The 80993-nt window shown below is 71.5% G+C and carries 88 protein-coding genes and 2 tRNA genes (1 of these 90 cut by a window edge); 37 read left to right on the top strand and 53 right to left on the bottom strand.

Going from position 1 to position 80993, the window contains the following annotated elements:
* The 7 genes from FHS29_RS22110 to FHS29_RS22080 form a co-directional block, all read left to right on the top strand.
* On the top strand, positions 1-369 hold a 369-nt coding region (locus FHS29_RS22110), incomplete at its 5' end, for an IS30 family transposase (RefSeq protein WP_184693284.1).
* A 275-nt stretch (positions 370-644) separates the two neighbouring features.
* Positions 645-1844, top strand: a complete 1200-nt coding sequence (locus FHS29_RS22105; protein WP_184693282.1) for a PucR family transcriptional regulator — start codon at positions 645-647, stop codon at positions 1842-1844.
* Positions 1845-2012: 168 nt separating this feature from the next.
* Positions 2013-2951, top strand: a complete 939-nt coding sequence (locus FHS29_RS22100; protein WP_312865038.1) for an ACP S-malonyltransferase — start codon at positions 2013-2015, stop codon at positions 2949-2951.
* Positions 2948-3925, top strand: a complete 978-nt coding sequence (locus FHS29_RS22095; protein WP_184693278.1) for a beta-ketoacyl-ACP synthase III — start codon at positions 2948-2950, stop codon at positions 3923-3925. The genes FHS29_RS22100 and FHS29_RS22095 overlap by 4 nt, the downstream gene beginning before the upstream one ends.
* A gap of 61 nt (positions 3926-3986) precedes the next feature.
* Complete coding sequence (locus FHS29_RS22090; protein WP_184693276.1) at positions 3987-4226, top strand: acyl carrier protein; 240 nt, start codon at positions 3987-3989, stop codon at positions 4224-4226.
* A complete protein-coding gene (locus tag FHS29_RS22085) occupies positions 4223-5455 on the top strand; it encodes a beta-ketoacyl-[acyl-carrier-protein] synthase family protein (protein WP_184693275.1) in 1233 nt (410 codons plus the stop codon). Before FHS29_RS22090 ends, FHS29_RS22085 begins: the two co-directional genes overlap by 4 nt.
* Before the next feature lie 36 nt (positions 5456-5491).
* Entirely contained in the window at positions 5492-6919 is a 1428-nt protein-coding gene (locus FHS29_RS22080) for an acyl-CoA carboxylase subunit beta (RefSeq protein ID WP_184693274.1), read from the top strand.
* Between the two features lie 70 nt (positions 6920-6989).
* Here the strand turns inward: FHS29_RS22080 and FHS29_RS22075 are convergent, their stop codons facing one another.
* A complete protein-coding gene (locus tag FHS29_RS22075) occupies positions 6990-7562 on the bottom strand; it encodes a hypothetical protein (protein WP_184693272.1) in 573 nt (190 codons plus the stop codon).
* 494 nt (positions 7563-8056) lie between these two features.
* Between FHS29_RS22075 and lanKC the strand changes: the two genes are divergently transcribed.
* The 4 genes from lanKC to FHS29_RS22055 all read left to right on the top strand — a co-directional run bounded on the left by lanKC (position 8057) and on the right by FHS29_RS22055 (position 14233).
* A complete protein-coding gene (gene lanKC, locus FHS29_RS22070; RefSeq protein WP_184693270.1) occupies positions 8057-10588 on the top strand; it encodes a class III lanthionine synthetase LanKC in 2532 nt (843 codons plus the stop codon).
* Positions 10589-10616: 28 nt separating this feature from the next.
* Positions 10617-10781, top strand: a complete 165-nt coding sequence (locus FHS29_RS22065) for a SapB/AmfS family lanthipeptide (protein WP_184693269.1) — start codon at positions 10617-10619, stop codon at positions 10779-10781.
* A 153-nt stretch (positions 10782-10934) separates the two neighbouring features.
* Complete coding sequence (locus tag FHS29_RS22060; protein WP_184693267.1) at positions 10935-12527, top strand: ABC transporter ATP-binding protein; 1593 nt, start codon at positions 10935-10937, stop codon at positions 12525-12527.
* Positions 12527-14233 carry an ABC transporter ATP-binding protein gene (locus tag FHS29_RS22055; RefSeq protein ID WP_184693265.1) on the top strand — a complete coding sequence of 569 codons (1707 nt, stop codon included), beginning with the start codon at positions 12527-12529 and terminating at the stop codon, positions 14231-14233. The genes FHS29_RS22060 and FHS29_RS22055 overlap by 1 nt, the downstream gene beginning before the upstream one ends.
* Before the next feature lie 374 nt (positions 14234-14607).
* Here the strand turns inward: FHS29_RS22055 and FHS29_RS22050 are convergent, their stop codons facing one another.
* Complete coding sequence (locus FHS29_RS22050; protein WP_184693263.1) at positions 14608-15111, bottom strand: DUF3145 domain-containing protein; 504 nt, start codon at positions 15109-15111, stop codon at positions 14608-14610.
* Positions 15112-15671: 560 nt separating this feature from the next.
* Here FHS29_RS22050 and FHS29_RS22045 point away from each other — a divergent pair.
* Positions 15672-16916, top strand: coding sequence for a hypothetical protein (locus FHS29_RS22045; RefSeq protein WP_184693261.1), 1245 nt, complete (start codon positions 15672-15674; stop codon positions 16914-16916).
* 56 nt (positions 16917-16972) lie between these two features.
* Here FHS29_RS22045 and FHS29_RS22040 read toward each other — a convergent pair whose 3' ends face one another.
* From FHS29_RS22040 to FHS29_RS22025, 4 genes are all read right to left on the bottom strand, one after another.
* Entirely contained in the window at positions 16973-17344 is a 372-nt protein-coding gene (locus FHS29_RS22040; protein ID WP_184693259.1) for a hypothetical protein, read from the bottom strand.
* Between the two features lie 252 nt (positions 17345-17596).
* Entirely contained in the window at positions 17597-18991 is a 1395-nt protein-coding gene (locus FHS29_RS22035) for a dihydrolipoyl dehydrogenase family protein (RefSeq protein ID WP_312865037.1), read from the bottom strand.
* A gap of 36 nt (positions 18992-19027) precedes the next feature.
* A complete protein-coding gene (locus FHS29_RS22030) occupies positions 19028-19732 on the bottom strand; it encodes a TetR/AcrR family transcriptional regulator (protein ID WP_246440626.1) in 705 nt (234 codons plus the stop codon).
* A 169-nt stretch (positions 19733-19901) separates the two neighbouring features.
* A complete protein-coding gene (locus FHS29_RS22025) occupies positions 19902-20588 on the bottom strand; it encodes a hypothetical protein (RefSeq protein WP_312865036.1) in 687 nt (228 codons plus the stop codon).
* A 346-nt stretch (positions 20589-20934) separates the two neighbouring features.
* Between FHS29_RS22025 and FHS29_RS22020 the strand changes: the two genes are divergently transcribed.
* The gene (locus FHS29_RS22020) at positions 20935-21825 is read left to right on the top strand and encodes an SGNH/GDSL hydrolase family protein (protein ID WP_184693257.1); all 891 of its coding nucleotides are present in this window, start codon (positions 20935-20937) and stop codon (positions 21823-21825) included.
* A 1323-nt stretch (positions 21826-23148) separates the two neighbouring features.
* Positions 23149-25401, top strand: coding sequence for a HelD family protein (locus FHS29_RS22015; RefSeq protein WP_184693255.1), 2253 nt, complete (start codon positions 23149-23151; stop codon positions 25399-25401).
* On the opposite strand, the gene crcB is transcribed toward FHS29_RS22015, so the two are convergent.
* From crcB to FHS29_RS22000, 3 genes are read right to left on the bottom strand one after another with little or no spacing between them, the layout of a single operon-like run.
* Complete coding sequence (gene crcB / locus FHS29_RS22010) at positions 25391-25735, bottom strand: fluoride efflux transporter CrcB (protein ID WP_184693253.1); 345 nt, start codon at positions 25733-25735, stop codon at positions 25391-25393. The two genes, FHS29_RS22015 and crcB, sit on opposite strands and share 11 nt — an antisense overlap.
* Entirely contained in the window at positions 25732-26139 is a 408-nt protein-coding gene (locus tag FHS29_RS22005; protein WP_312865035.1) for a fluoride efflux transporter FluC, read from the bottom strand. The genes crcB and FHS29_RS22005 overlap by 4 nt, the downstream gene beginning before the upstream one ends.
* Positions 26140-26191: 52 nt before the next feature.
* Complete coding sequence (locus FHS29_RS22000) at positions 26192-26629, bottom strand: MarR family winged helix-turn-helix transcriptional regulator (RefSeq protein ID WP_184693249.1); 438 nt, start codon at positions 26627-26629, stop codon at positions 26192-26194.
* Positions 26630-26808: 179 nt separating this feature from the next.
* On the opposite strand from FHS29_RS22000, the gene FHS29_RS21995 reads away from it, so the two are divergent.
* The gene (locus FHS29_RS21995) at positions 26809-27615 is read left to right on the top strand and encodes an SAM-dependent methyltransferase (protein WP_184693247.1); all 807 of its coding nucleotides are present in this window, start codon (positions 26809-26811) and stop codon (positions 27613-27615) included.
* 6 nt (positions 27616-27621) lie between these two features.
* Positions 27622-29655 carry a diguanylate cyclase domain-containing protein gene (locus FHS29_RS21990; RefSeq protein ID WP_184693245.1) on the top strand — a complete coding sequence of 678 codons (2034 nt, stop codon included), beginning with the start codon at positions 27622-27624 and terminating at the stop codon, positions 29653-29655.
* On the opposite strand, the gene FHS29_RS21985 is transcribed toward FHS29_RS21990, so the two are convergent.
* From FHS29_RS21985 to FHS29_RS21965, 5 genes are all read right to left on the bottom strand, one after another.
* Positions 29652-31010 (bottom strand): NAD(P)(+) transhydrogenase (Re/Si-specific) subunit beta, encoded by a 1359-nt coding sequence (locus tag FHS29_RS21985; RefSeq protein ID WP_184693243.1) that lies wholly within the window; start codon positions 31008-31010, stop codon positions 29652-29654. The genes FHS29_RS21990 and FHS29_RS21985 overlap by 4 nt on opposite strands.
* Positions 31007-31282, bottom strand: coding sequence for an NAD(P) transhydrogenase subunit alpha part 2 (locus tag FHS29_RS21980; RefSeq protein WP_184693241.1), 276 nt, complete (start codon positions 31280-31282; stop codon positions 31007-31009). The genes FHS29_RS21985 and FHS29_RS21980 overlap by 4 nt, the downstream gene beginning before the upstream one ends.
* A complete protein-coding gene (locus FHS29_RS21975) occupies positions 31279-32388 on the bottom strand; it encodes an NAD(P) transhydrogenase subunit alpha (RefSeq protein ID WP_184693239.1) in 1110 nt (369 codons plus the stop codon). The genes FHS29_RS21980 and FHS29_RS21975 overlap by 4 nt, the downstream gene beginning before the upstream one ends.
* 739 nt (positions 32389-33127) lie before the next feature.
* A complete protein-coding gene (locus tag FHS29_RS21970; RefSeq protein ID WP_184693236.1) occupies positions 33128-34279 on the bottom strand; it encodes a nitric oxide synthase oxygenase in 1152 nt (383 codons plus the stop codon).
* A 201-nt stretch (positions 34280-34480) separates the two neighbouring features.
* Positions 34481-35584: an FAD-dependent monooxygenase gene (locus FHS29_RS21965; protein WP_184693235.1), complete on the bottom strand. Its 1104-nt coding sequence runs from the start codon at positions 35582-35584 to the stop codon at positions 34481-34483.
* Between the two features lie 63 nt (positions 35585-35647).
* Here FHS29_RS21965 and FHS29_RS21960 point away from each other — a divergent pair, with 63 nt between their 5' ends.
* Positions 35648-36232, top strand: a complete 585-nt coding sequence (locus FHS29_RS21960) for a TetR/AcrR family transcriptional regulator (protein ID WP_184693233.1) — start codon at positions 35648-35650, stop codon at positions 36230-36232.
* 135 nt (positions 36233-36367) lie between these two features.
* Positions 36368-37519: a macrolide family glycosyltransferase gene (locus FHS29_RS21955; protein ID WP_184693231.1), complete on the top strand. Its 1152-nt coding sequence runs from the start codon at positions 36368-36370 to the stop codon at positions 37517-37519.
* A 46-nt stretch (positions 37520-37565) separates the two neighbouring features.
* On the opposite strand, the gene FHS29_RS21950 is transcribed toward FHS29_RS21955, so the two are convergent.
* From FHS29_RS21950 to FHS29_RS21940, 3 genes are read right to left on the bottom strand one after another with little or no spacing between them, the layout of a single operon-like run.
* The gene (locus tag FHS29_RS21950; RefSeq protein WP_184693229.1) at positions 37566-37805 is read right to left on the bottom strand and encodes a helix-turn-helix transcriptional regulator; all 240 of its coding nucleotides are present in this window, start codon (positions 37803-37805) and stop codon (positions 37566-37568) included.
* Positions 37802-38656 carry an ABC transporter permease gene (locus FHS29_RS21945; RefSeq protein ID WP_184693227.1) on the bottom strand — a complete coding sequence of 285 codons (855 nt, stop codon included), beginning with the start codon at positions 38654-38656 and terminating at the stop codon, positions 37802-37804. Before FHS29_RS21945 ends, FHS29_RS21950 begins: the two co-directional genes overlap by 4 nt.
* Positions 38653-39525 carry an ABC transporter ATP-binding protein gene (locus tag FHS29_RS21940; protein ID WP_221456469.1) on the bottom strand — a complete coding sequence of 291 codons (873 nt, stop codon included), beginning with the start codon at positions 39523-39525 and terminating at the stop codon, positions 38653-38655. Before FHS29_RS21940 ends, FHS29_RS21945 begins: the two co-directional genes overlap by 4 nt.
* 183 nt (positions 39526-39708) lie before the next feature.
* Here FHS29_RS21940 and FHS29_RS21935 point away from each other — a divergent pair, with 183 nt between their 5' ends.
* Entirely contained in the window at positions 39709-40908 is a 1200-nt protein-coding gene (locus FHS29_RS21935) for a cytochrome P450 (RefSeq protein ID WP_184693223.1), read from the top strand.
* On the top strand, positions 40905-41096 hold the full coding sequence (locus FHS29_RS21930; protein WP_184693222.1) for a ferredoxin: 192 nt from the start codon (positions 40905-40907) through the stop codon (positions 41094-41096). The genes FHS29_RS21935 and FHS29_RS21930 overlap by 4 nt, the downstream gene beginning before the upstream one ends.
* A gap of 218 nt (positions 41097-41314) precedes the next feature.
* Here the strand turns inward: FHS29_RS21930 and FHS29_RS21925 are convergent, their stop codons facing one another.
* The 5 genes from FHS29_RS21925 to FHS29_RS21910 are packed head-to-tail and all read right to left on the bottom strand — an operon-like array spanning position 41315 to position 44239.
* Positions 41315-41662 (bottom strand): type II toxin-antitoxin system PemK/MazF family toxin, encoded by a 348-nt coding sequence (locus FHS29_RS21925; RefSeq protein WP_184693220.1) that lies wholly within the window; start codon positions 41660-41662, stop codon positions 41315-41317.
* Positions 41649-41879, bottom strand: a complete 231-nt coding sequence (locus FHS29_RS21920; RefSeq protein WP_184693218.1) for a ribbon-helix-helix domain-containing protein — start codon at positions 41877-41879, stop codon at positions 41649-41651. Before FHS29_RS21920 ends, FHS29_RS21925 begins: the two co-directional genes overlap by 14 nt.
* A 22-nt stretch (positions 41880-41901) precedes the next feature.
* Entirely contained in the window at positions 41902-43752 is a 1851-nt protein-coding gene (locus FHS29_RS21915; RefSeq protein ID WP_184693216.1) for a bifunctional polysaccharide deacetylase/glycosyltransferase family 2 protein, read from the bottom strand.
* The gene (locus FHS29_RS37740; protein WP_281391667.1) at positions 43749-43883 is read right to left on the bottom strand and encodes a hypothetical protein; all 135 of its coding nucleotides are present in this window, start codon (positions 43881-43883) and stop codon (positions 43749-43751) included. Before FHS29_RS37740 ends, FHS29_RS21915 begins: the two co-directional genes overlap by 4 nt.
* A complete protein-coding gene (locus FHS29_RS21910; protein WP_184693214.1) occupies positions 43835-44239 on the bottom strand; it encodes a DUF6542 domain-containing protein in 405 nt (134 codons plus the stop codon). Before FHS29_RS21910 ends, FHS29_RS37740 begins: the two co-directional genes overlap by 49 nt.
* Positions 44240-44289: 50 nt before the next feature.
* Between FHS29_RS21910 and FHS29_RS21905 the strand changes: the two genes are divergently transcribed.
* Positions 44290-45384, top strand: coding sequence for an LCP family protein (locus FHS29_RS21905; RefSeq protein ID WP_184693212.1), 1095 nt, complete (start codon positions 44290-44292; stop codon positions 45382-45384).
* Positions 45385-45481: 97 nt separating this feature from the next.
* On the opposite strand, the gene FHS29_RS21900 is transcribed toward FHS29_RS21905, so the two are convergent.
* Entirely contained in the window at positions 45482-46357 is an 876-nt protein-coding gene (locus FHS29_RS21900) for an NAD(P)-dependent oxidoreductase (protein WP_221456352.1), read from the bottom strand.
* Positions 46358-46444: 87 nt separating this feature from the next.
* Between FHS29_RS21900 and FHS29_RS21895 the strand changes: the two genes are divergently transcribed.
* The 5 genes from FHS29_RS21895 (at position 46445) to FHS29_RS21875 (ending at position 51035) form a co-directional block, all read left to right on the top strand.
* Positions 46445-46831 (top strand): winged helix-turn-helix transcriptional regulator, encoded by a 387-nt coding sequence (locus tag FHS29_RS21895; RefSeq protein WP_184693210.1) that lies wholly within the window; start codon positions 46445-46447, stop codon positions 46829-46831.
* 21 nt (positions 46832-46852) lie between these two features.
* Positions 46853-47494 (top strand): Crp/Fnr family transcriptional regulator, encoded by a 642-nt coding sequence (locus FHS29_RS21890; RefSeq protein ID WP_184693208.1) that lies wholly within the window; start codon positions 46853-46855, stop codon positions 47492-47494.
* Positions 47495-47547: 53 nt separating this feature from the next.
* Positions 47548-48234, top strand: a complete 687-nt coding sequence (locus FHS29_RS21885; protein ID WP_184693206.1) for a hypothetical protein — start codon at positions 47548-47550, stop codon at positions 48232-48234.
* An 849-nt stretch (positions 48235-49083) separates the two neighbouring features.
* Positions 49084-49233 carry a hypothetical protein gene (locus FHS29_RS21880; RefSeq protein ID WP_184693204.1) on the top strand — a complete coding sequence of 50 codons (150 nt, stop codon included), beginning with the start codon at positions 49084-49086 and terminating at the stop codon, positions 49231-49233.
* 149 nt (positions 49234-49382) lie between these two features.
* Entirely contained in the window at positions 49383-51035 is a 1653-nt protein-coding gene (locus FHS29_RS21875; RefSeq protein WP_184693203.1) for a TIGR04141 family sporadically distributed protein, read from the top strand.
* Between the two features lie 154 nt (positions 51036-51189).
* Here FHS29_RS21875 and FHS29_RS21870 read toward each other — a convergent pair whose 3' ends face one another.
* From FHS29_RS21870 to FHS29_RS21850, 5 genes are all read right to left on the bottom strand, one after another.
* The gene (locus FHS29_RS21870; protein WP_184693201.1) at positions 51190-51828 is read right to left on the bottom strand and encodes a P-loop NTPase family protein; all 639 of its coding nucleotides are present in this window, start codon (positions 51826-51828) and stop codon (positions 51190-51192) included.
* Between the two features lie 112 nt (positions 51829-51940).
* A complete protein-coding gene (locus FHS29_RS21865) occupies positions 51941-52129 on the bottom strand; it encodes a hypothetical protein (protein WP_184693199.1) in 189 nt (62 codons plus the stop codon).
* 33 nt (positions 52130-52162) lie between these two features.
* Positions 52163-52237 (bottom strand) — tRNA-Ile (locus FHS29_RS21860).
* An 86-nt stretch (positions 52238-52323) separates the two neighbouring features.
* Complete coding sequence (locus tag FHS29_RS21855) at positions 52324-53169, bottom strand: oxygenase MpaB family protein (protein ID WP_184693197.1); 846 nt, start codon at positions 53167-53169, stop codon at positions 52324-52326.
* 236 nt (positions 53170-53405) lie between these two features.
* Positions 53406-53477: transfer RNA gene (locus FHS29_RS21850), tRNA-Asn, on the bottom strand.
* 138 nt (positions 53478-53615) lie between these two features.
* Between FHS29_RS21850 and FHS29_RS21845 the strand changes: the two genes are divergently transcribed.
* A complete protein-coding gene (locus FHS29_RS21845; RefSeq protein WP_184693195.1) occupies positions 53616-53855 on the top strand; it encodes a hypothetical protein in 240 nt (79 codons plus the stop codon).
* Here the strand turns inward: FHS29_RS21845 and FHS29_RS21840 are convergent, their stop codons facing one another.
* The 3 genes from FHS29_RS21840 to dnaG are packed head-to-tail and all read right to left on the bottom strand — an operon-like array spanning position 53856 to position 57057.
* On the bottom strand, positions 53856-54602 hold the full coding sequence (locus FHS29_RS21840) for a trans-aconitate 2-methyltransferase (RefSeq protein ID WP_184693193.1): 747 nt from the start codon (positions 54600-54602) through the stop codon (positions 53856-53858).
* A gap of 56 nt (positions 54603-54658) precedes the next feature.
* Complete coding sequence (locus tag FHS29_RS21835; protein ID WP_184693191.1) at positions 54659-55168, bottom strand: hypothetical protein; 510 nt, start codon at positions 55166-55168, stop codon at positions 54659-54661.
* The gene (gene dnaG, locus FHS29_RS21830; protein ID WP_184693189.1) at positions 55168-57057 is read right to left on the bottom strand and encodes a DNA primase; all 1890 of its coding nucleotides are present in this window, start codon (positions 57055-57057) and stop codon (positions 55168-55170) included. Before dnaG ends, FHS29_RS21835 begins: the two co-directional genes overlap by 1 nt.
* Positions 57058-57091: 34 nt before the next feature.
* On the opposite strand from dnaG, the gene FHS29_RS21825 reads away from it, so the two are divergent.
* Complete coding sequence (locus FHS29_RS21825) at positions 57092-57982, top strand: sigma-70 family RNA polymerase sigma factor (protein ID WP_184693187.1); 891 nt, start codon at positions 57092-57094, stop codon at positions 57980-57982.
* Between the two features lie 138 nt (positions 57983-58120).
* Positions 58121-58777 carry a dioxygenase family protein gene (locus FHS29_RS21820; protein ID WP_184693185.1) on the top strand — a complete coding sequence of 219 codons (657 nt, stop codon included), beginning with the start codon at positions 58121-58123 and terminating at the stop codon, positions 58775-58777.
* 50 nt (positions 58778-58827) lie between these two features.
* Here the strand turns inward: FHS29_RS21820 and FHS29_RS21815 are convergent, their stop codons facing one another.
* Complete coding sequence (locus FHS29_RS21815; protein ID WP_184693183.1) at positions 58828-59394, bottom strand: carboxymuconolactone decarboxylase family protein; 567 nt, start codon at positions 59392-59394, stop codon at positions 58828-58830.
* 107 nt (positions 59395-59501) lie between these two features.
* Between FHS29_RS21815 and FHS29_RS21810 the strand changes: the two genes are divergently transcribed.
* A complete protein-coding gene (locus FHS29_RS21810) occupies positions 59502-59708 on the top strand; it encodes a hypothetical protein (RefSeq protein WP_184693181.1) in 207 nt (68 codons plus the stop codon).
* Here the strand turns inward: FHS29_RS21810 and FHS29_RS21805 are convergent.
* The 4 genes from FHS29_RS21805 to FHS29_RS21790 are packed head-to-tail and all read right to left on the bottom strand — an operon-like array spanning position 59678 to position 62891.
* Positions 59678-60724, bottom strand: a complete 1047-nt coding sequence (locus tag FHS29_RS21805; protein WP_184693179.1) for a serpin family protein — start codon at positions 60722-60724, stop codon at positions 59678-59680. The two genes, FHS29_RS21810 and FHS29_RS21805, sit on opposite strands and share 31 nt — an antisense overlap.
* Positions 60703-60948 (bottom strand): hypothetical protein, encoded by a 246-nt coding sequence (locus FHS29_RS21800; protein ID WP_184693177.1) that lies wholly within the window; start codon positions 60946-60948, stop codon positions 60703-60705. The genes FHS29_RS21805 and FHS29_RS21800 overlap by 22 nt, the downstream gene beginning before the upstream one ends.
* A 20-nt stretch (positions 60949-60968) precedes the next feature.
* Positions 60969-62225, bottom strand: a complete 1257-nt coding sequence (locus FHS29_RS21795; protein ID WP_184693175.1) for a deoxyguanosinetriphosphate triphosphohydrolase — start codon at positions 62223-62225, stop codon at positions 60969-60971.
* Between the two features lie 27 nt (positions 62226-62252).
* Positions 62253-62891: a YdcF family protein gene (locus tag FHS29_RS21790; RefSeq protein WP_184693173.1), complete on the bottom strand. Its 639-nt coding sequence runs from the start codon at positions 62889-62891 to the stop codon at positions 62253-62255.
* A gap of 126 nt (positions 62892-63017) precedes the next feature.
* On the opposite strand from FHS29_RS21790, the gene FHS29_RS21785 reads away from it, so the two are divergent.
* On the top strand, positions 63018-63743 hold the full coding sequence (locus FHS29_RS21785) for a Type 1 glutamine amidotransferase-like domain-containing protein (protein ID WP_184693171.1): 726 nt from the start codon (positions 63018-63020) through the stop codon (positions 63741-63743).
* A 43-nt stretch (positions 63744-63786) separates the two neighbouring features.
* A complete protein-coding gene (locus tag FHS29_RS21780; RefSeq protein ID WP_184693168.1) occupies positions 63787-64737 on the top strand; it encodes a serine hydrolase in 951 nt (316 codons plus the stop codon).
* Between the two features lie 237 nt (positions 64738-64974).
* On the opposite strand, the gene FHS29_RS21775 is transcribed toward FHS29_RS21780, so the two are convergent.
* From FHS29_RS21775 to FHS29_RS21760, 4 genes are all read right to left on the bottom strand, one after another.
* Positions 64975-66435, bottom strand: a complete 1461-nt coding sequence (locus tag FHS29_RS21775) for a SulP family inorganic anion transporter (protein WP_184693388.1) — start codon at positions 66433-66435, stop codon at positions 64975-64977.
* Between the two features lie 15 nt (positions 66436-66450).
* Positions 66451-67038, bottom strand: a complete 588-nt coding sequence (locus FHS29_RS21770; protein ID WP_184693166.1) for a carbonic anhydrase — start codon at positions 67036-67038, stop codon at positions 66451-66453.
* 57 nt (positions 67039-67095) lie between these two features.
* Entirely contained in the window at positions 67096-67449 is a 354-nt protein-coding gene (locus tag FHS29_RS21765) for a hypothetical protein (RefSeq protein WP_184693165.1), read from the bottom strand.
* A 166-nt stretch (positions 67450-67615) separates the two neighbouring features.
* The gene (locus tag FHS29_RS21760; protein ID WP_184693163.1) at positions 67616-68050 is read right to left on the bottom strand and encodes an anthrone oxygenase family protein; all 435 of its coding nucleotides are present in this window, start codon (positions 68048-68050) and stop codon (positions 67616-67618) included.
* 83 nt (positions 68051-68133) lie between these two features.
* Between FHS29_RS21760 and FHS29_RS21755 the strand changes: the two genes are divergently transcribed.
* Positions 68134-69060 carry an AraC family transcriptional regulator gene (locus FHS29_RS21755; protein WP_184693160.1) on the top strand — a complete coding sequence of 309 codons (927 nt, stop codon included), beginning with the start codon at positions 68134-68136 and terminating at the stop codon, positions 69058-69060.
* Between the two features lie 45 nt (positions 69061-69105).
* On the opposite strand, the gene FHS29_RS21750 is transcribed toward FHS29_RS21755, so the two are convergent.
* Both FHS29_RS21750 and FHS29_RS21745 read right to left on the bottom strand, forming a co-directional pair.
* Positions 69106-69864, bottom strand: coding sequence for an SMI1/KNR4 family protein (locus FHS29_RS21750; protein WP_312865034.1), 759 nt, complete (start codon positions 69862-69864; stop codon positions 69106-69108).
* Positions 69865-69867: 3 nt separating this feature from the next.
* The gene (locus FHS29_RS21745; RefSeq protein WP_184693159.1) at positions 69868-71253 is read right to left on the bottom strand and encodes a glycine--tRNA ligase; all 1386 of its coding nucleotides are present in this window, start codon (positions 71251-71253) and stop codon (positions 69868-69870) included.
* A gap of 102 nt (positions 71254-71355) precedes the next feature.
* On the opposite strand from FHS29_RS21745, the gene FHS29_RS21740 reads away from it, so the two are divergent.
* Positions 71356-72246, top strand: coding sequence for a tetratricopeptide repeat protein (locus tag FHS29_RS21740; protein ID WP_184693156.1), 891 nt, complete (start codon positions 71356-71358; stop codon positions 72244-72246).
* On the opposite strand, the gene FHS29_RS21735 is transcribed toward FHS29_RS21740, so the two are convergent.
* Positions 72243-72620, bottom strand: a complete 378-nt coding sequence (locus FHS29_RS21735) for an antibiotic biosynthesis monooxygenase family protein (protein WP_184693155.1) — start codon at positions 72618-72620, stop codon at positions 72243-72245. The genes FHS29_RS21740 and FHS29_RS21735 overlap by 4 nt on opposite strands.
* Positions 72621-72637: 17 nt before the next feature.
* Here FHS29_RS21735 and FHS29_RS21730 point away from each other — a divergent pair, with 17 nt between their 5' ends.
* The 3 genes from FHS29_RS21730 to FHS29_RS21720 are packed head-to-tail and all read left to right on the top strand — an operon-like array spanning position 72638 to position 73758.
* Positions 72638-72901: a hypothetical protein gene (locus FHS29_RS21730; RefSeq protein ID WP_184693153.1), complete on the top strand. Its 264-nt coding sequence runs from the start codon at positions 72638-72640 to the stop codon at positions 72899-72901.
* Between the two features lie 42 nt (positions 72902-72943).
* On the top strand, positions 72944-73339 hold the full coding sequence (locus FHS29_RS21725; protein ID WP_184693151.1) for an ArsR/SmtB family transcription factor: 396 nt from the start codon (positions 72944-72946) through the stop codon (positions 73337-73339).
* Positions 73336-73758 carry a Fur family transcriptional regulator gene (locus FHS29_RS21720; protein ID WP_184693149.1) on the top strand — a complete coding sequence of 141 codons (423 nt, stop codon included), beginning with the start codon at positions 73336-73338 and terminating at the stop codon, positions 73756-73758. Before FHS29_RS21725 ends, FHS29_RS21720 begins: the two co-directional genes overlap by 4 nt.
* A gap of 6 nt (positions 73759-73764) precedes the next feature.
* On the opposite strand, the gene FHS29_RS21715 is transcribed toward FHS29_RS21720, so the two are convergent.
* From FHS29_RS21715 to FHS29_RS21670, 10 genes are all read right to left on the bottom strand, one after another.
* The gene (locus FHS29_RS21715) at positions 73765-74583 is read right to left on the bottom strand and encodes a TIGR03943 family putative permease subunit (protein ID WP_184693147.1); all 819 of its coding nucleotides are present in this window, start codon (positions 74581-74583) and stop codon (positions 73765-73767) included.
* A complete protein-coding gene (locus FHS29_RS21710) occupies positions 74580-75590 on the bottom strand; it encodes a permease (RefSeq protein ID WP_184693145.1) in 1011 nt (336 codons plus the stop codon). The genes FHS29_RS21715 and FHS29_RS21710 overlap by 4 nt, the downstream gene beginning before the upstream one ends.
* A gap of 42 nt (positions 75591-75632) precedes the next feature.
* A complete protein-coding gene (locus tag FHS29_RS21705; RefSeq protein WP_184693143.1) occupies positions 75633-75905 on the bottom strand; it encodes a hypothetical protein in 273 nt (90 codons plus the stop codon).
* The gene (locus FHS29_RS21700) at positions 75905-76336 is read right to left on the bottom strand and encodes a hypothetical protein (RefSeq protein ID WP_312865033.1); all 432 of its coding nucleotides are present in this window, start codon (positions 76334-76336) and stop codon (positions 75905-75907) included. Before FHS29_RS21700 ends, FHS29_RS21705 begins: the two co-directional genes overlap by 1 nt.
* Positions 76333-77274, bottom strand: a complete 942-nt coding sequence (locus tag FHS29_RS21695; protein ID WP_246440625.1) for an isoprenyl transferase — start codon at positions 77272-77274, stop codon at positions 76333-76335. The genes FHS29_RS21700 and FHS29_RS21695 overlap by 4 nt, the downstream gene beginning before the upstream one ends.
* A gap of 126 nt (positions 77275-77400) precedes the next feature.
* The gene (gene recO, locus FHS29_RS21690) at positions 77401-78153 is read right to left on the bottom strand and encodes a DNA repair protein RecO (RefSeq protein ID WP_184693141.1); all 753 of its coding nucleotides are present in this window, start codon (positions 78151-78153) and stop codon (positions 77401-77403) included.
* 66 nt (positions 78154-78219) lie between these two features.
* On the bottom strand, positions 78220-79116 hold the full coding sequence (gene era / locus FHS29_RS21685) for a GTPase Era (protein WP_184693139.1): 897 nt from the start codon (positions 79114-79116) through the stop codon (positions 78220-78222).
* Positions 79117-79619: 503 nt separating this feature from the next.
* Positions 79620-79943: a (2Fe-2S) ferredoxin domain-containing protein gene (locus tag FHS29_RS21680; RefSeq protein ID WP_246440623.1), complete on the bottom strand. Its 324-nt coding sequence runs from the start codon at positions 79941-79943 to the stop codon at positions 79620-79622.
* Between the two features lie 2 nt (positions 79944-79945).
* Positions 79946-80308: a cytidine deaminase-like protein gene (locus FHS29_RS21675; protein WP_184693136.1), complete on the bottom strand. Its 363-nt coding sequence runs from the start codon at positions 80306-80308 to the stop codon at positions 79946-79948.
* Positions 80301-80993: the 3' portion of a hemolysin family protein gene (locus tag FHS29_RS21670; RefSeq protein WP_184693134.1), read on the bottom strand. Its footprint extends 609 nt past the window's final position; the window shows 693 of its 1302 coding nt (coding positions 610-1302); the start codon falls outside the window, past its right edge; it ends in the stop codon at positions 80301-80303. Before FHS29_RS21670 ends, FHS29_RS21675 begins: the two co-directional genes overlap by 8 nt.

Raw genomic sequence — 80993 nt, 5'->3', positions numbered from 1 at the left:
CACGACCGCAACGCCCAACGGGTCGCGACGCTGTTGGCACGAAAGATGGAGACCCTGCCCGAGTTCCTGCGCCGCAGTGTCACCTGGGACCAGGGTCGCGAAATGGCCCGCCACTCCTACTTCACCATCCGCACCGGCATCCCGGTCTACTTCTGCGACCCCCACAGCCCCTGGCAACGCGGCAGCAATGAGAACACCAACGGACTGCTCCGCCAGTACTTCCCCAAAGGCACCGACCTCTCCGTCCACACCCAGGCCGACCTCGACAAAGTCGCCGCCGAATTAAACGGACGCCCCCGCCAGACCCTCGACTGGCGCAAGCCGATCGAGGTCTACAACGACCTGGTCACCGCCCACACGTCGCCATGACCACTTGACTCCAACCACCCTTGTCCGGGGACAAGCGCGGTTCGCTGCGCGCAGGCCATACGGGGATGACACACAGCAAGGCAGAGGTGTGCGCGGGCGCGCCGGCCCGGGGGTTCGAGCGTGGGGAGCCGCGACGGGGTGTGCCGGGGGCTGGGCTTGGGGCGGTGGGACTGGATGGGAGTGGTGCGGAACTGGGTTGGGAGTGGTGCGGGGCTGGGGTGGGAGTGGTGCGGGGCTGGGCGTGGGCGGGTGGGCTCGGGGGTGGGTCGCGTGCGATGGTTGAGGGTGTGAGCAGTTCAGGTGAGGTGTTGCCGACGTTGTCCAAGGGGACGTTGCGGACCTTGCAGCGGGCTTCGGGGGATCTCGCGACGGCCAGCGTGGCCGAGATGGAGGAGCGGCTTCCCTGGTTCCGGCGGATGCCGGCCGAACAGCGCGCCGGGGTGTTGTTGCTGATCCAGAACGGGGTGGCCGGGTTTGTTTCCTGGCTGCACGATCCCGAGCAGGCCATCCGGCTCACCGCCGAGGCGTTCCGGGCGGCGCCGAAGGACATTTCGCGGTGGGTCAGCCTGCGGCAGACCGTGGAACTGGTCCGGATTGCGCTGGAGTTGTTCGAGCAGCAGTTGCCGAAGCTCGCGGCGGACGAGGCCGAGCGCGCCCTGTTGACCGAAGGTGTGCTGCGCTACGGACGCGAGATCGCGTTTTCGGCGGCTACTTCGTACGCGGCGGCGGCGGAAGCGCGGGGCGCTTGGGACGCCCGGCTCGAAGCGCTGGTGGTGGACGGGATCGTGCGTGGGGACGCCGAGGAGTCGTTGCTGTCGCGGGCGACCGCACTGGGGTGGGATCCGGCGGCCGAGGCGACCGTGCTGGTCGGCAACCCGCCGTCCGACGACCCGCCCGCCGTGGTGTTCGAGGTGCGCAGTCGGGCGGCTCGGATCTCGCGCCCCGTACTGCTGAGCGTCCAGGGGTCGCGGTTGGTGGTGGTGCTGGGTGGGCAGACGGAGACCGGGGACGCGCTGACCCGGCTCGCCGACGCGTTCGGGCCCGGCCCGGTGGTGGCGGGGCCGTCCGTGTCGAGCCTGGCCGACGCCCACCGCAGTGCCGGAGACGCGCTGTCCGGGCTCCGCGCCGTGGTCGGGTGGCCCGCCGCGCCGCGACCGGTGCGGTCGTTGGACCTGCTGCCGGAGCGCGCCCTGGCCGGCGACCCGGAGGCCGAGTGGCAGCTGGTCGACCGGGTCGCCCGGCCGCTGGAGGACGCCGGCGGCTCGCTGTTGGAGACCGTCGACACGTTCCTCGAAGTGGGAGGCGTGCTGGAGGCCTGCGCCCGCAAGCTGTTCGTCCACCCGAACACGGTCCGGTACCGGCTCCGGCGCGCCACCGAGCTCACCGGCAGGAACGCGAACGACCCCCGGGACGCCCTGGTGCTGCGGGTGGCGCTGTCCGTGGGACGGCTGGCACGGGCCAGGGGATTGTGGTGACGTCCGCCCGGTGTGATGCAGAACGCACGTCCTATTGCGGCGGTATGGGCCGTCATCGACAACACGCGACGTCCCTCGACGTTCATCTTTGAGTCGCTTTTGTAGAGACCCTACAACTGAGCCCCTCCGGTTTCGTCCGTCGCGGCATCACTGGAGACCGCCGAAAACGTGTTCAGTGAGCGGGTGATCGCGCTCCTCGCCCCCGGACAGGGGTCTCAGACGCCCGGCATGCTCGTCCCCTGGCTCGAAGTCGAGGGGGCCGCGCAGCGGGTCGCCGCGTGGTCGGACGCGACCGGGCTCGACCTCGAGCGGTTGGGCACCACGGCCGAGGCCGAGGAGATCAAGGACACCGCCATCACCCAGCCGCTGGTCGTGGCGCTCGCGCTGCTGGCCTACGAGGAGCTGCGCCGGCGGGTCGACCTGCCCGCGGGCACCACCGTGGCCGGGCACTCGGTCGGCGAACTGGCCGCCGCCGCCATCGCGGGCGTGCTGAGCACCGACGACGCGGTCGCGCTGGCCGCGGTGCGCGGGGCCGAGATGGCCGCCGCGTGCGCGTCGGAGCCGACCGGGATGGCCGCCGTGCTGGGCGGCGAGGAAGAGGCCGTGCTGGCCCGGCTCGACGACCTCGGGCTGGTCGGCGCGAACCGGAACGGGGCGGGGCAGATCGTCGCCGCCGGGCCGCTGGACGCGCTGGACAAGCTGGTGGAGAACCCGCCGGAGCGGGCGAAGATCCGCAAGCTCCAGGTCGCGGGTGCGTTCCACACCCGGTTCATGGCGCCCGCCGAGCAGGCGCTGCGCGCCCGTGCCGCGACGATCACCGTGGCCGATCCCACGCTCCCGCTGCTGTCCAACGCCGACGGAGCCGTGGTGACCTCCGGCGACGAGGTGCTGAACCGACTCATCTCCCAGGTGACCCGCCCCGTGCGGTGGGACTCCTGCCAGGCGACGCTGGGCGAGCGCGCCGTGTCCGCGGTGGTGGAACTGCCGCCGGCGGGCACGTTGACGGGCCTGGCCAAGCGTGAACTGAAGGGCACCCCCACGTTGGCACTCAAGACCCCGGACCAGCTCGACCAGGTCGTGGCGCTGATCGCGGAGGCGGCGGAATGACCGCCCTCGCCTCCCGCCCCGGCCCGGCCGGCACCCGCATCCTCGGCCTGGGCAGCTTCCAGCCCGAGACGATCGTCAGCAACGACGACCTCGCGCAGACCATGGACACCTCCGACCAGTGGATCCGGGAACGGGTCGGCATCGTCAACCGCCGGTTCGCCAAGCCGGACGAGAAGCTGGTCGACATGGCGATCGAGGCCGGCGCGAAGGCTATCGCGGACGCCGGGCTGTCCCCCACCGACATCGACGCGGTGCTGGTCGCGACCTGCACCATGCCGTCCATGATCCCCAACGCCGCCGCGCAGGTCGCCCACCGGCTCGGGGTGACGTCCGCGCCCGCGTTCGACCTGAACGCCGCGTGCGCGGGCTTCTGCTACGGCCTGGGCACGGCCTCCGACCTGGTCCGCGCGGGCAGCGCCCGGTACGTGCTGGTGATCGGCGCCGAGAAGCTCACCGACTGGGTGGACCCGACCGACCGGTCCACCGCGATCATCTTCGCCGACGGCGCGGGCGCGGCGGTCGTCGGACCGTCCGAGGAGACCGGCATCGGGCCGGTCGCCTGGGGCAGCGCCGGCGACCTGGCGGACATGATCCAGGTGGCCGACCGGAACTCGTTCGTCTTCCAGGAGGGCCAGTCGGTCTTCCGCTGGGCGACCACGCAGATCGCGCCCATCGCGCTGCGCGCGGTGGAGCTGGCCGGCATCGAGCTGTCCGATGTGGACGTGTTCGTGCCGCACCAGGCGAACCTGCGGATCATCGAGCTGATCGCGAAGCGGTTGCGCGCCAAGGGTGCCCGTGAAGACCTCGTGATCGCCCGTGACATCGTGGACTCCGGCAACACGTCCTCGGCGTCCATCCCGCTCGCGCTGGACCACATGCGCGCGGCGGGCGAGGTCAAGAGCGGGGACGTGGCGCTGCTCGTCGGCTTCGGGGCCGGGCTGTCCTACGCGGGACAGGTCGTCCGACTGCCGTGACCGAACACCAGACTCCGGTGGGACAGCCCAGCCGGCGGGAGCAAGAAGGAAGGGATTTTCAGTGAGCAACGAGGACATCCAGAAGGGGCTCGCCGAGATCGTCGAAGAGGTCGCCGGTGTCGAGGCGGCCGACGTGACGGCAGACAAGTCCTTTGTGGACGACCTGGACATCGACTCGCTGTCCATGGTGGAGATCGCCGTGCAGGCCGAGGACAAGTTCGGCGTGAAGATCCCGGACGACGAGCTGGCCAACCTCAAGACCGTGGGCGATGCGGTGCAGTACATCGCCAGCAACGCATGACCACTGGCAACGACGTCGTCGTCACCGGGCTGGGTGCCACCACCCCGCTCGGTGGCGACGTCGCCTCCACCTGGGACGCTCTGCTCGCCGGCCGCAGCGGTGTGACGCCGCTGGAGACCGACTGGGTGGAGCGGTTCGAGCTGCCCGTGCGGATCGCCGCGCGGCTGGCGGTCGAGCCGACCGAGATCCTGCCCCGCGTCGAGGCGCGCCGGTTGGACCGGTGCGAGCAGGTCGCGGTGGTCGCCGCCCGCCAGGCGTGGGCGGATTCCGGGCTGGGCGAGGGCGACGTCGAACTCGAGCGGCTCGGGGTGGTGGTCGGCACCGGCATCGGCGGCGCCATGACGCTGCTGGACCAGGACGACCTGATCGAGGCCTCCGGGCTGCGCAAGGTGTCCCCGCTGACCGTGCCCATGCTCATGCCCAACGGCCCGGCCGCGCACGTCGGCCTGGACCTGAAGGCACGGGCGGGCGTGCACGCGCCGGTGTCGGCCTGCGCGTCCGGCGCGGAGGCCCTGGCGTGGGCGTGGCGGATGCTGCGCGCCGGCGAGGCCGACGTGGTCGTGGCGGGCGGCGCGGAGGCGTGCATCACCACGATCACCATGGCGGGCTTCATCCAGGCCCGGACCATGAGCACCCGCAACGACGACCCGGCGCGGGCCTCCCGCCCGTTCGACGTCGACCGGGACGGCTTCGTGCTCGGCGAGGGCGCCGGGATCATGGTGCTGGAGCGCGGCGACTTCGCCCGCGCGCGCGGCGCCCGGATCTACGGCACGCTCGCGGGCATCGGCACCAGCTCGGACGGCCACCACATCACGGCGGCGGACCCGGAGGGCCTCGGCCAGTCCCGGGCCATCGCGGCGGCGATCCGGACCGCGGGCGTCGAGCCGGCCGACGTGGGCCACGTCAACTGCCACGCGACGTCCACCCCGGTGGGTGACGTGATCGAGCCGCAGGCCGTGCGCCGGGCGATCGGCGACCACCCGGTGCTGACCGCGCCCAAGGGCAACCACGGTCACCTGCTCGGCGCTTCCGGCGCCGTGGAGGCGATCACCACGCTGCTCTCGGTGCGCGACGGGATCGTGCCGCCGACGCTGAACCTGGAGAAGCAGGACCCGAAGGTGCAGCTGGAGGTGGTCACCGGCGAGCCGCGCAAGATCGACCTGGTCGCGGCGGTGAACAACTCGTTCGGGTTCGGCGGGCACAACGTCTCGCTGGTCTTCACCGCCTGAACCACCCCGGTCGGACCGCTCAGGAGGAGACCCGCGATGACTGCCCTGGCCAGTCGGTCCACCGCCCCGGGAGCCGACGGCGAGCCCGACCCGCGCGACCCCGAGGTCCGGCTGGCCCGACTGCTCGACCCCGGTTCGATCGCACCGCTGCGACCGCGCGACGGCAGTGGCATGTTCGCCGTGCGCGGCCGGGTCGACGGCGCGAAGGTCGTGGCCTACTGCAGTGACGCCACCCGGATGGGCGGCGCGCTGGGGTCGGAGGGGTGCCGGCACATCGTGGAGGCGATCGACACGGCGGTGCGCGAGCGCACCCCGGTGATCGGCGTCTGGCACTCGGGCGGCGCGCGGCTGGCCGAGGGCGTGGAGTCCCTGGACGGCATGGGCCAGATGTTCGCGGCGATGATCCGGGCGTCCGGGCGGGTGCCGCAGATCTCGGTCGTGGTCGGCCCGGCGGCGGGCGGCGGGGCGTACGGCCCGGCGCTCACCGACGTGGTGATCATGGCCCCGGCCGGGAAGGTCTTCGTGACCGGACCGGACGTGGTGCGGTCGGTGACCGGCGAGCAGATCGACATGGACGGCCTGGGCGGCGCGGAGGCGCACGGCCGCAAGTCGGGCGTGGTGCACGTCGTCGCGTCCGACGAGTCGGACGCCTACGCGCGGGCGCGGCGGATCACCGGGCTGTTCGCGCAGCCCGGCGTGTTCGACCTGCACTCGGTGCCGGACGGCGAGGACCTGCGCGCCCTGCTGCCCGAGCAGCCGCAGCGGGCCTACGACGTGAAGCCGCTGGTGTCGGCGATCCTGGACGACTCGTCGTTCGAGGAGTTGCAGGCCAAGTGGGCGCCGAACGTGGTGGTCGGCCTGGGCAGGCTGGGTGGCCGCACGGTGGGCGTGATCGCGAACAACCCGATCCGCAAGGGCGGGTGCCTGGACTCGCTGTCGGCGGAGAAGGCGGCCCGGTTCGTGCGGATGTGCGACGCGTTCGGCGTGCCGCTGCTGGTGCTGGTCGACGTGCCGGGGTACCTGCCCGGTGTCGGCCAGGAGTGGGACGGCGTGGTGCGGCGCGGCGCGAAGCTGCTGCACGCGTTCGGCGAGGCGGTGGTGCCCCGGGTGACGCTGGTGACCCGGAAGTCCTACGGCGGCGCGTACATCGCGATGAACTCGCGGTCGCTGGGCGCGACGGCGGTGTTCGCCTGGCCGATCGCCGAGGTGGCCGTGATGGGCGCCAAGGCGGCGGTGGGCATCCTGCACCGCAAGAAGCTGGCGGCGGTGTCGGACGACGAGCGGGAGGCGTTGCACGCCCGGCTGGTCGAGGAGCACGAGCGGATCGCGGGCGGCGTGGACCGCGCCATCGCGATCGGCGTGGTGGACGAGGTGATCGAGCCGACCAGCACCCGGCGCAGGCTGGCGCAGGCGCTGGCCGCCGCACCGGCCGGACGCGGCGCGCACGGCAACATCCCGCTGTAGCCGCGGAATCCACCGAAGGCCGTTCCCGATCGGGGACGGCCTTCTCTGCGCCCGCCGGAGTCCGCTCCGGCTAGCAGGCGGCGGATTGGGAGCTGGAGCCCTCGGGGCCGAAGTCGACCCGCAGCGCGCCGGCTTCCGCCTGCAACGGGTAGACGACCCGCCAGGAGATGCAGTCGGTCTGGAGGTCGGCGGGTGCCTTGGCGACGTCCTGCGTGCTGACGAACGTCATCAGCACGCGCAGCCGGGTCGGTGTCACGTACTCGACGCGGTGCACCAGGACGGTGCCGTTGCGGGAGGACTCGTAGTCGGATTCCCAGCGGACGCGCGGTGTGCGGTTGACGCGTTCCGCGGTCACGGTCCTGGTCCACCGGTCGTAGTCCTGGGCGTTGATGGCGTCGAAGTAGCTCTGGAGCGCCTCGCGGACGCGTTCGCCGTCGGGGTGCAGGGCGGCGTCGATGCTCAGCTGCACGGTGGGGCTGCCGGGCTGCGAGCCGCGCGGCACCGGGGACGACGCGGAGGGCACCGCGATCCGGTCCCCGACGGCCTGAGCGGGTCGCTGGTACACCTCGCGGGCCAGCACACCGGCCGTCCCGGTCAGCGCGGCGAGCACCAGCACGGTGGGCAGCAGCAGCCGGGAAGACACACCGGGAGCGTGCCACATGCGGCCGAACGCACACATTACGACCCGAACGGAGTAACAGTAGACCCGATCGGTGCGGATCTGACCTACCGTCACCGGTTGCGATAATAAGGCAAACCCCGAAATCGGCGTATATTCCGCCTCCCAACGGTGGAATAAGATTGCTCCGACGGGACATCCCCCGAAGGGACCAACGAGCCGGTCGGCAGTGACCGGAACCGCCGTGCAGCGCGCCTCCGACGATTTCCCTGGCCAGCCCCGGTGGATCATTTGAACGACTCGGTGCCGTTTATCGGTGACACTCCCGGGTCATCACCCAGAGCAAGCTCAAACCCGGCATTCGGGTGGTTCCACTGCTGCCTATGCCACCGAAAGTATGACTTGTTGCACTTCGGATCAGCACGAACGGCCTAGTCGCCTCCCCGTATTGGCGGATTGGCTTCGTCCCGGCAGCGTGCGGGAATAGGCCAATCGATAAACCTGGGAGGCGAATTCCGGTGGATCTCCGTTATGAGGCCTACTGCTTCGCGGACCGTCTCTTCTACGACGTGCAAAGCTCCACCGAAACCGCCCAGGATGATTTTTCCCAGGTGCTCCCGGCGCTGCCCGACGACTGGTCCCAGACCGATCTTACGATCTGGCGCTATCTTCACCCGGCCGGGGCGGTGGTTCCCCTGCAGGGGTGGAAGGTGCACGTCTCGGCTACTGTGCGCAACGCCGGTGAGGTGCTGCTGACCGCCTACGACTACCTGGTCGAACGCCGCATCCCGTTCAAGTACCTGCGCACCCAGTCGATCGTGCTGGCCCGCAACTCGAAGTACGCCCCGCGTGAGGGCAGCGGCAAGCTGATCACCATCTACCCGGCCGACGACGCGCAGCTGGAAAGCGTCCTGCGCGAGCTCGACGCCCTGCTCGCCGGCAAGCCCGGCGCCTACATCCTGAGCGACCTGCGGTACGCCGCGGGCCCGTTGTTCGTGCGGTACGGCGGTTTCGTGGAGCAGTGGCTGGAGGTCGACGGCAAGCGCGTGCTGGCCATCAACGGGCCGGACGGCGAACTCGTGCCCGACCAGCGCAAGCCCACGTTCTGGGTGCCGGACTGGATCACCCTGCCGACGTGCCTGGAGACGCACCTGGCCGCGCGGAAGGCGGGTGACGCCGAGTCGTTCCCGTACCGGGTGACCCAGTCGCTGCACTTCTCCAACGGCGGCGGCGTCTACCGGGCCACCCGCAAGTCCGACGACGCGCAGGTGGTGCTCAAGGAAGCCAGACCGCACGCCGGGCTGGACCGGGACAACGTGGACGCGGTCGCCCGGCTCCGGCGCGAGCACGCCGTCCTCACCCTGCTGCACGGCGTGCCGGGCGTGCCCGAGGTGTACGAGCACTTCACCGCCTGGGAGCACGAGTTCGTCGCGATGCAGCCGGTGCCGGGCCGCCCGATCGGCCAGTGGCTCGGTCAGCACTACCCGCTCACCCACCGCGAGGTCGGCGACGTGACCGCGTACACCGCGCGGGCGTTGCGGATCATCGAGTCGGTCGAGCGGATCCTCGCCGACGTGCACGAGCGCGGAGTGGTGTTCAGCGACCTGCACCCGCTCAACGTCCTGGTCGACGACGACGATTCGGTGTCCCTGATCGACTTCGAACTCGCGTTCCCGGTGGCGGAGGACCGCAAGCCGACGTTGGGCTCACCGGGTTTCCAAGCCCCGCAGGACCGTTCCGGCTTCGAGATCGACGAGTACGCGCTGGCCGCGCTGCGGCTGTACGTGTTCCTGCCGCTGAACGCGGTGATCGAGCTCGCGCCGGTGAAGCTGCGCACCCACGTGGAGTTCATCCGGCGCCGCTTCGGCCTGCCGGACGAGTACTGCGACCGCATCCTCGCCGCGCTGACGCCGCGCGTGGACCCGCCCGCCCCGGTCGTGACGGCGTTGGACGAACCGGAGCCGGACTGGAAGGTGGTGCGCAAGTCCATCGCCGCCGCGATCCTGGCGAGCGCCACGCCGCAGCGCAAGGACCGGCTGTTCCCCGGTGACGTCGAGCAGTTCGAGGTCGGCGGCGCGTGCTTCGCCTACGGCGCGGCGGGTGTGCTGCACGCCTTGGACGTGACGGGCGAGGGCCGCTACCCGGAGCACGAGCAGTGGCTGCTGGACTCGCTGCGCCGCGATCCGCCGAAGGAGCCCGGCTTCTTCACCGGCGCGCACGGGATCGCCTACGTGCTGGAGAACCTCGGCTACCACGACGAGGCCGACGGTCTGGTCAGCGCGTACGCCGAGATCCTGCCGTCGACCAAGGACCACGGGCTCAACGCCGGTCTGTCCGGGGTGGCGCTGAACCTGCTGCACTTCGCCGACCGACGTGCCGACGAGGCCCGTGCGGAGCAGGCGCTGGAGCTCGGTGAGCGGCTGGTCGCCATGCTCGCGGACGCCCCGCCGCCCGGCGACAAGGCCCGCGCCGGGCTGCTGTACGGCTGGTCCGGTCCGGCGCTGCTGTTCGTCCGGCTGCACGAGCGGACCGGCGACCGGCGGTGGCTGGTGGAGGCCGAGCGCGCGCTGGAGCGCGACCTCGCGGAGTGCATGACCGCGCTGGACGGCTCGACGCAGGTCCGCGACGGCAACTTCCGCACCCTGCCGTACGTCGGCATCGGCAGCGCCGGCATCGCGTTGGCGCTCAACGAGTTCGCCCGGGTCGCCCCGGACGCCGAGTGCTCGGCGCGGCTGCCCGAACTGGTCGCCGCGCTGACCGGCGAGTTCGTCATCCAGCCCGCGCTGGTGCTCGGGCGGGCCGGCCTGCTGGCCACCCTCGTGCACGCGGGCGGGCCACCCGAGGCGATCGACCGGCACCTGGCGACGCTGGCCTGGCACGCCGTGCCCTACCAGGAGGGCCTGGCGTTCCCCGGCACCCAGCTGCGCCGGCTGTCGATGGACCTCAACACCGGCGGCGCGGGCGTGCTGCTGGCGCTCGCGTCCACCGCGGACGGCATCCCGGTGCTGCCGTTCCTCAAGTCTCCGGCCCTTTCGGGCCGGTCGCAGTAACCCGATTCTCCCCCGAGAAGGAGTCACCATGGAATTCATCCTCGACCTGCAGGACATGGACACCCCCGAGGTCCAGGCCAACGCGATGGCCAGCGGGGGCAGCAGCGGTGGCGGTGGCGGCAGCACGACCGCGTCCAACGTCTCCCTGCTGCTGCCGTGCAGCCACTCCACCGCGAGCCTGGTGCTCTGCTAGATCACGCCGCACTGAGGAGGGGGTGAGCGGCGCAGGCGAAGTGCGCCGCTCACCCGATCACACGAGGGTCCGGCGTCAGCCCCCCGGCTCGCAGCCGGGTGGCCGGCGTCGGGCCCTCGCCCATGATGCGCCCACGAACCGGCAGGAGCACGAATGCTGCTGAGAACAGTCGTCCGCCGTGATCCGCGCTGGCTGCTGCTGGCCTGCAACGCCCTGCTCGCGACCACGGCGGGACTGCTGCTGCCGACCGCGCTGGCCGGCGCGGTCGACATGGCGCTGAACGGGCGACTGGACGCGGCCACCGTGTGGTGGCTGGTGGGACTGGCCGGCGTGGAGGTGGTGGGCGACGCGATCGGCGTCGTGCTGGCCGCCGCGATCACCGCGCGCGGCACGGCGTGGCTGCGCCGCAGGCTCACCTCCAGGCTGCTGGAACTGGGGCATCCCGGCCGGTTCGAGGCCGGTGACGCGGTGAGCAGGCTGACCGGGGACAGCGCGATCGCGGGCGGTTTCGCGGTGCTGCTGGTGAACCTGGGGATCACCGTGCTCACGGCGACCGGCGCGGTGGTGGCGCTGGCACTGCTGGACTGGCGGCTCGCGGTGGTGTTCCTGCTCAGCGTGCCGCTGGCGCTGCTGCTGGTGCGCTCCCACCTGAAGCTGACCGCCGACGACGTGGCCACCTACCAGGAGGTGTCGGGCGAGCTGTCCGCCCGGCTGCTGGACGCCGTCGGCGGGTTGCGCACGATCGCCGCGTCCGGCCGGGCCGACCAGGAGGCCGCGCGGGTGCTGCGACCGCTCCCCCGGCTCGCGGCGGCGGGCATCGGGATGTGGCGCACCCAGGCGAAGATGATCTGGCGGGCCGGGCTGCTGCTGCCCGCCGTGGAGCTGGCCGTGCTGACCGCCGCCGGGTTCGGCGTGGTCGCGGGCCGGTTGAGCGTCGGCGACGTGCTGGCCGCGATGGGGTACGCGGGGCTGGGCATGGCGGTGGTCGGGCAGGCCGCCGTGCTGACGGCCGTGCAGCGGGCGCGGGCGTCGGCCCAGCGGATCGACGAGGTGCTCACCGTGGAACAGGTCCTGGTCGGCGCGCCCGGCTCCGCGGCGCCCGGCGCGGTGGAGCTGCGCGGCGTGTCGGTGCCGGAAGCCCTGCACGACGTGGACCTGCTGGTGCCCGCCGGGACGTTCCTGGCCGTGGTCGGCCGGTCCGGCGCGGGCAAGTCGGCGTTGGCGTCGGTGATCGGCGGGCTGACCGCCCCCTCGTCCGGACAGGTGTCGCGCGGCGGGTCGGTCGGGTACGCGTTCGAACGCCCGGCGCTGCTCGGCGCGACCGTCGCGGACGCCGTCGGCTACGGCACGTCCCTCGGCCGGGAGGAAGTCCTGGCCGCGTGCCGGGCCGCACACGTGCACGACGTGGTGGTCCGGCTGCCCGACGGCTACGACACGCCGATGGCCGACACGCCGCTGTCCGGCGGTGAGGCGCAACGGCTGGGACTGGCGCGGGCCGTGGTGCGCGACCCGCAGGTGCTCGTGCTGGACGACGCGACCGCCAGCCTGGACACCGTCACCGAGTCCACTGTGGAGCGTGCGGTCGAGTCGGCGCTGCCCGGCCGCACCAGGGTCGTCGTCACGCACCGCGCCGCGACCGCGCGCCGGGCGGACGCCGTGGTGTGGCTGGAGGACGGCCGGGTGCGGGCGGTGGCCCCGCACCTCGCGCTGTGGGAGAACGCGGAGTACCGGGCGGTGTTCGGCTGATGGGACCTTATTTCCGGGCGTTGATGGGACGGCGGCGGGCCGTGCTGGCGCTGCTGGGCTGGTCGGTGCTGGAGGGCGTGCCCGCGCTGCTGTCCGGCCGGCTGGTCGGGTTGGCGGTGGACCGGGGGTTCGCCGTCGGCGACGTGTGGACCGGCATCGGGTGGCTGGTGGCGTTCGCGCTGGTGGCGGTGCTCGGCGGGTTCGGCCTGCGGCAGGTGTTCACCCGGCTCGGCGACGTCGTGGAACCGCTCCGGGACGCCCTGGTGACCACGATCGTGCGCGGCGTGCTGCACGACGGCCGGTCGCACCGGCGGCAACCGGACGCCAGCGCCGTCGCGCGGATCACCCGGCACGTGGAGGTGGTGCGCGACGCGACCGCCGGGTTGCTGGTGCAGGCGCGGGCGTTGCTGGTGACCACGGCCGCCGCGCTGGTCGGCCTGGCGACGACGGTGTCCTCGCTGGCGTGGCTGGTCGTGCTGCCCGTGGTGGCGGCCCTGGTGCTGTTCGGCCTCCTGCTGCCGTCCCTGGCACGGGGGCAGCGGGCGCTGGTGATGGCCGACGAGAGCACCGCCGAGGTGGCGGGGACGGTGCTGCTGGGGATGCGGGACGTCGTGGCCTGCGGGGCGCAGTCCCACGCTTCGGCGGACGTCGTGCGGCAGGTCGACGTGCAGGCGGGCGCGACCGTCCGGATGGCCTGGGCGTCGGCGTTGCGCGGGATCGTGATCTCGGTCGGCGGTTTCCTGCCGTTGGTGCTGCTGCTGGTGATGACGCCGGGCATGGTGGCGGCGGGTGCGCTGACCGCGGGCCAGGTGCTGGCGGCGGTGGTGTACCTGAGCACTAGCGTGCAGCCGGCGCTGCGGCGGTTGGCCGACACGACCAGCACCGTCGTGCTGCGGCTCGCGGTGGCGCTGCGGCGGCTGGCCGAAGCCGCGCCGGAGGTGGCGGAGCAGACCGGCGACCTCGTTCCGGGAGGCGACGGGGCGGTCGAGTTGCGCGGGGTGACGTTCGGGTGGGGCGAGCACGCCGAGCCGGTGGTGCGCGACCTGGACCTGACGCTGACCCGCGGGTCGCACCTCGCGGTGGTGGGGCCGAGCGGCATCGGGAAGTCGACGCTGGCCGGGCTGATCACCGGGCTGCTGGCGCCCCAGGCGGGGTCGGTGCTGTTCGGCGGTGTGCCGGTGCGGGAGGTGCGCCCGGCGGAACGGCACCGGCGGATCGCGCTGGTGCCGCAGGAGACCTACCTGTTCACCGGGACCGTGCGGGACAACCTGGCGTTGTTCGCGCCGTCCGCCTCCGACGAGGTGCTGGCGGCGGCGGTGGCGGCGGTGGGTGCGTCCGAGGTCGTGGCGCGGCTGGGTGGGCTGGACGGGGCGATCGGTCACGCGGGCGGGAGTTTGTCCGCGGGTGAGGCGCAGCTGCTGGCAGCGGCGCGGGTGTACGCGTGCGACGCGGACGTCGTGGTGCTGGACGAGGCGACCTCGAACCTGGACCCGGCGGCGGAGGCGGTGGTGGAGCGGGCGTTCGCGGCGCGGGACGGGATCCTGGTCGTGATCGCGCACCGGCTGTCTTCGGCGCTGCGGGCGGACCACGTGCTGGTGATGGACGGCGGTGCGCCGCTGCTGGGCTCGCACGAGCGGCTGATGGTCGAGTCCGCCACCTACGGTGACCTGATGGCGGCCTGGAAGCCCGCCGTGGCCACTGGCTGAGCCCTGCCGGCTGTACGGTCCGCCGGTCCGCACGTCTTGATCGGCCGTTGCACGGGTGGCAGCCGCGCGGTCCACGGGTTGGCGGTCGGTCAGTTCTGCAGGCTGCGGTCGGCAATTTTGCGGGCCACGGCCCCCGGTATCAATTCTACCGGGATGCACCGACAAAGTCGGATTCTCAGGTTTGGAAGTGCGCGCGAGTGGGTAATGAAGCGCTCCGTAAACGCTTGCGTCCTTTTTCGGGCGTGCGGAATTCAAACTTGAGGCCGCTGGTTCCCAGGGACGCCGGAGTACTCGGATGCGGCCGGGGTCCAGGTGCGAGCCGGGTGCCGGTGCGGCCGACCGGCCGCGCCGGAGACGCGGGCGGTCGGCCGGGATCAGCCGACGCGGTGCAGCCAGGTGACCGGGGCTCCGTCGCCCGCCCGGCGGAACGGTTCGAGGGCGTCGTCCCAGGCCGCGCCGAGGATCTCGTCCACGCCGTGCGCGAACGACTCGCCGCCGCGGCTGCGCGCGGCCAACGCCCGCAGCTGGTCCTCGGACACCACGATGTCGCCGTTCGCGCTGGTCCGGGCGTGCCACAGGCCCAGCACGGGCGCGAAGCAGTAGCGGACGCCGTCGACTCCGGGGCTCGGGTCTTCGGTGACCTCGAACCTCAGCATCGGCCACGCGCGCAGCGCGGACACGAGTCGGGCGCCTGTGCCGGCGTCGCCGGACCAGGCGCATTCGGCGCGCAACTGCCCTGGCGCGGCGGGCTGCGCCGCCCACTTCAGGTCCGCTCGCTCGCCGAGGGTGCCCGAGATCGCCCACTCGACGTGCGGACAGACCGCAGACGGCGACGAGTGGACGTAGACCACGCCACTGGTGCTGCCACGGGTGCTCACAGCTGACCTCCGCTACTCGACGAGGGACGTCTTCCCCTACGACCTGTCGTGAGCGGACGATCTTGTGAATTCCCGACTTGGTCATTCTGCCCGTTGTCGGAGCGGTCCGCCAGAAGAACCAGCACGTTCATCACCCGGGCGGGTCAGATACAGGACTTTCGACCCTAAAGTGCGACCCCGTCGCCCACGGATCGGGCAGCGGGGTCACATTCCGAGATCAGTCCGACACGTTTACGTGATCGAGGAGCACTCGAAGCGGTCACCGCCGCGACCACGTTCACAAGCCCTGTGCCCAGGTGATGACGGCGACCGAGACGCTGCTCCCGTCCACCGGCAGGCCGTCCGCACCGGCCGGCGTCCGGCGCGCGGGAAGCCACACCCGCCGACGAGCACGACTGGGCGCATGGCGACCGAACCTCCCGGGCAGAGTGAACAGTCCGTCCAACGAGGCACCCCCATTCCGGTGATGACGGTCACTGGAAGTGTCAACTCGCGGACCGCAGGACCGACCCACCCCCTACGGCGCTACCGTGTTCGACCGTGAGGAACGGTGTGATCTTGTGCGGCTGATCCGTCTCGGACCCGAGCCGTCCCAGGTCGGTCTGGACGTGCGGGCCGCGCTGAGCGCGTGGGGCACCGGCGGTTCCGTGCTGGGCGGCGTCGCCATGCTCGGCGTGACCCCACCGGACTGCCCGCGCACGCTGGACGCCGTGGTCGTGCTGCCGCGCGGGGTGCTGGTGGTGGTCGGCGTCGACCTGCCCGACCCGGCCATGCGGCTGGAGGCCCCGCTCACCGGCCAGTGGAAGATCGACGGCTGGCCGCTCACCCGTACCGACGGCGCGACCAGCCCGGCCGCCGAGGCGCTGGAGGCGAGCACCGCGGTGGCCCGGCGCATCCAGGACATGCGCGGCGAGCCGCTGCCGGTGACCACGGTGGTGGCCGTCGGGCCGTACGTGGCACAGGTCGTCCAGCCCACCGCGGACCTCAACCGGGGCGTGCGGGTGCTGCACCCCAAGCCGACCACGCTGCTCGCGGCGGCACGGGAGCTGGCCACCAGCGACCGGCCCTGCTCGGCCGACCACGCGGCGAAGCTGCTCGCCGTGCTCGCGCCCACCGGCACCCCGCCGGACGTCCGCCAACTGCGGGCCGAGGGCTTCCCGGACGCGGCGGCGGACCTGGCGTCGGCCAGCACCATGCTGCTGCCCAAGGTGGTGCCCGCCGCGCGCCGGCCGAAGTGGCTGCCGTACGCGGCGGCGGCGGTGGTCGCGGTGGTGCTGGTGGTGGCGCTGATCATCGTGCTGACCTCCGGGAGCGCGACCGAGGCGGCCTCGTCGACCAGTCCCGCGCCGCAGCCGACGACCGTGGTGGTGGACGGCCGGAACTTCTCGCCGAAGGGCGCGGACCGCACCGAGGACTGCGCGAAGCACGCGTTCGGCGACGTCCAGGCGTGGTTGGCCGGGCACATGTGCCTGCAACTGCGTCGGGCCCAGTACGAGACCACGGTGGACGGCCGCAAGGTCGGCATCGCGGTGGCCGAGCTGAACCTGCCGGACGCGGCCCGCGCCGGCGAACTGCACAAGGTCGCCTCGGCGGCCGGCTCCGGCGGCGTCACCGCGCTGGTGAAGGAGGGCAAGGCGTGGGCGGGCGGGCCGCCGTCCTTCGACCGCTCGGCGATCAAGACGACGCTGAAGAACGCCCAGGTGCGGACCGCGCAGGCGGTGTGGTCCGAAGGCGAGTCCGACCCCGCCGACCCCCAGTTGGCCGCGCTGGTCGACCAGGCACTGCGGCTGCCGACCACCCAGTGACCGGCGCGCGGGCTCAGCAGCCGGTGCGTGCGGGCCAGTAGCCGGTGCGGGCGGGCTCAGTAGCCGGTGCGCACCAGACCCACCGCGATCAGCCCGAACGCCACGTGCAGCACGATCACCAGGCCGGCCACCGTGCACAGCATTTCCGTGCCCGGCCTGCCGGTCAACGCGCCGCAGGAGAACAGCCAGCCCGCGACGGCGACCGCGAAGCCCAGCCCGAGCACGATTCTCGGCACGTGCGCGAGGCAGAGCAACGCGTTCTTGCGCGCCCGCCACAGGGTGAGGGCTACCACCGGCGCGATCAGGAAACCCGGCAGGTACACGGCGATGGGCGCGAAATCCGGCGCCTCGGGCAGCAATGTGGTGCCGATGAGGAACGCGCACCACAGGACCGCCGCGGTCGCGAGAGCAACGGTTCCCCTGGTCACTTCCGCAGTGTAATGAGCCGAGGCCGCAATTTTGGGATCTGACATCCAATGGCCCACAAGTCGTACGGCACTCGGCGTACCGCCGATTTCACAGGGTGAGCACCGTTCTACCAGAAGTGGCTATTTTGTTGCAACAACGAAACAGCCCACCTCTTCAGCGATGCCGCGCACCGTCCGCGAACGGCTCGCGGACAGCTCACGAACGGTGCCTCGCAGGAGGCGCCTTGCGAACGGTGCTTTGCGGGCGGGCGCTCAGAGCCCGTAGGCCTCCAGCAGCCGCAGCCACACCTCGCTGATCGTCGGGTACGCCGGAACCGCGTGCCACAGCCGGTCCACGGTCACCTCGCCCACGATCGCGATGGTGGCCGCGTGGATCAGTTCCGCGGTGTCCGGGCCGGCGAAGGTCACGCCCACGAGCGTCCTGGTCTTCTCGTTGACGATCATCCGCGCCTTGCCGCGATACCCGTCGGCGTGCAGCGACGAGCCGGCCACCGCGATGTCCAGGTCGACGACCCTGATCTCCACGCCCTTCTTCCGCGCCTCGGCTTCGGTCCACCCGACCGATGCGACCTCTGGGTCGGTGAACACGACCTGCGGCACGGCGGTGTGGTCGGCGGTGGCCACGGCGGCGGTCCAGGGTGCGGGCGACTCGGCGCCGGTAACGATCGCCGTGCCCACCGCGCGGGCCGCGTACTTCCCCTGGTGGGTGAGCAGGGCGCGACCGGTGACGTCGCCGGCCGCGTACAGCCAGTCGACGCCGGACACCCGGCCGGTGTCGTCGACGGGCAGCGCGTCGCCCGCCGTGAAGCCGTACTGCTCGACGCCCAGGTCGAACGTCGCGGGCTGCCGACCGGTCGCGACCAACAGGTGCGCGCCGGAAACCGAGGAACCGTCGGACAGCTCCAGCGTCACCTCACCGTCCGCAGTGGACACACCGTCCGCAGTGGACACACCGGTCGCCCTCACGCCGGTGCGCAGGGTCACGCCGTCCTCGCGCAGACCGTCCGCCACGAGGTCCCCGGCGAACGGCTCGGCCTTGGGCAGCGGTCGTTCGCCGGACACGACCAGGGTCACCTTCGAGCCCAGCCGCGCCCACGCCTGCGCCATCTCCACGCCGACCACGCCGCCGCCCAGCACCACCAGCGACGACGGCACCTCCTGCGCCGAGGTCGCCTCCCGGGACGTCCAGTAGGACGCCTCGGAAAGCCCTGGCAGCGAAGGGATCCGGGGCACGCTGCCGGTGCACACGACGACCGCGCGGGACGCCGTGAGCACCCGGCCGCCGACGTCGACCTGCCGTTCGCCGACCAGCCGGCCACGGCCCCGGACCACCTCCAGGCCCGCGCCGACCGCCCACCCGACCTGACCGGAGTCGTCCCAGTTCGACGTGAACTCGTTGCGGCGCTTCAGCACCGCGGCCGGGTCCAGCCGCTCGCCCACCGGCACACCCGGCACCCGCCGGGCGGCGGCGAGCGCGTGACCGGGCCGCAGCAGCGCCTTGCTCGGCATGCACGCCCAGTACGAGCACTCACCGCCGACCTTCTCGGCCTCCACCAACGCGGTGCGGAGGCCACCGGCGGCGGTCCGGGCGGCGGCGTTCTCGCCCACCGGTCCGCCGCCGATCACGATCACGTCGAAGTCGGTCACCGGTCCACCCCACACCACCCGGACCGGTGCGGCAAGTCACGCCGGGTCGAACACCCCGGCCAGCATGCGGAGTATGACGCCGTCCGCGGTCCGCAGGACCACCTGGCGTTCGGCGGGCTCGACCCGTTCGGCGAGCTTGTACATGGCATCGGCGGTCTGGGTGGCCATCCGGAACGTCAGCGCCACGGGTGCGTCGCCACGCACCTTGAAGCGCTCGACGAACAGCTCGCGGAGCCGTTCCGCCATCAGGTCGTACTGGTCGACGCTGGCGTCCAGGCGGTGCCCGTCGAACAGGTCGCTGAACCGCACCCGGCCGAAACCGGGCAACTCGACCAGCATCCGCAGGTAGACGCCGACGACTTGCTGCACCGCTTCCCGCCAGTTCGCGGCCAGCTGTCCTTCCTTGAACAGTGTTTCGATCCGTGTGAGGTACTCCTCCATGCCGCGCAGCGCCAAGGCGTGCACGACAGAACGCTTGTCCGGGAAGTATTGGTAGAACGATCCAATTGGCACGCCGGCGAGCTCGACGATCCGGGCTGTGGTGATGTCGTCGTAGTCGTACTCGTTCAGCAGCTGCGCACACGCGTCGACAATGGCGGTCACCGTGGCGGCGCCACGCTGCTGGACAGGCTGACGGCGCATCACCTTGGCTAAGCGGTTTTCGGCGGGATTTTCATGCACTCTGCCATCTTGATGGATACGGCCCAGTAAGCCCAAACACAGGATTGGCGTCAGGTTCATCACGGATCGTCGCACGTACCTGCACGACTGCGGTCGACCATGTGAGAAACACTCACTTTTATCGGCCCCCTCCCGAATAGACGACGGCGCTCACCTGGTGCGCAGCGGGGTAATTACCGGCAAAACGATTGACTGCCGGACAATCGCCGGTACCGCTGGGTAACCCGAGCTACCCGCTCTCTTGCCCCGAACTTGACTGCGCGGGCGCGCGCAGCTCGTCCCGGGGCGCCGGCAAAGCGTGATCGAAACTTGACGTCGACCAACCGTCTTTCGGTTCAGAACGGTAGCGTGGCGGTCTCGTCACATACGGTTTCAGCAATGCCGCGATCAGCAGGCCCGGCGCGATCAACGGCACCACGGCGGACAACGCGACGGCGGTCGAAGCGGCCCGCGCGACGTCCTTCGGGATGATCGCGATCCGGTCCACCACGAACGCGCGCCGGCCCGGAATCGACAACAACCCCACGACCACCAGAAACACCGCGAACGTGAGCAGCGCCTGGTGCACCGCGCCATATCCGACCGACTCGGCCGCGAACATCACCGCCGGCCACCCGAACAACGCGCTCACCTGCTGCCGCGCAGTCGTCATCGCCCACAGCAGCCCGCCGACGACCGCCAGCCACCCGGTCCGCCCGGCGCACCACGCGCCGACCGCGTCCAGCCAGCCGGTCGGCACGGCGGCCCACTCCAGCGGACGGTCCAGCACGTCCAGCGGTCCGGGCGCGCCGAACGGCTGCCCCGCCACCCACGCCAACGACCACACCGACACCAGCACCGCGCACCCGAGCTGCCACCGCGGCCGGTCCACGACGACGCGGCTGAGCCGGACCAGTTCCCGGCGATGTTCCTTCACTCTCTCCAGGGTGCCGGGCGGATCACCCGCCCGCGCCGGCTTTCACCCGCGTGCCCGCGGAGTCCCGCTCATCGGGTGCACCGACTTCACCCGCCGTGTCACCGACGCCGCCGTCCGCCGGCACCCCCGGCACGTCCGCCGGCCGGTGCGGGTCGGGCGGGCGCCCCGGCCCCACGCCCGGCACTTCACGAACCGGCGGCGCGCGGACGCCCGGATCTCGACCGGAGCCGGTGACAACCGTTCGGGTAGCGCTTGCCCGTTGATCAGCAGCCTGTGACCCGACGCAACACCGATTGGTCGGGTTTGCGCGAACTCCCGGGTGTCGTTCGGTGGCGGAGGCCACATCATGTCCCCCGGAACCATCCCGATCACCGAAACGGAGGCGATCGTGCGCAGGCTGCTACCGGCGTTGCTGACGGCGTTGTCGATCACCCTGACCACCACCGGCGCGGCGAACGCCGACCGCGACCTGGAGTACGTCGCGCTGGGCGACTCCGCCGCCGCCGGCCCCCTGATCCCGGACCGGGAGCTGCTGCACGCGGGCTGCCTGCGCTCCACCGGGAACTGGCCGAGCATCCTGGCCGCGCGGATCGAGGCCACCACGTTCCGCGACGTGACGTGCTCGTCCGCCGTCACCGACAACCTGACCGCCCCCCAACCGACCCTCGGCGGCAGGCAGGCGCCGCAACTGGACGCGGTCACCCCGTCCACTGATTTGGTCACCCTCACCATCGGCGGGAACGACGTCAACCTCGTCGGCACGGCGGCGAGCTGCATCAACCCGCTCCCCGAACCCCTCGGCCTCTCGTGCCGCGACCGCCTCACCGCCGGCGGCCGCGACCAACTCGCGGAACAGATCGACGCCTACGCACCGGAGTTCGCCGCCGCACTGGACGCGATCTCCGCGAAGGCCCCCGAAGCCCGCATCGTCGTCGTCGGCTACGGCACCTACGTCAAGCCCGGCGGCTGCCACCCGAAACAGCCGATCTGGGCGCGCGACGCCGACTACCTCCAGGCCAACATCCACCGCCTGAACGCCCTGTTCGCCCGCGAGGCCGAGGCACACGGGGCGACGTTCGTCGACATCGCGCCACCCAGCGTCGGCCACGACGTGTGCGCCCCGCCGGACGTGAAGTGGTTCGAAGGCGTGATACCGACCTCCCAGGCCGCTCCCCTGCACCCGAACGCGAAGGGCATGGAGGGCATCGGCGAGTTCGTCGCCGACTCCATCGGCTGACCTGCTCGCCCGCTCAGCGGCGCGCCGCCCTTCCCGCTCAGCGGCGCGCCGCCCTTCCCCGCCCAGTGCCGCGCCGCCTTGCACACCCGGTGGCCCCTCGCCTTACCCCACCCGGCGGCGAACAGCCTTGCCACCCGGCAGCGCGCCGCAGTGGTCGCCGCCAGCGAGCCCGCTGCGGATCGCTGGAGGCGAGCCGGTTGTGGTCGTCGCCGGCCGCGAGCCAGTTGTAGTCGGCGCTGGCGGGACCGTTGTGGTCGTCACCGGATCACGGTGATCGGTGGCGTCATCAGGCGGCGTCATCAGTTGCAGTCACCGGCCGGCGGTCATTGACGTGCCTTGCTTATAACCCGCCGGCTCGGCCCGCATCCGCCGTGCGACCGCCGGACCCGAAACTTCGTGAGCGACGGACCCTTGCGCCGGTGCCGGGCTCGGGGTTGCGTGGCTGGGATCGGCGGGGCTGACGGCCGGCGGGCTTGGTCTACAAGGCTTGGGTGGGCTGGCGGAGTGGGTGGCTGACAGGACGTGGTGGGTGGTTCGCGCGGATTCGATATCTCACCGAGTGATCAGGGTGTTGATTTCGTACCCATTCATGTTTTGACCACCCGAAAGTGTCACGGTTGGCCGGGTGACGGGCGGCGGCTGGCGGCTGGCGGCTGTCCTGCGGTGCCGCTGTGTCTACAGCCAGGCGCGGCTGGTCGACAGCCATGCGCCTGTTTGCTCTCGACCTGTCACTGCGACGTCCTGCTCCGACGTCCCATCTTCGTGATCATGATACCAGCGGCAGGTTGTGGCGGCCTCGAGTCGTGTGGCTGGGGCTTTCGCCGGCGGCGGTGAGGCCTGGTGACAGGTGTCCGCGCTTTGCCAGCCCGGCCCGATGTGCCGCCGCCCCGGCTGCGCCATCCTCCAGGCGCGCCATCCTCCAAGTGCACCGGAGCCCAAGTACGCCGCCGCGCCAGGTACGCCGACCCCTCAGGTACACCGCCCCGGCCGAGCGCACGGTCCGAGTGGCGCCGACGGCGCGGAGTTGCGGCAGGTAGTCGTCGACCAGCCATCCCCGACGCGGCGGTCGGCCTCGTGGCGCGCGCGCACTTCCCGACCCGCGTTCGGCGGCACTGCCGCCCCCGTCCACTTCCTATGATCGATCGGTGACACGGCTCGGTCGCCGAGCACGACCGAACACGACCGAGCAGGGGCAGCGGAACGTCGGGACCTGGAGGCGCAGCACGGAAAGACCGTGTAGATTGGACTTTCTGCGCGCGCAGAGAAGATTCAGGCGAAAAGCGGCACAGCCTGATAAAACACGCTATCCAGAAAAGAGGCACGTTGTCAAGCCCCTCCGATGACCTCCGACTCGCGGACATCGAGTCGGAGCAGGAATACGTGTCGATGCTGTACGGCAGGCTGGACGACCTTCGCGAACAGAGCTCGAAGCGGCTGGCGGGCGCGCTCCGGGAAACCGGCGGCACCCACCAGATGCGCTCCGAGCGGGACACCTCGGTGGCCATGTACTCCGACCAGTTGGCGCAGTACAGCGCGGTGGAGAACGGGCTGTGCTTCGGCCGGCTGGACTTCCACACCGACGACCGCTTCTACATCGGCCGGATCGGCTTGTTCGACGAGGACAAGGATTACGAACCGCTGTTGATGGACTGGCGCGCGCCCGCCGCGCGGCCGTTCTACCTCGCCACCGCCGCCGCGCCGGAAGGGGTTCGCCGCCGCCGCCACCTGCGCACCAAGCAGCGCAAAGTGGTCGGTTTCGACGACGAGGTGCTGGACATCAGCTCGGTCGACCTGTCCCGCCCCTCGGAGGGCCTGACCGGCGAGGCGACCCTCCTCGCGGCGGTCAACGCGAGCCGCACCGGGCAGATGGGCGACATCGTCGCCACCATCCAGGCCGAGCAGGACAAGATCATCCGCACCGAGCTGAACGGCGTGGTCGTCGTGCAGGGCGGTCCGGGTACCGGCAAGACGGCGGTCGCGCTGCACCGCGCCGCGTACCTGCTCTACACGCACCGCCGGCAGCTGGCCAAGCGCGGTGTGCTGGTGGTGGGGCCGAACTCGACGTTCCTGCGGTACATCGGGCAGGTCCTGCCGTCGCTGGGTGAGACCGGGGTGCTGCTGTCGACGGTCGGCGAGCTGTTCCCCAACCTGACGGCGGTGGGCCGCGAGTCCGCCGAGACCGCCGCGCTCAAGGGCCGCATCGAGATGGCGGACGTCGTGTCGCACGCCGTCAGGGACCGGCAGGAGGCCCCCGCCCTGGTGGAGGTGCCGTTCGAGCAGGACGTGCTGCGCCTGGACCGCCGGGCGATCACCGCCGCCCGGGGCCGCGCGCGGCGCACCCGCAAGCCGCACAACGAGGCGCGCCGGGCGTTCCAGCGGGAGATCATCTCGACGCTGGCGTCCCAGGCCGTCGCCCGGTTGGGCCGGCACCTGCTGGACCAGGCCGACATCGACGACATCCGCCGCGAGCTGCGCGAGGACCCGCAGGTGCAGGCGGCGGTGGAGCGGCTGTGGCCGACGCTCACCCCGCAGCAGCTCCTGGAAGACCTGTACGCGTCGCCGAAGCGGCTGGCCAAGGCCACCCCGAAGCTGACCGCCGAGGAACGCGCCCTGCTCGTCCGGCCGCGCGGCGCGGAGTGGACGCCCGCCGACGTGCCGCTGCTGGACGAGGCCGCCGAGCTGCTCGGCGAGGACGACACCGAGACCAAGGCGCGCGCGGAGCGCCGGCGGCGGCAGGCGATCGACTACGCGCAGGGCGTGCTGGACATCCTGGACCTGGAGGACGACGCCGACCCGGACATCCTGATGGCGACCGACCTGGTGGACGCCTACCGGTTGGCCGAGCGGCACGGTGCGGAGCGCTACGAGACGGCGGCCGAGCGCGCGGCGGCGGACCGGACGTGGACGTTCGGGCACATCATCGTGGACGAGGCGCAGGAGCTGTCGGCGATGGCGTGGCGGACGCTGATGCGGCGCTGCCCCAGCAAGTCCATGACGGTCGTCGGTGACATCGCGCAGACCGGTGACATCGCGGGCGCGTCGTCGTGGCACGAGGTGCTGTCCCCGTACGTGATGGACCGCTGGAAGCTGACCGAGCTGACGGTGAACTACCGGACGCCGTCGGAGATCATGGCGGTGGCCGCGGACGTGCTGGCGTCGGTCGACCCGGACCTGGTGCCGCCGACCTCGGTGCGGGACAGCGGGAACGAGCCGTGGAGCTCGCGGGTGGTGTCGGTGGCCGATGCGCTGCCGCCGCTGGTGTCGACCGAGGTCTCGGCGATCGGGGACGGCAAGCTGGCGGTCATCGTGCCCGCCGCCCGGGTGGCCGCGCTGCGTGCCCTGGTGCCCGGTGCGTCCGACGACCTGGACGCCCAGGTGGTGGTCCTGGGGGTGGCCGACGCGAAGGGCCTGGAGTTCGACTCGGTGCTCGTGGTCGACCCGGCGGGCATCCTCGCCGAGTCGCCGCGCGGCGCCAGCGACCTGTACGTGGCGCTGACCCGTGCCACGCAGCGGCTCGGCGTGGTGCACGAGGGCGAGCTGCCGGCGGTGCTCGGGCGGTTGAAGGTCACCGGGTGAGCAGGTAGCCGGCGGCAGCCGCCGCGACACCCGCGACGAGGCTCACCACCACGTTCGCAAGCGCTTGCCGGTGCCTGCCGTCCTCCAGCAGGCGGACGGTCTCGAAGCTGAACGTGCTGTAGGTGGTGAGCCCGCCGCAGAAGCCGGTGCCGACCAGGGCCGTCCAGGTCGGGCCGGTGCCGGCCACGCAGCCGAGGACGAACGAGCCGACCACGTTCACGGTGAGGGTGCCCCACGGGAAGACCGAGTCGTGCCGGGACCGCACGAACCGGTCGGTGAGGTAGCGGGACACCGCGCCGACCGCCGCGCCGACGAACACCAGGAGCGCCGTCACCCGGTCTCCTTCCGCCCGATCACCTTCCGGGTGACGGCCATGCCGAGGGCGGTGGCGCCGAGCGCGAGGACCACGACCACGACCAGGTAGAGGCCGGCGCGGAGGTCGCCCAGCCGCACGGCGTCGAGGGCGTAGGCGGAGAACGTGGTGAAGCCGCCCAGGAAGCCGACGCCGAGGAACGGCCGGGCCAGCGGGTGCAGGCGGGGCACCAGGACCACCAGGACGCCGATCAACGCCGAGCCGAGCACGTTGACCGCGACGGTGCCCGGCAGTCCCAGGCCCGCGAACGCGTACCGCGCCAGCCCGCCCAGGCCGCCGCCGAGTGCGACGGCGAGCAGGACGGGCGCCGAGACCTCCCGCCGCGGTGCCGGAACCCGGGGGCCCGCGACCCCGGGATCGGCCACCCCACGATCGACGGGGTCTCGATCAACGGGTTCCGGCTCGTCGGAGCGCCGGTCAGTGGGCACGCAGGTGGTCGACCAGGTGGTCGAGGGCGGACAGGGCGCGGACGACGTCGGCGCGCTCCCCCGGCTCCAGCCGGTCCAGTGCGGAACCGATGCGCTTCTCGTGCGCGGCCTGCCAGACGGCGAGCTGCTCGTGCCCCTGCGGCGTCACCGACAGCCGCGCCACCCGCCGGTCGGCCGGGTCGCCGCCGCGAGCCACCAGGCCGCTCTCGATGAGCTGCCCGACCAGTCCGCTCACCGTGTTCGGTGCGAGGCGCAGCTCCGCCGCCAGGTCGCCGACCCTCATCGGGGGGCGTTCGGCCAACGTCTGGAGCAGCTCGATCTGCGCCATCGGCAGCGAGTCCCACGGCCATTCCGACCGGATGCTGGTGCGCAGGGCGCGACGCAGCCTGGTGACCACGTCGGTGAGCGTGCGTGCCTCGTCTGACATGCGCAAATGGTACTGGTTCCGGCGGCGTTGGACGCCGAGTCCGCATCGCGGGACGGCGACCGCGCCAGTACGCCGATCGGGGAGAAGCGCGCTCGGGCACTGCCCTGCGCCGGTTCGGCTCAGTAACCTCCACGCGGGGCCCCGGGTCCGGTCCTTCCCACTTGGAATAGGGGTGTCGTGTGGAACGCGCGGGTTGGGTTCCGGACAGCGTCGACGTCGGTCTGCCGAGTGCGGCCCGCCTCTACGACTACCTGCTCGGCGGCGGGCACAACTTCGCCGCCGACCGCGCGCTCGCGGACAGGTTCCTCCAGGCGCAGCCGAACGCCCGCACCATCGCCCGGCTGAACCGGTCGTTCCTGCGGCGCGCCGTGCTGTACCTGATCGACCGCGGCGTCCGCCAGTTCCTGGACCTCGGCTCGGGCATCCCGACCGTGGGGAACGTGCACGAGGTGGCGCGCAAGGCCGCGCCCGAGTCGCGCGTGGTGTACGTGGACTTCGAGGACGTGGCGGTGGCGCACAGCCGGATGCTGCTGGAGCACGACGACCTGGCCGCCGTCCTCCAGGAGGACATGACCAGGCCGGACGACGTGCTGTACGCCGCCGAAGCCACCGGTCTGGTGGACTTCGCGGAGCCGCTCGGCGTGTTGACGGTGGGCGTGTTCCACTTCGTGCCCCCGGAGCGGGATCCGGCCGGGGTGGTCGCCGCCTACCGGGACGCCGTCGTGCCGGGCAGCGGACTGGCGCTGTCCCAGTTCACCGCCGATCTCCAGCCGGCGGAGATGGCCGGGATCGTCGAGGTGATGAAGAAGAGCATGAACCCGATGTACCCGCGCAGCCGCGCGGAGATCACGGACCTGCTCACGGGCTTCGACATCGTGGAGCCGGGCGTGGTGCCGCTGCCGCTGTGGCGGCCGGAGGACGACGCCGTCGAGGAGGCCGACCCGGCGCGGTCGGGCATCTTCGCCGCGGTGGGCCTGAAGAAGTGAGACCACGTGGCGTCGCCTGTTAGACCCCGGCGTCGGGAACTCGCGCGGGACTGGATGCGGGCCGTGTACCCGACGGCCTACGTCGCGCTGTCCCCGGCCGAGATCGAGCGTTTCCTGCTGGAGCTGGTCGACGTGCTGGCCGACGCCGTGCAGGCCGAGCCGTTCACCGCGGAGCCGGTGGCGGTGGTCGGCGAGCGGTTGGTGCGGGCCCACTTCACCGGCCCGGAGACCCTCCGGCGCACGGTCGACGTGCTGGGCCGGGCGCTGCTGTTCACGCCCGAGCTGCGGGACGTGCCGGAGCTGGCGGAGAAGGTCGTCACGATCCTGGGCGCGGTCAGCGCGAGCTACGCCTCGGCGATGCGGCTGGACGCGTTCGACCGGCAGGAGGAGGTCAAGTGGGCGCTGATGGCGGCGAAGCAGCGGGTGGAGCGCGTGCTGCGGGTCAGTGAGGCGCGGTTCCGGGAGGTGTTCGGCACCTCGGGTTTCGGCATCGCGATCACGGACCTGAGCGGCGTGTGCGTGGAGGTGAACGAGGCGCTGGGCGAGATGCTCGGCATCCCGCACGGCGAGCTCACCGGGCGGCGGCTGATCGAGCTGTTCCACCCGTCGGACGCGGAGGTGCTGTCCGCCGCGTACCGGGCGGCCGGCGTGGGCCGGGTGGACCGGTTCCGCGAGCAGCGCAGGCTGGTGCGCGGCGACGGCGAGCCGGTGTGGGTGCGCCTGGCGGTGTCGCTGCTGCGGGACGCGGACGGCAGGCCCGCCTACCACGTGACGATGGCCGAGGACGTCACCGAACTGCACCTGTTGCAGAAGAACCTGGACTTCCAGCTGCTGCACGACTCGCTGACCGGCCTGTCCAACCGGCAGCACTTCGTCACCCGGCTGGAGGCCATGCACGGCAGGTCGCGCACCGGGATCACCCTGTACCACCTGGACCTCGACGCGTTCTCGGTGGTGAACAACGGCCTGGGGCACGTGGTCGGCGACCAGTTGCTGCGCGAGGTCGCACGGCGGTTGGAAGGCGTCGTGGCTCAGGAGAAGGCGCTGGTGGCGCGGATCGGCGGTGACGAGTTCGCGATCGTCGTGGACGGTTCGCCGACCACGCCGAAGGTGCCGGACATGGTGGAGCGGATCAACGACGCGCTGGCCGAGCCTCTGGAGTGCGGCGCGGCGCTGTCGGCGAGCATCGGCGTGGTGGACCGGCCGCCGGCCGACTGGGACGTCGACGAACTGCTGCGCGCGGCGAACGCGACCCTGCACCGGGCCAAGGCGAACGGGAAGCGGCAGTGGCTGCCCTACGACCGGTACGAGGACACCCGGTCCCGGACCCGGCTGGCGCGTGCGGCGCGGATGCCCGGAGCGCTGGCCGGGGGCGAGCTGGAGGTGGAGTACCTGCCCGTGCTGGAACTGGTGTCCGGCAAGGGGTTGGGCCAGGTGGCGCGGCTGCGGTGGGATGAGTCGGGGCACGACGAGTGCGTGGAGCTGGCCGAGGCCAACGGGTTGTCGCTCGCGCTGGGCCAGTGGGCGCTGCGCGAGGCGGCCGAGGCGGCGGCCGGCTGGTCCGCCGGGACGCTGCACGTGGAGCTGTCGCCCATGCAGTCCCGCGACGAGGACCTGGTGGGGACGGTGAAGCGCATCCTGGACGAGACCGGCTTACCCGGCACCGGCCTGCGGATCTTCCTGGACACCCGGTCGATGCTCGCGGACGGCGGTGACAACGCGCAGGTGCTGCGGGACAACGGGATCGCCGTCGGCCTGGCCAGGTTCAACGGCGGACAGGCGGAGCTGTCCCTGCTCGGCGAGCTGTCGGTGGACGCGATGGTGCTCGCGCCGTCCGTGGTGCGAAGACTCGCCGAACAGCGGGAGTCGTTGCCGCACAAGGCGATCGGCCAGATGGTGGCGGCCATCCGGGAGGCCGGGGTGGCGGTCTTCGTGCCGGACGTGCCCACCGCCGAACTGGCCGACTGGTGGCGCAACGTGGGCGTGGACGGCGCGTTCGGCGGGTTCACCGGGCCCGCCGTCCCCGGCTACGAGCTCTAGACCTGCTTCACCGCGGCCAGCAGCTTGGTCAGCGAGTCCTTGGCGTCACCGAACAGCAGCGTCGTCTTCGGGTTGTAGAGCAGGCTGTTGTCCACGCCCGCGAAGCCGGGGCGCATCGAGCGCTTCATGAACACCACGGCCTTCGCCCGGTCCACGTCGAAGATCGGCATCCCGTAGATCGGGCTGGACGGTTCGTCCCGCGCGCCGGGGTTCACCACGTCGTTCGCCCCGACCACCAGCACCACGTCCACGCTGCCGATGCCGGGGTTGACGTCGTCCAGCTCCTTGAGGTTCTCGTAGGGCACGTCGGCTTCGGCCAGCAGCACGTTCATGTGGCCGGGCATCCGGCCCGCCACCGGGTGGATGCCGTAGTCGACGCTGATCCCGCGCGACTCCAGCAGCTGCGCCAGTTCCCGCGCCGCGTGCTGCGCCTGCGCCACGGCCAGCCCGTAGCCGGGCACCACCAGCACGGAGTGCGCGTAGCCCAGCAGGATGGCGACGTCCTCCACCGTGCCGGAGCGGACCGTGCGCTGCTCGTCGGTGACCGCGCTCGGCGGCGTGGCCTTGAACGCGCCGAACAGGATGTTGGTCAGCGGACGGCCCATCGCCTGCGCCATCAGCCGGGTCAGGATGGTGCCGGACGCGCCGACCAGGGTGCCCGCGACGATCAGCAGCGTGTTGCCCAGCACGTAGCCGGACGCGGCGACCGCGAGCCCGGTGAACGCGTTGAGCAGGGAGATCGCGATCGGCACGTCGGCGCCGCCCACCGGCAGCACGAACAGCACGCCCAGCGCCAGCCCGGCCAGCGCCAGCAGCACCAGCAGCAGGTTGGAGTCGCTGACCAGCACGAAGATCGCGAGCAGCGCGCTCACCACCGCCACCCCGATGCCGAGGAGTTGGCCGGCGGGCAGCAGGACCGGGCGGGTGGTCATGACCTCCTGGAGCTTCAGGAACGTCACCACGCTGCCGGAGAAGCTGACCGAGCCGATCAGCACGGTCAGCACGGTCGCGACGGCGAACAGCACGCCGGCGTCGTGGCCCTCCAGGAACTCGGTCAACGCCACCAGCGCCGCCGCCGCGCCGCCGACCCCGTTGAACAGGGCCACCATCTGCGGCACGGCGGTCATCTTGACCTGCCGCGCCGCCGGGATGCCGGCCGCCGTGCCGGCCACCACGGCGACCAGGATCAGCAGCCCGTTGCGCTCGATCGTGGTGTACGAGGTGACCACGGCCAGCGCCATGCCGGCCGCGCCGACCAGGTTGCCCAGCCGGGCGTACCTGGGGGTGCTCAGGCCCTTCAGCGCCAGGATGAAGCACAGCGCGGCGGCCAGGTAGGCGAGCTGGACCCACGTCATCGCTTGTGCCCCTTGAACATCTCCAGCATCCGGTCGGTCACCACGAAGCCGCCCACCACGTTCACCGTGGCCAGGAAGACCGCGAGCAGGCCGAGGACGAGCGTGAGGGTGTCGTCGGCCTGGCCGGTGATCAGGATCGCGCCGACCAGGATCACCCCGTGGATGGCGTTCGCGCCGGACATCAGCGGGGTGTGCAGGATGGTCGAGACTTTGGAGACCACCTCGAAGCCCACGAACACGGCCAGCACGAAGATCGTCAGCAGCTCGATCACAGCAGCTCCCTGGTGGGCGCGTGCCGGACTTCACCGGCGTGGGTGAGGCAGGCCCCGCCGAGCACCTCGTCGGTCAGGTCCGGCTCGACCCGGCCGTCCTCGGTCATCAGGTGCAGCAGGTTGGCCACGTTCTTCGCGTACAGGCGGCTGGCGTGCACCGGCATGCTGCTCGGCAGGTTCTTCACGCCGTGCACCAGGACTTCACCGACCCACACGTCCTCACCCGGCGCGGAACCCACGACGTTGCCGCCCGACTCGGCGGCCAGGTCGACCACCACGGAACCGGGTGCCATCGCCTTGAGCATGTCCGTGGTGACCAGCACCGGTGCCCGGCGACCCGGCACGGCGGCGGTGGAGATCACGATGTCGCTGGCCGCGACCCGTTCGGCGATCAGCTCCCGTTGGCGTTCCAGGAAGGTCTCCGACTGCTCGGCGGCGTAGACGCCGTCCTGGGTCTCCAGGTTCAGCTCCAGGAACTTCGCGCCGAGGCTGCGCACCTCTTCGGCGGCGGCCTTGCGCACGTCGTAGGCCTCCACCACGGCGCCGAGCCGGCGGGCGGTGGCGATCGCCTGGAGCCCGGCCACGCCCGCGCCGAGGACGAGCACCTTGGCCGGCGGCACGGTGCCGGCGGCCGTGGTGAACATCGGCAGGAAGCGCGGCAGGTGCTGGGCCGCCACCAGGACGGCCCGGTACCCGGAGACCAGGGCCTGCGAGGACAGCGCGTCCGCGCCCTGCGCCCTGGTCACCCGGGGCAGCAGGTCCAGGCTGAACGCGGTGACCTTGCGCTCCGCCAGGATTCGGACGAGGTCGAGTTCGTTGGCCGGTTGCAGGAAGCTGACCGTGATGTCGCCCTCCCGCAGCCGCCCGGCCTGTTCCAGGTCCAGCGGCTGCACGGAGATCACGACGTCGGCACGGCCGGCGGGGTGGTCGGGAACGATCTCGGCGCCCGCCGAGCGGTAGGCGGCGTCCGAGGCGTGGGCGTGCGCGCCCGCTCCCGACTGCACGTCGACCGCGAGACCAGCGCCGATCAGCGAGGCCACCGTTTCCGGTAGACCTGCCACGCGGCGCTCGGCGGGCCGCGACTCCGCGGGGATGCCCACTCTCACGAGAAGTCACGGTAGTCGATCAAAGGTGATCCACACCACACCACGCCGTTGACATTGACCGTACGGACGTACTGCGTCACCCGGACGACATCACCGCCACACCCGACACCACTGCCATACCCTCGCCCGACCCACGCGCCCCGCCCCTCAGCCCACGCCGCGGCGCCCCTCGGCCCACGCGACGACGCCCTTGGCGCACACCTGTGTCTTCGTGTTCTCCCCGTATGGCCTGCGCGCAGCGAACCGCGCTTGTCCTTGGGGCGCAAGCACGCTTTTCGCTTGCGCCCCAAGGACAAGGGTGGTTGTCTTTGACCAGGTCATGCGGGGAGAACACTAGTTTTTGCTCTTCCTCCCCGGAGGTCTGCCCAGCGGCGAGCGTCGCTTGTGGGCGTGGTGCGATCGGGATCTTGCTCGGTGGCCGGTCCGGGCCCGGAAGATCGAACCAGTCGCCGACCGATCACGCTAAAAGAGGAAAGAGTCCTCGCCGGACGGGCAGACCCCCAAGGAGTGGGGAAGTGCCTCGTGTTCTCCCCGTACGGCCTGCCGGAGGCAACCACCCTTGTTCGGGGAGGTCAAGCGGTGAAGCGTGCTTGACCTCCCCGAACAAGCGCGGTCGGGCTTCGCCCAGGCCGTACGGGGAGAACACGAAGCACACGTGTGCGCAGAAGCGCAGCCAGAGCGCTGGAGCGCCGGAGTCGCTGCCGCGTGGAGCGGGGGAAGCAAGAGCGGGAGCGTTGCCCTAGTGGATGACGGGGCAGACACCCCTGGTGTCGACGGGGAAGAAGTTGGGCACCAGCTCCTCCTTGTCGTAGTAGCGGTGGAACACGCCGGTGATCCCGCTGGACATGGGCGGCACGATCCAGGTCCAGTCGGCCGGGCACGACCGTCCTGCCGCTTCTTCCTTCCGGATGTGGGTGAGGAACCGCTCGGACTCCGTGTGGTGGTCGGTGATGGTGACGCCGGCTTCCTCGAACGAGTGCAGCACCGCTCGGTTCAGCTCCACCAGCACCCGGTCCCGCCAGAGGGTCTGCACCTTGGAGGTGTCCAGGCCCATCCGCTTGCCCAGGTACGGCAGCAGGTCGTAGCGGTCGGTGTCGGCGAAGTTCCGGGCCCCGATCTCGGTGCCCATGTACCACCCGTTGAACGGGGCGGCCGGGTAGTCCACGCCGCCGATCCGCAGCCGCATGTTGCTGATCGCGGGCACCGCGTGCCACCGCAGGCCCAGGCGCGCGAGCCACGGGTACTCCGGGTGGCCGATGGCGACCTCCAGGACGGCGTCCCGGGGCAGCTCCACCACAGCGGGCTCGGTGTCCTCGCGCTCCACCACCAGCGGCAGCACGTCGAACGGTCCGCGGGTGGCCGGGGGACGCCACCCCAGCGCGATCGCGCGCTCGGTCAGCTCGGCGTTGCGGCGGTCGCCGAGCACACCGCCGTCCCGCCCTGGGTAGCCCGCGTAGCGGATCAGCTGCTCGTTGCGGATGCGCGGCCCCGGCCGGCCGGGCTCGTCGGGGGCGAACACGGTGATGACGGGGCGGACCTTGCCGCCGTTGGTGGCCAGCCTGAGGTGCTCGACGCACTCGTCGGCGATCTCTTTCGGGTCACGCAGGTCCCTCAGGTCGCGGACCTTGAGGCTGCGCCAGTACAGCCGCCCGATGCACCGCGCGCTGTTGCGCCACGCGACCCGCGCGCCGAACACCAGCTCGGCGGCCGTGTGGCGGTACGTGCCGGTCGCGGCGACCTCCGCGTGCACCTCCGCCAAGCGGTGCTCCACCGGACCTTCCTCGGGGTGCTCGCCGCGGTGCAGGCGGATGAAGTCGTCGGCCTCGGCGAGGTCGCACGTGGTGGTGCGCAGGGGGATGGCTTCAGTCGGGCACGAGGGGACGGGGGCCATGGCGGGACACCGTAGTTGCACTCCGGTGGGAGATGCACCGCCGTGCCGGGCACCGGGCAGCCGCAACAGGGAGCGATCGATGTCACACGGTGAGTGCTTGATCGGGCGAAAGGGTGAGGAATCCTGCGAAAACGAGTGATATTGGATTGTTACCCGGTCGACTCGCGGGAGTGATCCGTGATTTACATCACGGTCGATCATTCACCGATCGAGTGACAGGCTCGGCGGCTCCCACGCGGTGAACTTCGCCATGCCCTTGAGGCTCAGGCTCGTTGGAATCGCCCGCATCGCAGTGTCTCGAATGGCGACGGCGACCGGGTTGCGGAGTTTGTGCCCGAGGCGGCCGGCGAGGCGGGACGCCTTCGCGACCGCCTGCGTGCGCGGTCGGCGGGCACGGTCGTAGTCGGCCAACGCCTCCGCGACGGTGTTGCCGCGAGCGCAGGCGGCGGCCAGGACCACGCCGTCCTCGATCGCCATGCAGGCGCCTTGCCCCAGGTAGGGCGTCATCGCGTGGGCGGCATCGCCCAGCAGGGCCACGCGTCCCCGGACGTAGGTCGGCAGGGGTGCGCCCAGCTCGTGGATGTCGTGCCGGAGGACGGTGCCGGCGGGAGTGGCGTCCAGCAGGGCCGGGATCGGGTGGTGCCAGTCCCCCACGAGATCGCGGACCTCGCCCAGTTCGTCGGGGGAGCGGCCACCGGCCGGGGCGACCGTCGCCGCGTACCAGCACACCCGCCCGTCGCCCAGCGGCAGGACCCCGAACTCGGAGCCGGGCCCCAGGGTCTGACTGATCTCCAGGTCTTTCGGGAACCGGGGCCCGGTCACGCTGCGCCACGCCGTGGTCCCCGCGTACACCGGTTCGGGGTGGGCGGGGAACAGCGCGGCCCGGAGCCGGCTGCGGATGCCGTCCGCCGCCACCACGAGGTCGGCGTCCACGTCGTCGGGCGAGGTGACCTCGGTGGACGTGACCAGGCACCGCTCCGGCAACGCCGAGCGCAGGACGCGGTGCAGGTCGGCCCGGTGCACCGCGACGACGCGCCCCGCCTCGGACGCGTCGACCAGCGTCAAGGCCCGTCCCCGCGGGTCGCGGACGCCGCCGGGGACGTTCGGGGTGCCGATCGCCCGGACCTCGTCGGCCAAGCCCAGGGCGCCGAGGGCCCGCAACGCGTTCGGCATCACGCCGACGCCGGCGCCCACCTCGCCGAACTCGGCCGCCCGTTCCAGCACGGTCACCTCCCAGCCGACCTTGTGCAGCGCCACCGCCGCCGCGAGCCCGCCGAGTCCCCCACCGACCACCGTCGCGCGCATCCGACCCACCCCCTTCTACAGCTGTAGATATCTCGTACTCTACAGCTGTAGAAGGAGGTGGTCGTGAGCGACCGGGTGACCTTCATCGCCGACACGGCCATCCACGTGGTGGCGACCCGCGGCATGCGCGGTCTGACGCACCGGGCCGTAGACGCCGAGGCGGGTTTGCCGCAGGGCTCCACGTCGGCCTACTTCCGCACGCGCCGAGCGCTCATCGAGGGGGTGGTGAAGCGGCTGGCCGAACTGGACCTGGCCGAGGCCGCCCAGGCCCGGCCACCCGGTCCGCCGGACCCGGACTCGCTCGCGGAAGCGATCGGGCACGTGCTGGAGCTGTGGATGACGACCGCCCGGGAACGGACCCTCGCCCGGTACGCCTGCCTGCTCGAAGCCACCCGCCACCCCGAGCTGCGGGGCATTCTCGCCCACGGCGCACAGGCCCGCGTGCAGGCTCGCGAGCTGCTGGAACAGGCGGGTGTCGCCGATGCGGACCGGCGGGGGCGGGCGCTGGTCGCGTTCCTGGACGGCTTGCTGTTCGACCGCCTGGTGGGCGCGGGGGCCGCGTTCGCGCCCGAGCCGGGCACGCCGGAGTGCCGGGCGGAACTGGTCGACGCGGTGCGCACCGCGCTGCGGGCCGTGCTCGGAAAATGACTCGACGGACCCGCTAGTGTCGGTCACGTGTTCGCGTTCCAGGTCTTCTACCTCTGATTCCGGCTCAGCCGCCTGCCCCCGCGCACGACGCGTGACGGGGCGCCTGAGCCAACCCTGGAATCACTGGAGAACGCCTTGTCCCACATCGCTTTTCTGAACATCCCCGGCCACGGCCACATCAACCCGACGCTGCCGGTCGTGACGGAACTGGTCGCGCGCGGCCACCGGGTCACCTACGCGGTCCCGGCGGGCTTCACCGGGCCGGTCGAGCACGCGGGCGCGGTGCCGGTGGTCTACCCGACCACGCTGCCCGTCGCCGACCAGGAGTGGCCGACGGAGACGGCGCCGGCCATGAAGCTGTTCCTGGACGAGGCCGTCGCGCTGCTGCCGGTGCTGGAGGCCGCGTACGCGGACGACCGGCCGGACGTGGTCGTGTACGACATCGGGGCGTGGACGGCCCGCATCCTCGCCGCGCGCTGGGGCGTGCGGGCGATCCAGTTCTCCCCCACCTTCGTCGCGTACGAGGGCTGGGAGGAGGACATGGGCGCGATCAACGACACGCCGGAGATGAAGGCCGTCTACGCCGAGATCGGGGCGTGGCTGCGGTCCGAGGGCGTGACCGTCGACGCGCCGACGTTCGTCGGGCACCCGGACCGGGCCGTGGTCAGCATCCCGCGCTCGTTCCAGTACGGCGGCGACACCGTGGCCGACAAGTACACCTTCGTCGGGCCGTGCATCGGCGACCGCTCGTTCCAGGGGTCCTGGCACGCCCCGGCCGACGGCCGGCCGGTGCTGCTCGTCTCGCTGGGCTCGGCGTACACCAACGAACCCTCGTTCTACCGGGCGTGCCTGGAGGCGTTCGGCGACTCGGACTGGCACGTGGTGATGAACATCGGCAAGCACGTCGACCGGGCCGCGTTGGGCCCGATCCCGGCCAACTTCGAGGTCCACCGCTGGTTGCCGCAGCTGGAGATCCTGTCCCACGCCAAGGTGTTCATCACGCACTGCGGCATGGGCGGCACGATGGAAGGCCTGTACCACGGGGTGCCGATGGTCGGCGTGCCCACGCTGGGCGAGCAGGCCATGAACGCCATGCGCCTGGTCGAACTCGGTGTCGGCCGGTACCTGCCGCACAAGCAGGTCACGGCGGAAGCGCTGCGCGAGGCGGTGCGTGAACTGGCCGGCGACCGGGACGTCGCCGACCGGCTGGCGGCGATCCGCAGCGAGATCCGCGCCGCCGGTGGCACCGCGGCGGCGGCCGACGTGGTCGAAGAAGGGCTGAGGTGAGCGTGCGGGGCGGGGCACCGGTTGGCGCCCCGCCCCGCACGCGGTCTCAAGCGGATCGCTCCGCGCTGCCCAGCCGGGGGAACGGGTCGGTCGAGAACACGACCTCCACCGGGACTTCGAAGTACTGGGCGATGCGCAGTGCCAGGAAGAGGCTCGGGCTGTACTCGCCACGTTCCAGGTAACCGACGGTCTGGTAGTGGATGCCCAGTGCCTCGGACAGCTGCCGGCGCGAAACCCCGCGTTCCGCGCGCAGCATCGCGATCCGGTTGTAGACGGTCTCGCTCACCCCACGCCTCTCTGCAACGCGGCCTGCCGGCGCTGCTCCATGTCGCCGCCCGACTCGCGGCGGGCCATCCGTCGCAGGATGGTAGGCGCGACCAGGAAACCGACCACCGCCCACACCCCCAGCACGCCGAACATCTCCAGGGTGCGCCACGAGCCGCCGATCTCCGCGGCCGCCGCCGAGTCGGGCAGCAGCGCGGACCTGGTGCCCAGGCCGACCCAGTACACCGGGAACGCCTGGGCGATGACCTGGAGCCAGCCCGGGATCGCCGAGATCGGGTAGAAGATGCCGGAGATCGCCACGATGGGCATCATCGGCAGCATGGTGAAGCCCATCGCGCCCTGCGGGGACTTGACCACCGAGCCGATCACCGCGCCCCACGGCAGGGTGGCCAGCAGGCCCGCCACCAGTACCGGGACCAGGTAGGCGAAACCGCTCACGCCCGCCTGGGCCAGGCCCTGCACCAGGAAGAAGCCTGGGACGAAGACCACGACCAGGCTGAACGACGTGTCCAGGGACGTCTGGACGACCCGGCCCACCACGTAGCCCAGCATGCCGTTCGGCACCGCCTTGGCGCGCAGCAGGGTGCCGTCCTCGCGGTTGACCGCCAGCTGGCCCGCCGGGCCGACGAGACCGCCGAACGCGACCGACATGCCGATCATGCTGGGCAGGGTCAGCGCCGCCAGGGACAGCGTGGTGCCGTCCACCGTGGAGTCGCGCTGGAACCACAGCACGGTCAGGTAGGCCATCGTGATGACGACCGTGAACCACTGGTCCGAGCTGCCCAGGGTCTGGCGGAACTCGCGCCAGCCGCGTTCCAGGCCGAGCCGGAAGGCGTGCGTCGTGGCGTTCACAGTGCGGCCACCTCCTCCTCGTTCGCCTGACCGCTCTCGAACCGCTGCACGAGCGTCAGGTAGGTGTCCTCCAACGTGCTGCGGCGCACCTCCAGCTCCGAGATGCCCCGGCTGTGCTGGGCGAACAGGTCCCGCACGAAGCCGGTGGCGTCGTCGGTGGCGTGCACGTGCCGCTGGCCGGCCTGGGTCCAGCGCACCTCGGCCTGGCCCGCGACCTGCCTGCTGAGCTGGTCCGGGCTGCCGTCGGCGATGATCCGGCCGCCCGCGAGGACCAGGATGCGGTCGGCGAGCTTCTCCGCCTCGGCGAGGTCGTGCGTGGTGAGCAGGATGGTCATGCCCTCCAGGTCGGACAGCCGGTGCACGAGGTCGTGGAAGTCGCGGCGGGCGTGCGGGTCGAAGCCCGCCGTCGGCTCGTCCAGGAACAGCAGTTCGGGTTTGCCGACGATGCCGATGGCGACGTCCAGCCGGCGGCGCTGGCCGCCGGAGAGCTTGCCGATCTTCTTGTGCGCGTGCTCCTCCAGCCCGACGGTCCGGATCAGCGCGTCGGTGTCGAACGGGCGCACGCGGTCGGGCGTGCTGTAGGGCGCGTAGTAGCGGCCGAGGTGGTCCAGCAGTTCCCGCACCTTCCAGCGGGCGTGGTCGCGCCAGGACTGGAGCACCACGCCCAGCTTGGCCCGCCACAGCTCGTCGCCCTTGGCGGGGTCGACGCCGAGCACCCGCACCTGTCCGGCGGAGGGCATCCGGAAGCCCTCCAGGATCTCGATCGTGGTCGTCTTGCCCGCGCCGTTCGGTCCGAGCAGCGCGACGACCTCGCCGCGCTCGGCCGTGAAGTCCACTCCGTGCAGCACGTCCACGGTGCCGTACCGCATCCGCAGATCGCGCACGTCGATGACCAAGGACGCTCACCTCCCCCTGTCGAAGTCCTCGAGCATTTTGTAGCACACCTGCTACGAGCCGTACTAGGGAGCGTCTATACGAACTATTTACTTCACGTGTTCGTGAATCTTCTGTAGCTTGCGAACAAGGGTTTTGAACGCACTGGGAGGTGTGCGATGACCGAAACACTGCACCCCGAGCTGCCGTTAGAGCGCAGCTCGGCGCTGGACCCACCCGCGGAGCTGGGGATTCTCCGCGAGACGCAGCCGATCAGTAGGCTGCGCTACCCCGACGGGCACCTGGGGTGGCTCGTCGCGAACCACGCGCTCGCACGGGCGGTGCTCGCCGACAACCGGTTCAGCAACCGGTCCGAGCTGATGCACACGCCGGTGCGCGTCGGCGGCAAGGCGGTGCCGCCGCCACCGGCCGCCAAGCCGGGCATGTTCATCAACATGGACGGTCCGGCGCACTCGAAGTACCGCAAGCTGCTCACCGGACAGTTCACCGTACGGCGGATGAACCAGCTGGTGCCCCGGGTCGAGCAGATCGTGGCGGACCACCTGAAGGCGATGCGGGCGCAGGGCCCGGGGGTCGACCTGGTGTCGGCGTTCGCGCTGCCCGTGCCGTCGATGGTGATCTGCGAGCTGCTCGGCGTGCCGTACGAGGAGCGCGACTCGTTCCAGCGGGACTCGAAGACGGCGTTCAACCTGGAGAACGACTTCGACGAGGTCATGGCGGCGTTCGAGCGGATCGAGGCGTTCGTCGCCGAGCTGGTGCGGCGCAAGCACGGGGCACCGGGCGACGACATGCTCACCGGCCTGATCGAGTCCGGCGAGCTGACCGACGAAGAAGTCACCAACATGGGGCTCCTGCTGCTGATCGCCGGTCACGAGACGACGGCGAACATGCTCGGCATCGGTACGCTGACGCTGTTGGAGCACCCCGAGCAGCTGGCCGCGCTGCGGGCCGACCCGTCCTTGGTCGACAACGCGGTCGAGGAGCTGATGCGGTACCTGTCGATCATCCAGATCGGCCCGACCAGGATCGCGCTGGAGGACCTGGAGCTGGGCGGGGCGGAGATCAAGGCCGGTGACGCGGTGACCATCTCCGTCCCGGCCGCCAACCGCGACCCGAACCGGTTCGACCGCCCGGAGGAGTTCGACATCCACCGGCCGGCCACCGGGCACGTCGGGTTCGGCCACGGGGTGCACCAGTGCCTCGGGCAGCAGCTGGCGCGCATCGAGATGCGGGTGGCCTACCGGGCGCTGTTCCGGGAGTTCCCCGACCTGAGGCTCGCGGTGCCGGCGTCCGAGGTGCCGATGAGGGATCAGCACGCCATCTACGGCGTGCAGAGTCTGCCAGTGGAGTTCACATGAGGATCGAGGTCGATCCGGACCGGTGTGCCGGATCGGGGATGTGCGCGCTGACCGACCCCGCGGTGTTCGACCAGGACGAGGTGGACGGCACGGTCGTGCTGCTCGACCCGACCGCGGTCGGGCACGAGCGGGAGGCCCGGGAAGCGGCACACCTGTGCCCCGCCGGGGCGATCAAGGTGGTCGAGTAGTCGGCTGACGGTCGGTGGGGTCGCCTCCGGGCGGCTCCACCGGTCGAGCCGGGCCGGCGAACACGTCCCGGGTCCACACCTGTCGCGGGGCGCAGTGGAGCGGTCAGGCGGCTGTGACAGCGCGGTCCGGGCGGCAGCGCGGTCCAGGCGCAGTCGGGCGGCAGCACGGCCGAGCGGCGCGACCAGGCAGCGCAGGCGGTGGTGCGGCCGGGGCGGGGTCAGAGCGAGAGGTGCACGCGCAGGGCGTCGTCCAGCTGCTTCAGCACCGCCGGCGGGAGGCCGCCGATCCGGGCGCGCAGGCGGGTCGCGGCGACCGTGCGCACCTGCTCGGCCTGGGCCTTCGAGTCGGCGCCGAGGCCGCAGTCCTTGGCGGGCAGCAGCACCTGGAACGGGTACACGCGGGTCGTGTTGGAGGTGATCGGCACGATGGTCACGACACCTCGGCCACCCCGTCCGGCGGCCCGGTTCGCCGCGTCGTTGCTGACGACCACGGCAGGTCTGATCTTGTTCGCCTCCGCGCCCTGCGCGGGATCCAGATCGACCCAGTAGATGTCACCTCGACGCATCGACGACACCGTCTGGCGCTGTCACGTCCCACATCTCGGCGTCACCTCCGGCTTCCCACTCACCCCACGCGTTGGCGTAGGCGTTCTCCAGTCCGGCCTCCCGCAGCAGCGTGATCGCCTGGTGGATCACCGACGACCGGGAGGCGCTGCGATGTTGCCGAAGGTAGCGATCAACGAACTCCACGTCTTCCTCGGGCAGGCTCACACTGATTTTCATACCGCCGATGCTACCGGTGGTGCTACCGGGTGGCTACCTCGGCCAGCCCGGTCCGGCCCACCGACTGCCACCGCACCGGCGTCCCGTGCAAGGCGGTGACCAGTGACTTCACCACCACCAGGTAGGTCAGCTGGCGGTAGGCCAACTGCTGGAGCGGGAACGTCCAGAGCGGCTTGAGCGACTCCCCGTCGAGGCGCAACGCGTACCCCGCGCTCAGCGTCTGCATCAGCAGGAAGCCCGCCCACACCACCAGCGCCCACGGCGCGTCCGCGATGAACGCCCCGTACACCACGAACACGTCCAACGCGGGCGCCAGCAGCGGCAGCACCACGTGGAAAAGCAGCAGGTACGCCAGCCCGAGCCGGCCCATCCGACCCCGCGCCGCGCGGTGCTTCCACATCGACTGGAACGTCCCGTACGACCACCGGTACCGCTGTTTGTAGAGCCCTCGGACCCCGGTCGGCACCTCGGTCCACGCCCGCGCGCCCGGCTCGTAGACGACCCGCCACCCGGCACGGGCGATGGCCATCGTCACGTCCGTGTCCTCGGCCAGCGTGTCCGCGCTGATCCCGCCCACCTCGTCCAGCGCCGTCCGCCGGAACGCGCCGATCGCGCCCGGGATCGTCGGCAGGCAACCGAGGGCGTTGAGGATCTGCCGGTCCAGGTTCGAACCCGCGCAGTACTCCAGGTGCTGCCACCGCCCGAACACCCCGCGCCGGTTGGCCACCTTCACGTTCCCGGACACCGCGCCGACGCCGGCCGCCCCCAACGGCCGCACCACCTGCGACACCGTGTCCGGCTCGAACACCGTGTCGCCGTCCACCAGGACGAGGACCTCGTGCCGTGCCAGGGCGATCCCGGCGTTCAACGCGGCGGGCTTGCCGGCGTTCGGCTGGCGGTGCACCCGCACGTCCGGCAACCCCAGTTCCGCCACCAGGTCCCCCGTGCCGTCGGTGGACCCGTCGTCCACGACCACCACTTCGACCTCGGCGGGGTGCTCCGACGCGACGATCGACCGCACGGTGGCCGCGATGTTCGCCACCTCGTTGTACGCGGGCACGATCACGGACACAGCCGGTGCGTAGTCGGTCCCGACCACGGCGTCCTGCCGTCGCAGCCGCCGCGACGTGTGCGCCAGCCCGAGCTGCGTCACGGTTCGCAGCAGGGCGAGCACCGCCACGATCCCGCTCAGCACACCGAGCACCAGCACGATCGTCCCGCCTTGCCGTTGCGCGAACGCCAAGGCGTGCCCGGTGATCCGTTGCCCGAACGCGGCCTCGGCGTGCGCGCCGGCTCTCCCGGTCGCCTCCGACAGCGGCACGAACCGGCGACCGGGCATCCGGTCCGCCAACAGGTCCACCACTCCGGGTGCGCTGCTCGTCACGTGCAGCCGCACGACCCGGCGGGCATCGGTGGCCGCGACGATCGCCAACGGGTCGCGCACGGTCACGTCGAGGGTGTCCGGATCAGGTTCGGACAGTCCAGTGTGGACATTGGTCGCCGCGGCGAGCGCCGCTCGGCTGAATGCCGGGTCCAGTGCGCCGTCCGGGCCGGCGCGGAACGCGCCGACGCCCACCTCGTGCCCTTCGGCGACCATCCGCCGCACCAGCCCGGGGTTGGCGTTGACCGCCGACCCGACCACGAAGAACGTCGCCCGCAGCCGCCGGGACGCCAGCTTGTCCAACAGCTTCGGCGTGTAGCGGGGATCCGGGCCGCCGTGGAACACCAGCGCCACGGTGCCGTCCGCCACCGGTTCGGCGACGGTCGCCGGACGCGGCGACTTCGGCGGGACGGCCGTCGCGTGGGCGTGGAAAGCCAACGCGGCCAACAACAACACCAGACCCACCAGCAACGAGACCCAGTGCGCTCTCATCGCAGGTGCTCGAACACAGTGGCCACGATCACCCCGGTGAAGCCCAGCAACCCCAGCGCGAGGGCGATGCCGAGCACGCCCATCAGCCCCCTGCGCCTACCCGTCTCGTCGACGAAGACCTGCTTTGCCACCACGTTCCCCCCACGCGCACAGCCGCCACGACCACCCCTGCCCCGACCGCGACCGCCATCGACGGGAACACCCGGATCACGAGCGGCGCGGCCGCGACAGCCAACTCCCGCAACGACTTCCCCCCGGAGGCAGCCACCCCGACCACCAAGCCGACGCACAGCACCGGCGGCGCGGGCACGACCGTCCACAGCCCCACCGGCCGCACCGTCGCGGCCGCGAACACCGTTCCCGCCACCAGCAGGACGCCGAACAGCCAGCCGGGTCGCTCGCCGTCGAGCCAGATCCCCACCCCGGTGAACACCGCCGACACCGCGAGGGCGGCCAGGCTCGGCAGGTGTGAGATCCGGTCGACCACGCAGCCCCCAGCGTCTGGACGGCCATAGGCTACGCGACCGGGGGGTACCGATGTTGCGCAAGTTCTCACTGGTCGCGGCCAGGACCACGTGGACGGCCCTGGCCGTGGCGGTCCTGGTGGCCTCCGGAGTGGCCTGGACCACTTACCGCGACCTGGACACCGGCGTGCGGCGGTCGCACGCCATCCCGGCGGACGCGCCCCGTTCCGAGAACGGGTTCACCGTGCTGCTGATCGGTCTGACCACCCGGCGGGACCTGGACGGCGGCGCTCCGTCCGACGAGGTGTTGGCCGAACTGCACGCCGGCGACGTCGACCGGGGCGGGTACAACGCGAACACGCTGATCCTGGTGCACGTGCCGTCCGACGGGTCGCCCGCGACGGCGATGTCCGTGCCACGGGACAACTACGCCCTGCTGCACGGGGTGCCCGGCACGCCTCGGGAGAAGATCAAGGAGGCGTACGGCCGGGCCAAGGAAGCCGAGGAGGAGCGGCTGGTCGCCGAGGGCGGGTACGACGCGGCGGAGCTGGAGTGGCGGGGCCGCGAAGCCGGGCGACGGGCGCAGGTGGAGACGGTGCGCGAGTTCGCGGGCGTGCCGGTGGACGCGTTGGCGGAACTCAGCCTGGCCGGCTTCTACCACCTGGCGGGAGCGTTGGACGGCGTGGAGGTGTGCCTGAAGAAGGCGACCTCCGACCTCCAGTTCTCCGGCGCCGACTTCCCGGCCGGGCGGCAGCGGCTGGGCGCGGCGCAGGCGCTGGCCTTCGTGCGGCAGCGGCACGGCCTGCCCCACGGCGACCTGGACCGCACCCGCCGGCAGCAGGCGTTCCTGAAGGCGGTGCTGAACCGCGCGAAGGAGCACGGCCTGGTCGCGCTCGGGCCGGTGGTGGACGTGGCGAAGCGGAACGTGGTGCTCTCCGACGGCTGGGACGTGCTCGACCTGGGCGGGAAGGTGACCGGCGTGCGGTTCCTGACCCTGCCGATCACCGGTCACCCGGACAAGGACGGCGAGGAGGCGATGCGGGCCGCCGTGGACGTGGCGCTGGGCCGGGTCGCCCCACCGAAACCGTCGTCGTCCAAGCCCGCCCCGCCGAGCACGTCCACCACCACCGCCCCGCCGGCAACGGACGGCATCCCGTGCGTCGACTGACTTTCCGGCGGGGCACGACGATTTCTCGCCGGAGGATCGCATCAACACCACGATCCGGGAGCCTGCGGGCGCGGTCCGGTGACCCCACCGGGCCTCATCACCCGCCGGCGAGCGGTCGGGGCTTCCGGAGCAGGTCGATCACCGCGCCGAAGTCCGAGGCGGCGTGCCCGGCCGCGATCGCGCCCGCCATGAGCGACTTCACGTGCTCCAGGATCGTGGTGTCGACGCCCCGCACCCGACCGGCGTGGACGAGGTGCTCGACGGCGGACAGCTGCATGTCCAACCGGGCCTCGCTACTGGTGAACTCGCCGCTGTCCACCTGCGCGGCCATCGACGGCAGGAAAGACGCGGTGGCGGCGAGCATTTCCTGGGCGAGCGGGGTGAATTCCACCGCGGACACTTCTTCCCGGCCCACCAGTGCGACCGCCTGGAGGAATCCGGCCACCGCCGAATACATGATGCCGAGCAGCGCGGCGTCGTGCAGCGCGGCCGAACCGGGGTCCGCGCCGAGGTACTTCGACGCGCCCAGCGCGGCGAGCGTCCGCTCGTTCGCCTGGAAAGCGTCCGCTGAACCGCTGTAGAGGATCGAGGCGGACGGCGAGCCGATTGCCGCCGGGTTCGCCATGATGCCGCCGTCGAGGTACTCGGCGCCCCGGTCGACGACCTGCGGGGCCATCGCCCGGGCTTGTTCGGGCGTGCCGGTGGTCAGGTTGACCACCGCCTTGCCGGTCAGCCCGCCGGCCAACACCTCCTCCACCGCGCGGTAGTCCAGCACGCACGCCACCACCAGCGGGCTCGCGGCCACCGCCTCCGCCGCCGTGGCGGCCCTGGTGGTGCCGTCCGGTCCGGGTCGGTCCGATCGCGTCCACACCGTCGTGGGGTGACCGGCGCGCCGGAACGCGTCCGCGAGCGCCGTGCCCATCAGGCCGAGACCGAGCACGGTCACCGGCTGCCTTGGTTGTTCGTTGATCACCGCACTATCGTCACCAGGGTGCTCAGACTGATCAAGTAGGCACAAAAAGGTAACCACGCACCTCGGAGTAACCAGGGGGTTCCGCGGATGAAGCAGAAACGGCCGTACGCGTGCGGTGTCGACGCGGCCGTCGACGTGATCGACGGCAAGTGGAAAGTGCTCATCCTGTGGTCGCTGTCCACCGGCGGCAAGCGCTTCGGGGAATTGAAGCGGGACCTGTCCGGGGTGAGCGAGAAAGTGCTGATCCAGCAATTGCGCGAACTGGCGGCGGACGAGCTGGTGCACCGCCGCACCTACGCCGAGGTCGTGCCGAGGGTGGAGTACTCGCTGACCGAGCTGGGCCGGTCGCTCAACGAGGCGCTGGAGCCGTTGGGCGAGTGGGGCGCCCGGAACCGCCCCGGGATCGAGGCGCGGCGCGCACACCTCTCACCTGAACGTGTGAACACGGCGGATAACCACCCCCGGCACGGGTGACGGTCGGCACGATGGTGCGCCATGCCCGACCACGCTCCCGACCGGGGCCGAGCGGAGATCCGCGCCGCCGGGCGGTCCGCGCCGTTCCGCAAGGGCGAACGGCTGATCACCGCCGGCACCACCAGTGACGAGGTGCTGCTCGTCGAAGCCGGCCTGCTGAAGGCGGTGCTGCCCGGTTTCGGGGTGGAACCGCTGGTCAGCCTGCTCGGACCGGGTGACCTGATCGGCGAGCTCGGGGTGATCAACGGGCGGCCGCGCAGCGCGCACGTCATCGCGCTGTCCCCCGGCCGCGCCGTGCACCTGGCCGCCAGCGCGTTCCTGCGGCTGCGCGCGCAGAGCTACGACGTGAGCGCCCTGGTCGACCAGACCAGCCTCAAGCGGCAGCGCGACGCCGACGAGCGCCAGCTGGCGCAGACCCGGGAGGTGCCGGCACGGGTGGCGTCCGTGCTCCTCAAGTGGGTGACGGAACTGGGTCGGCCGACCGACGCCGGCCTGCGGCTGGACGGGCTGAGCCAGCGTGACCTGGCGGACGCCGTCGCCGCGTCCGAGAAGAGCGTGGAGACCGCGCTGGGCGCGTTGCGCGCCAAGGGCCTGCTGCGCACCGCGCGGCTGTGCTTCATCCTCACCGACCCGGCGGCGCTGGCCCGTGCACTGGACCGCTGAAACCCCGCAGTATCAGGGAGAACACCGCCCGAGCCGGGCGGAAAATCACCCGCATGGAGGTTCCTGAGCACCGGGCGCTGCTGGGCGTGGACGTGGTGGGTTCGGCGCGCAACGAGGGGTACCACCTCAACACCGTGCACGGAGCGGTGGCCGAGATGGTCCGCGACGCACTCGCCACGGCGGGGATCGGGCGAGCCGACGTGGTGGAGTGGGAACCGACCGGGGACGGTGCGCTGCTGACGTTGCCGAGCAGGCGGTTGGGCGCGGTGCTGGACGCGGCGCACCACCTGGACGGGCTGGCGGCGCAGCACAACCGGCACCGCAAGCCCGACATCCGATTGCGCCTGGCGGTGGAGATCGGCCCGGTGGGCGCGCAGCCGGGCCTCTACGCGCCGAAGATCGCCCTCAGCCGGTTGCTGAACGCGTCGGTGTTCAAGGAACTCGTGGCCAGGTGCGACGGGATGAACACCGCGCTGATCGTGTCCGACGGAGCGTTGCGCGCGGTGTTCGGCGGCGACTACACCCGCCACGTACGCCGAACCGACTTCAGCCCGCTTGCCGTTCGTGACAAGGAATTCGCCGACACCGCGTGGGTTCGCGTACCCGGCTGCGATCCCCACAAGCCCGGCCCCGCCGAACCCCCCGCTTCCCCGCCGGGCGGGCGGGTGGTGAACGTTGTCAACGGGTCTTTCAACGGGGTGCAGGCGGGCGAGGTGCACGGCGGCATCCACCTGGGCTGATCTGCCGGCCACTCCAACGGATACCCGACAGATCGGTGTGGTCCGACCACAGCGAATCGGTCGTCTGTCAACGTGCCTCAGCGGCGAAGCCGTCTGGTGTCGAGTGCGGGCGTTTCGCCTGTCATCGACCCACCAGCGCACGTCAGGATGGCCGTGCGGCGCGCCGAACTGCACGCGACGACGAGCGCCTTCTCCGGAGCGACGAACGGTCCAAGATGATCTTCACTCGATCGGTCAAGCATATAGCCGAAATGCTGACAGCTCTACCCTGAGTGGCATTCCATGTGCCCCAGAAATTTTGATGAAAAACTCTCGGATTTTCGTCACCCGATCGTGTGACGGACAGCGTTGTCATTCCACGCGAACTACGGAGTAGAGAACCTGACGGTATCCGAATGCCACCTGAATGGGCTTATGCCGGACACGATCGGATGGATGTTCAGCTGCCGTTCGACGCTCATAGGGGCCGCTCGGCGCAGCGGTTCATCAGAAGTGATGTCGTAACTCGTTAGGGCCGGCATTCTTGGCGGCACCGTCACACACGGTGCCTGAAATACAGATGCGGTCCCCTGTTGGCGCAGGGGACCGCAGGCGTCCCACCACGTCCCCCTGGCATAGCAACCAGAAGACTGATCGGAGGAACAACTGTTGAGTGTAGAGCGGTCTACACCAATCCGCCTAGGTTTCGAGCACGCACAGCTGGGTGAGTTCGCCTGTACGGGCGTTCGGGCGGGCCTCGCCCTCCACCGCGTACCTGCGCCGGACCACCTACTGCGCGAACCGCAGCCCACCTGCGGACTGTCGGTCCGGCGCGGAAGCCGCCCCAGCGTCGTCGCTTTGCACCACCGGATGCGAGTACTGCTCGGTCTGGCCGTGTCCGGCCTGCTCGCAGTCGTGCTGCTGCTCGGCCGGTGGTCGGTCGTCACCCTGGGGATCGCCGCCGTGCGCGATCGCCACGTGCCTCGACTCGCCGTCACCCGCCTCGGCGTATGCACCTGAGTCCGCGTTCGCGGACATCTCCGTCAGCTTCTCGCTCAACACCGCCGCAACGCGCGGTTCCAGGGCCCTCTCCCGACTTCGGCTTTCGCCCGGTGCGGTCCCAGAAAAGGATCTTCGTCTTGTCTCGTCAGCCTCTTCCCTGTGCCCCGATGACGATCTACCGGTTCATCGGTGGCATGTCTCCCCGGAACTACCTCACCTTCCCCGAAGGGGTGATCCCCGAGTACGACGGCCCGGTGGTGATCGCCGGAGTGAAGTCCCACCTGGTCGCCGGTGTCCGCGCCGTCGACGCTGCCTCGTGGGGCAAGCACGTCGCCGGGATCACCGGCGAGCAGTTGGAACTCGCGAGCTACGCGCCCTTCGCCGTCATCCTCGTACCGGTCCGCAAGTGGATGATGGTCGCCGCCTTCGGCGGTGGGCGCTACCTGCTCGACGACCTGCGGTTGGACGAGGGGTTCGGCCTCCTCTACGCCATCCGCCGGCTCGACCCGACCAAGCTGCGCGCGGTCAGCAGCAGCTTGCTCGACATCTCCGCCCGCAACCGCCAGGTGTCGTTCCCCTCCGGCAGCACGGTGCCGGGCTTCCGCATCGATCAGGCCGGCGAGCTGGTCACGCGGATCACCGGCAAGGCGGACATGGAGGGTCTGACCTACCACGAGGCCACGGACGGCAAACCGTTCCAGATCCGGGCGGGCGACTCGTTGAACATCCAGATCGGCAACTCGCCCGAGACGTTCCTGGCCGACCTGGAGGAGATCTGCCGCATCGTGGAGCAGAGCGACGAGGACTCGCCCCTCCGCTTCATCTCCCAGGTGCGTCCGCTCGGTGACAACGACCCGTTGGTGCCCGACCTGGAGGGCCGCTTGGCCGTCGCCCTCGGCGGTGACGAGCAGTTCGGTCCGCTCGGCCTGTGCTGGCCGACCGCGGCGGCGTCGGCCATGGACGAGGCGAACTCCTTCTACACCAACGACGCCGGTGGTTACGGCCCCGTCGAGCTCGACGCCGACCTCGACATCGAGGCCATCTCGGAGCGGTTCGCCAGGATCCCGCTGTCGGCGCGGGTCAGCGAGCTGAAGGTGAGCCGCCTGATGCCGTGCGCCGACGAGCACGGCCAGGAGTTCCTCACCAACCCCATCCCGATGGACCGGTGGGTGGCGTTCGAGACCACGATCGGCACCCACACCTACTGCCTGCACCAGGGGCGGTGGTACGAGATCGGGCAGGATGCCGTGCGGCAGGTGCGGAGCCAGGTGGCCGAGCTGGTGGCGAACAAGAGCGACCTGGAGTTCCCGCTCTGGACGCCGACCGGCGAGCAGGACGACGAGCACCGCTACTGCGAGAAGGTTGCGCTCCAGGACGGTTACCTCTGCCTGGACAAGAGTCTCGCGCACACGCCGATGCACCCGAGGTTCGAGCTGGCCGACGTGATCGGGCCGAAGGACGAGGTGGTGCACGTCAAGTGGCTGGCACGCGCCACGGCCGCAAGTCACCTGTTCACCCAGGCGCGCGTGTCGGCTTGGGCCCAGCGCCTGGAGCCGGAGGCGCTGGAGCAACTGGATGCGAAGGTGCACCTGATCGACGACCGGCGCCGCATCACGAAGCGACCGCGGGTGGTCGTGCTGGCGGTCGCCGGACGGCAGTGGGACGTCGAGCAGCTGTTCACGCTGTCGATGGTCGATTTGTTGCGGCTCAACGAAGACATGCACCACCACGGCATCACGTTGCAGTTCGCCGACATCCCGTTCACCGCCAAGGGGAAGGGCAGCCGGGCGGTGCGGTCGGCGGACGAACAGGCGGCATAGCGGCCTGATCGGAAAGACACCGGCGCGGCTCCGCTCACCGACCTGACAGGTCGCGTTGCTGCGCCGGTGTCCCCGAAGGCCTCACAAGTGGGCGAAGCGTTGTGGTGATCATGGGTACCGAACACCGTCACTGCTGCGGCGGTGATCTTTCTGGCTAGTCCGGGAGAAGCTGGGCGGGAAACGCCACACTGTAGACGTCAGTCACCGTGCCGACCTCGGTCTGTGACGCCTCGCCCCAGACCTCTTGGACAGCTTCGAACAGCTTGTCGACCTGGGGGGCAATCCGGGCACCCACCGACTTGCTCCTGCTCCAGTCGACGGGCCTCCACCGACCGTCAGACGTCCTACGTGATGCATTCGCCAGCGGCTTGAGCCACGACTGCAAGCGGTGTTCCAAAGCCAAGCTGACCTCGCGCGGATCGAGCACACCGGTCAGTGGACCCGCTTCGGGCAACCGCGGCCAGGCCACCACGACGACGCGGTGCCAAATCTCAGGTGGAAACGTGTTCGCCAAGTGGTGGCTCTCCCCGACTGCCAGGTCCCGCAGTCGCCGTTCCGACTGACCGGTCTGCCCCACGTACAGCAGACCCCAGTCCAGCCACACCCCGTACAGGACATGGCCGGTCATGCTCGGCGGCCCATCCGCCTGCACACCCGTCAGCGCGCGGCCCAACCGATGCGCGAACCGATACCGCCGATGCCTCCAGGCCTCCGCGGCAGCCTTGGTCGACGTGAACTCTTCAAGAGCCCGTCTCCAACCGTCGAACGCCTCACCCGAGATCGCATCGGTCACCCGACCAACGTAGTCGCCGCACGCAACGCCGCTGAGACTCGATCCGACTGCCCGCAAGGGCCGGCATCGACCGGAATCACTGCAGGGTTCCACTCGCAGCGGGGCGGCGCGCTCACTCCTCGATGCGACCACCGCCAGCCTGGTTGATGTCCGTCTGTGCGGCGCTGCGCGCGACCAGCTTGGCCACCCGACACGGTCCTTCGGGAACGGCCGTTGGTCCCTGGGCTGCCGACGCGCTGGAGGCGATCAAGGGGTCTCCGTCGCCAAGCGTTGGCAAAAGCGTGGCGTCGATCTTGGACATTCGGATCTTCGCCACGCTGACCAGCACCGGGAGTGGGGCCGGTGGGGCTCGAACCCACGACCTGACGGATTATGAGTCCGCTGCTCTGACCAGCTGAGCTACAGCCCCCTGATGTGCGGTTCAGGAGAGTACAGATCAGCGGTCTCCGCGTCTCGGCAACCCGGCAGCACGTGACCAACCCGTGTGCAAAGCGGCTACGGGGCTCCGAGATCGGACGGTCGGTAGCCGGTCGGGTAGCCGGGGTACGTGCGGTTGGTCGGGTCGTTGGTCAGGCGTGGGGTTCTGCGGGGTGGGAGGCGGCGGACGGCTCGGGCCCGCAGGCGCAGGGCACGGCGTTCGAGGTCGCCCAGCCACGACGGCGGCGGGGTGAAGCCGAACGCGTCGGTCATGCGGGGGTCCAGCAGGGCCACGACGGCGCGGGACGTGAGGGCTCGGGGTGCGGGGTACCAGGAGCAGAACAGGTCGAGGGTGTACTGGCCGATGCGGCGGTTCGTGTCGTGGTAGACGAAGTGCTCCTCCTCGTACGCCCGCTTGAACGCGCGGAACTCCTCGTAGCTGTCCGGCACGTCCCTGATCGCCATCCGTTCGCCCACGGCGCGGTAGAAGTGGAACGCCGCCAGGCGCTCCTGCTCGGTCAACGGTCGCCAGCCGAACTGTTCCAACCAGTCGATCGGCTCGTAGACGAACGTCGACAGCACGTACCTCATGTCGTCGTTCGCGATCTCGTACCGCCCGTGCAGGCGGTTCACCACCCGCAGCGCCTCCTTGCCGCGCGGCGAGTCGTAGCCGTGGTCCACCAGCTCCGCCATGAGCAGCGCGGTGTCGTCGTAGCGCTTCTGCGCCCGCCGCTCGAACTCGCCGGTCCTGGCCAGCAGCCCCGAGATGGACGGCACGCAGTAGGTCTTGAAGAGGGCGAACTCCAGCGCCCGCACGTAGTCCCACGGGAACTCGTAGGCCGAGGACACCCGCAGGATGCGCTGGTGGTCGCGTTCGGGGTCCAGGGACTCGATCAGGCGGCGGTTGGCGAAACGGTCCGGCATGTCGTCAAGACTGCCGCACCCGTACCACCTGGAGGTGTGACGAACGGGTGGTCCCGGGGTGTCGACGTCCCGGCACGGGTACTTCACGCGGAAGGTTTCGCCGACCGGCTCGGCGGCCATCCTGGGGACGATCGCAGACAACGCGTGCGACGTCACGAAGGGTGTGGGCAGAACATGCGCCGGACCGGAACAGGTCAGCCCCCGTCCGCAGTGGACAGGGCTGACCTGGGCGAATGCTCCCCCTACTGGATTCGAACCAGTAACCCTTCGATTAACAGTCGAATGCTCTGCCATTGAGCTAAGGGGGAATGTTCGGTTGTCTCGCCGGGCCTCGTCGGCCTGACGGGACATAACTCTAGCGCATCCGGAACAGTGCTCGCACACACCCCCTCCGCTTCCGGCAGGATGGGACGTGACCAGGCACTTCGACCAGGAGAGGAGACCTCATGAAGGGCATCCTGTTGGGCGCGGCCGTCGGCTACGTCCTCGGCGCCCGGGCGGGGCGGCACCGCTACGACCAGATCGCCCGCGGGTTCCGGGCGGTCGTCGACCACCCCGCGGTACAGGGGGCGGCCGGCATCGTGCGGGCCAAGGTCGGGGAGAAGACCGGCTTCGGGCGGTCCGCCTCGCACAACGCCAACGGGCACCGGCGGGATCCGGTCATCCCGCGCGCCAACGCCACCTGATCAGCGGACCCTCGCCACGGCGAAGATGCGGCGGAACGGGAACCAGGTGGTCCCGTCCGCCCGTTCCGGGTACGCCTCGCGCAGCAGCGGCGCGAGTCGCGCCCGGAACCCGGCCCAGTCCGCGTCGTCCAGCGCCGCGCGGATGGGCCGCAGTGCCGTGCCGGTGATCCACTCCAGCACGGCGTCCGGCCCGTCCAGCCGCTGGAGGTAGGTCGTCTCCCAGGCGTCCACCTCGGCGGCGCCCAGCACGTCCGCGTACCCCGCCGGGTCGAGCACCGGCGACGCCCGCACCAGGCCTGCCAGCGACGGCCAGGAGGCCGCCACGAGCGCCCGCACGAGCGCGTGCGAGGGACCGTCGAAGTTCCCCGGCACCTGCATCGCCAGCCACGCCCCGGGCGGCAGCGCGTCCACCCAATGCCGCAGCAGGTCCTCGTGTCCCGGCACCCACTGCAACACCGCGTTGGTCACCACGACGTCCGTGTCCGGCGCGGGCTGCCACGCCGCCACGTCCCCCACCCGCGCGTCCAGCCCGCGCACCCTGGCGGCCCGCACCATCTCCGGCGACGAGTCCAGCGCCTCCACCACGGCCGACGGCCAGCGGTCGACCAGGGTCGCCGTCAGGTTGCCCGGACCGCAGCCCAGGTCGACCACCCGACGGGGCGATTCCGCGCCCACGCGGGCCATCAACTCGTGGAAGGGCCGTGACCGGTGGTCGGCGAACGACAGGTACTCGACCGGATCCCACATGCGCACCTCCAGTTACAGTACGGACGTACTGATACCGTACGCGCGTACTGCTGCCACTAGTCGACCGTGCGCAACGCCGCGATCTTCGCGGCCACCTCCGCCGCGACCCTGCGGACCAACTCGGCGTCCGCGCCCGCGTCCGGCCGCACCTGGAGCACCACGCCGTCCCGGCCGGGCACCTTGCGCTGCACGAACCAGGCGCCCACGTCCGCACGGTGCTCCCGCGACCGGATCGACCCGGTCACCCGCGCGTGCACGACCTCCGGCACCTTGCCCGGCTCGGCCAGCGGGAACCGCTGCGGCGGCAGGTCGCGCAGCAGCACGGCCTGCCCCGCCGCGCCGTCCTCCTCGGCCTCGACCACGGTCAACGCCGTTCCGCTCCACGAGGCCTTGCTGACCAGGTGCCAGCCGACCCGGCGCGGACCCGGCAGCCACAGCCCCAGCGTCGAGGCGACCAGGAACCCGTCGCCGACCGCGGCCGATGCGAGCACGTGCTCGTCCGGCGCGAGCCCACCGGTGAACCCGTCGGGCGCGCCCGAGCCGAACAACCTGCGCCACAGCCCCATCACAGCCCGCCAACCGATTGGTCACGCAGTTCCTTGTGGTACTCCTCCAGCGCGATCAGGTCGCCGAACAGCGCGCGGTACTCGTCGGCCTCCTCGATCGGCGACACCCGCCGCAGCCGCGACTTGATCTCCACGATCTGCGAGCCCACCAACCGCTGCTGCAGCCGGGCCAGCACGCTCTGCACGTACCGGTACTCGTCCGCGCGCACCTGCAGCGCCTCCACGGACAGCTCGGTCAGCACCGACCGGACCACCTGCTGGTCGCAGCGCCGGCTCACCGCGTCCAGGAACGCGGGCCCGGACAGCCCGCCGGACACCCCGCCCGCGTCCCGGATCGCCTGGTGCAGCGCCTGGTAGACGGGGTGCGTGAACACCTCGTCGGGCAGCGAGTCGTAGCTCGGCCCGGCCATCTCGGGCAGCTGCAACGCGGCCTTCAACGCCTCCCGCTGGGGCAGCAGCTCCGGATCGCGCGGATCCGGCCGCGACGGGCCGTCCACCTCCACGGCGAGCGCACCCTGGTTCGGGTCCGCCGCGCGCGGCCGGCCCTTCGCGGGCGCACGCCCGGTCGCCGTCTCGCGCACCCGCCGCACCACGGCCGACTCGTCGTCCCAGCCGACCCACCAGGCGAGCTTCGTGGCGTACCCGTCCCGCTTGGCGCGGTCCTTGATCTGCGCGACGAACGGCACCATCTTCTTCAGCGCCTCGACCCGGCCGTCCACCGAGTCCAGGTCGTAGGCCTGCAACTGGGTCCTGATGGCGAACTCGAACAGCGGGGTGCGCCGGGCCACCAGGTCGCGCACCGCCACGTCGCCCTTGGCCTGGCGCAGCTCGCACGGGTCCATGCCGTCCGGCGCGATCGCGATGTAGGTCTGCGCGGAGAACTGCTGCTCGCCGTCGAACGCCTTGAGCGCCGCCTTCTGCCCGGCCGCGTCCCCGTCGAAGGTGAAGATCACCTCGCCGTTGAGGTCGTCGTCGATGAGCAGGCGCCGCAGCACGGTCATGTGCTCCGTGCCGAACGCCGTGCCGCACGACGCGACCGCCGTGGGCACGCCCGCGAGGTGCATCGCCATCACGTCGGTGTAGCCCTCGACCACGACCGCCTGCCGCCGCTTGGCGATCTCCCGCTTGGCCAGGTCGAGCCCGAACAACACCTGCGACTTCTTGTAGATCGGGCTCTCGCTGGTGTTGAGGTACTTGGCCTGGATCTGGTCGTCGTCGAAGATCCGGCGCGCGCCGAAGCCGACCACGTCCCCGCCCATGTCCCGGATCGGCCACAGCAGCCGGCGGTGGAACCGGTCGATCGGGCCCTGCCTGCCCTCCTTGGACAGCTGCGCCTTGATCAGCTCGGTCAGCTCGAAGCCCCGGCCCAGCAGGTGCTTGGTGAGCCGGTCCCAGCCCGCCGGCGCGAACCCGCAGCCGAACACCCGGGCGGCCGACTCGTCGAAGCCGCGCTGCGCCAGGAACTCGCGCGCGGGCATCGCGTCCGGGGTGGCGAGCTGCTCGGCGTAGAACTCGGCGGCGGCCCGGTGCGCCTCGATGAGCCTGCTGCGGGTGCCGCGGTCGCGCTGGACGGTCGCGCCGCCGCCCTCGTAGGTGAGCTGGATGCCGGCGCGGTCGGCGAGCCGTTCGACGGCCTCCACGAAACCCAGGTGCTCGACCTTCATCACGAAGGCGATCACGTCGCCGCCCTCGCCGCAGCCGAAGCAGTGGTACGTGCCGTGCGTGGGACGGACGTTGAAGCTGGGCGACTTCTCGTCGTGGAACGGGCACAGGCCCTTCAGCGCGCCGCCGCCCGCCCGCCGCAGCGAGACGTGGTCGCCGACGACCTCGTCGATCCGGCTGCGGTCCCGCACCAACGCGATATCGCTGTCCCGGATTCGTCCTGCCACAGTCGGCGAGTCTAGTGCCGGCAGACTGGAGGGCGTGACCGCCGCCGAGCAGACCCTGGCCGCCACCTTCACCGAGCACCGGTCGCACCTGATCGGCGTCGCCTACCGGCTCACCGGCAGCGTGGCCGACGCGGAGGACGCGGTGCAGGAGGCGTGGCTGCGGCTGACCCGGCTGTCCGGGCAGGCGCGGGAGGAGATCCGGGAGCTGCGCGGCTGGCTGACCACCGTGGTGGGGCGGATCTGCCTGGACCGGCTGCGGTCGGCGGCCGTGCGGCGGGAGAAGTACGTGGGCCAGTGGCTGCCCGAGCCGCTGGTCACGTCGTGGGAGGACGACCCGCTGGAGGCGGTGGTCCGGGACGACGGCGTGCGGATGGCGGCGCTGGTGGTGCTGGACCGGCTCACCCCCGAGCAGCGGGTGGCGTTCGTGCTGCACGACGCGTTCGGGGTGCCGTTCGAGTCGATCGCGGAGACGTTGGGCTGCACGGTCGCCACGGCCCGCCAGCACGCGTCACGGGGCCGTCGCGCGGCCTCCGACGCTCCCCCGCCACCCCGCGTGGCGCTGGACGAGCAGCGCGAGGTGCTGGAGCGGTTCGTGGCCGCGCTGGCCTCCGGCGACGTGGACGCGGTGGTCGGCCTGCTGCACCCGGACGTCACGGTGGTGGGCGACGGCGGCGGCAAGGCGCGCACGGCGATCAACACGGTCTCCGGCGCGGACAAGGTGTCCCGCTTCATCCTGGGCCTGATGCGCCGGTACGAGGGCCTGCCCGGCGGCGAGCCGGTGCTGGTCAACGGCGACCTGGGGATCAAGTTCCGGGCGCAGGGCAACCTGGCCGCGCGGGTGAGCACGTTCGTGGTGCGGGACGGGAAGGTGGCCGTGGTCTACGACTTCGCCAACCCGGACAAGCTCGGCCACGTGCGGTTCTGAAACCCGCGCGGGGTCGACACAGGGCCACGCGGAGCAATCAACCCTTCACACGGAGTGAACTGAACGGCAGATCCGCGTTGGTCTAGACCAAGCTAGCGTTAATGGCGCCGCCTTTCCCACCAGGAAGGAACGCCTTACATGACCGAAGTAATCAACGAGGACGGCACCTCACGTCGCTCGTTCATCGCCACCGGCACGGCCGCGGTGGCGTTGACCGCGGCAGGCGTGGGCTTGGCCGGGGCGCCGCTCGCGGAAGGTGAGACCCTGCCCCTCACCCCGCAGTGCACGGACGGCGATGACACCCCTCCCGTCATCGAGGGTCCGTACTTCCGGCGCAACTCCCCGCTTCGCACCAACCTGCGCACGACTGGAGTCTCGGGTGTGCTGCTCAGTCTGACCGGCTTCGTGTACGACATCCGCTGCCGTCCCCTGGCCAACGTCCTGCTCGACTTCTGGCAGGCCGACCAGCGCGGCCAGTACGACAACAACACGGCGGCCTACCGGATGCGCGGGCACCAGTTCACCGATGCCCAGGGCAGGTACACGCTGGAGACCATCGTCCCGAAGGACTACCCCGGACGGACACCGCACATCCACGTCAAGGTGCAGGCACCGCGTGGACCGGTGCTGACCACGCAGCTGTACTTCCCGGACGACACCAGGGCGTACGGCATGAACGTGGCGGCGCTCAACCGCCGTGACGCGTACTACGTCCGCGACACGGTGATCAAGCTCGGCCCGCTCACCGGCAACCGCTACCAGGGGACGTTCGACTTCGTCGTCCGCACCGCCTGAGCCGGGGCGGATGGCCGTCCGGGAGACACGGCCATCCTCGCCCGACCGGCTCAGGGCATCGGCACCCGGCACGCGTCGCCGGAGGTGAAGCCCTGGTCGGTGATGCCGAACGCGGAGTTGAACCGGCCGCGCTGGTTCTCCAGCGCGATCAGGTAGGTCAGTTCCACCAGGCCCTCGTGCCCGAGCCGCCGGTCGAGCTCGGTGACCTGTTCGTCGGTCACGGCGATCGGCGTCCCGGTCATCGCGTCGGCGTAGGCGAGTGCCAATTTCTCAAGTTCCGTGTACTTGTCCGAGGATTGGTACACGTGGATCTCACGCAGCCGGTCGACGTCCAACCCCTCGTGCTTGGTCAGCATGGTGCTGAAGTCGACGCACCACGAGCAGCCGAGCTTCACGGCCGTGGCGTAGACCACGAGTTCGCGCAGCGACACCGGCAGCGTCCTCGCGCCGCGTTCCACGGCCAGTTCGTGCCGGGCGCTCGCCATCAGCAGCTTCCGGTGGTGCGCCGACACCGCGACCGGCTCGGGCACCGCGCCGAACTTGCGCCTGGAGAACCAGTAGGCGAGCTTGACCAGCGGGTTCGCCTGCTTCGTGGTGACCGTCGGGATCCTGGGCATGTCCCCTCCTCGTCTCGGGCAGTACACCGGGGACGGGGCGGCGGGACCGAACGTGACACCTTCAGGTGACTGGGTCGGGGGTGGCGGAGGGCATACCGTCGTGCCCCATGACCAGCCTCACCCTCGAACTCGACCCCGAAGCCGCCGGCATGCTGGCGGGCACCCTGCTGACCGGCGACTCGTGCGCCGTGCGGGTCCGCCACGGCGAGCGGGGCACCGTGCTGCTGTGCGCCCTGCCGGGCCGCGACGGCGAGGGGATGCGGCTCCAGTTGCGCTTCCCGGATCAGGGCGCGACGACCTGGGCCAGGAAGTAGACCGCGCCGGTGCCGGCGTGCCGGACCAGCAGCAGGTAGGGCCGGTCGACCCGGACGGTACGGGCGGGCGGGTGCCGCACGACCGACGTCAGGCGCATCATCACGGCGGTGGCCGCCGCACCCTCGAAACCCTGCTCGTCCAACCGCAGCACGGCTTCGTGCAGCACCTCGTCCACGTACAGCCGGGGATCGGGGCTCAGCCCGGTCAGGTCGGCCGCCTCGGTGAACACCGCCCGCACGCCGACCCGGCGCAGCGGGTCGCCCAGGATCGTCGGCACGGTGAGGTCCAGCTTCGGCAGGAACAGCTCGACCCGTTGCGGCTCAAGGCTTTCCAGCACCTCGGGCACACCGTCGACGGCGCCCAGCCCGTCCGCCGGCAGCAGCACGACGGCTTCGACGTCCCCGCGCGCGGCCAGCGCCACCGCCTCCCACCCGGCCGCCCGGCCGTAGCGCAGGTCGGCTTCCAGCCGCATGGTCGGCACGTCGCCGGCGCCCCGGAACGGCCGGGGGGCGGTGTCGTGCGCCGGGAACTCCTCGGCCCACCCGCACTTCAGGTACAGGGCGTTGACCAACGACGCCACCGTGTCCGCGGTGACCGCGCCGGGCGGCAGCAGCTCCGGGATCAGACCGCGGGTGGTGTCCGCGACGTCGGCGTTGATCAGCTTGCGCGCGCCTTCGGAGTCGTCCCGGAACGGCGCGGACCGCACCTTCCCGCCCGGCCACCCGGCCAGCCCGACCAGGAAGTCCTCGTCGAGCGGCAACGCGTCCCACGCCCACAGCGTGTTGGCGACCGCGAACTCCGCGTCGTCGCCGACGTCGGAAGCCTTGAGCAGCTCGGCGTTGCCCGGCCCCAGCAGCGCGACCAGTTCGCGCTCGCTGTCCCCGCGCGCGCCTGCGGCGAGCATGCCCAGCGCACTGGCCACCGAGTACGGCGACCAGCACGCGTTGCGGCGCCGATCGGGCGCGATGGCGTCGTGCAGGGTCAGCGCGAACGTCAGGTGTGCTCGATCAGGCACTGGCTCTCCTTCAGCACTATCGGGTCGTCCGGGATAGGACGCTCCCCCGCACCACTGGACGGCCCGAGCGGCTTGGGCCGTCGGGGCTCGCGCACCCCGGCCGAACCGTCCTCGGGATCGTCGGTCCACCCGTCGTCGGCGAAGTCCCCGGCGTGCACCGGATCCCGACCGGGCCTGCGCCACGGCCACGCCCGGCCCGGCGGTCGCGTCGACTCCTCGGCCATGCCCACGAGTGTGCCACCGGTCACACGCGCCCGGGTGAGCCGTTCGCCGTGTGCCAGGCGACGGCCTGCGCGTCGGTGAGCAACGCGACCTGGTCCACCACCACCCGCAGCCGTGCGGCGTCGTCGGCGGCCTGCCGCCAGGCGGGTCCGAACGCCGGGTCCAACGCCTGCGGCGCGCCGGCGAGCAACCGCGCCACCAGCTCGCCGATCAACTGCCGCTGGCGCTCCTGCAGCCGCAGCCGCTGCGGATCGCTCATGACGTACCGGACGGCGACCGCCTTCAGCAGCGCCACCTCGGCGGCCACCAGCGGCGGGACGACCAGGTCGGCCTCGTACCGCAGCAGCGGCCCGTCCCCGTGCACCTCACGGGTGGCGCCCACCGCCGCCGAGGCGAACCGCCCCACCAGCTCGCTGGTGAGCCGCTTCAACGCGACCTGGGCCCGCAACGACCCGTCGTAGTCCGCCAACTCCGCGATGACCGGCAACCGCGACAACTCCTCCGCGGTGGCCTCCAACGCCGACACCGGCTGGTCGGAGAAGTGCTTGGCGGCCAGTTCCGCGATCGCCGCGCGTTCCTCCGGATCCCCCAGCGACGCCAGGCTGATCCGGTGCGTGAGCACCCCGTCCTCCACGTCGTGCACCGAGTAGGCGACGTCGTCCGCCCAGTCCATGACCTGGGCCTCGAGGCACCGACGCCCGTCCGGGGCACCCTCGCGCAACCACTCGAAGACGTCCAGGTCGTCCGGGTAGACGCCGAACTTCGACTGACCGGGCCGGCGCGGCCACGGGTACTTCGTGGCGGCGTCCAGACAAGCCCGGGTCAGGTTGAGACCGCGCTCGGTCTTGGGCTCCAGCCGGGTGAGGATGCGCAACGTCTGCGCGTTGCCCTCGAACCCCCCGCACGGCCCGGAGAGCTCGTCGAGCGCCCGCTCCCCGTTGTGCCCGAACGGCGGGTGCCCGATGTCGTGCGCCAGCCCGGCCGTGTCGACGACATCCGGGTCGCACCCGAGCTCTTCGCCGATGCCGCGCCCGATCTGGGCGACCTCCAGTGAGTGCGTGAGCCGGGTGCGCGGCACACCGGTCACCTCGGACCCCTCGCCGGGGCCGACGACCTGGGTCTTGCCCGCGAGCCTGCGCAACGCGGCGGAGTGCAGCACCCGTGCCCGGTCCCGCGAGAACGGGGTGCGCCGCTCCGCCCGCGCGCCGGGCAGCACGGCACCCTTGGGGCCTTCGGCCAACAGCCGCGCCGAGTCGTGCCCGGTGTAACCGCCACTCATCCGCTCAGCCTAGGCACCGGCCGGGCGCTACAGCACGATGCCGTCGAACACGTCCACCGGAGCCTTCATCAGGTGGTAGTAGAGCAACGCCCCGGTCTCCCTCCTGATGTAGAACAGCTGGGTCTCCCGCGTCTGCACGTTCGGCCCGCTCCGCGTCGGCGAGGTCCAGGCGTCCAGCCCCTCGTCCTCGGCCATGGTCCGGGCCCGCAGCGAGTGCCAGGGGTCCGACACGATCACCGCGGTCTTCAACGACTTGGCGCGCGCCTGGGAAGCCAGCGCCCGGATGCTGCCCAGCGTGTCCGCGCCCTCGCCGACCTCCAGGATCCGGTCGGAGGGAACCCCGTGCTCCTCCAACCACATCTTCCCGGCCTGGCCCTCGGTGTAGTTGTCGCCGGGCTGCCGGCCGCCGGTGGTCGCGATGTACTTGACGACCCCCTGCTGGAACAGCCGCCGGGCGTGCTCCAGCCGGGCTTCCAGCACCTCCGAGGGCACGCCGTTGTACTGCGCGGCGCCCAGCACCACAGCCATGTCGGCATGGGTCCGGTCGTCCTCGCGGGCCACCTGCCACACCCGGAACGCCGTGCCGCCCACGACGAGGAACCCCACCACCAGAGCGCCGATCAGGGTTCGTTGGACCAAGCGGCGGAGTCGGGCCAGGAAGGTCACCCGGACGATGATTCCACACCCCGCACGAGTGCCGCGAGGATCACGCCCGTGGCGCGGTCACGATCCGCACGTCCTCGCGGGCACCGCTGGTTCCGCACCCGGCACGACTGCTGGGAGGATCACCCGATGCCCGCAGAGCAGCCCACGATCCTGGCCACGTCCGGTGGTTTCAAGGTCGGTCTCCGCACCAACCTGGAGTTCCACAAGCTGGTCCACCACGCGGTCGAGCTGTCCGGCTCGACCAGGCCCCGGCTGTGCCACCTCGGCACCGCCAACGGGGACCAGCGGTCGTTCAACGCCGACCTGGACGAGGCGGGTCGGCTGGCGGGCTGGGAAGTCAGCCACCTCAACCTGTTCACGATGCCGCCCACCACCGACATCCCCGGTTTCCTGCTGGAGCACGACGTGGTGTGGGTCGGCGGCGGCAGCGTGGCCAACCTGCTGGCCGTGTGGGACGTGCACGACGTCGGCAAGGCGATGCGCGCGGCGTGGGAAGCGGGCGTGGTGCTGGGCGGGGTGTCGGCCGGGTCGATCTGCTTCCACGTGGGCGGCGCCACCGACTCGTTCGGGCCCGAACTGCGCGTCGTCACCAACGGCCTCGCGCTGCTGCCGTACGGGAACGGCGTGCACTACGACTCCGAGGCGCAGCGGCGGCCCGCCATCCACGCCGCTGTGGAGAGCGGGGTGCTGCCGCTGACCTACTGCACCGACGACGGCACCGGACTGCTGTACCGGGGCACGGATCTGGTCGAAGCCGTTTCGGAACGCCGAAGCGGCGGGGCCTACGTCGTGCGACGCGACGAGTCTTCAGGAACCGCACAGGAGGAAACGCTCGACATCCGGCGCCTCTGAACAGAATTGTGGAAACGTGGGAAAACTCCGGTGGGCAGCAGTGGTGATCGTCCTGTCAGCCGCCACCGCCTGCTCCGCCGCTCCCGGCAGCGCCTCCGGCCCCACCTCCCCGGCGAACACCCCGAGGCCGGCCGCCCCACGCGCCTCCGAGGCCGCAGCCGCCCCGCCCACCTCCGCCGGACCCAAGGCGTCCGATCCCGACGCGGCCAAACCCACCGGGTCCAAACCCACCGGCTCCAAGCCGACGACCTCTGCGCCGACCGCACCCAAGGCCCCCGCCGCCGGTTCTCCGGCCCCGAACCTCTCCGCGGCGATCGCGCGGGCCATCGGCAAGGCCACGGACACCTATCTCGCCGTGTCCGTGCTCGACCTGGCAACCGGCGCACGTGCGGGCTACCAGGACGACGTGCCGTTCCACACCGCGTCCCTGAGCAAGCTGATCGTCGCCGTGGACATGCTCCACGACGGCCACATCGACGACGGTGACCGCAAGCGCCTGCACCGGGCGCTCAGCGCCAGTGACGACGACGCCATGAACGCCCTGTGGGCCGCCCACGACGGCTTCGGCGCGGTGGGCCGGGTGTCCGAGCTGGTGGGGCTGGCCGGCACGCACGCACCGGACGACACCTCCCAGTGGGGCGACGTCACGATGTCGGCGGACGACCTGACCCGCCTCTACCAGTACATCCTGACCAGGCTCCCGGCGGAGGACCGCGACTTCGTGGTGGACGCCCTGTCCGGCGCCCCGCCGACCGCCGCGGACGGCTTCGACCAGGCGTTCGGCCTGCAGTCCCCGGGTCTCGGCGCGTACGCCAAGCAGGGCTGGATGTGGTACCAGCCCGCCGACCTTTATTTGCACAGCGCGGGCGTCGCCGCGAACCGCTACGCCGTCGCCCTGCTGTCCGTGCAGAGCGGCGTGACCACCGACGAGGCCCGCGACCGCCTGACCGACGTCAGCTGGAGCCTGCTGACCGCGCTGACCACACCGGGCTGAGGCCCGCGAAGGCCCCGGACCGCCGGACCGGACGAGCCGGCGCACCGGGCGCCCTCGGAGTTCGCACCCCGAAGCCCCCGGCACGCCGGCCCGAGCCCGTCGACCGACCCGCGGGCTCGACCGACCGCAGCGAGAGCCGACCTCGGTTCCGACGGCTCCACTACGGCCGGCTCCACTACGACCGGTCCTACCCCGATTCGGCCGGTTCTGCTTCGGCCGGCCGCACTTCGACCGGCGTCAGCCGGAAGCCGGCCGGATCAGGTCCACCGTGCGCCCCGCGGTCCGGTGGGCGTCGGCCCACTGCTCGATCGCCTGCCGGCACGCCTGGTCCAGGTGCCGCAACCCGCTCAGGTCGACCCGCACGTGCTTGGTCACCGGCAGCGACTCCAACGCCTCCAGCAACCGGGGCAGCCGCAGGAACGTGGCGTTGCCCCGCAGCGTCACGTGCTCGTGCTCCTGCCCGTCGGGCGTCACCGTGACCGACAACCGCGACACGTCCCACGCCGTCTTCACCACGGCGGCCAGCAGGCCGACCAACGTGCCGGTGAGCAGGTCCGTCGTCACGATCAGCCCGGCGGTGAGCAGCAGCACCACGCTCTCCGCCCGATCCGTCCGGATCAGGGCGAGCACCCGCCGCGGCTCCAGCAGCTTCCACCCGGCCTGCACCAGGATCGCCGCCAGCACCGCCAGCGGCACGTACGACAGCACGCCCGGCAGCGCCACGACGAACACCAGCAGCCACACGCCGTGCAGCACCCGGGACGCCTTGGTGCGCGCACCCGCCCGGACGTTCGTCGCGCTGCGCACGATCACCGCCGTCATCGGCAGCGCACCGAGCACGCCGCACACCGCGTTGCCGACGCCCTGGGCGACCAGCTCCTGGTCGTACCGGGTGCGCGGCCCGTTGTGCATCCGGTCCACGGCGGCCGCGCTGAACAGGCTCTCCGCCGACGCGACCAGCGCGAACGTCACGACGGCACCCAACACGCCCGCGTCGACCAGGTTGAGGTCGACCACCGTCACCGCGTCGGTGAGCGGACCGACCCGGATGCGCGGCAGCGGCAGCAGCAGCCCGATCGCGCTGGCCACCACCACCGCGACCAGGACACCGGGCACGACCTTCAGCCTGGACCGGTTCCACAGCGCGGCGACCGCCAGCGTGAGCAGCCCGAGGCCGACCCCGGCCGGGCTGCTCACCGCGTCGACGACCAGGCCGGGCAGGCCGGCCACCTTCTCGCCGGTGGTGGCGGGCGACTCCCGGCCGGCGAACGGGTACAGCTGCCCGAGCACCAGCACCAGGCCGATGCCCGCGAGCATGCCCTGCACCACGGCGGGCGAGATGGCGCGGAACCAGCGGCCGAGCCGGAGCAGCCCCATCAGGACCTGGAGCAGCCCCGCGCCGAGCACGATGACGCCCAGCGCGCCGATGCCGTGCGCGGCCACCGCGTCGGCGACCAGCACGGTCAGCCCGGCGGCGGGCCCGCTGACCTGGAGCGAGCTGCCGGGCAGCAGGCCGGCGACGAGACCGCCGACCACGCCGGTGATGATGCCCAGTTCGGCGGGCACGCCGGAGGCGACCGCGACGCCGACGCACAGCGGCAGCGCCACCAGGAACACCACCAGCGACGCCCTGACGTCGGGCCAGTAGGAGGTCCCGCCGCCTGGCGAGCGGGACACGGGTTCTTCTTCGATGTGCATGGTCACGCCAAGCTCCTAGAGCGGCTGGAAGCGGTCGGCGGCGAACGCCGACACCTCGCCGGACTCGATGTCGTAGAACCAACCGTGCGTGCGCAGGTCGCCGGCGGCGACCCGGTCCCGCACGAACGGGTAGCCCTCCAGGGCGCGCAGCTGGGCCAGCACGTGCTCCTGGCCCTCGGCGCGCATCCCCGGTTCGGTGGGCGCGGTGGTGCGGAACGGGGCGTGCGTGGCGAGCCAGCGCAGCATGGTCGGCAGGTGGTCGAGTGCCGGCCGCCCGCCGTGCAGGGCGCGCACCGCGCCGCAGTGGGAATGCCCGCACACGACGATTTCGGAGACGCCGAGCTGCACCACCGCGAATTCGATGGTGGCCATCTCGCTGGAGGCCGAATGGTGGGTGAACGCGGGTATCACGTTGCCCGCCGTGCGCAGCTCGAACAGGCTGCCAGGTTCCGCGCCGGTGATGGCGGCGGGCACGATGCGGGAATCGGCGCAGGTGATGAACAGGGCGGTCGGTGACTGGCCGGCCGCGAGCCGGCGCCCCGTTTCCGGTGAGCGCCGCTGCGAATGCGTCCGGGCGTGCTGAACTAGGTGACGGAATTCCATCGGATTTCCCCACAGGTCAGTAGTGGCGAGGATGCGGTTGTGGCACAGCGGCGCGGATCAGTTCCGGAACACCTGGAGCGCGGAGGGTGTCCGCCGGGTGCGCAGGTGGTCGGTGGCCGCGGCGAGCGGCACCGGCTCGGGTGCGGGCAGGGCCACGCCCGCACCCGCCGACCGGTCGACCCGGTCGGCGTTGCGGTGGTGGCGGGACCGCTGGGTGGCGGCGGAGAACGCGCGCGGTTCCGGGCCCTTGCGGCACTCCCGGTTGGGGTCCTCCTCGGACAGCGCCTCGGCGAGCGCGGCCGTCCGGTGGCCGGCCACCGCGATCGCGGAGACGGGATCCGCACCGGACGACGACGGGGTGAGCACGGCGACGAGCGCCAGCAGCACTGCGGTGACCGCGAAACGCGCCATGACACCCCCGATGAGTCGCGCTTGTGGTTCCAGTTTCACAGCGCGGGGTGACGTCAGGGTTAATGGTGAAGCGCCGCCGTTTACTTCGAGCCGATATTCACCCGTTTGTGCGTGAGCAACGTCATCCAGAATGGTGAATGTCACTCAGTGTGACAAGGACTTCGGGTTACATCGAGGTTGCCGCCAGTGTGAAGGCGACCGCCGCACCGACACATGCGAGGGCGCGCACGTGATTGCCCGGCACCCATTCGCGCACGTAACGCGCCCAGTACTCGGGCGTGCCCCGTCGCTCCAAAGCATTGTTGCGCGGAATGTGGTATGCGGCGGTGAGCACGATGCCTCCCAGCACGTACAGCGCCGCGCCGATCCACCCCGCCGTCGTCCCGCCGAACGCGGCGGCCACGGACACCACCGCCGTGCCGAGGAACAGGGTGAGGAACGCCGGGTTGACCACGGCGATGTTGATCGCCCGCATGGCCGCGATGCCCTCGGCGGGCGCCGCCCGGCGCAGACCGGGCATGACCATCGCCGAGAACGCGAAGAAGACGCCTGCCATCAGGCCGCAGCCGACGGCCGCGACGATCGTCAACGTGAGGAACATGGACCCAGTCAAGTTCACGCGGGTGGGACTTTCCATGGCCCGGGGGCTCGATCCCATGTCCGATCGTCTCTAGGCTCGGCGCCGTGGACGCTCTCGCCGGTCTCCTGGACGGTCCCCGCGCACGCGGGGCGTTCCTCCTGCGCACCGTGCTGGACCCGCCGTGGTCCCTGCGCATCGAAGACCGCGCCCCGCTGTCGGTGGTGGCGCTCGTGCGCGGCGACGGCTGGGTGCTGCCCCACACCGGCGACCCGGTGCCGCTGCGCGCGGGCGACGTGGCCGTGCTGCGCGGACCCGACCCGTACACCCTGGCCGACGACCCGGCGACCCCGCCGCAGGCCGTGGTCCACTCCGGCGAGGTCAGCACCACCCCGGACGGCTCGGCGCTGTGCGACGTGTGGGACCTGGGCGTGCGGACGTGGGGCGGCAACCCGGACGGCTCGGTGGTGCTGCTGTCGGGCACGTACCAGCTCGACGGCGAGGTGAGCCGGCGCCTGCTGTCCGTGCTGCCGCCGCTGCTGGTGGTGCCGCGGTCGGACCTGCCCCTGGTCCCGCTGCTGGCGGCCGAGATCGCCCGGGACGAGCCGGGTCAGGAGGCCGTCCTGGACCGCCTGCTCGACCTGCTGCTCATCTCCGTGCTGCGGTCGTGGTTCTGCCGCCCCGAGGCGGACGCCCCGGGCTGGTACCGCGCGCACGGCGACCCCGTCGTGGGACGTGCCCTGCGCCTGCTGCACGGCGACCCGGCGCGGCAGTGGACCGTGGCGTCGCTGGCCGCCGCGACCGGCGTGTCCCGTGCCGCGCTGGCCCGGCGGTTCACCGACCTGGTCGGCGAGCCCCCGATGGCGTACCTGACGGACTGGCGGCTGACCCTCGCGGCCGACCTGCTGCGCGAACCGTCCGCCACGGTCGCCGCCGTGGCCCGGCAGGTCGGCTACAGCACTCCGTTCGCGCTGAGCACCGCGTTCAAGCGGGTGCGCGGCGTCAGCCCGTCCGAGTACCGCACGTCCGCCTGACAGCGGGGCCCGGACCGGCTGAGCGGCCACCGCGGCGATCCGGGGTCAGGCCCGGTCGGCGAGCCAGCCGATCAGGTCGTCGGTCACCGGCTCGCCGGCGTGCTCGACGTCCGCCTCGATCGCACCCAGACCGAGCGCGTACACCGACGTCCGGTCGCGGCCGTGGTGGCGCATGAACAACCCGTTGCCCCCGCTGTCGTCACCCACGAGCACCCAGTGCGGCGCGTACTCGCCCACCTCGTAGGTCTCGTTGCGCTCGCGGATCGTCTGCGGTCCGTACACCAGCACGCCGTCGGGCAGCAGCATGCCCGGTGTGGTGCGCCAGAGGCGCGCGATGGTCGGGTTGGGGCCGTCGCGCAGCCCGGCGGCCAGCGCCTCCCGCACACCGAGGAAGCCCGCGAAGGTCTCCGCGAACTGCTCCTCTTCGCCGGTCAGGTGGTCCCGGCGGACCACCGGGCACTCCTCGCCCTCCCGGCGGTCGAGCGCGAAGGAGTAGTCGTCGCCGCCCGGCTCCTCGCAGAACCGCAGCCGATCACCGTCGAGACCGCCCGTGACGGCCTCGGGCGCGTCGGCGTACCCGGCCGGGGCGGCGGCGCCGTCCGGGTCGACCGTCGCGATCGGCACACCGCCGACCTCACCGACGCCGTAGGTCGCCAGCCACCACCGGTACGACGCCGGCAGCGGCCCCACCGCGGACTCCGCCGCCCGGATCGCCTCCTCGGACCTGCCGAGACCCGGTCGGACCGCGATCGCCGACCCCGTCTCCACCAGTTCGCGCAGCAGGACGGGGTCGGGGCGCAGCACGCCTCAGGCGCCGATCAGGCGGGCGGCCAGGTAGCCCTCCAGCTGGTCCATCGACACCCGCTCCTGCGACATGGTGTCGCGTTCCCGGACCGTCACCGCGTGGTCGGTCAGCGTGTCGAAGTCGACGGTCACGCAGAACGGCGTGCCGATCTCGTCCTGGCGGCGGTAGCGGCGGCCGATCGCGCCGGCGTCGTCGAACTCGATGTTCCAGTGCTTGCGCAGCGCGTTGGCCAGGTCCTTCGCCTTGGGCGAGAGGTCGGCGTTGCGGGACAGCGGCAGCACCGCGGCCTTCACCGGGGCCAGCCTGCGGTCCAGCCGGAGCACCACCCGCTTGTCCACGCCGCCCTTGGCGTTGGGCGCCTCGTCCTCGGTGTAGGCCTCCAGCAGGAACGCCATCATCGGCCGGCCGACACCCGCGGCGGGCTCGATCACGAACGGCCGGTAGCGGGAGTTGGTGGCCTGGTCGAAGTACGACAGGTCGACACCCGAGTGGTTGGAGTGGGTGTTCAGGTCGAAGTCGGTGCGGTTCGCGATGCCTTCGAGCTCACCCCACTCCTGGCCGCCGAACCGGAAGCGGTACTCGATGTCGACGGTCCGCTTCGAGTAGTGCGACAGCTTCTCCTTGGGGTGCTCGTAGTGCCGCAGGTTCTCCTTGGAGATGCCCAGCTCGTCGTACCAGCGGGTGCGCTCGTCGATCCAGTACTGGTGCCATTCCTCGTCGGTGCCGGGCTCGACGAAGAACTCCATCTCCATCTGCTCGAACTCGCGGGTCCGGAAGATGAAGTTGCCGGGCGTGATCTCGTTGCGGAAGCTCTTGCCGATCTGGCCGATGCCGAACGGCGGCTTGCGCCGGGACGTGGTCTGCACGTTCAGGAAGTTGGTGAAGATGCCCTGCGCGGTCTCCGGGCGCAGGTAGTGCAGGCCCTCGTCGGTCTCCACCGGGCCGAGGTGGGTCTTGAGCAGGCCGTTGAACATCTTCGGCTCGGTGTACTGGCCGCGGGTGCCGCAGTTCGGGCACGGCACGTCCGACACGTCGCCCTCGGCGACGTCCTTGCCGGTGCGCTCGGCGTACTCCTCGGACAGCGTGTCCTGCCGGAACCGCTTGTGGCACGAGTTGCACTCGACCAGCGGGTCGACGAACGCCTCCACGTGCCCGGACGCGACCCACACCTCGCGCGGCAGGATCACCGACGAGTCCAGGCCCACCACGTCCTCACGGCCGCGGACCATGAAGTTCCACCACTGGCGCTTGATGTTGTCCTTGAGCTCGACACCCAGCGGGCCGTAGTCCCACGCCGACCTGGTGCCCCCGTAGATCTCGCCGCACGGGTAGACGAACCCACGGCGCTTGCACAGGCTGACGACGGTCTCGATGCGATCGGCTGCCACGGACACTCCATCGGAGGGGCGAACAAACGGGCTTGCCAGAGTAGTCCTCGGCGCGGCGGCGCCATCGGGCGACCACGGCGGAACTGTGCCTACCCTGCGGGGATGGCGGACGAGCTGCGCGTGAGGTGGGACTTCGCCGACCTGCCGACCACCGAGGCGCGCCTGCGCGCCCGGCTGGCGGACCCGCTCCCCGACGACCGGCGGGCCGAGGTGCTGACCCGACTGGCCCGGGTCGAGGGGCTGCGCGGCGACCCGGTGGCGGGCCACCGGCTGCTCGCGGAGGCCGAGGCGCTGGCCGATCCGGACTCGGCGGGTCGCGTGCTGGTGTTCCTGGAACGCGGCCGGCTGCTCCGGTCGGCGGGTGCGCCCGCCGAGGCCCTGCCGCTGTTCGTGGCGGCGTTCGTGCTGGCCGTGCACCTGGGTGACGCCTTCCTCGCCGCCGACGCCGCGCACATGGCGGCTCTGGTGGACGACGTCGAGGTGTGGACGGCCCGCGGTGTCGAGGTCGCTTCGTCGTCGGACGACCCGCGGGTCCGGGGCTGGATCGCCCCCTTGTGGAACGACCTGGGTTGGGCACACCACCGGGCCGGGCGGTTCACCGAGGCGTTCGAGGCGTTCACGGCGGCTCTGGCGGCGCTGGAGGAGACGTCCGCGGACGTGCACGAGATCGAGGTCGCCCGGTACGCCGTGGCGAAGACGCTGCGTGCGCTGGGCCGTCCCGCCGAGGCCGCGGAGCTGATGGGGCGGGCGATCGCGGCCGGTCCGCCGGACGGCTGGTTCCACGAAGAGCTGGCCGAGGACTACGCGGCGCTGGGGTGGCGGACCGAGGCAGCGGCGCAGGCGACCAGGGCGCTGGAGCTGCTGGACGCGCACCAGCCGCCGGACCGGGTGGCGCGGCTGCGGGAACTGGCCGGCGGCCGGCTCCCGCGAGGACGGTGGGCAGGCGCCCGCAGCGGCTCGGAGGACGAGACCCGATGGCGTCGCCGGACCTAGCGCGGGGTCGTCGGACCCGCCGCCTCGCCCAGCCGGACGGTGCCGGCGTCCCGGGCCACCAGGCTGGTCAGCTTCTCCACCGACCCGTCACCGGCCACCAGCAGCGGTTCGTAGGCGGCGGGTTCGGCCGAGGCCTCGGACAGCAGCGGGACGACGTGTTCGCGGACCTCGAACGGGGACAGGGCGCGGCGGTAGGCGACGACCGAGTCGAACTCGACGGTCAGCACGAACAGGTCGGGCTCGTCGGTGGACCGGTTGAGCGCCGCCCGGCGGCAGCCCGGTCGGGCGGTGAGCAGTTCCAGCGCCCTGGTGGTGCGCGCCGTGAACGTCTCGACGTCGGATTCGGGGACGGTGAACCGGCACACGAGGAGCACGGTGCAAGGATGCCACGGTGGCGGATTCGAAGCGGACGCTGATCCCCGGTGCCGGACCGTTGGCCCGGGTGCCTGCCCCTCTGGTGTTCCTGCTGGTCCTGGCGCTGTTCGGGACCGGGGTGTGGCTGCGGGGCACGGTCGGGGCGGTGTTGCTCGGGGTGCTGGCGCTCGGGGTCGCCGCGCTGCTCGCGAGCACGTGGCAGTTCCTCGCGCCGAGCGCCCGTGTTCTGCGGGTCCTGGTGCTCGCGGTGCTCGTGCTCGTCACCGTCTCGGTGCTCTGACCGTAGTATTGGTGGTGAAAATCCATACCACCTGGAGGCGCCGTGACGGTCGAAGTGCGGAGCGAGCACGTGCACTCCCCCGTTCGCGGCGGCGCGCAGCCGGTTCCGCCCCGGCCCGCCCACACCCTGGCCGCCGCCGGGGAGCTGCTGCGGGCGCTGGCCGCACCGGTCCGGATCTCGATCGTGCTCCAGCTGCGCGAGGCCGACCGCTGCGTGCACGAGCTGGTGGAGGCGCTGGGCGCGGCCCAGCCGCTGATCAGCCAGCACCTGCGGGTGCTGAAGGCGGCCGGCGTGGTGCACGGCGAGCGGCACGGGCGCGAGGTGGTCTACCGGCTGGTGGACGAGCACCTGGCGCACATCGTGGTGGACGCGGTGACGCACGTCGAAGAAGGTCCGCGTGGTATCAACTCCGGAGGACTTGGAACGGAGGACCTGTGACTACGAGCGAGCGCCCCAACACCGCTGTGCCTGGACTGCGGTCCACCAAGCAGCGCACGGCGGTGTCCCAGCTGCTCGATTCGCTGGACGAGTTCCGCTCCGCGCAGGAGCTGCACGAGGAGTTGCGCAAGCGCGGCGAGGGCATCGGCCTGACCACGGTCTACCGGACGCTCCAGTCGCTGGCCGACGCCGGCGAGGTGGACGTGCTGCGCACCGACTCCGGCGAGGCCATCTACCGCCGCTGCTCCGCCCACCACCATCACCACCTGGTGTGCCGCAACTGCGGGCGCACGGTGGAGGTGGAGGGCCCGGCGGTGGAGAAGTGGGCCGACCGGGTGGCTGCGGAGAACGGGTTCTCCGAGGTCAGCCACACCGTGGAGATCTTCGGCACCTGCGCGGACTGCTCGAAGTCGGCCTAGCGCGGGTCAGCCCTCGTAGGTGTCCTCCGGCGGGACGATCGGCGTGACCTCGCCGACCGTGAACGTGGGCACGTACGCGGTGTCCTTGGTCGCCGAGCCGGGCACCACCCGGCCAGTGGCCTCCACCCACTGGTCGGTGGGCAGCGCGCTGAAGTCCTGCCCCACCATCAGCGCCTTCACCGGCGCGGCGTCGGCGGCGCAGCACGAGATGGTCAGCCGGGCGAGGTAGACGTTCTGCTCCTTGCGCACCACGAAGCCGGTGAGCTTGACGGTCCGGTCGTTCAGCGACCCCGAGTCGTCCCACGCGGTGCGGGTGACGAACTCGGTGATGGTCAGCGGGATCACCCGGTCGTCCGGCAGCGGTGCGAACCCGCTGCCCGCCTTGGACTGCTGCGCCGCGTTGCGGTCGGAGCGGTTCACCGTGTCCGCGCCCAGCGCGGGCGGGCTGATCAGGAACACCGCCAGCACCGGCAGCAGGAGCATCCACGGGCTGCGTGAGCTGTGCTCGTGCCCGTCGTGGTGGACCGCCGCCGGTGCCGCCACGTGTCCCTCGGGACGTGCCTGCGCGTGCGACTCCGCGTGCGACGCGGCGTGAGACTCCGCGTGTGCCTCGGCGTGCGACCCGGCCTGGGCCTCTTCGCGCCGGCCGTCGCTCAGGTCCTTCACGATCGCGACCACGGCCAGCAGGATCATGATCGCGCCGGTCGCGACCAGCCACGGCTGGAGCGATTCCTTGACGTACCGGAGGTACGTGCCGGTCAGCGCCAGCTTCAGCAGCGCGCCGCCCAGCAGCACCAACAGGATGTTCTGCGTTTCCCGCCTCATAGGAACACCGCTCCCGCCCCCAGGGCGCTCAGGATCGCCACCACGAACGTCATCGGCGCGAACCGGGCCGCGAACGACCGGCCGAACGCGCCCGCCTGCAACGCGATCAGCTTCACGTCCACCGCCGGGCCCACCACCAGGAACACCAGCCTCGGCAGCAGCGGCAGCGCGGACATGGAGACCGCGACGAACGCGTCCGCCTCGCTGCACAGCGCCAGCACGACCGCGAGCAGCGCCATCACCAGGATGCCCAGCACCAGCTGCGCGCCCAGGGTCTCCATCCACGCCGCCGGCACCAGCACGTTGAACGCCGCCGCGAACACGCCGCCCAGCACCAGGAACCCGCCCGCCTCCACCAGGTCGTGCCGGGCGGTCTCGGCGAACACCGCCCACCGGGACCTGCCGTCGTCGTCCGGCAGCCGGCGCAGCGCGCGTTCGGCGATCCACTCGGACTTGCCGAACCGGGTCCACAGCCAGCCCATCACGACGGCGGTGAGCAGCGAGCCGACGAACCGGGCCGGGACCATCATCGGGGCGTCCCGGAACGCCACGGCGGTCGAAACCAACACGATCGGGTTAACCGCCGGCGCGGCCAGCAGGAACGACAGCGCCACCGCCGGAGCCACGCCCTGCTGCATCAGCCGGCGCGCGACCGGCACCGAGGCGCACTCGCAGCCCGGCAGCGCCACACCGGCCACGCCCGCCACGGGCACCGCCAGCGCGGTCTTCTTCGGCAGCAGCCGGCGCAACGCGCTCGCGGGCACGAACGCCGCGATGGCCCCGCTGATCAGCACACCGAGCACCAGGAACGGCATCGCCTGCACGCAGACGGCCACGAACACGGTCGACGCGGTGCGCAGCACCGGCACGTCCAGCGCGGCCACCAGCCAGTCCTGGAAGACCAGGGCCACCACCAGCAGGACGCACAGCACCTCCAGCGAGGTGATCCGCAGGCGGGGCGGGGTGCGGCGCGGGCGTGACCCCCGGAGTTCGCCAGTGATTGTCACTTTCGAGATGATGCCAGGGTTCGCGCGCGCCGCCGAACCGACCTACGTCGGGTCTTCGACCTCTTCGCGGAGCTCGTCGATCGTGGACAGCACGTCCATCGCGCTGCGCACCGGCAGCAGCGGCTCCACCACGGCCGTGACGCCCCGGCCCTCCTGGATCACCGACTCGGCCAGCGCCACCGCCTCGTCGCGCTCGTACGGCCCGCACACGAACGAGTCCCAGTCCTCGCCCGCCGACGCCTCGAAGGTGATCGCCCACGGCAACCCCTCGATCTCCGCCTCGTCGTCCGGCTCGTACACGATCACGCCACCCATCAGGCACCGCCTTCCGCACTCGCCAGCAGCTCAGTGCGCAGCTGCGACGCCGTCGAGACCACCAGCATGAGCAGAGTGCTCAGCGGCTCCGTGCGCAAACCCTCGGCCGGGAACGCGTACCGCAGGGTGACGTCCATACCGCGTTCGGTGTGCACCACGCCCAACGTGCCGAACAGGCCCTGACCTGCCCGTTCAGCGGACGAGACGGCCAGCTTCGGGTCCTCGGGCAGATCCCACGCCACCACGCACGTCAAGCTCAGCACGGTCAGGCCTTCGGCAAGCCGCATCGCCTGCACCGCGCACGGCACCTCGCCGTGCCGGAAGCTCAACGCGCCGTCGTCGTCCACGTGCACCTCGTGGAACAGCTCCAGCGCCTCGCGGGCGGCGGTGAGCAGCTGCGCCGTCACCGCGGCGTCCTCGTCCTCGGTCACCGGGTCTCCTCGTGGTCGTGGGCGGGCCGGCCTTCGGCGGGCTCGTCGGTCGCGGGCCTGCCTGCCGTGGGTTCGTGGGCCGCGGGTTCGTCGGCGGTGGACTCGTCGGCGGTGGACTCGTCGAACAGCGGTTCGTCGGGCTTGTCCACGGCGCCGCCGAAGCGCCGGTCGCGCCGGGCGAACACCTCGCACGCCCGCCACAGGTCCAGCCGGTCGAAGTCCGGCCACAGGATGTCCTGGAACACCAGCTCCGCGTAAGCCGACTGCCACAGCAGGAAGTTCGACGTGCGCTGCTCCCCCGACGGGCGGATGAACAGGTCGACGTCCGGCATGTCCGGCTGGTACAGGTACTTGGCGAGCGTCCGCTCGTCCACCTTCTCCGGGTTGATCCGCCCGGCGGCGGCGAGCCGGGCGATCTCCCGCGCGGCGTCGCCGACCTCGGCCCGTCCGCCGTAGTTGATGCACATCGCCAGGTTCAGCACCGTGTTGTCGCGGGTGCGCTCCTCGGCGACCTCCAGCTCCTTGATGACGCTGCGCCACAGCCTCGGCCGGCGGCCCGCCCAGCGCACCCGGACGCCCAGCTCGTCCAGCTCGTCCGTGCGGTGGTGGATGACGTCGCGGCTGAAGCCCATCAGGAAGCGGACCTCGTCGGGACTGCGCCGCCAGTTCTCGGTGGAGAACGCGTACAGCGACAGCCACTTCACGCCCAGCTCGATCGCGCCCTTGGCCGCCTCCACGACGACGGCCTCGCCGCGCTTGTGCCCCTCGATGCGGGACAGCCCGCGCTGGTTGGCCCACCGGCCGTTGCCGTCCATGACGATCGCGATGTGCTTGGGCACGAGGTCGGCCGGGATCGCGGGCGGGACGGCGCCGGAGGGGTGCGGTTCCGGGGGTCGGGCAACGCGCTTGACGCGTTCGGCCCGCCTTCGGCGAAGCATGGCGGTCCTCTCGGAGGTCGGTGCGGGATTCTCGGTCTGTGCGGCGGTCTCGTGTGGAGGGTCGGTGCGCGGTCGCCCCTGTGCGGGCAGGACTCCGCGCTGTCCCGCCGGTCGCGGCTGGCGACTCTATCCGTCCGCCAAGGGTGCCTTGCGCTCGACCAACGGCAGCGACCTGAGCCGGCGTTCGAGGTGCCACTGGAGGTGCGCGGCGACCAGGCCGCTGGCCTCGCGGCGGGGCGCGTTCGGGATGCCGTCCACGACGTCCCAGTTGCCGTGCAGCAGCGCGGTGAGCAGCCGGAGCGTGTCCACATTGGGCGTCGAGCTGCCCGGCGGGCGGCAGTTGTGGCACACCAGGCCGCCCGCGTGGACGTTGAACGCCTTGTGCGGACCCGGATCGCCGCAGCGGGCGCACTCGTCGACGGCCGGCGCCCAGCCCGCGAACGCCATGGCGCGCATGAAGAACGCGTCGAGGATGAGCGAGGGGTCGCGTTCCTTGGCGGCGAGGGCCCGCAGCGCGCCGGTCACCAGCAGGTAGAGGCGCAGCACCGGCTCGCCTTCCTCGGCGGTGAGCCGGTCGGCGGTCTCCAGGACGGCGCACGCGGCCGTGTAGCGCTGGTAGTCGTCCACCAGGTCGACGCCGAACGCGTCCAGCGTCTGCACCTGCGTGACGACGTCCAGCGAACGGCCGGGGTAGAACTGGACGTCCACGTGCCCGAACGGCTCCAGCCGTGCGCCGAACCGGGACGAGGTGCGCCGGACGCCCTTCGCGACGGCCCGCACCTTGCCGTGCTTCTGGGTCAGCAGCGTGATGATGCGGTCGGCCTCACCGAGCTTCTGCACCCGGAGGACGACCCCCGTGTCCCGGTACAGGTTCGCCATGGTCTGTTCGCTACCCCAGTCGCTGTCGCCACCCCGGTCGCTCTCGGCGGTCGGAAGCTTCGGCGGTCAGAAGCCCAGTCTACGGAGCTGCTTGGGGTCGCGCTGCCAGTCTTTGGCGATCTTGATGTGCAGGTCCAGGTAGACGCGGGTGCCCAGCAGCTTCTCGATGTGCCGGCGCGCGGTGATGCCGACCTGCTTGAGCCGTTCGCCGCGGTGGCCCAGGATGATCGCCTTCTGGCTGGCGCGCTCGACGAAGACGTTGGCGTGCACGTCCACCAGGTCGTCGCGGCCTTCGCGGGGCAGCATCTCCTCCACGACGACCGCGATCGAGTGCGGCAGCTCGTCGCGGACGCCCTCCAGCGCGGCCTCCCGGATCAGCTCGGCGACCAGGGTCTGCTCGGGCTCGTCGGTGAGCTCGCCGTCCGGGTAGAGCGGCGGCCCCTCGGGGAGCTTCCGCAGCAGCAGGTCGGCGAGCGTGTCGACCTGGTAGCCGTTCTGCGCGGACACCGGGATGAACTCGGCGAACTCCATGATGTTCTGCAAGGCCAGCAGCTGCTCGGCCACCTGCTGCTGGCTCACCAGGTCCGTCTTGGTGACGATGCCGATCACCGGGGTCCGCTTGGCGATCTTCTCCAGCTCGGCGGCGATGAACTTGTCGCCGGGCCCGACCTTCTGGTCGGCGGGCACGCAGAAGCCGACGATGTCGACCTCGGACCAGGTCTCCCGGACGAGGTCGTTGAGCCGCTGGCCGAGCAACGTCCGGGGCCGGTGCAGGCCGGGCGTGTCCACCAGGATCAGCTGGCCGTCCTCCCGGTGCACGATGCCGCGGATGGTGTGCCGAGTGGTCTGGGGCTTGCTCGACGTGATCGCGACCTTGGTGCCGACCAGCGCGTTGGTCAACGTCGACTTGCCGGCGTTGGGACGGCCGACGAAGCACGCGAACCCGGAACGGTAACCATCCATCCGCCCATTGTCCCCGCCCCCGCCGACCGCGCCCCTCCACCCCTCGTCCAGACCGCAATGCTCCGGGAAGCCCGTCCGGTTGTCCTGCCGCCGGAGATTTCACTCCATGTCGTGAACCAGCCGGTTTTCGGGACTTCTCGGGCACTTTCGGCGCGGCGTTTTCGTTGCCGAGGAAGTATGGAGGCGAGGCGCGGCGGGGGTCGTATGGCACCGGCCCGGCGGGCACGCGCGCGTTCGTCCTGATTGGCTTGGCGTCGGTTGGCCTGATTGGCTTGGCGTCGGTTGGCCTGATTGGCTTGGCGTCGGTTGACGCGCCGCTTGCGGTCGCTGTCCGGTCGGTCGCTATCACCGGGGTCGCGCTCACCGGGGATGGCGCTCACCGGGAGACCCGGGGGTGGCGCTCACCGGGAGACGCGCTCACCGGCGGACGGGGGACTTGATCCGCTCGATCACGTCCCCCACCGTGCAGGACTCACACCTGCTGTGCGGGCGGAACGCAGGCCTCAAGCCTGCTGTGCGGGCGGGACGATGCGGTTCAGGTCGAGGTTCGCCGGCAGGGGGCCGCCGGAGGTCAGCCAGGCTTCCAGGTCGTCCATCACGGCGTCGTGCAGCACGAAGCCGAGCCACACCGGTTTTCCGCCCGCCGGCTTCACGACGACGACGTTGGAGTTCTCGCAGGCGTCGAGGCAGTCGGCGGTCCGCACGCGCACCCGTCCGCCGGACCCGACGGCCAGGGCCTCCAGGCGGCGCAACTGCTCCTCGTGGTCGTAGTCGGGGTGCTTCTTCACGGTGCCGCAGCAGCAGCCGCGGCACACCGTCACGTGCACCACTACACGGTGTCCCGGAGCGCACCGGACGCGTCGGCGCGGAAGACGGGGGCGTCGGCGGTCAGGTCACGGACCGCGTTGACGGAGTCCGCGTCCACGGCGTCGGCACCGGTCACCACGGCGGCGGCTTCCAGGCCTTCCGCGCCGCTGGACACGGCGGCGGCCACGGCGGCCTGGAGGGCGGTCAGGCGCAGGGACGGCAGCGCGACCGTGGTCGCCGCGTAGGTCCGCCCGTCGGTGTCGCGGACGGCCGCGCCTTCGGCCGCTCCCGTGCGGGCGCGGGCCGAGCGGGCCAGCGTGATGATCTTGGTGTCCTCCGGGTCGAGGGAGGTCGTCGGCGTCGTCGCGGGGGTGGAGTCAGTCACCTGGGGTTCCTTCCGGGCTGTTGTCGCCGTTCACCGGGCGGACGAGCACCGTGGTGATGCGCATCCGCCCGCGTTCGTCCTTGCCGCCTTCCGCGCGCATGCGCAGGCCGGCGATCTCCGCCTCGGTACCGGGCAGCGGCACGCGGCCCAGGCGTTGGGCGAGCAGGCCGCCGACCGTCTCCACCTCGTGGTCGTCCAGCTCGGTGCCGAACAACGCGTCCAGGTCGTCCACCGGCAGCCGGGCGCTGACCCGGACCGAGCCGTCGGTCAGGTGCTCGACCGGCGGGCGGTCGTCGGTGTCGGACTCGTCGGTGATCTCCCCGACGATCTCCTCCAGGATGTCCTCGATCGTCAGCAGTCCCGCCGTGCCACCGTATTCGTCCACCACCACCGCCAGGTGGTTGCGGGACAGCTGCATCTCGCGCAGCAGGTCGGCGATGGGCTTGGAGTCGGGGATGAACGACGCCGGCTTCATCACGTCCGCGACGGTCGTGCCGTTCGGTTCCTCGGACAGCGTCAGCCGCACCAGGTCCTTGAGGTTCACCACGCCGACGATGTCGTCCACGCTCTCGCCGATCACCGGCACCCGGGTGTACCCGGTGCGCAGGGACAGCGCCAGCGCCTGCCGCACCGACTTGGCCTGCTCGATCCACACGATCTCGGTGCGCGGCACCATCACCTCGCG

This window comes from Saccharothrix tamanrassetensis (assembly GCF_014203665.1).
GTDB classification, from domain to species: Bacteria; Actinomycetota; Actinomycetes; order Mycobacteriales; family Pseudonocardiaceae; genus Actinosynnema; species Actinosynnema tamanrassetense.
Note: the sequence above shows the minus strand (reverse complement) of the source record. Positions and strands in the feature narration are given on the sequence as shown.

Excerpts from the sequence above, each read along its gene's own strand:
- FHS29_RS22105 (WP_184693282.1), top strand. The coding sequence starts at position 645 with ATGGTTGAGGGTGTGAGCAGTTCAGGTGAGGTGTTGCCGACGTTGTCC.
- FHS29_RS22095 (WP_184693278.1), top strand. The coding sequence starts at position 2,948 with ATGACCGCCCTCGCCTCCCGCCCCGGCCCGGCCGGCACCCGCATCCTC.
- FHS29_RS22085 (WP_184693275.1), top strand. The coding sequence starts at position 4,223 with ATGACCACTGGCAACGACGTCGTCGTCACCGGGCTGGGTGCCACCACC.
- FHS29_RS22080 (WP_184693274.1), top strand. The coding sequence starts at position 5,492 with ATGACTGCCCTGGCCAGTCGGTCCACCGCCCCGGGAGCCGACGGCGAG.
- FHS29_RS22065 (WP_184693269.1), top strand. The coding sequence starts at position 10,617 with ATGGAATTCATCCTCGACCTGCAGGACATGGACACCCCCGAGGTCCAG.
- FHS29_RS22060 (WP_184693267.1), top strand. The coding sequence starts at position 10,935 with ATGCTGCTGAGAACAGTCGTCCGCCGTGATCCGCGCTGGCTGCTGCTG.
- FHS29_RS22055 (WP_184693265.1), top strand. The coding sequence starts at position 12,527 with ATGGGACCTTATTTCCGGGCGTTGATGGGACGGCGGCGGGCCGTGCTG.
- FHS29_RS22030 (WP_246440626.1), bottom strand. The coding sequence starts at position 19,732 with ATGAACCTGACGCCAATCCTGTGTTTGGGCTTACTGGGCCGTATCCAT.
- FHS29_RS22020 (WP_184693257.1), top strand. The coding sequence starts at position 20,935 with ATGTCCCCCGGAACCATCCCGATCACCGAAACGGAGGCGATCGTGCGC.
- FHS29_RS22000 (WP_184693249.1), bottom strand. The coding sequence starts at position 26,629 with ATGTCAGACGAGGCACGCACGCTCACCGACGTGGTCACCAGGCTGCGT.
- FHS29_RS21985 (WP_184693243.1), bottom strand. The coding sequence starts at position 31,010 with ATGACGTGGGTCCAGCTCGCCTACCTGGCCGCCGCGCTGTGCTTCATC.
- FHS29_RS21970 (WP_184693236.1), bottom strand. The coding sequence starts at position 34,279 with ATGGCCCCCGTCCCCTCGTGCCCGACTGAAGCCATCCCCCTGCGCACC.
- FHS29_RS21965 (WP_184693235.1), bottom strand. The coding sequence starts at position 35,584 with ATGCGCGCGACGGTGGTCGGTGGGGGACTCGGCGGGCTCGCGGCGGCG.
- FHS29_RS21940 (WP_221456469.1), bottom strand. The coding sequence starts at position 39,525 with ATGCGGTACGGCACCGTGGACGTGCTGCACGGAGTGGACTTCACGGCC.
- FHS29_RS21935 (WP_184693223.1), top strand. The coding sequence starts at position 39,709 with ATGACCGAAACACTGCACCCCGAGCTGCCGTTAGAGCGCAGCTCGGCG.
- FHS29_RS21930 (WP_184693222.1), top strand. The coding sequence starts at position 40,905 with ATGAGGATCGAGGTCGATCCGGACCGGTGTGCCGGATCGGGGATGTGC.
- FHS29_RS21925 (WP_184693220.1), bottom strand. The coding sequence starts at position 41,662 with ATGCGTCGAGGTGACATCTACTGGGTCGATCTGGATCCCGCGCAGGGC.
- FHS29_RS21920 (WP_184693218.1), bottom strand. The coding sequence starts at position 41,879 with ATGAAAATCAGTGTGAGCCTGCCCGAGGAAGACGTGGAGTTCGTTGAT.
- FHS29_RS21915 (WP_184693216.1), bottom strand. The coding sequence starts at position 43,752 with ATGAGAGCGCACTGGGTCTCGTTGCTGGTGGGTCTGGTGTTGTTGTTG.
- FHS29_RS21905 (WP_184693212.1), top strand. The coding sequence starts at position 44,290 with ATGTTGCGCAAGTTCTCACTGGTCGCGGCCAGGACCACGTGGACGGCC.
- FHS29_RS21895 (WP_184693210.1), top strand. The coding sequence starts at position 46,445 with ATGAAGCAGAAACGGCCGTACGCGTGCGGTGTCGACGCGGCCGTCGAC.
- FHS29_RS21890 (WP_184693208.1), top strand. The coding sequence starts at position 46,853 with ATGCCCGACCACGCTCCCGACCGGGGCCGAGCGGAGATCCGCGCCGCC.
- FHS29_RS21885 (WP_184693206.1), top strand. The coding sequence starts at position 47,548 with ATGGAGGTTCCTGAGCACCGGGCGCTGCTGGGCGTGGACGTGGTGGGT.
- FHS29_RS21880 (WP_184693204.1), top strand. The coding sequence starts at position 49,084 with ATGCGAGTACTGCTCGGTCTGGCCGTGTCCGGCCTGCTCGCAGTCGTG.
- FHS29_RS21875 (WP_184693203.1), top strand. The coding sequence starts at position 49,383 with ATGACGATCTACCGGTTCATCGGTGGCATGTCTCCCCGGAACTACCTC.
- FHS29_RS21865 (WP_184693199.1), bottom strand. The coding sequence starts at position 52,129 with ATGTCCAAGATCGACGCCACGCTTTTGCCAACGCTTGGCGACGGAGAC.
- FHS29_RS21855 (WP_184693197.1), bottom strand. The coding sequence starts at position 53,169 with ATGCCGGACCGTTTCGCCAACCGCCGCCTGATCGAGTCCCTGGACCCC.
- FHS29_RS21845 (WP_184693195.1), top strand. The coding sequence starts at position 53,616 with ATGAAGGGCATCCTGTTGGGCGCGGCCGTCGGCTACGTCCTCGGCGCC.
- FHS29_RS21840 (WP_184693193.1), bottom strand. The coding sequence starts at position 54,602 with ATGTGGGATCCGGTCGAGTACCTGTCGTTCGCCGACCACCGGTCACGG.
- FHS29_RS21835 (WP_184693191.1), bottom strand. The coding sequence starts at position 55,168 with ATGGGGCTGTGGCGCAGGTTGTTCGGCTCGGGCGCGCCCGACGGGTTC.
- FHS29_RS21820 (WP_184693185.1), top strand. The coding sequence starts at position 58,121 with ATGACCGAAGTAATCAACGAGGACGGCACCTCACGTCGCTCGTTCATC.
- FHS29_RS21815 (WP_184693183.1), bottom strand. The coding sequence starts at position 59,394 with ATGCCCAGGATCCCGACGGTCACCACGAAGCAGGCGAACCCGCTGGTC.
- FHS29_RS21810 (WP_184693181.1), top strand. The coding sequence starts at position 59,502 with ATGACCAGCCTCACCCTCGAACTCGACCCCGAAGCCGCCGGCATGCTG.
- FHS29_RS21800 (WP_184693177.1), bottom strand. The coding sequence starts at position 60,948 with ATGGCCGAGGAGTCGACGCGACCGCCGGGCCGGGCGTGGCCGTGGCGC.
- FHS29_RS21795 (WP_184693175.1), bottom strand. The coding sequence starts at position 62,225 with ATGAGTGGCGGTTACACCGGGCACGACTCGGCGCGGCTGTTGGCCGAA.
- FHS29_RS21785 (WP_184693171.1), top strand. The coding sequence starts at position 63,018 with ATGCCCGCAGAGCAGCCCACGATCCTGGCCACGTCCGGTGGTTTCAAG.
- FHS29_RS21775 (WP_184693388.1), bottom strand. The coding sequence starts at position 66,435 with ATGCACATCGAAGAAGAACCCGTGTCCCGCTCGCCAGGCGGCGGGACC.
- FHS29_RS21770 (WP_184693166.1), bottom strand. The coding sequence starts at position 67,038 with ATGGAATTCCGTCACCTAGTTCAGCACGCCCGGACGCATTCGCAGCGG.
- FHS29_RS21765 (WP_184693165.1), bottom strand. The coding sequence starts at position 67,449 with ATGGCGCGTTTCGCGGTCACCGCAGTGCTGCTGGCGCTCGTCGCCGTG.
- FHS29_RS21760 (WP_184693163.1), bottom strand. The coding sequence starts at position 68,050 with ATGTTCCTCACGTTGACGATCGTCGCGGCCGTCGGCTGCGGCCTGATG.
- FHS29_RS21740 (WP_184693156.1), top strand. The coding sequence starts at position 71,356 with ATGGCGGACGAGCTGCGCGTGAGGTGGGACTTCGCCGACCTGCCGACC.
- FHS29_RS21715 (WP_184693147.1), bottom strand. The coding sequence starts at position 74,583 with ATGAGGCGGGAAACGCAGAACATCCTGTTGGTGCTGCTGGGCGGCGCG.
- FHS29_RS21705 (WP_184693143.1), bottom strand. The coding sequence starts at position 75,905 with ATGGGTGGCGTGATCGTGTACGAGCCGGACGACGAGGCGGAGATCGAG.
- FHS29_RS21695 (WP_246440625.1), bottom strand. The coding sequence starts at position 77,274 with ATGCTTCGCCGAAGGCGGGCCGAACGCGTCAAGCGCGTTGCCCGACCC.
- recO (WP_184693141.1), bottom strand. The coding sequence starts at position 78,153 with ATGGCGAACCTGTACCGGGACACGGGGGTCGTCCTCCGGGTGCAGAAG.
- era (WP_184693139.1), bottom strand. The coding sequence starts at position 79,116 with ATGGATGGTTACCGTTCCGGGTTCGCGTGCTTCGTCGGCCGTCCCAAC.